The 115,343-nt window shown below is 67.2% G+C and carries 87 protein-coding genes, 2 tRNA genes, 3 rRNA genes and 2 pseudogenes (2 of these 94 cut by a window edge); 56 read left to right on the plus strand and 38 right to left on the minus strand.

Annotated features, from left to right (window positions below):
* The 6 genes and pseudogenes from CNE_RS21235 to CNE_RS21260 all read left to right on the plus strand — a co-directional run.
* A pseudogene (locus tag CNE_RS21235) lies at window positions 1–256 on the plus strand (CaiB/BaiF CoA transferase family protein); it begins 988 nt to the left of the window's first position.
* Between the two features lie 146 nt (window positions 257–402).
* The gene (locus CNE_RS21240) at window positions 403–609 is read left to right on the plus strand and encodes a DUF6494 family protein (RefSeq protein ID WP_010813946.1); all 207 of its coding nucleotides are present in this window, start codon (window positions 403–405) and stop codon (window positions 607–609) included.
* Window positions 610–914: 305 nt separating this feature from the next.
* Window positions 915–3,110: a type I secretion system permease/ATPase gene (locus CNE_RS21245; protein WP_013952332.1), complete on the plus strand. Its 2,196-nt coding sequence runs from the start codon at window positions 915–917 to the stop codon at window positions 3,108–3,110.
* On the plus strand, window positions 3,094–4,482 hold the full coding sequence (locus CNE_RS21250) for an HlyD family type I secretion periplasmic adaptor subunit (protein WP_013952333.1): 1,389 nt from the start codon (window positions 3,094–3,096) through the stop codon (window positions 4,480–4,482). Before CNE_RS21245 ends, CNE_RS21250 begins: the two co-directional genes overlap by 17 nt.
* Before the next feature lie 75 nt (window positions 4,483–4,557).
* A complete protein-coding gene (locus CNE_RS21255; protein ID WP_013952334.1) occupies window positions 4,558–11,559 on the plus strand; it encodes a VCBS domain-containing protein in 7,002 nt (2,333 codons plus the stop codon).
* Window positions 11,560–11,725: 166 nt separating this feature from the next.
* A complete protein-coding gene (locus CNE_RS21260) occupies window positions 11,726–13,078 on the plus strand; it encodes a TolC family outer membrane protein (protein WP_013952335.1) in 1,353 nt (450 codons plus the stop codon).
* A gap of 73 nt (window positions 13,079–13,151) precedes the next feature.
* Here CNE_RS21260 and CNE_RS21265 read toward each other — a convergent pair whose 3' ends face one another.
* The gene (locus CNE_RS21265) at window positions 13,152–14,333 is read right to left on the minus strand and encodes an AraC family transcriptional regulator (protein WP_013952336.1); all 1,182 of its coding nucleotides are present in this window, start codon (window positions 14,331–14,333) and stop codon (window positions 13,152–13,154) included.
* 318 nt (window positions 14,334–14,651) lie between these two features.
* Here CNE_RS21265 and CNE_RS21270 point away from each other — a divergent pair, with 318 nt between their 5' ends.
* From CNE_RS21270 to CNE_RS21305, 8 genes are all read left to right on the plus strand, one after another.
* Entirely contained in the window at window positions 14,652–15,644 is a 993-nt protein-coding gene (locus CNE_RS21270) for a Bug family tripartite tricarboxylate transporter substrate binding protein (protein WP_013952337.1), read from the plus strand.
* Between the two features lie 34 nt (window positions 15,645–15,678).
* Complete coding sequence (locus CNE_RS21275) at window positions 15,679–17,391, plus strand: long-chain fatty acid--CoA ligase (protein ID WP_013952338.1); 1,713 nt, start codon at window positions 15,679–15,681, stop codon at window positions 17,389–17,391.
* Between the two features lie 34 nt (window positions 17,392–17,425).
* Complete coding sequence (locus CNE_RS21280) at window positions 17,426–18,409, plus strand: Bug family tripartite tricarboxylate transporter substrate binding protein (protein WP_013952339.1); 984 nt, start codon at window positions 17,426–17,428, stop codon at window positions 18,407–18,409.
* 24 nt (window positions 18,410–18,433) lie between these two features.
* Window positions 18,434–19,213 (plus strand): enoyl-CoA hydratase/isomerase family protein, encoded by a 780-nt coding sequence (locus tag CNE_RS21285; protein ID WP_013952340.1) that lies wholly within the window; start codon window positions 18,434–18,436, stop codon window positions 19,211–19,213.
* A 126-nt stretch (window positions 19,214–19,339) separates the two neighbouring features.
* Entirely contained in the window at window positions 19,340–20,527 is a 1,188-nt protein-coding gene (locus tag CNE_RS21290; RefSeq protein WP_041228807.1) for an acyl-CoA dehydrogenase family protein, read from the plus strand.
* Window positions 20,528–20,953: 426 nt separating this feature from the next.
* Entirely contained in the window at window positions 20,954–22,876 is a 1,923-nt protein-coding gene (locus tag CNE_RS21295) for a PrkA family serine protein kinase (RefSeq protein ID WP_013952342.1), read from the plus strand.
* A 37-nt stretch (window positions 22,877–22,913) separates the two neighbouring features.
* Window positions 22,914–24,176 carry a YeaH/YhbH family protein gene (locus CNE_RS21300; RefSeq protein ID WP_013952343.1) on the plus strand — a complete coding sequence of 421 codons (1,263 nt, stop codon included), beginning with the start codon at window positions 22,914–22,916 and terminating at the stop codon, window positions 24,174–24,176.
* Window positions 24,177–24,311: 135 nt separating this feature from the next.
* Window positions 24,312–25,865, plus strand: coding sequence for a SpoVR family protein (locus tag CNE_RS21305; RefSeq protein WP_013952344.1), 1,554 nt, complete (start codon window positions 24,312–24,314; stop codon window positions 25,863–25,865).
* Window positions 25,866–25,897: 32 nt separating this feature from the next.
* On the opposite strand, the gene CNE_RS21310 is transcribed toward CNE_RS21305, so the two are convergent.
* The 5 genes from CNE_RS21310 to CNE_RS21330 are packed head-to-tail and all read right to left on the minus strand — an operon-like array spanning window position 25,898 to window position 30,857.
* Entirely contained in the window at window positions 25,898–26,896 is a 999-nt protein-coding gene (locus CNE_RS21310; RefSeq protein WP_013952345.1) for an acyl-CoA dehydrogenase family protein, read from the minus strand.
* 38 nt (window positions 26,897–26,934) lie between these two features.
* Window positions 26,935–28,095: an acyl-CoA dehydrogenase family protein gene (locus tag CNE_RS21315; RefSeq protein ID WP_013952346.1), complete on the minus strand. Its 1,161-nt coding sequence runs from the start codon at window positions 28,093–28,095 to the stop codon at window positions 26,935–26,937.
* Window positions 28,096–28,135: 40 nt separating this feature from the next.
* Window positions 28,136–29,125, minus strand: coding sequence for a tripartite tricarboxylate transporter substrate binding protein (locus CNE_RS21320; RefSeq protein ID WP_013952347.1), 990 nt, complete (start codon window positions 29,123–29,125; stop codon window positions 28,136–28,138).
* A 50-nt stretch (window positions 29,126–29,175) separates the two neighbouring features.
* A complete protein-coding gene (locus tag CNE_RS21325) occupies window positions 29,176–29,637 on the minus strand; it encodes a MaoC family dehydratase (RefSeq protein WP_013952348.1) in 462 nt (153 codons plus the stop codon).
* Window positions 29,634–30,857 (minus strand): CaiB/BaiF CoA transferase family protein, encoded by a 1,224-nt coding sequence (locus CNE_RS21330; protein WP_013952349.1) that lies wholly within the window; start codon window positions 30,855–30,857, stop codon window positions 29,634–29,636. Before CNE_RS21330 ends, CNE_RS21325 begins: the two co-directional genes overlap by 4 nt.
* Before the next feature lie 106 nt (window positions 30,858–30,963).
* Between CNE_RS21330 and CNE_RS21335 the strand changes: the two genes are divergently transcribed.
* Complete coding sequence (locus CNE_RS21335; protein ID WP_013952350.1) at window positions 30,964–31,854, plus strand: LysR family transcriptional regulator; 891 nt, start codon at window positions 30,964–30,966, stop codon at window positions 31,852–31,854.
* Between the two features lie 24 nt (window positions 31,855–31,878).
* On the opposite strand, the gene CNE_RS21340 is transcribed toward CNE_RS21335, so the two are convergent.
* Complete coding sequence (locus tag CNE_RS21340) at window positions 31,879–33,075, minus strand: helix-turn-helix transcriptional regulator (RefSeq protein WP_013952351.1); 1,197 nt, start codon at window positions 33,073–33,075, stop codon at window positions 31,879–31,881.
* 135 nt (window positions 33,076–33,210) lie between these two features.
* Window positions 33,211–33,522 (minus strand): hypothetical protein, encoded by a 312-nt coding sequence (locus CNE_RS41060; RefSeq protein ID WP_148271647.1) that lies wholly within the window; start codon window positions 33,520–33,522, stop codon window positions 33,211–33,213.
* Here CNE_RS41060 and CNE_RS21345 point away from each other — a divergent pair.
* Entirely contained in the window at window positions 33,521–33,775 is a 255-nt protein-coding gene (locus tag CNE_RS21345; RefSeq protein ID WP_041228808.1) for a FitA-like ribbon-helix-helix domain-containing protein, read from the plus strand. The two genes, CNE_RS41060 and CNE_RS21345, sit on opposite strands and share 2 nt — an antisense overlap.
* The gene (locus tag CNE_RS21350; RefSeq protein WP_013952353.1) at window positions 33,772–34,200 is read left to right on the plus strand and encodes a type II toxin-antitoxin system VapC family toxin; all 429 of its coding nucleotides are present in this window, start codon (window positions 33,772–33,774) and stop codon (window positions 34,198–34,200) included. The genes CNE_RS21345 and CNE_RS21350 overlap by 4 nt, the downstream gene beginning before the upstream one ends.
* Window positions 34,201–34,227: 27 nt before the next feature.
* Here CNE_RS21350 and CNE_RS21355 read toward each other — a convergent pair whose 3' ends face one another.
* Window positions 34,228–36,597: a mechanosensitive ion channel family protein gene (locus CNE_RS21355; RefSeq protein WP_013952355.1), complete on the minus strand. Its 2,370-nt coding sequence runs from the start codon at window positions 36,595–36,597 to the stop codon at window positions 34,228–34,230.
* A 264-nt stretch (window positions 36,598–36,861) separates the two neighbouring features.
* Between CNE_RS21355 and CNE_RS21360 the strand changes: the two genes are divergently transcribed.
* Window positions 36,862–37,644 (plus strand): SDR family NAD(P)-dependent oxidoreductase, encoded by a 783-nt coding sequence (locus CNE_RS21360; protein WP_013952356.1) that lies wholly within the window; start codon window positions 36,862–36,864, stop codon window positions 37,642–37,644.
* Between the two features lie 75 nt (window positions 37,645–37,719).
* Window positions 37,720–39,303: a fatty acid--CoA ligase gene (locus CNE_RS21365; RefSeq protein ID WP_013952357.1), complete on the plus strand. Its 1,584-nt coding sequence runs from the start codon at window positions 37,720–37,722 to the stop codon at window positions 39,301–39,303.
* An 85-nt stretch (window positions 39,304–39,388) separates the two neighbouring features.
* Here the strand turns inward: CNE_RS21365 and CNE_RS21370 are convergent, their stop codons facing one another.
* Together CNE_RS21370 and CNE_RS21375 are read right to left on the minus strand one after the other, a co-directional pair.
* Window positions 39,389–40,381, minus strand: a complete 993-nt coding sequence (locus tag CNE_RS21370; RefSeq protein ID WP_013952358.1) for a Bug family tripartite tricarboxylate transporter substrate binding protein — start codon at window positions 40,379–40,381, stop codon at window positions 39,389–39,391.
* A gap of 112 nt (window positions 40,382–40,493) precedes the next feature.
* Entirely contained in the window at window positions 40,494–41,588 is a 1,095-nt protein-coding gene (locus tag CNE_RS21375; protein ID WP_013952359.1) for a porin, read from the minus strand.
* A 314-nt stretch (window positions 41,589–41,902) separates the two neighbouring features.
* On the opposite strand from CNE_RS21375, the gene CNE_RS21380 reads away from it, so the two are divergent.
* The 13 genes from CNE_RS21380 to CNE_RS21440 all read left to right on the plus strand — a co-directional run bounded on the left by CNE_RS21380 (window position 41,903) and on the right by CNE_RS21440 (window position 55,164).
* On the plus strand, window positions 41,903–42,787 hold the full coding sequence (locus CNE_RS21380; protein WP_013952360.1) for an alpha/beta fold hydrolase: 885 nt from the start codon (window positions 41,903–41,905) through the stop codon (window positions 42,785–42,787).
* A gap of 251 nt (window positions 42,788–43,038) precedes the next feature.
* Window positions 43,039–43,344, plus strand: a complete 306-nt coding sequence (locus CNE_RS21385) for a recombinase-like helix-turn-helix domain-containing protein (RefSeq protein WP_404997174.1) — start codon at window positions 43,039–43,041, stop codon at window positions 43,342–43,344.
* 40 nt (window positions 43,345–43,384) lie between these two features.
* Window positions 43,385–44,446 carry an aromatic ring-hydroxylating dioxygenase subunit alpha gene (locus CNE_RS21390; protein WP_013952362.1) on the plus strand — a complete coding sequence of 354 codons (1,062 nt, stop codon included), beginning with the start codon at window positions 43,385–43,387 and terminating at the stop codon, window positions 44,444–44,446.
* Window positions 44,439–45,212: an SDR family oxidoreductase gene (locus tag CNE_RS21395; protein ID WP_013952363.1), complete on the plus strand. Its 774-nt coding sequence runs from the start codon at window positions 44,439–44,441 to the stop codon at window positions 45,210–45,212. The genes CNE_RS21390 and CNE_RS21395 overlap by 8 nt, the downstream gene beginning before the upstream one ends.
* Before the next feature lie 34 nt (window positions 45,213–45,246).
* Window positions 45,247–45,783: a cupin domain-containing protein gene (locus CNE_RS21400; protein ID WP_013952364.1), complete on the plus strand. Its 537-nt coding sequence runs from the start codon at window positions 45,247–45,249 to the stop codon at window positions 45,781–45,783.
* A 38-nt stretch (window positions 45,784–45,821) separates the two neighbouring features.
* Window positions 45,822–46,676 (plus strand): IclR family transcriptional regulator, encoded by an 855-nt coding sequence (locus CNE_RS21405; protein ID WP_041228809.1) that lies wholly within the window; start codon window positions 45,822–45,824, stop codon window positions 46,674–46,676.
* A 5-nt stretch (window positions 46,677–46,681) separates the two neighbouring features.
* A complete protein-coding gene (locus CNE_RS21410) occupies window positions 46,682–47,485 on the plus strand; it encodes an SDR family oxidoreductase (RefSeq protein WP_013952366.1) in 804 nt (267 codons plus the stop codon).
* A complete protein-coding gene (locus CNE_RS21415) occupies window positions 47,478–49,193 on the plus strand; it encodes a thiamine pyrophosphate-binding protein (protein WP_013952367.1) in 1,716 nt (571 codons plus the stop codon). Before CNE_RS21410 ends, CNE_RS21415 begins: the two co-directional genes overlap by 8 nt.
* Window positions 49,194–49,205: 12 nt before the next feature.
* Complete coding sequence (locus CNE_RS21420; RefSeq protein ID WP_013952368.1) at window positions 49,206–50,006, plus strand: aspartate dehydrogenase; 801 nt, start codon at window positions 49,206–49,208, stop codon at window positions 50,004–50,006.
* A 40-nt stretch (window positions 50,007–50,046) separates the two neighbouring features.
* Window positions 50,047–51,525, plus strand: a complete 1,479-nt coding sequence (locus CNE_RS21425; RefSeq protein ID WP_013952369.1) for an aldehyde dehydrogenase — start codon at window positions 50,047–50,049, stop codon at window positions 51,523–51,525.
* A 23-nt stretch (window positions 51,526–51,548) separates the two neighbouring features.
* Window positions 51,549–52,523 (plus strand): VOC family protein, encoded by a 975-nt coding sequence (locus CNE_RS21430; protein ID WP_013952370.1) that lies wholly within the window; start codon window positions 51,549–51,551, stop codon window positions 52,521–52,523.
* Window positions 52,524–52,549: 26 nt separating this feature from the next.
* On the plus strand, window positions 52,550–53,506 hold the full coding sequence (locus CNE_RS21435; RefSeq protein ID WP_013952371.1) for a PDR/VanB family oxidoreductase: 957 nt from the start codon (window positions 52,550–52,552) through the stop codon (window positions 53,504–53,506).
* A 239-nt stretch (window positions 53,507–53,745) separates the two neighbouring features.
* The gene (locus CNE_RS21440; protein WP_080569583.1) at window positions 53,746–55,164 is read left to right on the plus strand and encodes an MFS transporter; all 1,419 of its coding nucleotides are present in this window, start codon (window positions 53,746–53,748) and stop codon (window positions 55,162–55,164) included.
* A gap of 75 nt (window positions 55,165–55,239) precedes the next feature.
* On the opposite strand, the gene CNE_RS21445 is transcribed toward CNE_RS21440, so the two are convergent.
* From CNE_RS21445 to CNE_RS21455, 3 genes are all read right to left on the minus strand, one after another.
* Window positions 55,240–55,971 (minus strand): tripartite tricarboxylate transporter substrate-binding protein, encoded by a 732-nt coding sequence (locus CNE_RS21445; protein ID WP_013952373.1) that lies wholly within the window; start codon window positions 55,969–55,971, stop codon window positions 55,240–55,242.
* Between the two features lie 351 nt (window positions 55,972–56,322).
* Window positions 56,323–57,210, minus strand: coding sequence for an isocitrate lyase/PEP mutase family protein (locus CNE_RS21450; protein ID WP_013952374.1), 888 nt, complete (start codon window positions 57,208–57,210; stop codon window positions 56,323–56,325).
* The gene (locus CNE_RS21455; protein WP_013952375.1) at window positions 57,207–58,379 is read right to left on the minus strand and encodes a TauD/TfdA family dioxygenase; all 1,173 of its coding nucleotides are present in this window, start codon (window positions 58,377–58,379) and stop codon (window positions 57,207–57,209) included. The genes CNE_RS21450 and CNE_RS21455 overlap by 4 nt, the downstream gene beginning before the upstream one ends.
* Window positions 58,380–58,515: 136 nt before the next feature.
* Here CNE_RS21455 and CNE_RS21460 point away from each other — a divergent pair, with 136 nt between their 5' ends.
* Window positions 58,516–59,415, plus strand: a complete 900-nt coding sequence (locus tag CNE_RS21460) for a LysR family transcriptional regulator (RefSeq protein ID WP_013952376.1) — start codon at window positions 58,516–58,518, stop codon at window positions 59,413–59,415.
* A 92-nt stretch (window positions 59,416–59,507) separates the two neighbouring features.
* Here the strand turns inward: CNE_RS21460 and CNE_RS21465 are convergent, their stop codons facing one another.
* A complete protein-coding gene (locus CNE_RS21465; protein ID WP_013952377.1) occupies window positions 59,508–60,026 on the minus strand; it encodes a MarR family winged helix-turn-helix transcriptional regulator in 519 nt (172 codons plus the stop codon).
* A 317-nt stretch (window positions 60,027–60,343) separates the two neighbouring features.
* Between CNE_RS21465 and CNE_RS21470 the strand changes: the two genes are divergently transcribed.
* From CNE_RS21470 to CNE_RS21500, 7 genes are all read left to right on the plus strand, one after another.
* Entirely contained in the window at window positions 60,344–61,336 is a 993-nt protein-coding gene (locus tag CNE_RS21470; protein WP_013952378.1) for a tripartite tricarboxylate transporter substrate binding protein, read from the plus strand.
* Window positions 61,337–61,380: 44 nt separating this feature from the next.
* Window positions 61,381–63,672 carry a xanthine dehydrogenase family protein molybdopterin-binding subunit gene (locus CNE_RS21475; RefSeq protein WP_041228811.1) on the plus strand — a complete coding sequence of 764 codons (2,292 nt, stop codon included), beginning with the start codon at window positions 61,381–61,383 and terminating at the stop codon, window positions 63,670–63,672.
* Window positions 63,665–64,531, plus strand: coding sequence for an FAD binding domain-containing protein (locus CNE_RS21480; protein WP_013952380.1), 867 nt, complete (start codon window positions 63,665–63,667; stop codon window positions 64,529–64,531). The genes CNE_RS21475 and CNE_RS21480 overlap by 8 nt, the downstream gene beginning before the upstream one ends.
* A gap of 9 nt (window positions 64,532–64,540) precedes the next feature.
* Window positions 64,541–65,017 carry a (2Fe-2S)-binding protein gene (locus CNE_RS21485; RefSeq protein WP_010811673.1) on the plus strand — a complete coding sequence of 159 codons (477 nt, stop codon included), beginning with the start codon at window positions 64,541–64,543 and terminating at the stop codon, window positions 65,015–65,017.
* Entirely contained in the window at window positions 65,007–65,747 is a 741-nt protein-coding gene (locus tag CNE_RS21490; RefSeq protein ID WP_013952381.1) for a CoxG family protein, read from the plus strand. The genes CNE_RS21485 and CNE_RS21490 overlap by 11 nt, the downstream gene beginning before the upstream one ends.
* Window positions 65,748–65,849: 102 nt before the next feature.
* Window positions 65,850–66,701 carry an IclR family transcriptional regulator gene (locus tag CNE_RS21495; RefSeq protein ID WP_018311864.1) on the plus strand — a complete coding sequence of 284 codons (852 nt, stop codon included), beginning with the start codon at window positions 65,850–65,852 and terminating at the stop codon, window positions 66,699–66,701.
* Window positions 66,702–66,739: 38 nt separating this feature from the next.
* On the plus strand, window positions 66,740–67,756 hold the full coding sequence (locus CNE_RS21500) for a Bug family tripartite tricarboxylate transporter substrate binding protein (protein WP_013952383.1): 1,017 nt from the start codon (window positions 66,740–66,742) through the stop codon (window positions 67,754–67,756).
* On the opposite strand, the gene CNE_RS21505 is transcribed toward CNE_RS21500, so the two are convergent.
* The 4 genes from CNE_RS21505 to CNE_RS21520 all read right to left on the minus strand — a co-directional run bounded on the left by CNE_RS21505 (window position 67,743) and on the right by CNE_RS21520 (window position 72,806).
* On the minus strand, window positions 67,743–68,582 hold the full coding sequence (locus CNE_RS21505; RefSeq protein WP_013952384.1) for an IclR family transcriptional regulator: 840 nt from the start codon (window positions 68,580–68,582) through the stop codon (window positions 67,743–67,745). The two genes, CNE_RS21500 and CNE_RS21505, sit on opposite strands and share 14 nt — an antisense overlap.
* Before the next feature lie 69 nt (window positions 68,583–68,651).
* Complete coding sequence (locus CNE_RS21510) at window positions 68,652–69,788, minus strand: FAD-dependent monooxygenase (protein WP_013952385.1); 1,137 nt, start codon at window positions 69,786–69,788, stop codon at window positions 68,652–68,654.
* A gap of 585 nt (window positions 69,789–70,373) precedes the next feature.
* A complete protein-coding gene (locus CNE_RS21515) occupies window positions 70,374–71,609 on the minus strand; it encodes an acyl-CoA dehydrogenase family protein (RefSeq protein ID WP_013952386.1) in 1,236 nt (411 codons plus the stop codon).
* Between the two features lie 45 nt (window positions 71,610–71,654).
* Window positions 71,655–72,806: an acyl-CoA dehydrogenase family protein gene (locus CNE_RS21520; RefSeq protein WP_013952387.1), complete on the minus strand. Its 1,152-nt coding sequence runs from the start codon at window positions 72,804–72,806 to the stop codon at window positions 71,655–71,657.
* A gap of 255 nt (window positions 72,807–73,061) precedes the next feature.
* Between CNE_RS21520 and CNE_RS21525 the strand changes: the two genes are divergently transcribed.
* Together CNE_RS21525 and CNE_RS21530 are read left to right on the plus strand one after the other, a co-directional pair.
* The gene (locus CNE_RS21525; protein ID WP_013952388.1) at window positions 73,062–74,609 is read left to right on the plus strand and encodes an AMP-binding protein; all 1,548 of its coding nucleotides are present in this window, start codon (window positions 73,062–73,064) and stop codon (window positions 74,607–74,609) included.
* Between the two features lie 154 nt (window positions 74,610–74,763).
* Window positions 74,764–77,526, plus strand: coding sequence for a LuxR C-terminal-related transcriptional regulator (locus CNE_RS21530; protein WP_041228564.1), 2,763 nt, complete (start codon window positions 74,764–74,766; stop codon window positions 77,524–77,526).
* A gap of 39 nt (window positions 77,527–77,565) precedes the next feature.
* Here the strand turns inward: CNE_RS21530 and CNE_RS21535 are convergent, their stop codons facing one another.
* Together CNE_RS21535 and CNE_RS21540 are read right to left on the minus strand one after the other, a co-directional pair.
* Window positions 77,566–78,237, minus strand: coding sequence for a nitroreductase (locus tag CNE_RS21535; protein WP_013952390.1), 672 nt, complete (start codon window positions 78,235–78,237; stop codon window positions 77,566–77,568).
* 34 nt (window positions 78,238–78,271) lie between these two features.
* The gene (locus tag CNE_RS21540) at window positions 78,272–79,147 is read right to left on the minus strand and encodes a crotonase/enoyl-CoA hydratase family protein (RefSeq protein ID WP_013952391.1); all 876 of its coding nucleotides are present in this window, start codon (window positions 79,145–79,147) and stop codon (window positions 78,272–78,274) included.
* A 228-nt stretch (window positions 79,148–79,375) separates the two neighbouring features.
* On the opposite strand from CNE_RS21540, the gene CNE_RS21545 reads away from it, so the two are divergent.
* The 3 genes from CNE_RS21545 (at window position 79,376) to CNE_RS21555 (ending at window position 82,144) form a co-directional block, all read left to right on the plus strand.
* A complete protein-coding gene (locus CNE_RS21545; RefSeq protein ID WP_013952392.1) occupies window positions 79,376–80,347 on the plus strand; it encodes an NAD(P)H-dependent flavin oxidoreductase in 972 nt (323 codons plus the stop codon).
* Between the two features lie 4 nt (window positions 80,348–80,351).
* The gene (locus tag CNE_RS21550; RefSeq protein WP_013952393.1) at window positions 80,352–80,822 is read left to right on the plus strand and encodes a PaaI family thioesterase; all 471 of its coding nucleotides are present in this window, start codon (window positions 80,352–80,354) and stop codon (window positions 80,820–80,822) included.
* Between the two features lie 146 nt (window positions 80,823–80,968).
* On the plus strand, window positions 80,969–82,144 hold the full coding sequence (locus tag CNE_RS21555) for an acetyl-CoA C-acetyltransferase (protein WP_013952394.1): 1,176 nt from the start codon (window positions 80,969–80,971) through the stop codon (window positions 82,142–82,144).
* Window positions 82,145–82,316: 172 nt separating this feature from the next.
* Here CNE_RS21555 and CNE_RS21560 read toward each other — a convergent pair whose 3' ends face one another.
* From CNE_RS21560 to CNE_RS21575, 4 genes are all read right to left on the minus strand, one after another.
* On the minus strand, window positions 82,317–82,991 hold the full coding sequence (locus CNE_RS21560) for a histidine phosphatase family protein (RefSeq protein ID WP_013952395.1): 675 nt from the start codon (window positions 82,989–82,991) through the stop codon (window positions 82,317–82,319).
* A gap of 198 nt (window positions 82,992–83,189) precedes the next feature.
* Window positions 83,190–83,876, minus strand: a complete 687-nt coding sequence (locus tag CNE_RS21565) for a TetR/AcrR family transcriptional regulator (protein ID WP_013952396.1) — start codon at window positions 83,874–83,876, stop codon at window positions 83,190–83,192.
* Between the two features lie 160 nt (window positions 83,877–84,036).
* Window positions 84,037–84,771 carry a VIT1/CCC1 transporter family protein gene (locus CNE_RS21570; RefSeq protein WP_013952397.1) on the minus strand — a complete coding sequence of 245 codons (735 nt, stop codon included), beginning with the start codon at window positions 84,769–84,771 and terminating at the stop codon, window positions 84,037–84,039.
* Window positions 84,772–84,794: 23 nt separating this feature from the next.
* Window positions 84,795–85,697, minus strand: a complete 903-nt coding sequence (locus CNE_RS21575; RefSeq protein WP_013952398.1) for a LysR family transcriptional regulator — start codon at window positions 85,695–85,697, stop codon at window positions 84,795–84,797.
* Window positions 85,698–85,795: 98 nt separating this feature from the next.
* Here CNE_RS21575 and CNE_RS21580 point away from each other — a divergent pair, with 98 nt between their 5' ends.
* The 3 genes from CNE_RS21580 to CNE_RS21590 all read left to right on the plus strand — a co-directional run bounded on the left by CNE_RS21580 (window position 85,796) and on the right by CNE_RS21590 (window position 88,613).
* Complete coding sequence (locus CNE_RS21580) at window positions 85,796–86,437, plus strand: glutathione S-transferase family protein (protein ID WP_013952399.1); 642 nt, start codon at window positions 85,796–85,798, stop codon at window positions 86,435–86,437.
* Between the two features lie 54 nt (window positions 86,438–86,491).
* Window positions 86,492–87,466 carry a pyridoxamine 5'-phosphate oxidase family protein gene (locus tag CNE_RS21585; protein ID WP_013952400.1) on the plus strand — a complete coding sequence of 325 codons (975 nt, stop codon included), beginning with the start codon at window positions 86,492–86,494 and terminating at the stop codon, window positions 87,464–87,466.
* Between the two features lie 139 nt (window positions 87,467–87,605).
* Window positions 87,606–88,613 carry a Bug family tripartite tricarboxylate transporter substrate binding protein gene (locus CNE_RS21590; protein ID WP_013952401.1) on the plus strand — a complete coding sequence of 336 codons (1,008 nt, stop codon included), beginning with the start codon at window positions 87,606–87,608 and terminating at the stop codon, window positions 88,611–88,613.
* A 29-nt stretch (window positions 88,614–88,642) separates the two neighbouring features.
* Here CNE_RS21590 and CNE_RS21595 read toward each other — a convergent pair whose 3' ends face one another.
* Both CNE_RS21595 and CNE_RS21600 read right to left on the minus strand, forming a co-directional pair.
* A complete protein-coding gene (locus tag CNE_RS21595; protein WP_013952402.1) occupies window positions 88,643–89,083 on the minus strand; it encodes a hypothetical protein in 441 nt (146 codons plus the stop codon).
* 113 nt (window positions 89,084–89,196) lie between these two features.
* Window positions 89,197–90,792, minus strand: a complete 1,596-nt coding sequence (locus tag CNE_RS21600; protein ID WP_013952403.1) for an exonuclease domain-containing protein — start codon at window positions 90,790–90,792, stop codon at window positions 89,197–89,199.
* 491 nt (window positions 90,793–91,283) lie between these two features.
* Here CNE_RS21600 and CNE_RS21605 point away from each other — a divergent pair.
* From CNE_RS21605 to rrf, 5 genes are all read left to right on the plus strand, one after another.
* Window positions 91,284–92,815 (plus strand): 16S ribosomal RNA (locus tag CNE_RS21605).
* A 62-nt stretch (window positions 92,816–92,877) separates the two neighbouring features.
* Window positions 92,878–92,954: transfer RNA gene (locus tag CNE_RS21610), tRNA-Ile, on the plus strand.
* A gap of 11 nt (window positions 92,955–92,965) precedes the next feature.
* Window positions 92,966–93,041: transfer RNA gene (locus CNE_RS21615), tRNA-Ala, on the plus strand.
* A 285-nt stretch (window positions 93,042–93,326) separates the two neighbouring features.
* Window positions 93,327–96,207, plus strand: a 23S ribosomal RNA gene (locus CNE_RS21620).
* Between the two features lie 126 nt (window positions 96,208–96,333).
* A 5S ribosomal RNA gene (gene rrf / locus CNE_RS21625) occupies window positions 96,334–96,446 on the plus strand.
* The 16S, 23S and 5S rRNA genes sit together here with 2 tRNA genes alongside, the layout of an rRNA operon.
* 78 nt (window positions 96,447–96,524) lie before the next feature.
* Here rrf and CNE_RS21630 read toward each other — a convergent pair.
* The 8 genes from CNE_RS21630 to CNE_RS21665 all read right to left on the minus strand — a co-directional run bounded on the left by CNE_RS21630 (window position 96,525) and on the right by CNE_RS21665 (window position 108,374).
* Window positions 96,525–97,673 (minus strand): MFS transporter, encoded by a 1,149-nt coding sequence (locus CNE_RS21630; protein WP_013952404.1) that lies wholly within the window; start codon window positions 97,671–97,673, stop codon window positions 96,525–96,527.
* 283 nt (window positions 97,674–97,956) lie between these two features.
* A complete protein-coding gene (locus CNE_RS21635; protein WP_013952405.1) occupies window positions 97,957–98,964 on the minus strand; it encodes a tripartite tricarboxylate transporter substrate-binding protein in 1,008 nt (335 codons plus the stop codon).
* A 174-nt stretch (window positions 98,965–99,138) separates the two neighbouring features.
* Entirely contained in the window at window positions 99,139–101,868 is a 2,730-nt protein-coding gene (locus tag CNE_RS21640; protein WP_013952406.1) for a nitrate reductase, read from the minus strand.
* Window positions 101,869–101,913: 45 nt separating this feature from the next.
* Window positions 101,914–103,155 (minus strand): NAD(P)/FAD-dependent oxidoreductase, encoded by a 1,242-nt coding sequence (locus CNE_RS21645; RefSeq protein ID WP_013952407.1) that lies wholly within the window; start codon window positions 103,153–103,155, stop codon window positions 101,914–101,916.
* Between the two features lie 58 nt (window positions 103,156–103,213).
* Window positions 103,214–103,597, minus strand: coding sequence for a nitrite reductase small subunit NirD (gene nirD, locus CNE_RS21650; protein ID WP_041228566.1), 384 nt, complete (start codon window positions 103,595–103,597; stop codon window positions 103,214–103,216).
* Between the two features lie 26 nt (window positions 103,598–103,623).
* Entirely contained in the window at window positions 103,624–106,185 is a 2,562-nt protein-coding gene (gene nirB, locus CNE_RS21655; protein WP_013952409.1) for a nitrite reductase large subunit NirB, read from the minus strand.
* A gap of 65 nt (window positions 106,186–106,250) precedes the next feature.
* Complete coding sequence (locus tag CNE_RS21660; RefSeq protein ID WP_013952410.1) at window positions 106,251–107,570, minus strand: MFS transporter; 1,320 nt, start codon at window positions 107,568–107,570, stop codon at window positions 106,251–106,253.
* Between the two features lie 318 nt (window positions 107,571–107,888).
* A complete protein-coding gene (locus CNE_RS21665) occupies window positions 107,889–108,374 on the minus strand; it encodes a winged helix-turn-helix transcriptional regulator (protein WP_013952411.1) in 486 nt (161 codons plus the stop codon).
* Window positions 108,375–108,452: 78 nt separating this feature from the next.
* Between CNE_RS21665 and CNE_RS21670 the strand changes: the two genes are divergently transcribed.
* Complete coding sequence (locus CNE_RS21670; RefSeq protein ID WP_013952412.1) at window positions 108,453–109,034, plus strand: GNAT family N-acetyltransferase; 582 nt, start codon at window positions 108,453–108,455, stop codon at window positions 109,032–109,034.
* Between the two features lie 9 nt (window positions 109,035–109,043).
* Here CNE_RS21670 and CNE_RS21675 read toward each other — a convergent pair whose 3' ends face one another.
* Complete coding sequence (locus CNE_RS21675) at window positions 109,044–109,919, minus strand: EamA family transporter (protein ID WP_013952413.1); 876 nt, start codon at window positions 109,917–109,919, stop codon at window positions 109,044–109,046.
* Between the two features lie 131 nt (window positions 109,920–110,050).
* Window positions 110,051–110,473 (minus strand): Fur family transcriptional regulator, encoded by a 423-nt coding sequence (locus CNE_RS21680; protein ID WP_013952414.1) that lies wholly within the window; start codon window positions 110,471–110,473, stop codon window positions 110,051–110,053.
* Between the two features lie 99 nt (window positions 110,474–110,572).
* Here CNE_RS21680 and CNE_RS21685 point away from each other — a divergent pair.
* Both CNE_RS21685 and CNE_RS21690 read left to right on the plus strand, forming a co-directional pair.
* Window positions 110,573–112,755, plus strand: a pseudogene (locus CNE_RS21685) (TonB-dependent siderophore receptor).
* A gap of 2 nt (window positions 112,756–112,757) precedes the next feature.
* Window positions 112,758–113,975: a DUF1624 domain-containing protein gene (locus CNE_RS21690; RefSeq protein ID WP_013952416.1), complete on the plus strand. Its 1,218-nt coding sequence runs from the start codon at window positions 112,758–112,760 to the stop codon at window positions 113,973–113,975.
* Window positions 113,976–114,002: 27 nt separating this feature from the next.
* On the opposite strand, the gene CNE_RS21695 is transcribed toward CNE_RS21690, so the two are convergent.
* On the minus strand, window positions 114,003–115,343 hold the 3' portion of the coding sequence (locus CNE_RS21695; RefSeq protein WP_041228568.1) for an efflux transporter outer membrane subunit. Its footprint extends 465 nt past the window's final position; only the last 1,341 of its 1,806 coding nucleotides appear in the window; its start codon lies off the right edge, out of view; the stop codon is at window positions 114,003–114,005.

Here is a 115,343-nt window from a genome sequence, read left to right on the forward strand (position 1 = left end):
GTGCGGGCCGATCAACGACTACGGCCAGGTGCTGGAAGACCCGCAGGTGCGGCATCGCGAGCTGCAGGTGGACCTGGTGCGCGACGATGGCAGCCTGTGCCCGACCGTCAAGAGCCCGCTGCGGCTGTCCGCGACCCCGGTGCAATACGACGCCCCGCCGCCGCGGCTGGGCGAGCATACCGGGCAGGTGCTGGAATCGGTGCTGGGCCTGTCGGCCGAGCGCATCGCCAGGCTGCGCGAGCAAGGCGTGGTCTGACTGGTGACGGGTGCCTGGCAGGCAACTGCCGGGCACCGCCTGCTTCCGGGCGGATCACCAGGCCTCTGCACAAAGTCCCCCCATCGCCTAGGCTGTCTGGGTAGCGGCCCGAACCGTGATTCCCGGGATCCCCACAGGAGACAGCCATGAACGAAGAGACCTTCAACCTCAGCATCCGCAAGTTCCTGAAGGTGGTCGGCGTCAGCTCACAGCGCGAGATCGAACAGGCGATAGCCAGGGCCATGGCCGACGGTACCATCGCCGGCAATGAGCACTTGCCGGTGTCGGTGACGCTGGAACTGGCGGGTGTCAAGCTCCAGGCGCGCTTTGAGGGTGAAATCCAGCTTGAGTAAGGCGGTCATGGCGGTGCTCGTTTTGGTTCTGTTTCTTGCGTGAAACGCCAAAAGGATGACCCCGCCCGGTCCTTTTGTTGCGCCATCTGATCCATCCGCAGTATGGGCGCGCAGGGCCCCTTCACATATTCTTCCCGGAAACGTCGAACCAATGGGACCGGGGGGACACCATGGCTGGATGCAACGAGCGCATGCCTTGCGCAGGGGGCGCGGTATGTGCAGGCCGTGCAACGCGACGTGCGCAAGCGTGGGTTGCACGCCACCGCACGGGCCACGGGCCACTCTGAAGCGCGGGGGCCGTTGCCATGCATGCCGCCGCCACTACGCCCGCAAGGAACATCGAGGACACCGGCTGGAACCTGCCGGATCCGCCAGGTCGGCACGCGCGCCCCGATGATCCGCTGCTGGCGTGCCTGCTCTGGCTGGCCCGGCGCTTCCAGCGGCCAGTCGCGGCCGAAGCCCTGATTGCGGGCCTGCCGCTGGAGGCGGATCGCCTGACCGCTGCCTTGTTTCCACGCGCGGCCGCACGCGCCGGCATGTCGGCGCGGCTGGTCAAGCGCCCGCTGGACGACATCCCGGACCTGGTGCTGCCCGCCATCCTGCTGCTCGACCAGAGCGAGGCCTGCGTATTGCTGCGCCGTGGCGACGAGGGCATGCTGCTGGTCTCGCAGCCGGAATGGGGCGACGGCGAGCAGCCGGTCCGCCAGGAAGACTTGCTGGCCCGGTACACCGGCCATGCCATCTTCGCCCGGCCCGCGCACCGCTTCGAGGCGGCGGGCGATGCCGGGCCGGCGTCGCCGCATGGATGGTTCTGGGGCGTGATGCGCCAGTCGTGGCCGCTCTATGGCGAGGTGCTGGTTGCCTCGCTGCTGCTCAGCCTGTTCGCGCTGGTCATGCCGCTGTTCACCATGAACGTCTATGACCGCGTGGTGCCGAACCATGCGCTGGAAACGCTGTGGGCGCTGGCCATCGGTGTGGGCCTGGTGCTTGGCTTCGAACTGGTGATGCGTACGCTGCGGGGCTATTTTGTCGACGTGGCGGGCCGGCGCATCGATGTCACGGTCTCCGCGACGGTGTTCGAGAAGGTGCTGGGCATCGAGATGAAGGCGCGGCCGGCGTCGGTGGGCAGCCTGAGCAGCCAGCTGCATGAATTCGAGTCGGTGCGCGAGTTCCTGACCTCGGCCACCATCACGACCCTGGTCGACCTTCCGTTCGCCGCGGTCTTCATTGCGGCCATGTTCTGGGTCGGTGGCCCGCTGGCCTGGGTGCCGCTGCTGGCGGTGCCGCTGGTGATCGGCACCAGCCTGCTGCTGCAGGGGCCGCTGTCGCGCGCGGTACGCGCCAGCAGCGCCTGCGCGGCCCAGCGCCAGGCCGCACTGGTCGAAACCCTGGTGGGGCTGGAGACCATCAAGACCAGCGGTGCCGAAGGTGCCGCCCAGCGCAAATGGGAGCAGGTGGTCGGGCAGATGGCGCAACTGGGACTGCGGGCGCGGCTGCTCTCCGCCTGCGTGATCAACCTTTCGCTGTTCGTCCAGCAGGCCGCCACGCTGGTGGTGGTGGTGATCGGTGTCTACCTGATCGCCGACGACCGGCTGACCACGGGCGGCCTGATTGCCTGCACCATCCTTGCCGGCCGCGCGCTGGCGCCGCTCTCGCAAGTGGCCGGGCTGACCACCCGCTATCACCAGGCGCGCACTGCGCTGGCCGGCATTGACCGCATGATGGCGCTGCCCGTCGAGCGCCCGCCCGGCAAGCATTTCCTGCACCGCCCGCCGCTGCGCGGCGAAATCGAGTTCCGGCAGGTCAGCTTTCGCTATCCGGGCCGCGACATCGCGGCACTGGATGGGGTCTCGTTCCGCATTGGCAGCGGCGAGCGGGTTGGCCTGATCGGCCGCATCGGCTCAGGCAAGACCACCATCGAGAAGCTGATCCTCGGCCTGTACGCACCGGATGCCGGCACCGTACTGGTCGACGGCGCGGAGGTGCGCCAGCTGGACCCGGCCGCGTTGCGGCGCGACATCGGCTATGTGCCGCAGGACGTGATGCTGTTCAGCGGGACGCTGCGCGACAACATCGTGATGGGCGCCCCGTACGCCGACGACGAAGCCGTGCTGCGCGCGGCGCGCCTGGGCGGCGTGAGCGACTTTGTCGATCGCCTGCCGGACGGCTATGACCTGCGCCTGGGAGAGCGCGGCGAAGGCCTTTCGGGCGGCCAGCGCCAGGCCATTGCCATTGCCCGTGCCGAGTTGCTGCAGCCGCCGCTGCTGCTGCTCGACGAACCCAGCAGCGCCATGGACAACCGTACCGAGGAGCAGTTCAAGGCGCGCCTGGCCTTAGCGCTGGGCGGGCGCACGCTGATCCTGGTCACGCATCGCGGCTCGCTGCTCAGCCTGGTCGATCGCCTGATCGTGATGGACCAGGGCCGCATCGTCGCCGATGGCCCCAAGGCCGAAGTCCTGAATGCGCTCGCGGGGAGGAAGCTCCATGTCGCTTCAGCCTGATCCGCAACGCATGGGGCCAGTGCGGCGCCTGATCGCCGCGCTGAGGCCGCGTGCCGACGACACCGCCTTCATGTGCGAGCGCGATGCGGCCGCGCTGGCGCAACCGCGCTATTTCACACACTGGATCCTCTGGTCCGCCCTGGTCTTCGTGCTGGTGGCGCTGGCCTGGGCCGCGCTGGCGCAGGTGGACGAGGTGGCCGTGGGCGAGGGCAAGGTGATCCCGTCGAGCCAGGTGCAGGTGGTGCAGAACCTCGAAGGCGGGATCATTGCCGAGATCATGGTGCGACCGGGGCAGGTGGTGAACAAGGACCAGCCGCTGATGCGCATCGACGATACCCGCTTCACGGCTTCCTACCAGGAAGGCCGCACCAGGGACGATGCGCTGGTGGCACGCATTGCGCGCCTGAGCGCCGAGGCCGACGGCACGGCGTTCGTGGCGAGCGCGCCGGCCGATGCCGAGGGCCGCCGCTTCGTGTCCGAGGAGCGCGCGCTGTTCGAGTCGCGCAAGCGCGCGTTCGATGCCAATCTCGCCGTGCTGCGCCAGCAGTCAGAGCAACGGCGGCAGGAGCTGACCGAGAAGCGCTCGCGCGAGCAGCAACTGCGGCAGAGCCATCGGCTGGTGGCGCAGGAGCTGGCCATGATGCGCCCGATGGTGGCGCAGGGCGTGGTGTCCGAGGTCGACCTGCTGCGGCTTGAGCGCCAGGCCAATGACCTGAAAGGCGAACTCGAGGCCGCGCGGCTCGCCATGCCGCGCCTGGAGGCCGCCTACCGCGAGAGCCAGCAGAAAGCCGACGAACTGGGCACGCATTATCGCGCCGAGGCCATGAAAGAGCTCAACCAGGCCAAGGCCGAACAGGCCGCGCAGAGCGCCACCAACACGGCGCTGCAGGACCGCGTCGATCGCACCCTGGTGCGCGCCCCGCTTGCCGGCGTCATCAAGCAGATCAAGATCAATACCGTGGGCGGCGTGGTGCAGCCCGGCATGGACCTGCTGGAGATCGTCCCGCTGGAAGACACGCTGTTGGTCGAGGCGCGCGTGCGGCCTGCCGACATTGCCTTCCTGCGGCCCGGCCAGCCGGCGGTGGTCAAGCTGTCGGCCTACGACTTTTCGATCTATGGCGGCTTTGCCGGCACCGTGGAGCATATCAGCGCCGATACGCTGACACCGGAGCGCCCGGGCGAGCGCCCGGAAAGCTACTACCTGGTGCGCGTGCGCACGCGCGACAACCGGCCAGGCGGCAGTGCCGTGCAGGTACCCATCCTGCCCGGCATGGTGGCCACGGTCGATGTGCTGACCGGGCAGAAGACGGTGCTCCATTACCTGCTCAAGCCCATCATCAAGACCAGGGAACTGGCGTTCCGGGAACGATAAGAACGGGGCGGACTGCCCACGACGATAACAAGCAAGGCATGGCCGGCAGGCCGGCATTCAGGACGGAGAGTAATCATGGCAACCCTGACAGGTAGCAACGGCAGCGACAGCATCAGCGGCACCACGTCCGCCGACACCATCCTGAGCGGCAATGGCAATGACTACGTCAGCGCCGGCGATGGCAACGACTATGTCGATGCCGGCAACGGCGACGATATCGTCGAAGGCGGCAGCGGCGACGACACGCTGCTGGGCGCCAACGGCAAGGACCGCGTGTTCGGCGGGCTCGGCAATGACAACTTGTCGGGTGGCAACGGCACCGACGCGGTCTATGGCGGCAGCGGCGATGACGTGATCGGCAGCATCGACGGCTCGTCGGCGCTTTACACCGGCGACAATGGCGGCGATACGCTGTATGGCGACGGCTACGACAGCTACGCCGACTACCTGCTCGGTGCCGGCCATGAGTCAGCCCGGCCGGGTAACGACCGCATCTATGGCGGCAACGGCGACGACCTGATCTACGGAGACAACGGCAACAATGCCGCCCTCGGCGGCGATGACATCATCGCCGGTGGCAACGGCAAGGACACCATCTACGGTGAAGGCGGCAACGACAAGATCTCCGGCGGGGCAGGCGGCGATACCCTGAGCGGCGGCAGCGGCGCTGACGTCTTTGTCTATAACGCCGTCTCCGACTCCACCGCGGCCGGCATGGATGTGATCACCGACTTCCAGCGCGGCGTGGACCACCTCGACTTGCGGCCCGTGCTGGGCGACGCTGGCTTTGAATGGGGTGGCCGCCAGCCCACGGCCCACGGAGCCTGGTTCCAGCAATCGGGGGGCAATACCTATGTCTACGTGGATGTCGACGGCAATCCCGCCACGGCGGAAATGGTCATCAAGCTCAACGGACTGCACGAACTGACCAAGTCGGACTTCGCTGGCTACGACAACCATGCGCCAACGGCAGTGGCCGATACCCACGCGATCGGCGAGAACAACTCTCCGAACCCGATCACCGGCAATGTGCTGTCGAACGACAGCGACGTCGATGCGGGGAACGTGCTGGCCGTGGCCAATCCCGGCACCTATGCCGGCCAGTACGGCACGCTGACGCTCCACGCCGACGGCAGCTACAGCTATGAGCTGGACAACGGCAAAGGCCAGGTGCAGGCATTGCGGCAGGGCCAGCAAGTCCAGGACACGTTCAACTATGAGGTGTCCGACGGGCAGGCCGGTGCGGCTTCTTCGCTGAGCATCCGGATTACGGGTGCCAACGATGGAGCCACCATCACGGCCTCGGCCAGCGAGGACAAGGCAGTGACCGAAGCCGGCGGCGCAGGCAATGCTGAAACTGGCGACGCATCTGCCAGCGGCAAGCTGACGGTCACCGATGTCGACACCGGTGAAGCGCACTTCGCCGCGGTGGCGCCGGAGAGCCTGGCAGGACAGTACGGCACCTTCGCCTTCGACAGCAACACCGGGGCCTGGAGCTATACGCTCGACAACACCAAAGCGGATGCCCTGATCGCGGGCCAGCAGGTCAGCGATTCGCTGACGGTGTCCTCGGCCGACCAGAGCGCGCAGCAGACCATCAAGGTCGACATCACCGGTGCCAACGATCACGCCACCATCTCGGCCTCGGCCAACGAAGACAAGGCAGTGACCGAATCCGGTGGCGCAGGCAACACCGACCCGGGCGACGCCTCCGCCAGCGGCAAGCTGACGGTCACCGATGTCGACACCGGTGAAGCGCACTTCGCCGCGGTGGCGCCGGAGAGCCTGGCAGGACAGTACGGCACCTTCGCCTTCGACAGCAACACCGGGGCCTGGAGCTATACGCTCGACAACACCAAAGCGGATGCCCTGATCGCGGGCCAGCAGGTCAGCGATTCGCTGACGGTGTCCTCGGCCGACCAGAGCGCGCAGCAGACCATCAAGGTCGACATCACCGGTGCCAACGATCACGCCACCATCACAGCCTCGGCCAGTGAAGACAAGGCGGTGACCGAAGCCGGCGGCGCAGGCAACACCGACCCGGGCGACGCCTCCGCCAGCGGCAAGCTGACGGTCACCGATGTCGACACCGGTGAAGCGCACTTCGCCGCGGTGGCGCCGGAGAGCCTGGCAGGGCAGTACGGCACCTTCAGCTTCGACAGCAATACCGGGGCCTGGAGCTATACGCTCGACAACACCAAGGCGGATGCCCTGATCGCGGGCCAGCAGGTCAGTGATTCGCTGACGGTGTCCTCCGCCGACCAGACGGCGCAGCAGACCATCAAGGTCGACATCACTGGTGCCAACGACCACGCCACCATCACAGCCTCGGCCAACGAAGACAAGGCAGTGACCGAAGCCGGCGGCGCAGGCAACACCGACCTCGGCGACGCCTCCGCCAGCGGCAAGCTGACGGTCACTGACGTCGATACCGGTGAAGCGCACTTCGCCGCGGTGGCGCCGGAGAGCCTGGCCGGGCAGTACGGCACCTTCAGCTTCGACAGCAATACCGGGGCCTGGAGCTATACGCTCGACAACACCAAGGCGGATGCCCTGATCGCGGGCCAGCAGGTCAGCGATTCGCTGACGGTGTCCTCGGCCGACCAGAGCGCGCAGCAGACCATCAAGGTTGACATCACCGGTGCCAACGATCACGCCACCATCACAGCCTCGGCCAGTGAAGACAAGGCGGTGACCGAGGCCGGCGGCGCCGGCAACACCGATCCCGGCGACGCCTCCGCCAGCGGCAAGCTGACGGTCACTGACGTCGATACCGGTGAAGCGCACTTCGCCGCGGTGGCGCCGGAGAGCCTGGCCGGGCAGTACGGCACCTTCAGCTTCGACAGCAACACCGGCGCCTGGAGCTATACGCTGGACAACACCAAGGCCGATGCGCTGATCGCTGGCCAGCAGGTCAGTGATTCGCTGACGGTGTCCTCCGCCGACCAGACGGCGCAGCAGACCATCAAGGTCGACATCACTGGTGCCAACGACCACGCCACCATCTCGGCCTCAGCCAGTGAAGACAAGGCGGTCACCGAAGCCGGCGGCGCAGGCAATGCTGAAACTGGCGACGCATCCGCCAGCGGCAAGCTGACGGTCACTGACGTCGATACCGGTGAAGCACACTTCGCCGCGGTGGCGCCGGAGAGCCTGGCAGGGCAGTACGGCACCTTCGCCTTCGACAGCAATACCGGCGCCTGGAGCTATACGCTGGACAACACCAAGGCGGATGCCCTGATCGCGGGCCAGCAGGTCAGTGATTCGCTGACGGTGTCCTCCGCCGACCAGACGGCGCAGCAGACCATCAAGGTCGACATCACCGGTGCCAACGACCACGCCACCATCACAGCCTCGGCCAGTGAAGACAAGGCAGTGACCGAAGCCGGCGGCGCAGGCAACACCGACCTCGGCGACGCCTCCGCCAGCGGCAAGCTGACGGTTACCGATGTCGACACCGGTGAAGCGCACTTCGCCGCGGTGGCGCCGGAGAGCCTGGCAGGACAGTACGGCACCTTCGCCTTCGACAGCAACACCGGGGCCTGGAGCTATACGCTCGACAACACCAAAGCGGATGCCCTGATCGCGGGCCAGCAGGTCAGCGATTCGCTGACGGTGTCCTCGGCCGACCAGAGCGCGCAGCAGACCATCAAGGTCGACATCACCGGTGCCAACGATCACGCCACCATCTCGGCCTCGGCCAACGAAGACAAGGCAGTGACCGAATCCGGTGGCGCAGGCAATACCGACCCGGGCGACGCCTCCGCCAGCGGCAAGCTGACGGTCACCGATGTCGACACCGGTGAAGCGCACTTCGCCGCGGTGGCGCCGGAGAGCCTGGCAGGACAGTACGGCACCTTCGCCTTCGACAGCAACACCGGGGCCTGGAGCTATACGCTCGACAACACCAAAGCGGATGCCCTGATCGCGGGCCAGCAGGTCAGCGATTCGCTGACGGTGTCCTCGGCCGACCAGAGCGCGCAGCAGACCATCAAGGTCGACATCACCGGTGCCAACGATCACGCCACCATCACAGCCTCGGCCAGTGAAGACAAGGCGGTGACCGAAGCCGGCGGCGCAGGCAACACCGACCCGGGCGACGCCTCCGCCAGCGGCAAGCTGACGGTCACCGATGTCGACACCGGTGAAGCGCACTTCGCCGCGGTGGCGCCGGAGAGCCTGGCAGGGCAGTACGGCACCTTCAGCTTCGACAGCAATACCGGGGCCTGGAGCTATACGCTCGACAACACCAAGGCGGATGCCCTGATCGCGGGCCAGCAGGTCAGTGATTCGCTGACGGTGTCCTCCGCCGACCAGACGGCGCAGCAGACCATCAAGGTCGACATCACTGGTGCCAACGACCACGCCACCATCACAGCCTCGGCCAGCGAGGACAAGGCAGTGACCGAAGCCGGCGGCGCAGGCAACACCGACCTCGGCGACGCCTCCGCCAGCGGCAAGCTGACGGTTACCGATGTCGACACCGGTGAAGCGCACTTCGCCGCGGTGGCGCCGGAGAGCCTGGCCGGGCAGTACGGCACCTTCAGCTTCGACAGCAACACCGGCGCCTGGAGCTATACGCTGGACAACACCAAGGCCGATGCGCTGATCGCGGGCCAGCAGGTCAGTGATTCGCTGACGGTGTCCTCCGCCGACCAGACGGCGCAGCAGACCATCAAGGTCGACATCACTGGTGCCAACGACCACGCCACCATCTCGGCCTCAGCCAGTGAAGACAAGGCGGTCACCGAAGCCGGCGGCGCAGGCAATGCTGAAACTGGCGACGCATCCGCCAGCGGCAAGCTGACGGTTACCGATGTCGACACCGGTGAAGCGCACTTCGCCGCGGTGGCGCCGGAGAGCCTGGCCGGACAGTACGGCACGTTCAACTTCGACAGCAACACCGGCGCCTGGAGCTATACGCTGGACAACACCAAGGCCGATGCGCTGATCGCGGGCCAGCAGGTCAGTGATTCGCTGACGGTGGCTTCGGCAGACCAGACGGCGCAGCAGATCATCAAGGTCAACATCACCGGTGCCAACGACCACGCCACCATCTCGGCCTCGGCCAACGAAGACAAGGCAGTGACCGAAGCCGGCGGCGCAGGCAACACCGACCTCGGCGACGCATCTGCCAGCGGCAAGCTGACGGTTACCGATGTCGACACCGGTGAAGCACACTTCGCCGCGGTGGCGCCGGAGAGCCTGGCAGGACAGTACGGCACCTTCACCTTCGACACCAACACCGGGGCCTGGACCTACACGCTCGACAACAGCAAGGTGCAGTTTCTCGCCGCAGGCCAGCATGTGACCGACTCGCTGTCCGTGCAATCGGCCGATCTCACCGCCACCCAGGCAATCACAGTCAACATCACCGGCGCCAATGATGCTGCTGTGAACGCCATGCCCACGGCACAGGTAGTCAACGAAGACGCGCCGCTGGTATTCAGCACCACCAATGGCAACGCCCTCAGCATCTCTGACGTGGACAACGGCAGCCATACCGTGACGCTCAGTGCGACCTCCGGCACGATCAGCCTGAACGGCTTCGCGGGGCTGCAGTTCCTGGCGGGCGACGGCACCTCGGACAGCACCATGACGTTCACGGGCAGTGACGCGGCGATCAATGCCGCGCTGAACGGCCTGCGTTTCGTCGGTGACAAGGACTATGCGGGCGCAGCCACGCTGCAGATGCAGACCAGCGATGGCGCCTCGGTCGATAGCGACTCGGTCGCGATTGCAATCAATCCGGTCAATGACGCACCAGTGGCGGCAGCGGACGTGATCTACGCCTCGAACAATACCAACGGCATCCTGATCCCTGTCAGCGCACTGCTTGGCAATGACGGCGATGTCGATGGCATGGCCTTGTCGGTGATTGCGCTGGGGTCTGCCACGGGCGCGGTCAGCAACCTGGCGTTCGCGCCGGGGACCAATAACAGCTACGTCATGTTCAACACCGACAACGGGGCGTCGGGCAGCTTCAGCTACACCATTTACGATGGTGCGGGCGGCACCAGTACGGCTACCGTCACGGTCAATGTCTCGTCGACCAACGGGTCGGCCGACGTGTCGCTGGCGGGCCTGAACTACCAGGCTTCCTACCTGGATGGCGGCAGCAACTCCGATGCGCTCACGGGCGGCGCCACCGGCGACGTCTTTATTGGCGGCAACGCCGCCGACACGCTCAAGGGCGGCACCGGCGACGACGTGCTGCGCGGTGGCATAGGCGACGACACGCTCGACGGCGGCACCGGCATCGACATGCTGGACTTCTCGGATGCGAGCGGCGCTGTCACCTTTACCCTGACCCAGAGCGGCAGCGGCACCCTCGTCAACCTGACCAGCGTCGGCCTGGACCGGGATACCTACAGCAATATGGAAGGCGTGATCGGTTCGCGCTTCAGTGACACACTGACCGGCAGCTCGTCCGGCGACATCATTCGCGCCGGCGCGGGCAATGACACCATCGACGGCGGTGCAGGCATCGATCTGCTGGATTTCTCCGATGCCACCGGCGCGATCTCGCTCACTCTGACACAGAGCAGCAGTGCCACGGCGCTGAACCTGGTTGCGGTCGGCCTTGGCACCGACAGCTACAAGAACATGGAAGGCGTGATCGGTTCGGCTTTCAACGACAACCTGATTGGCTCGAGTGGCATCGACGTGCTGCGGGGCGGCGCCGGCGATGACAACCTGACTGGTGGCGGCGGCAACGACACCCTGATTGGCGGTGCGGGTGTCGACACCCTCACCGGCGGTGCAGGCAGTGATACGTTCGCCTTTCTCCGGGCCGACTCGGCCTCGGTGGACAAGGTCACCGATTTTGACCGGGCGCCCGTGGCCGCGGGCGGCGATGTGCTGGATTTGTCCGACCTGCTTTCCGGCGTCACCGTCACAGCTGCCAATGCCGGGCAGTTCATTCGCCTGTCGGAAGTCGATGGCAACACCGTCGTCAGCCTGGATCGGGATGGCAGTGGCACGGCGGCTGCATTCCAGGACGTGGCGGTGCTGCAGGGCGTAGTCGGGCTCGATCTCAACACGTTGTTGAGCAACGGCAATATCCACACCGCCTGAGGCGTGCGATCGGTGGCGGATTCAGAGAGGGAAATGCAGGGCAGCAGTAAAGCCGGAATCCGGCGCAGTTGAAAACCATAATAAACGGGTAGCGCACCGCTTCCCGTCTCGCGCAGGCGCCGGCCAGCGTGATACGCGGCAGCGGGTGCGCCCGAGTGGGGGAAGCATGACAACGACATGGTGCCGGCTGGCACATGTACTGCTATGGGCCGCCATGGTGGTGCCGCATCACGCGGCAGCCCAGGCGCTGCGCCAGGCAGTCGAGCAAGCCGTGCATACCAATCCCGAAGTGCTGGCGGCGGGCAGCCGCCGGCTGGCCGCGGACGAGGGGCTGACGCAGGCGCGCGCCGGTTACCTGCCGCGGGTCGATGTCAATGCCGCCACCGGTCGCGTACGCCTGGACAGCCACAGCACCCGGCTGATGGGCCTGTCCGACTCTTCCTATGCCAGTCATGCGGCCGGCGTGACGATCTCGCAGATGCTGTTCGACGGCTTCGCCACCAGCAGCGATGTGGAGCGCCAGGGCGCACGGATCGACGGTGCGGCCTACCGGGTCGGCGCGACTGCCGAAGACATCGCGCTGCGCACGGTCGGCGTCTATGTGGAGGTCCTGCGGCGTCAGGAAACGGTGGTCATCGGCCTGGCCAATCTGGAAGCGCACCAGCACATCTATGACCAGATCCGGCTTGGCGCCGACAACGGGGTGCTGCGCCGCGCCGATCTCTATCAGGTCGAAAGCCGCCTGGCGCTGGCCAAGGCCAGCCTGCGGGCGGAGCAGGGCAGCTTGCAGGACGCCATGACAGCCTACTTGCGCGTGGTCGGCGCGCCGCCGGAGGCCTTGTCCAGGCCGGACTCGCTGTCGACGCTGCTGCCTGCCACCGAACGGGAGGCGCAGCAGGTGGCAAACGCCAATCACCCCGCGCTGGGTGCTGGGCAGGCCGATATCGCCGAAGCCCTGGCCGGACGTTCGCTGGCCAAGTCCGCGTTGTGGCCAAGGCTGGATCTCGAGGTCGGCGTGGCGCGCGACCGCGACCGCGTGCTCGGCACCACCGACGAGCGCAGCGTGATGCTGCGCGTGCGCTACAACCTGTTTCGCGGCAACGCCGACAAGGCGCGCATCAACGAGGCCGGCTACCAGGTCCAGGAAGCAGAGCAGAACCTGGACCGGCTGCGCAGGCAGGTGCAGGAGGCCGTATCGCAGGCCTATAACGCCCACCTGACGGCGCAGGACCGGCTGGTGAGCCTCAAGCAATACGTGGAGGCCAGCGACGCCACGCGCGTCAGCTACGGCAAGCAATTCCGGATCGGGCAGCGCAGCCTGCTTGACCTGCTGAATGCCGAGAACGAGTACTTCAGCGCCCGCACGGCCTATGTGACCGGCCAGTACAACGAACTGGCCAGCCAGTACCGCATCCTTGCCGGCATGGGCTTGCTATTGGCGACCCTGCAGGTGCCGCCGCCTCAGACGGGGATGGTGCAGGTGGGGCAGTGGGCAGCGCCGCCGGTGGGACAGAGGTAGGGGGGGACGGTACCGGGCAATCCGGCAGCCATGCTTCAGCCGCCGGCCACCGGAGATCCTGACCCGGCCCGCATCAGCCGGGCACAGCCTCTCCCCGCAATCCCCGCATCCGATACTCTCCCGGCGCCACGCCGGTCCATTTCTTGAAGGCCCGGTGGAACGTGCTCGGCTCGGAGAAGCCAAGCCGCAGCGCCACGTCCTGCAGCGTCATGCCGGGGCGCTCCATCATGCCGATGGCCACGTCGCGGCGCAGGCTGTCCTTGATGCTCTGGTAGCCGCTGCCCTCGTCGCGCAGCCGGCGGCGCAGCGTCTGGGGCGTGAGCCGCAGCACCTGCGCCATCTGTTCCAGCGACGGCAGTTCGTCATCCAGGTGGGAACGCAAGTGCTGCCGGATACGCTCGGCCAGGCAGCTGTTGTCGCGGTAGCGGATCAGCAGGTTGCGCGGCGTCTCGCGCAGGAACGCGCGCAGGCTGGCGGCGTCCTGCATCACCGGCAGGCGCAGGCTGGCGGCATCGAAATGCAACACGGAGACAGGCTGCCCGTAATGCACCGCGGTCTTGAAGACGCGCTCGGTCTCTGGGCCGCCCTGCGACGGCGCGGCGCTCAGGTCGACCCGCGCCAGCGGGATATGGCTGGCGACCAGCCAGCTGAGCAGTGCGTAGGCATGGAACACGAAAGTCGATTCGGCAAAGCTGCGGCAGGCCGAGGCCGGCGCGCGCGGATGCAGCACCACTGAGGCGGTCTTGCCGTCGGCGCTGACATGCAGGCGTGGCGCGAAGGCGTCGATATGCAGCCGGTACAGGCGCAGCCCGGCGCGGATGGCGTCTTCCAGCGTGGCGCAATGGATCAGATTGCGGCACGCCTGCGCAAACACGCCCGGGGTCACGGGCCGGTCCAGCAGCCCCCACAGTTCATCGCGCATGACGCGGCGTAGCGTGCGGATCAGCGCCGCGTACTGGCCCTGGGTGACGCGCGCATTGGGCGAGGCCAGCAGCGCCGGTGAAATTCCGGCCCGGCGTAGCAGCGCGGCAATGTCGTGGCCCAGCCGGCGCGGGCCCAGCAGAATGTGATCCACATGCTGGATCGCAATGGTGTGGCGCGCCGAGGCCTGTGGCGCGGCCTGCGCCGGGGTCGCCGGGGCCTCGGCACAGCCTGGGGCATGGCCGTGCCCGAGCGCCGGCGGCAGTGCGCTGCCGGCGAGGTGCAGCTTGCCTGGCACGGGCGGGCGCAGCGATGACAGGACAGCGGTATGCATGGGTCTCCTCATCACGGTGACGCGTCGGCGCCGGCACCGCGGAACGGCTGGTTCCGCGGGCGTTCCCGGACGTTTCGCCACATCGTCTCGCCACCTTAGCAAGCCGCGACCGCGCCGCACAATCGGGATTTGCCAAAGGCTGCCTTCCATCTGAGCGATTCGGCCAATCATTTTGGCCTGTCTGGTCATTGTCCACGCACCGCAGCATCGCGCACTCTGCGGCTGATACCGATACAAGGCCGGCGCACCGGCCCGGACGGGACCAGAAACGGGGCAAAGACCCGTTCCCGCCTCAGAAAAAGACAATGGAGACAACACATGCAGGCAGATCGTCGTAGTGCGTTGTGGCGCTTTGGCGCCGGGTTGCTGGCCGTGGCCGGGGTGCTCGGTGCAGGTGCCGCCTTCGCCCAGGGGCAATTCCCATCGAAGACGGTCCGGCTCGTCGTGCCATACCCGGCCGGCGGCGCCACCGACGTGCTGGCGCGTGCCATTGCCGACGGGCTTGGCAAGGCCTGGTCGCGCCCGGTGGTGGTAGAGAACCGCCCCGGCGCGAGCAGCATGATCGGCTCCGAGGCCGTGGCCCGCGCCGAGCCTGACGGCCATACCGCGTTGCTGACGATCACCACCCTCGTGCAGGCACCCAGCCTGTATGCGAAGCCGCCGGTGGACCCGGTCAAGGACTTTGCCGCGGTGTCGGAGCTGGGCACCACCAACCTGGTCTTTGCCGTGCACAACTCGGTGCCGGTCACCAGCCTGAAGGAATTCATCGAGCTGGTCCGCGCCAAGCCCAGGCAGTTCTCCTACGGCTCCTACGGCACCGGCTCAAGCGGCCACCTGTACGGCGAGATCTTCAAGGAGTCCGCCAAGCTGGACATGGTCCATGTGTCATACAAGGGTGAGGCGCCGGAGCTGAACGACCTGCTGGGCGGCCAGGTGCCCGCCGCCATCATCTCGGTGATGGGCGCCAAGCCGCACAACGCCTCGGGCCGCCTGCGCGCGCTGGCCGTGACCGGCGGCGGCCGCTCGCCGCAGTTGCCGGATGTGCCGACCTTTCGCGAAGCGGGCGTTGCCGGCATGGACGGGTTGGGATGGTTCGGCCTGTTCCTGCCTGCCGCCACGCCCCGGGCCATCGTCGACAAGTACTCGGCCGACGTCAATCGCGTCCTGACCCAGCCGGACATTCGCAAGCGCATGAACGACATGGGCATCGTCCTGACCGGCAGCACGCCGGATGCGTTCGCGCAGACCGTCCAGGCTGACTACGCACGCTGGGGTAAGGTCATCCGCACCAACAACATCCGCCTGGACTGAGTTCTTCCCGACTGACCCGTATCGATTGCTGCAAATGAAGCCTGCTACAAGTACCAATCAGCCGTTCCGTTCCCCCGCCTGGCCGCCCGGCCTGCCGGCCGCGCTGCATACGCCGCGCACCAGCCTGTTCTACAACGTCGAGGCGGCGGCGCACCGCTATCCGGACAAGACCGCGATCCAGTATTTCGGCACCGCGATCTCCTACGCCCAGCTGCAGGACGAGATCGAGCGGATGGCGGGCTACCTGCAGCAGGCCTGCGGCATCCAGCCGGGCGACCGGGTGCTGCTGTTCAGCCAGAACTGCCCGCAGTTCATCATTGCCTACTACGCGATCCTGCGCGCCGAAGGCGTGGTGGTCCCGGCCAACCCGATGTGGCTGGAGGTCGAACTTGCCCATGTGGTGCAGGACAGCAGCGCGGTGGCGGCCTTTGCCGGCAGCGAGCTGTACCAGCGCGTGGCGCCGCTGCACGGCCCGGCGCTGCGCCATGTGATCCTGCACGACTATGCCGGCATGCTGCGCGACGACGGCGGCCTGGCGGTGCCGGCCTGGCTGCGCGAACCGCTGCCCGCGCCGCAGGCTGCGCCGTCCGGCGCGATGCCGGTGGCCTGGGACGCGGCCAGCGCCGCCGGGCACCGGCCGCTGCCGCACCAGGCCGGCTACGACACGCTGTGCATGCTGGCCTATACCTCCGGCACCACCGGACATCCCAAGGGCTGCATGCATAGCCACGGCACGCTGATGACCGCGGCGGCCGGATCGGTGATCTGGCGCGGCGCCACACCCGAATCCGTGGTGCTGGCCGTGGCCCCGATGTTCCACCTGCTGGGCATGCAGAACTGCATGAACTCGCCGCTCTACCTGGGCGCCACCGTGGTGCTGATGCCGCGCTGGGACCGCGCGCTGGCCGCGGACCTGATCGAGCGCTACCGCGTCTCGGTCTGGGGCGCGCCGCCGGCGATGATGGTGGACTTCTTCTCCCAGCCGGGCATCGATGCGCGTGACCTGTCGAGCCTGGCCTACGTGGGCGGCGGCGGCGCGGCCATGCCCGAAGCGGTGGCCAATATGCTGCAGGAGCGTTTCGGCCTGCCCTACGTCGAGGCCTACGGCATGACCGAGACCGCGGCCTTCATCCTGTCCAACCCGCGCAACCAGCCCAAGCGCGAATGCCTGGGCATCGCCACCTTCGGCGTGGACGCGCGCGTGGTCGATCCCGAGACGCTGCAGGAACTGCCCCACGGCGAGACCGGCGAGATCGTGGTCCACGGCGGCCAGGTGATGCAGGGCTACTGGCACAACCCGGAAGCCAACGCGGCCACCTTCATCGAGATCGGCGGCAAGCGCTTCCTGCGCACCGGCGACCTCGGTTTCATGGATGAGGAAGGCTACTTCTTCATGCGCGACCGCCTCAAGCGCATGATCAACGCGTCCGGCTACAAGGTCTGGCCGGCGGAGGTGGAGAACCTGCTGTACGGGCACCCGGCCATCCACGAAGCCTGCGTGATCGCCGCCCGCGACCAGCGCCGCGGCGAGACCGTCAAGGCCGTCGTGGCGCTGCGCCCGGAAGCGCGCGGCACGGCCGAAGCCGACCCCGAACGCATCATGGCCTGGTGCCGCGAGCATATGGCCGCGTACAAGGTGCCGCGCATCGTCGACGTGGTCGATGCGCTGCCCAAGTCGGCCACCGGCAAGATCCTGTGGCGCGCCTTGCAGGAGCGCGAGATGCAGGCGGACAACCCGAGCGCGTGACGCCAGCGGCGAATTCAGCAAAGAGAGAGACAGCATGCAGCAAAGCAGACGCAACTGGCTGGCACAGGCCGGCACCCTGGCCGGCGCGGCCATCCTCGGCGGCGCGGGCAGCGCCTTCGCGCAGCAGCCGTATCCCGGCAAGCCGATCCGCATGATCGTGCCGTACCCGGCCGGCGGCGGCACCGACACCGTGGGCCGCCTGATCGGCCAGCGCCTGGCCGAAAGCCTGGGCCAGCCGGTGGTGGTGGAAAACAAGCCCGGCGCCAGCGGCATGCTGGGCAACGACACCGTCGCCAAGGCGCCGGCGGATGGCTATACCATCCTGCTGGCGATCACCGCGCTGATCCAGTCGCCGGCCCTGTACAAGCGCACGCCGTACGACGTGGCCAGGGACTTCACGCCGGTCTCGCTGATCGCCAAGTCGTCCGATCTGTTCGTGGTGCCCAACCGCGTGCCGGCCAGCAATATGCGCGAGTTCCTGGCGCTGGCCAAGGCCGGCAAGCTCAGCTATGGGTCCTACGGCAACGGCACCTCGTCGCACCTGCACGGCGAGTTGCTCAAGCAGCAGGCAGGCATCGACCTCGTACACATCCCTTACAAGGGCGCGGCGCCGCTGATGAGCGACCTGCTCGGCGGCCAGGTGGACAGCGCCTTTGTCGATGTGACCTCGGCCAACCCGTACCTGGGCAGCAACAAGTTCAAGATCCTCGGCATCACCGGCACCCAGCGCTACAAGGCGCTGCCCAATGTGGCGACCTTCACTGAACTGGGCCTGCCGGGGTTCGAGCCCAACGGCTGGTACGGGCTGTTCCTGCCGGCCAATGCGCCCAAGGATGTGACGGCGAAGCTGGCGGCCGAGACCGCGCGCATCGTGCGCCTGCCCGAAGTGACGCAGAAGCTGGCCGGCATGGGCCTGCAGCCGGTCGGGTCCACGCCGCAGGAACTGGCAGCCGTGGTCACCGGCGACACCCCCAAGTGGGCCAGGATCGTGCGAGACGCCAATATCCAGCTCGACTGAAACCCGCCCCCCTGGAGCCCACCGATGGAAACCATCCGCTTTGCCGTCGAGGACGGCGTCGCGACGCTGACGCTGGACTCGCCGGCACGCAAGAACGCGCTGTCCTTGCCGATGCGCGACGAGATCGGCGAAGTGATTCGCCGGGTACGCGCCGACGACAGCGTGCGCGCGCTGATCCTGACCGCGGCCGGCACCGATTTCTCGTCGGGCGGCGACATCAGCTCGATGCAGGTCGAGATCAACGCCGAGCAGGGCCGCAAGCGCCTGCACAAGGTGCACGGCTGGCTGGAAGACCTGATCCAGCTCGACGTGCCGGTCATCGCCGCGGTGGACGGCGCGGCCTATGGCGCGGGCTTCAGCCTGGCGCTGACGGCCGACATCATCCTGGCCACGCCGCGCGCGCGCTTCGGGCTGCCATTCCTGCGCATGGGGCTGATCCCCGACTGTGGCGTGCTCTACACGCTGCCGCGGATGATCGGCCTGCAGCGGGCCAAGGCGCTGATGTTCTCGATGCGCGAGCTGAACGCCCAGGCCGCGCAAGACCTTGGCATCGTCATGGAAATCGTGCCGGCGGACAGCCTGCAGGAACGCGCGCGGGCGCTGGCGCAGGCCTTCACCGAGGCCTCGCCGGTGGCGGTGGGCCTGACCAAGCAGGCACTGAACGCCTCGCTGAACCAGGACCTGCACACCATGCTGGCGATGGAGGCGGACGGGCAGGGCATTGCCTTCTCGACCGCCTATCGCCGCGAGGCTGCCGACCGCTTCATGGCCAAGCAGCCGCTGCGCTACCGCTGGCCGGACTGAGCGGCGGCGCCGGTCATGCTGCCCCGCAGCATCCAGCTGCCGTCGTTTACTTATATAGGCGGGCGCCAGCCGGACGGCGTCGCGCGCCTGTTTTTCCTCTCGTTTACCCTGATATCCGCACACCATATGGGATCCCACGACCAGCACACGGCGCCCGCCGTACGCCAGACCCCCTGGATGACCGAAGACCTGGGGATGTTCCAGGAAACCGTGCGTCGCTTCATCGAGCGCGAACTGGCGCCCAACGAGGCCCGCTGGGCCGACCAGGGCTATATCGACCGCGAGGTCTGGCGCCGCGCCGGCCAGATCGGGCTGCTGTGCGCCAGCATCCCCGAGGAATACGGCGGCGGTGGCGGCACCTTTGCCCACGAGGCCGTCATCACCCAGGAAATGTCGCGCGCCGTCTGCACCAGCCTTGGCAATAATGTGCACAGCGGCATCGTGGCACATTACCTGCTCAACTACGGCACGGAAGCGCAGAAGAAGAAATGGCTGCCGCAAATGGCCAGCGGCGAAATGGTGGCGGCCATTGCCATGTCGGAACCTGGCGCCGGTTCTGACCTCAAAGCGATACGCACCCGCGCGGTGCGCGAACAGACCGAAAACGGGGACTGCTATCGCATAAACGGTGCAAAGACCTTTATCACAAACGGGTATCACGCCGACCTGGTCTGCGTGGTGGCCAAGACCGATCCGGAAGCCGGTTCGCGCGGCGTGTCGCTGGTCATGGTCGAGACGCGCGACCTGCCGGGCTTCCGTCGTGGGCGCATTCTCGAGAAGATCGGGCAGAAAGGGCAGGACACCGCCGAGCTCTTCTTCGACGACGTGCTGGTGCCGTGCGCCAACCTGCTGGGCACGCAGGAAGGGCAGGGTTTCTACCAGCTTATGCAGCAACTGCCGCAAGAGCGCATGATCATTGCGCTCGGTGCCGTGGCGACCATGCAGCGCGCCATCGAGCTGACCACCGAATACGTGCGCCAGCGCAAGGTGTTCGGCCAGCCGCTGGCCGATCTGCAGAACACACGCTTCAAGCTGGCGGAGTGCAAGACGGTCGCCACCATTGCCGCGACCTTTGTCGACGATTGCATGCTGCGCCTGATGGACGGCAAGCTCGACGCTGCCACGGCCGCCATGGCCAAGTGGTGGTGCACGCAGCAGAACTGCCAGGTCATCGACGAGTGCCTGCAGTTGCACGGCGGCTACGGCTACATGCTTGAATACCCGATCGCGCGTATGTATGCGAACGCACGCGTGAGCAAGATCTTCGGCGGCTCCAACGAGATCATGAAGGAGCTGGTCGCGCGCACGCTTTGATGCGTCCGCTATCAGCAATGTCCGCGTGCTAGTGCGTGCAAACGCGTAAGAAAATGCGGAAAAACGAAAGCCGTCACCAGTGCCGGCCTTCGTGCGTATGGTTACAAAACCGGATGTGCACGGATGGCGGGAAAGGTGTAAGGTGTTTCACAAGCATGGTCAATGGCCCGTCGCGTGCGGGGGCAAGGCCCGAGCGGAAATCCAGCCAAAAGCTGAAGCGAAACATGCAGCAAATGCAGCAACGAAACAGCCGTTGCATCGATGCAAGATTCGTCAACTCGGACTCCACCATCGCCGTTATTTGACTATGATGAAGTAAAGACTTCGCAACATGACAGGTCGCCAGGCCGGGGTGGTGTGCCGCGAACGTTGCGCGAAGCCTTAGGGGTAGCACGCCTCGGACGTGAACTCTGACGGGAGTGAGGTATGGACATTTTTGGCCATTACGCTACGCGCTTCGAAGCTCGCAAGGAAGAGGAATACAGCATCCAGGAGTACCTGGAGATCTGCAAGAAGGATCCGACTGCCTACGCGACTGCTGCTGAGCGCATGCTTGCCGCCATCGGCCAGCCTGAGTTGGTGGATACCCACCACGACCCCAGGCTGTCCCGCCTGTTCTTCAACAAGGTCATCCGCATCTATCCGGCCTTCCGCGACTTCTACGGCATGGAGGACACGATCGAACAGATCGTCTCGTTCTTCAAGCACGCGGCGCAGGGCCTGGAAGAGCGCAAGCAGATCCTCTACCTGCTCGGGCCCCCGGGCGGTGGCAAGTCCTCGCTCGCTGAAAAGCTCAAGGCGCTGATGGAGGAGATCCCCATCTACGCGCTCAAGGGTTCGCCGATCCATGAATCGCCGCTGGGGCTGTTCGCGCCAGAGGAAGACGGCAAGATCCTGGAAGAGGACTACGGCATTCCGCTCCGGTATCTGAACACCATTGCCTCGCCCTGGGCGGTCAAGCGCCTGCACGAGTTCAACGGCGATATCACCAGGTTCCGGGTGGTCAAGCTGCGCCCTTCGGTGCTGTCGCAGATTGCGATCTCGAAGACCGAGCCTGGCGACGAAAACAACCAGGATATTTCCTCGCTGGTCGGCAAGGTCGACATCCGCAAGCTGGAAGATTTTCCGCAGGACGATCCGGACGCCTACTCGTATTCCGGCGGGCTCTGCCTGGCCAACCGCGGCCTGCTTGAGTTCGTTGAAATGTTCAAGGCGCCGATCAAGGTCCTGCACCCGCTGCTGACGGCAACGCAGGAAGGCAACTACAAGGGCACCGAGGGCTTCGGCGCGATCCCGTTCGATGGCATCGTCCTGGCGCACTCGAACGAGGCGGAGTGGACGACCTTCAAGGCGGACAAGAACAACGAGGCTTTCCTGGACCGGATCTATATCGTCAAGGTGCCGTACGTGCTGCGAGTGTCCGACGAGGTGAAGATCTACGACAAGCTGCTGCGCAGCAGTTCGCTGTCGGCCGCGCCGTGCGCGCCCAACACGCTGAAGATGATGGCGCAGTTCGCGGTGCTCACCCGCATCAAGGAGCCCGAGAACTCCAATGTCTTCTCGAAGATGCGCGTCTATGACGGCGAGAGCCTGAAGGACGTGGATCCGAAAGCGAAGTCGTACCAGGAGTACCGCGACTACGCCGGCATCGACGAAGGCATGAACGGGCTGTCGACGCGCTTTGCGTTCAAGGTCCTGTCCAAGGTCTTCAACTTCGACAACACCGAAGTGGCGGCCAACCCGGTGCACCTGCTGTATGTGCTCGAACAGCAGATCGAGCGCGAGCAGTTCCCGCCGGAGCAGGAATCCAAGCTGCTGTCTTACATCAAGGAGTACCTGACCACGCCGTTCGTGGAGTTCATCGGCAAGGAGATCCAGACTGCCTACCTGGAGTCGTATTCGGAGTATGGGCAGAACATCTTCGACCGCTATGTGGTGTTCGCCGACCTGTGGATCCAGGACCAGGAGTACCGTGATCCCAACACCGGCGAGATCCTCGACCGCAACGCGCTGAACGACGAGCTTGAGAAGGTGGAGAAGCCCGCGGGTATCTCGAACCCGAAGGACTTCCGCAACGAGATCGTCAACTTCGTGCTGCGGGCACGGGCCAACAACAGTGGCAAGAATCCGGTCTGGACCAGCTATGAAAAGCTGCGGATGGTGATCGAGAAGCGCATGTTCTCCACTACGGAGGACCTGCTGCCGGTGATCTCGTTCAACGCCAAGTCTTCGCGCGAAGACCAGGACAAGCACGAGAACTTCGTCAACCGCATGGTCGAGAAGGGGTACACGCCCAAGCAAGTGAGACTTCTGGTGGAGTGGTATCTGCGCGTAAGAAAGTCATCGTAACGGCGCCGCGGAACAGGTCTCTCAACGAGGGCAACTTATGGCTACGGTCATCGATCGGCGCGAGAACGGCGGCAACAAGAGTGCCGTCAACCAGCAACGTTTCATCAAGCGCTACCGCGAGCAGATACGGCAGGCGGTGGCAAAGGCGGTGTCCGGCCGGAAGATCATGGACATCGAGCAGAGCGGCCAGGTGTCCATTCCGGTCAAGGACATCTCCGAACCGATCTTCCACCACGGCCCGGGCGGGCGGCGCGAGTGGATTCACCCTGGCAACAAGAAGTTCGTCAAGGGTGATTCCTTCGACCGCCAGCAGCAGGGCGGTGGCGGGACCGGTTCGCGGGCCAGCGACAGCGGCGAAGGTGAAGACGATTTCGTCTTCACGCTGTCGCGCGAGGATTTCCTGAACTTCTTCTTCGAGGACATGGCGCTGCCGGACCTGGCCAAGCGCCACCTCGCCAAGATCGCCGAGGTGCGCAAGGTGCGCGCCGGCTTTTCCATCGACGGCACGCCTGCCAACCTGTCGGTCCTGCGCACCATGCGCAGTTCGCTGGGGCGGCGCATCGCCTTGTCCAGCCCTTACCAGAAGCGCCTGCGCGAACTGGAGCTGGAATACAGCGAAGCGCTGGAAAAGGACGGCCCCTATGCCGAAGGCACGCTCGAGGTGATGGAGAAGATGCGGCACCTGCGTGCCTGCATCGACCGCGTGCCCTTTATCGAGAAGCTCGACCTGCGCTACAACAACCGCGTGCTGAAGAAGCGCCCGCAGGCCCAGGCGGTGATGTTCTGCCTGATGGACGTGTCCGGCTCGATGGACGAGAGCCGCAAGGACCTGGCCAAGCGCTTCTTCATGCTGCTGTACCTGTTCCTGAAGCGCAACTACGAGCGCATCGACGTCGTGTTCATTCGCCATCACACGGTGGCGAAGGAAGTCGATGAGGAAGACTTCTTCCACTCGCGCGAGTCCGGTGGTACCGTGGTGTCCAGTGCGCTGAAGCTGATGGTGGAAGTGATCCACGACCGCTATCCGCCAAGCCAGTGGAACATCTACTGCGCGCAGGCGTCAGACGGGGATAACTGGGCTGGTGATTCCGAGTTGTGCGGACGCCTGCTGCGCGACTCGATCCTGCCACTGGTGCAGTACTATGCATATGTTGAAGTCGCATCGGAAGAGCCGCAGAACCTCTGGGAAGAGTATCTGACGGTCAAGGGACAGTTCGACCACTTTGCGATGCAGCGCATCATCGGCGCGGACGAGATCTACCCGGTGCTGCACGACCTGTTCCAGAAGCGCGCAGCATAGGGTGGCGCCGGTCCTGGCCTTCCTTGCGGCGGGCCACAGTGAAGGCAAATGGCGAGGCAACGCGGACCACGCGGCGCGGCGATGCCGTGCGCGCCGGAGGGGTCTGGCGCCTTGCCCGGGCAACAAGGGGCGAAGATGGCTTATCTCTCCACGGGTTCGGAATGGACCTTCGAGCTGATCAAACGGTATGACCGCGAGATCGCCCGCATCGCCGGCGAATTCGGGCTGGATACCTATCCCAACCAGATTGAGATCATCACCGCCGAGCAGATGCTCGACGCCTACGCGTCGGCAGGGCTGCCGGTCGGCTACAGCCACTGGTCCTACGGCAAGCACTTCCTGGCGTCCGAGCGCAGCTACCAGCGCGGCCACATGGGGCTGGCCTACGAGATCGTCATCAACTCCAATCCCTGCATCGCCTACCTGATGGAGGAGAACACCATGCCGATGCAGGCGCTGACGATCGCGCACGCCTGCTACGGCCACAACGCCTTCTTCAAGGGCAACTACCTGTTCCGCACCTGGACCAACGCGGACGCCATCGTGGACTACCTGCTGTTTGCCAAGAACTACGTGGCCGAGTGCGAGCAGCGTTACGGCGAACGCGAGGTGGAACTGCTGCTGGACTCTTGCCACGCCTTGCAGAACTACGGCGTGGACCGCTACAAGCGCCCCAAGAAGCTGTCCATCACCGAAGAGAAGGCGCGCCAGGCCGATCGCGAGAACTACCTGCAGATGCAGGTCAACGACCTGTGGCGCACCCTGCCCAAGAGCCGGCCGCATGCGCTGGCGTCGGACGACGACGCGTCCGAGGGGGAAATCATCTTCCCGCCGGAGCCGCAGGAGAACCTGCTGTACTTCATCGAGAAGAACGCGCCCAAGCTGGCATCGTGGCAGCGCGAGATCGTGCGCATCGTGCGCAAGATCGCGCAGTACTTCTATCCGCAGCGCCAGACCAAGGTCATGAACGAAGGCTGGGCCACGTTCTGGCACTACACCATCATCAACCAGCTGTACGAGGAAAAGCTGGTCAACGATGCGTTCATGATGGAGCTGCTGCAGGCGCATACCAACGTGATTTACCAGCCGCCGTACAACAGCCCCTACTACAGCGGCATGAACCCCTACACGGTTGGTTTCCTGATGTTCCAGGACCTGCGCCGCATGTGCGAAAACCCGACCGAAGAGGACTACCGCTGGGCTCCGGAATTCGCCGGCAGCGACTGGCGCAAGACGCTGGACTTTGCCATGCGCAACTTCAAGGACGAGAGCTTCCTGCTGCAGTTCCTGTCGCCGCGCGTGATCCGCGAGCTGAAGCTGTTCTCGGTGCTGGACGATGACCGCGAAGGCAAGCTGCGCGTCACCGCGATCCACAACGATGAAGGCTACCGCGCGATCCGCCAGCTGATGGCGGCGCAATATGACCTCTCCAGCATGGAGCCCAATATCCAGGTCACCAATGTCGACGTCGGCGGCGACCGCTCGCTGACGCTGCGGCACCTGCAGAACGACCGCCGGCCGCTGGCGCACAACTTCGACGAAGTGATCCGGCACGTGACCCGGCTGTGGGGCTTCACCGTTCGGCTCGAGGTGGCCTACGAGGACGGCCGCACCGAGCTGAAGTACGAGTGCAAGCCGGAACGGCGCCACCGCCGCCCACACGGCGGCGGCCTCAGCCTGGCCGCCTGATCCCGCAATTGCCGGGGTTAAAGCCCCGCCGCTCAGGCGGCGGGCGCGGGCTCGCACCATTCGCGCACCAGCTCCACCGCGTTGCGGCCGGCGCTGGCGCACACCGCCTCGCCCAGCACCCGGCTCCACCAGCGCTCCGACCCGTCCGCCATGCGCCACGCATGCAGCCGGCGCGTATAGAGCTGCAGGTCGTATTCCTCCGTGATCCCGATGGCGCCGTGCACGGCGTGGGCGATGGCGGCCACCGGCGTGACCGCGTCGCTGGCGCGCAGCTTGCCGATGGCCGCGCGCAGCCGGTCGGGCGTGCCGGTGCCGCTGTCGCAGGCAAGCTGCGCCGCCACGCGTGCCGCGGCAACGTGCTCGGCCATCTCGCTGACCTGGTGCTGGATCGCCTGGAACTTGCCGATGGCGCGCCCGAACTGCTGGCGGTCGTTGGCGTACTGCAGCGTGAGGTCGAGCACGTGCGACAGCGCGCCGGCCAGTTGCGCCGTGTGCAGGCAGGCGCCCAGCGTGCGCAGGGTGCCGGCGGGCAGTGCAAAGGCCGCTGGCGCCGAGGCGTCAGGGCGCGGCACGCGCAGCGTCAGGTCGTGATGGGCGCCGGTCGCTTCGGCGCGGGCGTCGGCCGCCGCCAGCAGCAGGCAACGTTCGCCATCCTGCAGCAGGAACCACTGCGCATGGCGGGCGTCGGCCACCAGCGCCGCGCCGGCGCCGTCTTCAAAGCCGGCGAGTGCGACCGGGCCGGCGGGCAGGGCGATGCCATGCGCCTGCAGCAGCGCGCGCGCAAAGATGGTCTGCGCCAGCGGCAGCGGCAAGGCGTGGCGGCCGGTGACAAAGAGCACCGGCGCCAGCTCGCGCAGCGGCAGCGCGGCGCCGCCGGCGGATTCGGGCAGCAGGCAATCGGCAAAGCCGCTTTCCAGCAGCGCTTGCCACAGCGGCTGCGGGTCGGCCTGCTGTTCCAGCGCGCGCACGGTGGCGGGCGGGCAGCAGTCGCGCAGCAGCGCGTCGAGGGCGTCGGAGTAGGCGTTATGCATGGGTATCTCGTTCAGGATGGCGGTCGACGGAGGCGGATTCAGCGCAGGCCGAGTCCGCGCGCGATCATGCCGCGCAGGATTTCGCGGGTGCCGCCGCGCAACGAGTACGACGGCGCGATCTGCGTGACATAGGCCAGGGTGCGGTACAGCGCCCCATCGGCCGCCAGCGCGGGTTCATCGCCGAGCGCGGCTTCCACCAGTGCCGGAATCGACTGCTCGAAGGTTGTGCCCAGGTCCTTCACCAGCGCGGCCTCCACCACCGGGCTTTCGCCGGCGGCGAGCCGCGACGTGACGGCCAGCGACATGGCGCGCAGCACCGCCAGGTGGCCGGCGAGCCGGCCCGCGGTCACCGTGTCGCGCCGTGCCGGCGGCAGCCGGCGCATGGCGTCGAGCCAGGTGTCGAGCAGCACCACGCTGGAATAGAGGCGCTCGGGGCCGCTGCGCTCGAACGCCAGCTCCGCGTTGACCTGCTCCCAGCCGCTGCCTTCCTGGCCGACCAGCGTGTCCGGGGCCAGCGCCACGTCGTCGAAGGTGACTTCGGAGAAGTGCGCATCGCCCGCCAGGTCGTGGATCGGCCGCACCGTGACGCCCGGTGCGTGCAGGTCGACGATGAACTGCGACAGCCCGGTCTGCCGGTCCTGCGGCGTGCCCGAGGTGCGCACCAGCGCGATCATGAGGTGGCAGCGGTCGGCATTGGTCGTCCAGATCTTGCGGCCGTTGAGGCGCCAGCTGCCGTCCGCCTGGCGCACCGCGCGCGTGGCCACGCTGGCCAGGTCCGAGCCGGAGTTGGGCTCGCTCATGCCAATGCAGAAGAAGGCCTCGCCGCGGCTGATCGCCGGCAGGTAGCGCGCCTTCTGCGCGTCGTTGCCGTAGCGCAGGATCAGCGGGCCGCTCTGGCGGTCGGCGATCCAGTGCGCCGACACCGGCGCGCCGCAGGCCAGCAGTTCTTCCACCAGCACGAAACGCGAAAACGGGTCCAGGCCCGCGCCGCCGAACTGCGCCGGCAGCGTGATGCCGACCCAGCCGCGCGCGGCCAGTGCCCGGCTGAAGGCGGCATCGAACCCCATCCACGAGCGCGCGCGCGTTTCCGGCGGCAGCGCGGGCAGGTGTGCATCGAGAAAGGCACGCACCTTGCCGCGGAACGCCACGGCGTGCGGCGGCAGGGAGGTCAGGCTGAAGGTGGAAAGCAATGCGGTCACGGTGAAATCCTGTGTCTGGTATTGGCTGGTGGCAGTGGTCTCAGTCCAGCGTCGCGCCTGAATCCTTCACGACCTTCTGCCAGCGCGTCATTTCCGCGCTGAGGTAGGCGGCGTAGGCCTCCGGGGTCGACCCGCGCGGCTCCGCACCCTGCGCGGCCAGGCTTGCGCGCGTCTCGGGGTGGGCCAGCGCCTTGGTGGCGGCGGCATTGAGCTTGCGCACGATCTCGGCCGGTGTCCTGGCCGGCACCATCATGCCCTGCCAGGCGCCGACCTCGAAGCCCGGCTGCACGGTTTCGGCAAGGGTCGGCACGTCCGACAACTGGGCGCTGCGCGTGGTGCTGGTGACTGCCAGCGCGCGCATGCGCTTGTCGCGGATGAAGGGCAGCGATGAATTGATGGTGTCGGCCATGAACTGCACCTGTCCGCTGGCCAGGTCGGTCAGCGCCGGTGCGCTGCCCTTGTAGGGCGCGTGCACCGCCGACAGACCGTTGGCCTGCAGGAACATGAAGGCCGCCAGGTGCGTCACGTTGCCGTTGCCGGCCGAGCCATAGGTGAGCTTGTCGGGGTTGGCCTTCAGGTACTGGATGAACTCTTTCACGTTCTGTACCGGCAGCTGCGCGTTGACCTCCAGCACCAGCGGCACCATCGCCGTCAGCGCCACCGGCGCGAAATCGCGTTTCACGTCGTAGCTGAGCTTGTGGTAGAGCGCCGGGCTCAGCGCGATCGACGAGGTGTTGTACAGCACCGTATAGCCGTCGGGCGGCGCCTTGGCGACAATCTCCGCGCCGATATTGCCGTTGGCGCCGGGCCGGTTGTCGACCAGCACCTGCTGGCCGAGCGCCTCGCTCATGCGCCGTGCGATCACGCGCGACACCAGGTCGGTCGGGCCGCCCGGCGGGAACGGCACCACCATGCGGATCGGGTGCGACGGATAGGCGGCATCGGCGGCCGCCGCCGGCTGCGCCAGCACCGCCGGCAATACGATGGCTGCCGCGGCAGCCAGTGTCGTGATGAAAGTCTTTGCCTTCATGTGCTTGTCTCCTCCGTCCATGCAGCCACGCGGCGGGTGCCGCCGTGGGTTCAGCGTCCCGCCAGCAACCGGCGCGCGGTGTAGGTCATGACCTGCTCACCGCGCTGGTTGAATACCTCGATGCGCGAATCCACCACAGCGCGGCCGCTGCGCGAGGTCGGGCGGATGCCGGTCACGGTCACGGTGGCGTGGATGGTGTCGCCCACCATCACGGGCGCGTGGATCTGTTGTGTCAGTTCCAGCATGGCCAGCCCGGTGCCCTGGATCATGGTCTGCAGGATAAAGCCCTCGATCAGCGTGTAGGTCAGCGCCGCCGGTACCGGCCGGCCCTGGATGGCGCCACCGTCATAGCCGGCTTCGATGAAGATGGCCTCGACCATGCCGGTGACGGAGATGAAATTGACCAGGTCGGTCTCGGTCACGGTGCGGGCGAAGGTGCGGAAGGCCTGGCCTTCCTGCAGGTCTTGCCAGTAGAAGCCCTGGCCGAGGCGGGGCAGTTCTGCATGCGTCATGGTGTCTCCTTGGCGGGTGCGCAGCGTGCGGCACCGCTTTGTTGCAATTGCGCGATCGCTTCTGCGGATAGTCCCGCCTGCGCCAGCACGCTCCCGGTGTGCTCGCCCAGCCGCGGCGGGATGCCCAGCGGCGCGCGCTGGCTGTCGAAGCGCACCGGCGCGCCGGGAAAACGCAACGTGCCCATGGCCGGGTCTTCGACGGTTTCGAAGAAGCCGGTGGCGACCAGGTGCGGATCGGCCGGCAGATCGTCGAGTTCATTGATGCGCGCCACCGGGATCTGCAGGCGTTCGCACAGTTCCACCCAGTGCGCAGTGGTCTGTCCCAGCACGATTTCGCCGGTGAGCTCGTACAGCGTTTCGATATGCCGCGTGCGTGCCGCGATATCGGCAAAGCGCGCATCGGCGGCCAGCCCGGGGCGATCGGCGGCGTGAAAGAAGTCGCGCCAATGCACATCGGTGTACGGCATCATGCAGACATAGCCGTCGGCGCTGCGGTACGGGCGGCGCAGCGGCGCCAGCACGCGGGGGTAGCCGCTGGGGCCGCGCGGCGGCTCGAAATGGCGGCCGTAGAAGTGCTCGACCAGGTTGAAGGCGACCATGGATTCGAACATCGGCACCTCGACCAGCGTGCCGTGGCCGGTGCTGCCGTCGGCATTGCGCCTGGCGCGCCCGGCCAGCGCCGCGCAGACCGATAGCGCTGCCACCAGCCCGCTGGTCTTGTCCGCGGCGATGGTGGGGAAGTAGCGGCTGTCGCCGGTTTGCGCCGCCATCAGCGCGGCATTGCCGGACAGGCCCTGGATGATGTCGTCGTACGCTGGCCGGCCGCCATAGGGGCCATCCTCGGCAAAGCCGAGCAGGCTGACAAAGACCAGCTCCGGGTGGCGCGCCCGCACGTCGTCAGGCGCCAGCCCCAGCGCGGCCAGCTTCTGCGGGCGCATGCTGTGCATCAGCACGTCGGCGCCGGCCAGCACGCGGTCCAGAGCGGCCTGCGCAGCCGGCTGCTTCAGGTCCAGGACCACGCTGCGCTTGCTGCGGTTCACGCCCAGGAAAATGGCCGCCATGCCGGGCTCGGCGGCGGGGCCGGTGCGGCGCGTGGAATCGCCCTCGGGCGGCTCGACCTTGATCACCTCTGCGCCAAGGTCGGCCAGCCACTGGCTGGCATACGGCCCCATCACCACCGTGGACAGGTCGACCACGCGGATGCCTGCAAGCGGCAGCATGTTGTCCCCGATCTTGTTGACTGTGGGGCACAGGGTAGTTCAGCAGGCGAGGCTTGGTCTAATATTAGTTTTTTAGAAATCGATATTCAGAGGATATTAACGAGCCATGGACTTCCGCCAGCTGCAGCAGTTTGTCGCCCTGGCTGAGACGGGCAACTTCCACCGCGCCGCCGAACGCCTGCACATGGCGCAGCCGCCGCTTTCCATTTCCATCCGCAAGCTCGAGGACCAGCTTGGGACGGCGCTGTTCGTGCGCACTTCGCGCGGGGTGCGGCTGACACAGGCGGGCGAGGCCGCGCTGCACGATGCGCGCCGTGCGCTGTTTCATGCACAACAGGCACGTGCCGCGGCAATCGCTGCAGGGCAGGGCGAGCGCGGCGCGCTGCGCATCGGCTTTATCGGGTCGGCGACGTATGCGCTGCTGCCCAAGCTGATCCCGGCGTTCCGCGCGGCGCATCCCGGCATCGAGCTGATCCTGCATGAATCCACCACCGCCGCGATTCTGGACCGCCTGGAAAAGCACCAGATCGACGCCGGCCTGGTGCGCTTCCCGATCCTGAACACGGGCAACTATTCGCTGACGCCGCTGGAAAACGACGTCTTTGTCGCGGCGGTGCCGGCTGACAGCCCGCTGGCAAGCGCAGACGCCATCCCGCTGCGCGCGCTCGCGGACGAGCCTTTCATCATGTATCCGGCGGCGCAGGTGCCCAATCTGCACGCGGTGGCCATGCTGCTGTGCCAGCAGGCGGGCTTTGTGCCGCGCGTCACGCAGGAGGCGGTGCAGGTGCAGACCCAGGTCAGCCTGGTCGAGAGTGGGCTTGGCGTGGCCCTGGTGCCGAGCGTGGCGGCACGCTACGCCAACCGGCGCGTGCGCTTCCTGCCATTGTCCAGCCCGCGTCCGGCCGGGCGCATCGGCATTGCGCTGGCGGCGCGGCCCGACGACGGCGACCGCCAGGTGCAGCGCTTCCTGGCGGCGGCGCAGGCGGCGGTGAACTGATGGGAAGGCGGGTGGTGCAGCGTCTCAGGCGGCGCGCGTGCGCGGCGTGCGCGGCCGCGCGGGCGGGGTCACGCCGGCGCGCTCCAGGTTCACGCCCGGCAGCAGGTGCAGCAGCCGCACCAATTCCGACTGGCGATGCGTGCCGGTCTTGCGCAGCGTGTCGCGGATATGCACGCGCACGGTGTGGGGCGAGAGAAATTCGCGCTCGGCAATTTCGTTGAGGGTTTCGCCGGCAGCCAGGCGGATCGCGATAATGCTTTCCTTGCGCGACAGCCCGAACAGCGAGGTCAGCACGCCGGCATCCAGCACCGAGCGCGATTCCGAGTTGCCGAACAGCATCATCGCGGCCGGCAATTGCCACGGGCCTTCCACCGGCTGGCGCGACACCAGCGGCGTGACGATGATCGGCACCGGCTGTCCGCCCGAGGTGATGTGCATCCACGAGCCGGAGGCCGCCTCAGTGCCGCGGGCACGCATGGCACCGTCGAGCAGCTTGCGCAGCACCGCCTGCAGCGTGTCGCTGTGGGCGCGCAGCACGCCGCCCTGCAGCGACAGGTGGCCGTCGGCCTGCACCAGCGCCTCGGCCCAGCTGTTGGCGTAGCGCACGCGCAGGTCCGCCTGCAGCACCATCACGCCGAAATCCAACGTATCCAGCCCGGCCAGGCCCAGGCTGGCCAGCCCGCTCAGCTCGAAGTTGCGCTGCTGCATCCGTGCCGCGCGCACCCAGTGCGGCATCACGTGGGCCAGGCGCCGCTCGCGCTGGCCTGTGCTGATGCTGCCCGCGCTGGTGCCGCTCATCAGCACGCAAACCTCGGCGTTCTCAATCAGGCGGATGCCTTGTTCCAGTCCGCTGCAGGCCAGCGCAGCCGTGGCTGCGTCCGTCATGCCGCCATTGTGCGACGCCGCCAGCGCGGACGTGCCGTCGCAGGCCAGCGCGGGGGCGTCATTGGGGGGGCAGCAAGCGCCCGGATGGGGCAGGTCGAGCGGACCGGGCAGCCAGTCGGGCATGCTGACGCCGCTGGTGAAGCAGCCGTGCGGGGTCACGCCAAGGCGGGCATGGCCGGCAAGCTTGTCCCAGATCAGGTAACGCGGGCTGCCTGTGCAGGTGTAACGGGAAAAGAGGTCGAGGGCGGCGGGCATGACCGCAACGTCCAGCGCGGACTCGTAGATTGAGTCGACCAGACGATGGAAGTCCTCGTCCGTAGTCGGGTGTTCGCCCATGTTCAGATCCCCCCGGTGGCAAACGCCTATTGCTCTGCGCCACGGCAAGTGGCTACATCTCTTTGTGTTATCGGTTCCGTTCTGGCGTTCTGTACTGCGCCGATACGGATGCTGCTGGCGGCGCGCATTGTCCCGTCATGTCCGCCGTAACGCAATCATGCCAAACAATGTTGTTTGTTTTATCCCCCGTATCGGGGGGGGAAACCCGGATTGCGCGACGTAACTCCCCGCCAGGCCGGGCAGGGGCGTGATCATGTCGCGGCGCGATGGTAATACCCGAGAAGAAAAGAAATTTCCAGCGCTGAAATAGTGCGCGACGTTCCACATGCGCCACGAATCTGTTGGCGCTTGCGCCACAGGTTCGACCCAGCAAGGCCACAGCATTTGTTTGAATGACAGCATTGGTGTAATAATGCAGTCATTGACTGCATCCATGGAGGCGATCATGCCGATCCTGACCGTTAGAAATGTGCCCGACGACGTGCACCGTGCGCTGCGGGTCCGTGCCGCCCAGAACGGACGCAGCACTGAAGCTGAGGTGCGTGAGATCCTGGCCAGCGCGGTGATGCCGCAGAAGCGCGTGCGCCTGGGCGATGCGCTGGCGATGCTTGGCCGCGAGATCGGCTTGTCGAATGCGGACGTTGAAGCGATCGAGCAGGGCAAGGACAAGGCAGCGGCCGAGCCGGTGAGGTTTGAATGATCGTCCTGGATACGAATGTCATTTCCGAGGCCATGAAGCCGGAACCGGCTGACTCCGTGCGCTGCTGGCTCAACGACCAGGCCGCCGAGACCTTGTACCTGTCCAGTGTGACGCTGGCCGAACTGCTGTTCGGCATCGGCGCGCTGCCCGCGGGCAGGCGCCGCGCCATGCTGGCCGCTGCGCTGGACGGCCTGGTGACGCTGTTCGAAGGGCGCATCTTGCCGTTCGACACGAATGCGGCCCGGCACTATGCGGAACTCGCCACTGCCGCCAGAAGCCGTGGCCGCGGCCTTCCCACGCCGGATGGCTACATCGCCGCGATTGCCGCGGCCAACGGCATGATAGTCGCGACGCGGGATGTGTCGCCCTTTGAAGCGGCCGGGCTGCAGGTGCTCAACCCGTGGCTGGCGCCGCCTCCGTCGTGAAGAGGAACGCCCGCGCCAACCGCATTGCTACTGTCCCTGAATCGTCGGATCAGTCGCCCGCTGGGTCGCTTTTTCGTTGGCGCTTTCCGGATCCAGTAGTTGCGCTGCGCCGCCACCCACCTGAATCGTCAGGCTCGGCGATGCCATGCGGATGCCGCTGGCGTCGAAATTGCGCTTGAGCCGCGCATTGAAGGCGCGCGTGATCTCGGCCTGCATCAGGGGCCGGGTCTTGAACTGTGCCATCACCACCGGCCCGTTGGGGTCGAAACGGTCCAGCCCCAGGATGTCCAGCCCAGACATTAGGTTGCGCGCGTAGCGATGGTCGCGCGCCAGTTCGGCGCCGGTGGTGCGGATCAGCTCCAGCGCCTGGTCCAGGTCGCTCTGGTAGGTGATGCCGATGTTGAACACCGCGTAGGCATAGCCGCGCGACAGGTTCTTGACTGCCTTGATCTGGCTGTACGGCAGCGTGTGCAGCGCGCCGCGGCCGTCGCGCAGCCTGACCGTGCGGATGGTCATGGCTTCGACCACGCCGGCGTGGTCCGGCAGTTCGATCGAGTCGCCGATGGCGATGGAGTCCTCGACCACGATGAACAGCCCCGTGATCAGGTCCTGCACCAGGCTTTGCGCGCCGAAGCCGATGGCCAGGCCGACCACGCCCGCGCCGGCCAGCAGCGGCGTCACATTGACGCCCAGGTTGGCCAGCACCGCGATCACCGTGATCACCAGCAGGCCGATGAGCGAGGCGTTGCGCACCAGCGGCAGGATGGTCTTGACCCGCAGGCTGGGCTGCGCGCCGCGCCCGTGCGCCGGCGACAGTGATTGCATGATGGCGGTGTCGATCAGCAGCCAGACCAGCCAGGCCAGCAGCACGGTGCTGGTGACGCTGAAGACCGTCTCGGTGAGATGGCGGCCCGCGGCGGACGACTCGGCCAGGCGCACCAGCGACGTGCCCCAGATGCGCATCACCATCTCAATGAAGACCGCCCAGATCAGCACGCGCACCAGTGCCAGCGCAAAGCGCCCGAAGCGCTGCAGGTAGGCCGAGCGGCGGCGGTCGCGGATGCGCGGCGGCCGCGCGGTGGCCTTGGGCGAGTGCCCCGCCACCATCGTCAGCAGCAGCCCGGCGAGGAACAATGCCACCGATGCCACCGTGCGGCGCAGGAACACATCCGCATGGCCGGTGGCCAGGATGGTGCCGACCACCGATGCCACTACCACCGCCAGCACCGGCAGGTGCCAGGCCTGCCCGGCCAGCCGCAGCAGGTCGGTCGCGGCCGGGTGGGCCTGGCGGAAGGCCAGCGGCCGCTGGCTGATCAGCTGGCCGATCTGCCGGCGGAAACACAGCGCGAACGCGCCGATGCCCAGGGCTGCGGCGATATTGGCCACGGTGGCCACCAGCGCGCACAGGTTGGTGCCGAGCACGGCGATCACGCGGCTGTCGGTGGCGCCGTCGCCCAGCGCCGCCAGCGCCCCCGTGCAGATCAGCAGCCACGGTGAGCGCGCCAGCAGCTGCCGCACCGCCAGCTGCCGGTGCGCGCTGCGGAACAGCGTGAAGATGACCTGGCACACCGCTGCCGCGATCGCTCCCGCCACGATTGCATACGCTACCAGCACGGCGGCGACGCTGGCCGGCGATTGGGCAAATACGCGTTGGGCCAGCAGCGAGGTCAGCCCGAATGCCACCACCCAGGGCCCGATATGGCGCAGCATGAAGACGCCGACGTCGACCCACGATGGCAGTTCGGGCAGCTTGCCGCGCTCGGCGCGCGTGGGTTTGCGCGCGCGCCGGCGCCGGATGCGGTGGCCGATCTCCCACAAGACCCCGCCGCTCACTGCCCAGGCTGCCAGCACCAGCGCGAATTCACGCAGCGAGGCCAGCGTCGTGCGGGCGCCGTTGTGGGTGAGCGCGGCGTGCCATTCCTCGCCCGCGAAGCGCGTGCGCCAGCGCCAGAACTGCCACGGGCCGCGATCCTTGCGCAGATGGGTATCGACTTCGTCCAGCACTTCAGCGACGGCACCGATCAGGCCGGGCGCGGAGGCACCGGCCGGGGCTGCCGCGGCGGAGGCGGGCGCGGCCCCGGAGTCACCCAGCCCCTGGCGCATGGTTTGCAGCTGGCCCACCAGGGCGCGCCGCTCGCCGTCGTTCTGCAGCGTGGCGATCACCTGGTCCAGCGACTGCGCCAGCGGCACGCTGGCGGCGGGTGCGCTGGCCGGCGCCGCGGGCTTATCCGCCTTGCCCAGCAGTGCGGCGAGGGAGCCGGCCGGGGCGGCGTGCGCCGGAATGGCGCACAGCAGCGTCAACAGCGCGGCCAGCACGGCGAACGCACGCAGCACCGGCCGCAGTGCGGCATGCCAGCGGGGCGCAGGGGTGGGGGCGTGGTGTTCGGGTTTGTGCATGGTTCGTAGTCGGTTGCCGGTGCCGGGCGGCGCCGGAATGGCCGTCGATCGCGTCACTGTAGCGCATTGGTCGCGCCGGGTGCCGGAGCGCGCCGCAGGCACGCGCCATCCTCATTCGTCGCTTCGGACGATGCGTTGCAACGGCCGATCCACGAATCTCGACCCTACTCCGGTACAGGCGATTCTTGCGCCTGCCGGCTTCATCAAACCGCGGGGCCGCGCTGGATCCGGCCGGGCCAGGAACAAGAGACAAGGGAAGACGATATGGAACTCAATGCATCGGTATCGGCAGTGGTGACGGGTGGCGCTTCGGGCCTGGGCGCGGCGACGGCACGTGCGCTGGCAGCGCAGGGCGTGCGCGTCGCATTGTTCGACCTCAACGTGGAGAAGGGCGAAGCGCTGGCGCGTGAACTGGGCGGCGTGTTCTGTCAGGTCAACGTCACCTCGGAGGCCGAGGTCGAGGCCGGCTTTGCCAAGGCGCGCGCCGCCATCGGCCAGGAACGCATCCTGGTCAACTGCGCCGGCACCGGCAACGCCATCAAGACCGCCTCGCGTTCCAAGGAAGCGCCGGACCAGATCAAGCATTTCCCGACCGATGCCTTCGAGCGCATCATCCAGATCAACCTGATCGGCACCTTCCGCTGCATCGCACGCTCGGCCGCGGGCATGCTGACGCTGGACAGCGCCGGCGGCGAGCGCGGCGTGATCGTCAATACCGCGTCGGTGGCGGCGCAGGACGGCCAGATGGGCCAGGCCGCGTACTCGGCATCGAAGGCCGGCGTGGTCGGCATGACGCTGCCGATCGCGCGAGACCTGGCGGGTGAAGGCATCCGCGTCAACACCATCTTGCCGGGCATCTTCAATACGCCGCTGCTGCAGGGTGCGGCAGAGAACGTCAAGGCCGCGCTGGCCGCTTCGGTGCCGTTCCCCAAGCGCCTGGGGCAGCCGGAAGAGTTTGCCTCGCTGGCCGTCGAGATGTGCCGCAACGGCTATTTCAACGGCGAGTCGGTGCGCCTGGACGGCGCCATCCGCATGGCGCCGCGCTGAGCGTAGCGCCAGCACATCGTCGTGTCCGGGCCCGCGCACCGCTGGTCCGGACACTATCAGAATCAGGAGGCGCGGATGGACTTCAGCTATCTGACGACATTGCCCCACGCGGTACGCCACTTCGCGCGCCTGCGGCCCGAGGCGGTGGCGTATGCGTTCGAAGGCCGGCAGACCACCTATGCCGAGTTCGAGCGGAACACCAATCGCGTGGCACAGGCCCTGCTGGCTGAAGGCGCCGGGGTCGGCGAGCGCATCGGCTATATCGGCAAGAACAGCGACCACTATTTCGAGCTGCTGCTTGGCGCGTCCAAGATCGGCGCGGTGATGACGCCGGCCAGCTGGCGCCTGGCGCCGCCCGAGGTGGAGTTCATCCTCGGCCATTGCGATGCCGTGGTGCTCTTCGTCGGGGCGGAATCGGCGGCAATGGTCCGGAACCTGCTGCCCGCGCTGCCGATGGTGCGCAAGGTGGTGGTGATGGAGCCGTGCGCCGAGCAAGGCGACTGGCAGTGCTACACCGGCTGGCGCGACGCGCAGCCGGATACGCCGCCCGCGCACCAGCCCGCCGCGCATGACGTGCTGCTGCAGCTGTACACATCCGGCACCACCGGCCGGCCCAAGGGCGCGATGCTCACGCACCGCAACCTGACCATCGGCACCGAAGTCAGCGAGCGCGAGAACGTGCGCTGGTCGCACTGGGTCGCCGACGATGTTTCGCTGGTGGCGATGCCGGTGGCGCATATCGGCGGCTCCGGCTGGGGCCTGCGCAACCTGCTGTCCGGTGCCAAGGGCGTGGTAGCGCGCGAGTTCGATCCGCGCGCGGTGCTCGACTTTATCGAGAAGGAACGCATCAGCAAGCTGTTCCTGGTGCCGGCCGCGATGCAGATCGTGCTGCGCGACCCGCGCGCGCGCCAGGTGGACTACTCGCGCCTGAAGTACCTGCTGTACGGCGCCGCGCCGATTCCGGCGGCGCTGCTGCGCGAGGGCATCGAGGTGTTCGGCTGCGGCTTCGTGCAGCAGTACGGCATGACCGAGACCACCGGCACCATCGTGGCGCTGCCGCCCGAGGACCACACCACCGAGGAAGTGCCGCGCATGCGTGCCGCGGGCAAGCCGCTGCCTGGCGTGGAGATCAAGGTGGTCGACTATGAAGGCCGCCAGCTCGCGCCCGGCGAGGTCGGCGAACTCGTGGTGCGCTCGCAGCACAACATGGCCGGCTACTGGAAGCAGCCCGAAGAGACCGCGCGCACCATCGACGCCGAAGGCTGGCTGCGCACCGGCGACGCGGGCTACATGGATGCCGACGGCTACCTGTACATCCATGACCGCGTCAAGGACATGATCATCAGCGGCGGCGAGAACGTCTATCCGGCCGAGGTTGAAAGCGCGATCTACGGCCACCCGCAAGTGGCGGACGTGGCGGTGATCGGCGTGCCCGACGAGAAGTGGGGCGAGGCGGTCAAGGCCATCGTCGTGCTCAAGCCCGGGCAGGCGCCGGACCAGGCCGGCATCATCGCGTGGACGCGCCAGCGGCTGGCGGGCTTCAAGGTGCCCAAGAGCATCGAGTTTGTCGAAGCGCTGCCGCGCAACCCATCGGGCAAACTGCTGCGGCGCAAGCTGCGCGAGCCGTTCTGGGAAGGGATGAACCGGCGGGTGAACTGACGCTGGCAAGCAGCAAGCCAAAGCACCAAAGCAAAACCCGCCGTGACTGGCGGGTTTTGTTTTGCCTGCCGGCATTGCTCCGGCCTCAGTCGGCCTGGATGCCGAACTCCTTGACCACCTTGGTATAGCGGGCCGTGTCGGCTGCGATCAGCTTTGACAGCACCGCGGGCTCGCCGCCCGAAGGCGTGACCGCGATGGTGGCCATGCGCGCCACCACGTCGGGCATCTTCAGGATCTCGTTGACGTGCGTGTTGAGCGTGCGCACCAGGTCGGCCGGCATGCCCTTGGGCCCGAGCAGGGCCTGCCAGGCGCCGATTTCCACGTCCTTGTAGCCCAGCTCGGCCAGCGTCGGCACGTTGGGCGCGAACGGCGAGCGCTTCTGGTCCGCCACCGCCAGCGGCACCAGGCTGCCGTTGCCGACGTACTGCGAGATCGCGCCGTAGGTGATGTAGGTCACCGGCACCTGCCCGCCGATCACGTCGACGATGGCGGGCGCCAGGCCGCGGTAGGGCACCTGGCTGATCTTGATGCCGGCGGACTTGTTGAACAGTTCGCCCATGATGTGCATCGGCGAGCCATTGCCGGGCGTGGCATAGGTTTCCACCTTGCCGGCCTTGGCGCGTGCCACCAGGTCGCTGACCTTGGTGATGCCGGTGCCCTTGTTGACGACCACGAACAGCGACTGCGTGCCGATCTGGCTGATGGGCGTGAAATCGTGCTGCACGTCATAGCTGGCGCCGGCGCCGGCCTTGAGCACCAGCGGCGCGATGGCGACGGTGTTGGGGGCCAGCAGCAGAGTGTAGCCGTCCGGGTTGGCGCGCGCCACGTAGGCGCTGCCGATGGTGCCGGCGGCGCCGGTGCGGTTTTCCACCACCACCGACTGCTTCAGGCGCGGGGCGAGCTTTTCGGCGAACATGCGCGCCAGCACGTCGACGTCGCCGCCGGCCGGGTAGGCCACAACGATGGTGATGGGCTTGTTCGGGTACGCACCCTGGGCCAGGGCGGTGCCGCCGGTGGCAGCGACCAGGGCGGTCGCGGCGGCCAGCGTGGCGAGTACTTTGCGGCGTACGGACTTCATGATGTTCAGACCTCTGTAAGACGCGGCGCCCGGACGGGCCGGGGCCAATGGCTGTGTTGGCGTCCGGCGCGTTGCATGCGCCGGACGGTACCGCCGGGGGGCGCGGAGGAAATCAGAAAACGTGCTTGATGCCGATCATCGAGCCCCACTGGTTCTCGCCCGGGCGCGGGTTCGAGCCAGGCGAGCCGCCGCTGACTGACATGGCCAGCTGGCCGCCGTTGTTGATAAAGCCGGCGGTGGCGTACACCGAGGTGCGCTTGCTGAAGCTGTACATCGCGCGCAGCGTATAGAGCATGGCCTGGTTGTCGCTGCCGTGGTAGTTCAGGAAGTAGACCTGGCCCGCCAGGTTGACCGCGGGGGTGATGTCGTAGGACGCGCCGGCGTAGTACAGGTCGCTGATCGGCGTGCGGCTGCCCTCGTTGTCGCGGCGGATCCAGCCGGCGCCGATCTTGGCGCGCTGGAACAGCATGTAGCCGCCCAGCGACAGGCGGTCGTCGGTCAGGTTGCTGTTGGTCAGGCCACCGAAGGCGCCCGGGCCGCCGCGCTGCGAGTCATACGCGGCGGTGACGCCCCAGGTCTTGTTGTCGTAGCCGAGCATGGCCGACCACTCGCGGCACGCCTTCTTGTCGGCGGCGTTCTCGCCGGCGCAGTTGGTGCCCGAGGGGCTGGGGCCGGCGTTGACCGCGTCGCGCCCGAAGCTGTAGGTGGCGCCCACCACGAAGCCGTTGAAGTTGGCCTTGTACGACACCGCGTTGTCGGCGCGCGTATTGGGCAGGTAGCTGTCGAGCGAGCCCGAGCCGTACACGTTGGGCCCCAGGACGTCGCTGTCGAGCGTGGCCCAGAACAGCATGGTGTACTGCCGGCCGAACGACAGCGTCCCGTACTGGTTGGTCAGCCCGACCAGAGCCTGGCGCCCGAACAGGCGGCCGCCCTGATTGGAGGTGCCCGAATCCGGCGAGAAGCCCGACTCCAGCACGAAGATGCTCTTCAGGCCGCCGCCCAGGTCTTCGGTGCCGCGGATGCCCCAGCGCGAGGGCACGGTCGCGGTCAGGTTGGGCATGCGCACCAGGCCGTTGCCGTTGGCGCCGACATTGCTCACATACTCGACGCCCGTGTCGATGACCCCGTACAGGGTGACCGAAGATTGTGCCGAGGCCAGCAGGGGGAGAGCCGCGGCCAGGCCTGCGGCAATTCGTGCAAGTTTCATCTACCAGTTTCCTTCCGTTTTCCGTTTTGTCGTCTTGTTGTCCGCTGCCACTACGGATGGCGGCCGCGAATGCTGTTTCGGTCTCTTTTGTGTTTTATATATGAAACATCAAACAACATAAGAAACGTTAGGCAAAATATAGCCGTGAGTTTCCACAAGATGTGAGGAGGGTTATCCCTAGTGAGGCGGCGCCACGACGGCTAACGCCGGCTCTGCGCACAGGTTTTCGCTCTCCCTATCGTTAACCCTCATCCCGGTTGGACCCCGACACGCCTATGCTTCAAAAGTTTTATTCTCAAACCTAAGTTTTATATATGGAACAAAATCAGCCTCGCAAGCCAACTGAGCCAGACCGGCAGTTGCTGGAAGCCCTCGACAGCGGGTTTGCCCAGCGCGTGGTGCAGGTGGGCGCGGGCGGCGAGCGCGTGGCCTACCGCTGCGGCGGGGGCACTGGCCCGGCGGTCGTGCTGCTGCACGGCATCAGTTCCGGCGCGGCGTCGTGGCTGCCGTGCGCGAGCCTGCTGGCCGCGCACGCGCGGGTGATCGCCTGGGATGCGCCGGGCTATGGCGATTCGTCGCCGCTGGCGCAGGCGCGGCCATTGGCATCTGACTACGCGCAGCGGCTGGACGGACTGCTGCAGGCCCTGGGCGTGCAGCCGGCGCTGATCGTCGGGCATTCGCTGGGCGCGCTGATGGCGGCGGCCTATGTCGCCAACGCGCGCCAGCTGCCCGCGCGCCTGCTGTTGCTCAGCGTGGCGCAAGGCTACGGCGGCGCGGGAAGGGAAGCCCAGGCAAGGGAGGTTGCGCGCCAGCGGCTGGAGGCGCTGGAATCCCTGGGCGTCGATGGCCTGGCGCAACGCGGGCCGGCCCGGCTGCTGAGCGAAGAGGCCGACCCCGGCGCACAGGCATGGGTGCGCTGGAACATGCAACGGCTGAACCCGGACGGCTACCGGCAGGCGGTGGCGATGCTGTGCGGCGACGACATCCACGCCTACCTGGCGCAGCGCCCCGATGCCTTGCCCACGCAGATTGCCTGCGGCAGCCATGACGTGGTCACCACGCCGCCCGCCTGCGGCACGCTGGCCGAACGCTTCGGCCTGCCGTTCTCGCTGATCCCCGATGCCGGCCACGCCTGCTATATCGACCAGGCCGCCGCCACCGCGCGGCTGATCCGCTCGGTGCTGGACGACATCACCTGAAGCCACCGCGGCGGCGCCTGCCGCCGCATCCCACGTGGTGGCGCGCACCTTGCGCCACCCCTTCCAGATTTCGTAGTGCCGATCGCGGGTTAACCCCAGTCAATTTTTGTGGCCGCGTTGTCTATAGTCGTACCTGTGTTCAATATCTAAACCAGTGTTTCATTAGTAAAACGTAGCCAGGCGATCGCAATACCGGTCGACGCGGCACGCGGAACACGGTCCCCCCGCTGCAAGACATGGAGCAAAGCGCAATGGAAAGCCTCACGTACAACCCGAACCTGGTGCCCTGGGAGCGTCCGGCGCCGAACAACGTGGCAGGCAAGGGCCATATCGAGCAACCCGGCAAGGTCGCCAACATCGTCTGGCAGACCCGCGCCGCCGCACCGACCGCCTATGAGAACGCGCTGGGCGATGCCCTGGAAGCCGCGTTCGAAGGCGGCGCGCAGAACCCGCAGGACATCGTGCGCGCCTTCAACGACGCCGGTTTCCTGGGCGTGGACGGCCAGCGCTGGACCGAAGAGCGCTTCCTGTCCGAAATGCGCCGGCTGGGTGCCTGAGCCCGCCCCAGTCCAAGTCCAGCCTCGAAGCGAGAAAACCATGGAATCGAACAAGCAAGCCCGCACCGAAGCCCGCCTGAACACCGGCCTGCGCAACTACTGGTACCCGGTCGCCGCCTCGTGGGCGGTGTCCCATGCCCCGATCGGCATCACCCGCCTGAGCCAGAACATCGTGCTGTGGCGCGACGGCGAAGGCCAGGTCCACGCCCTGGAAGACCGCTGCCCGCACCGAGGCGCGCGCCTGTCGATGGGCTGGAACCTGGGCGACCGCGTTGCCTGCTGGTACCACGGCGTCGAGGTCGGCGGCGACGGCCAGGTCAAGAGCGTGCCGGCGGTGGAAAGCTGCCCGCTGGAAGGCCGCACCTGCGTGCGCAGCTACCCGGTGCAGGAAAAGGCCGGCGCCATCTTCCTGTGGTTCGGCGACCAGGCCCCGCAAGGCGAGGGCAGCCCCGACGAACTGCGCCTGCCGGAAGAACTGGTCAGCGAAGAACACAGCAACTTCCTGTGCGTGGCGCACTGGGACTGCAACTACCGCTACGCCATCGACAACGTGATGGACCCGATGCACGGTGCCTACCTGCATGCGGTGTCGCACTCGATGGCCAGCGGCGAGAAGTCCGCCGTGATGCAGGTGCGCGAGACCGAGCATGGCCTGGTGTTCGAGAAGACCGGCCAGCGCGGCGTCAATTTCGACTGGGTGGAATTTGGCGAGACCGGCACGCTGTGGCTGCGCCTGGCGATTCCGTACCGCGCCAGTGTCGGCCCGGGCGGCCCGTTCGGCATCGTCGGCATGGCCACGCCGGTGGATGAAGACCACTGCATGGTGTTCTTCTGGCGTACCCGCCACGTGCAGGCCTGGGAGCGCGACGTGTGGCGCTTCCTGTATCGCAACCGCCTGGAGCAGCTGCACTGGGACGTGCTGGAGCAGGACCGCGTGGTGCTGGAAATGATGGCCCCGAACGCGCGCGACCACGAGATGCTGTACCAGCACGACGCCGGCATCACCCGCGTGCGCCGCCTGCTCAAGCGCCGCGCCGAGCAGGAAGTGGCCGACGAGCCCGTCGCCATGCTGCAACCCGCCGGAGCCGCCAGCCATGCCTGAGGCAAACACCAACAACACCTTGCTGGCCGGGCGCAAGGTGCTGGTCACAGGCGCCGCGCGCGGACTGGGCCTGGCCTTCGTCAAGGCGCTGGCCGAAGCCGGCGCCACCGTGGCCATGGCCGACATCCTGGCCGAGCGCCTGCAGCAGGAAGCCGACGCCCTGCGCGCCCGCGGCCTGAAGGTGGTGCCGGTCACGCTGGACCTGTCCGATCCGGCCTCGGTGCAGGCTTGCGCCGAGGCCGCGGTCAAGGCGCTGGGCGGGCTCGACGGCCTGGTCAACAACGCCGCGGTGACGGATTCCGGCGGCCGTGACGCCGCCACCATCGACATCGCCACCTGGGACCGCGTGATGAACGTCAACGTGCGCGGCACCTGGCTGATGACCACCGCCTGCCTGCCGGCGCTGCGCGCCAGCGGCCGCGGCGCCATCGTCAACCTGGCTTCGGACACGCCGCTGTGGGGCGCGCCCAACCTGCTGGCCTACGTGGCGAGCAAGAGCGCCATCATCGGCATGACCCGGTCGCTGGCGCGTGAACTGGGCAAGGACCAGATCACGGTGAACGCCGTGGCCCCGGGCCTGACGCTGGTGGAAGCCACCGAATACGTGCCGCAGCACCGGCACGACCTGTACCGCGAGCAGCGCGCGATCACGCGCGAGCAACTGCCCGACGATGTTTGCGGCGCGGTGCTGTTTGCACTGTCCGACCTCGCCCGTTTCGTGACCGGCCAGACGCTGGCGGTCAACGGCGGCTTTGTCATGCATTGAACCAACCGATCCACTGAAAACAGAAGGAATCCAAATGAGCGATCTTTCTCAACCACAAAACATCAAGCGTTCCTGGGACCAGCCGGAGGACGCCTCGTTCGACCAGTGGATGGAAAGCCGCGTGGCGCGCTTCTCCACGCGCAAGTACGACTGGGACGCGCTGAAGTTCCAGGCCGACTACGACCCCAAGTACCGCCGCGCGCAGATGCGCTACCTGGGCACCGGCGGCACCGGCGTGGCCGCCGACACCAACACCGTGCCGAGCGAGCATTTCACCTTCTCCACGATGATCATCCCGGCCGGCCATGAAGGCCCGTCGCATATCCACACCGATGTGGAAGAGGTGTTCTTCATCCTGCGCGGCAAGGTCAAGCTGATCCTGGAAAAGGACGGCGAGCGCTTCGAGACCATCCTGACCGACCGTGACCTGGTCTCGGTGCCCCCTGGCGTCTACCGCGAGGAAATCAACATCGGCGAGGAAGACGCGCTGATGTGCGTGATGCTGGGTGCCAAGAAGCCGATCACGCCGACCTACCCGCCCGAGCATCCGCTGACGAAGATCAAGCGCTAATGCCGGCGAACGTCCGTCAGCACGCATCCACCGAAGCCATGAGCAGCAACCCCATCCCGGCCACGCCCGCCGCCAACGAGACCCCGGACAAGTACATCGTTCCGGGCCTGGAGCGCGGCCTGCGCCTGCTGAGCGAGTTCAGCAGCAAGGACCGCACCATGTCGGCAGCGGAACTGGCGCGCCGTCTGAAGGTGCCGCGCTCGACCGTGTTCCGCCTGCTGGCCACGCTGGAAATGCTGGGCTTTGTGGAACGCGCCGATGGCGGCCGGGATTTCCGGCTGGGCATGGCCGTGCTGCGCCTGGGGTTTGAATACCTGGCGTCGCTGGAGCTGACCGAGCTGGGCCGCCCGCTGCTGGAGCGGCTGCGCGACGAGATCGGCTACCCCAGCAACCTGGTGGTGCGCGACGGGCGTTCGATCGTCTACGTGGCCAAGGCGGTGTCGCCGCGGCCGTTTGCCAGCTCGGTCAACGTCGGCACGCGCCTGCCCGCGCATGCCACGGTGCTGGGGCGCGTGCTGCTGGAAGACCTGTCGCTGGCGGAGCTGCGCACGCTGTACCCGGAAACGCACCTTGCGGTGTTCTCCGAGAGCACGCCGCGCACGGTCGACGAGCTGCACGAGATCGTCCAGCGCGACCGCGAGCGAGGCTACGTGTTGCAGGAAGGCTTCTTCGAAGCCAGCATTTCGACCATTGCCGCGCCGGTGCGCGACCGCACCGGCAAGGTGGTGGCGGCGCTGGGCGCAACCATCCCCGCCGCGCATATCGATCCGGCGCAGCTGGATGCGATGGTGGAGAAGGTCAGGGATACCGCGGGCGAGCTGTCGCGCCTGCTCGACTACCGCCCGTCGCTGCACAGCAGCGGCGCCAAGGTGGTGAATCTGTATCGGGAGTGAGGACAATGTCCATGATTGAACTCGGCGGCAAGGTTGCCGTCGTTACCGGCGGGTCCTCCGGCATCGGGCTGGCGACCGTCGAGCTGCTGCTCGAAGCGGGTGCCGCCGTGGCCATGTGCGGCCGCGACGAGAGCCGCCTGCGCAGCGCCGAGGCGCAGTTGCGCGAGAAATTCCCCGGATGCCGGCTCTATGCCGCCACCTGCGACGTGCTCAAGCCTGAACAGGTCGCCGCCTTTGCCGCTGCCGTGCAGGCCACGCTGGGCAACGTCGACATGCTGGTCAACAATGCCGGCCAGGGTCGGGTGTCGACCTTCGCCAACACCGAAGACGCTGCCTGGATGGAAGAGCTGCAGCTCAAGTTCTTCTCCGTGATCCACCCGACGCGCGCCTTCCTGCCGCAACTGGAGAAGTCAGGCCAGGGCGCCATCGTCTGCGTCAACTCGCTGCTGGCGCAGCAGCCGGAGCCGCACATGGTGGCGACCTCCGCCGCGCGTGCCGGCGTGCTCAACCTGGTGCGCTCGATGGCCACCGAGTTTGCGCCCAAGGGCGTCCGCGTCAACGGCATCCTGATCGGGCTGGTCGAATCGGGCCAGTGGCGCCGCCGCTTCGAGGCGCGCCCCGAAGCAGACCGCCACCTGGACTGGGCCGCATGGACCGCGCGCCTGGCCCAGCAGAAACATATTCCCCTTGGCCGCCTGGGCCTGCCGGTCGAGGCAGCCCGCGCCATCCTGTTCCTTGCCTCGCCGTTGTCTTCGTACACCACGGGCAGCCATTTCGATATCTCCGGAGGACACTCCCGTCATGCCTAATCAACACCAGTACGAACAACAGCAGGTCACCGTCGGCTGCGCCATCACGGCGTTTCTCGAGCAGTGCGGCGTCAAGGCCGCCTTCGGCGTGATCTCGATCCACAATATGCCGATCCTCGATGCCATGGGCGAGCGCGGCAAGATCCGCTTCGTGCCGGCGCGCGGCGAAGCGGGCGGCACCAATATGGCCGACGCCTATGCCCGCACCACCGGCGGCCTGGGCGTATGCCTGACCAGCACCGGCACCGCCGCGGGCAACGCCGCCGGCGCCATGGTCGAAGCGCTGACCGCCGGCACGCCGATGCTGCACATCACCGGCCAGATCGAAACGCCGTACCTGGACCAGAGCCTCGCCTACATCCACGAAGCCCCGGACCAGCTCACCATGCTCAAGGCTGTGTCCAAGGCCGCCTTCCGCATCCGCAGTGCCGACACCGCCATCAGCACCATCAAGCTGGCCGTGCAGACCGCGCTGACGGCGCCGACCGGCCCGGTCAGCGTGGAGATCCCCATCGACATCCAGGCCGCGCTGATCGACATGCCGGCCGACCTGCAGCCGCTGCCGGTGCCGCAGCACGTGCCGTCGGCGCACGCGCTGGACGCGCTGGCCGAGCGCCTGGTCAAGGCCAAGCGCCCGCTGCTGTGGCTGGGCGGCGGTGCGCGCCACGCCAGCAAGCAGGTGCAGCGCCTGCTGGACCTGGGCTTCGGCGTGGTCACCAGCACGCAGGGCCGCGGCATTGTGCCGGAAGACGATCCCCGCTCGCTGGGTGCCTTCAACCTGCACAAGCCGGTCGAAAACTTCTACCAGACCTGCGATGCGATGCTGGTGGTGGGTTCGCGCCTGCGCGGCAATGAAACCCTGAAGTACGAACTGAAGCTGCCGCGCCCGCTGCTGCGCATCGACGCCGACCCAGCCGCCGAAGGCCGCTGCTACCTGAGCGACTACTTTGTCAGCGGCGACGCCGCGCTGGCGCTGGACGCCCTGGCGGATCGGCTCGAAAAGCGCATGCAGATCGATCCGGCCTTCGCCGCCGACCTGCGCCGCGCGCACGACACCGCCGTCAACAGCCTGGTCGACGGCCTGGGCCCGTACTCGGCGCTGGTGCAGGCGCTGCAGGGCGCGGTCGGCCGCAGCTTCAACTGGGTGCGCGACGTGACCGTGTCGAACAGCACCTGGGGCAACCGCCATCTGCGCATCTTCGATTCGCGTGCCGGCGTGCATGCGCTGGGCGGCGGCATCGGCCAGGGCCTGGCGATGGGCATCGGCGCCGCGATCGGTGCTGCGGCGACCGCTTCGGGCAAGAAGACGTTCACGCTGGCCGGCGACGGCGGCTTCATCCTGAACCTGGGCGAACTGGCCACCGCGGTGCAGGAACGCGCCGACATGGTGATCGTGCTGATGAACGACAAGGGCTACGGCGTGATCAAGAACATCCAGGACGCGCAGTACGGCGGCCGCCGCCACTACGTGGACCTGCATACGCCGGACTACGCCACGCTGGCAAAGTCGCTGTCGCTGCGCCATGCCCGCGTGAGCAACCTGGCCGAGGTCGACGCCGCGCTGGAAGCGGCCACGGCCGAGTCCGGCCCGTTCCTGCTTGAAATCGACATGCTGTCGATCGGTTCCTTCAAGACCATCTTTGCCGGCCCCCCGGTGAACAAGGACAACGAAGAGCCGGCGCGCGAACAAACCACTGTCACCGCCTGAGGGAGACCGGAGATGCTGCATGTGTCCATGGTTGGCTGCGGCGCGATCGGCCGCGGCGTGATGGAATTGCTCAAGAGCGATCCTGACGTGGTGTTCGACGTGGTGATCGTGCCGGAGCACACGATGGACGAGGCACGCGACGCGGTCTGCGCGCTGGCGCCGGGCGCCCGCGTGGCGACGCACCTGGACGACCAGCGTCCCGACCTGCTGGTCGAGTGTGCCGGCCACCATGCGCTGGAAGAGCACATCGTGCCGGCGCTGGAGCGCGGCATCCCGTGCATGGTGGTGTCGGTGGGCGCGCTGTCCGAGCCCGGCATGGCCGAGCGGCTGGAAGCGGCGGCGCGCCGCGGCGGCACGCAGGTGCAGCTGTTGTCGGGTGCGATCGGCGCGATCGATGCGCTGGCCGCGGCGCGTGTCGGCGGGCTGGATGAAGTGATCTACACCGGCCGCAAGCCGGCTCGCGCCTGGGCCGGCACGCCGGCCGAGCAGCTCTTCGACCTGAATGCGCTGACCGAGGCGACCGTGATCTTCGAAGGCACGGCACGCGACGCGGCGCGCCTGTATCCCAAGAACGCCAACGTGGCCGCCACTGTGTCGCTGGCAGGCCTGGGGCTGGACCGCACGTCGGTGAAGCTGCTGGCCGACCCGCATGCGGTGGAGAACGTGCATCACGTGGAGGCGCGAGGCGCTTTCGGCGGCTTCGAGCTGACCATGCGCGGCAAGCCGCTCGCGGCCAACCCCAAGACTTCCGCGCTGACGGTGTTCAGCGTGGTGCGCGCACTGGGCAACCGCGCGCACGCGGTATCGATCTAGTCCCGGCAGCCACGCCCTACAGACTTAGCAGGCAACGACAATGAAGACGCAAGAAGTACTCCCCATCTGCATCGCGGGCGAATGGCGCCTGGGGACCGGCGACCGCTATGGCACGCGCTACCCGGCTACCGGCGAAGTGGTGGCCGAACTCAACGCCGCCAACCTGTCGGACGTGGAAGAAGCGGTGCAGGGCGCCCACCAGGCCTTCCTCACCAGCGGCTGGGCCCAGCGCAAGCCGCATGAGCGCGCCGCGGTCCTGTACCGCGTGGCCGAACTGATCCGCGCCCAGGGCGAGCAACTGGCCCAGCGCCAGCGCCTGGACAACGGCAAGCCGATCAGCGAGACGCGCGCCCTGGTGGCCAGTGCCGCCGGCACCTTCCAGTTCTTTGCCGCCGCCTGCGAGACGCTGGAAGAAACCATCACGCCGCAGCGCGGCGACTGCCTGACCATGAGCGTGTACGAGCCCATGGGCGTGGTCGCGGCGATCACGCCGTGGAACTCGCCGATCGCCAGCGAGGCGCAGAAGATGGCGCCGGCGCTGGCCGCGGGCAACGCCGTGGTGGTCAAGCCCGCTGAAGTCACCCCGCTGATGGCGCTGGAACTGGCGCGCATCTGCGAAGAGGCCGGCGTGCCCAAGGGCCTGGTCAGCGTGCTGCCGGGCAAGGGCTCGGTGATCGGCGACGCCATCACCAAGCATCCGCTGGTGCGGCGCGTGTCGTTCACCGGCGGCACCACCACCGGCAAGCACATCGCCCATATCGCCGCCGACAAGATGATGCCGGTGTCGCTGGAACTGGGCGGCAAGTCGCCGACCATGGTGTTCGACGATGCCGACCTGGACCATGCGGTCAACGGCGTGCTGTACGGAATCTTCAGCTCGTCGGGCGAGTCGTGCATCGCCGGCTCGCGCCTGTTCGTGGCACGCTCGCAGTACGAAGCCTTTATCGACCGCCTGGCCGCGGGCGCCGCGCACCTGCGCGTGGGCGACCCCGCCGATGAGCGCACCCAGATGGGCCCGCTGATCACCGACCGCCATCGCGACAGCATCGAGTCGTACGTCGCCGCCGGCGTGGAAGAGGGCGGCCAGCTGCGCACCGGCGGCCTGCGCCCCGACGTGGCCGGCCTGCCCAACGGCTATTTCTACACGCCGACCATCATCGAAGGGCTGGATAACAACGCCCGTATCTGCCAGGAAGAGATCTTCGGGCCGGTGCTGGTGGCGATCCCGTTCGACGACGAGGACGACCTGATCGCGCAGGCCAACGACAGCGTCTATGCGCTCGCCGCCGGCATCTGGACGCGTGACTACAAACGCGCCTGGCGCGTGGCACGGGCCGTGCAGGCGGGCAACGTGTGGATCAACACCTACAAGCAGTTCTCGATCGCGACGCCGTTCGGCGGCTGGCGCGACAGTGGCCTGGGCCGCGAGAAGGGACGGCTTGGCATCCTGCAGTACATGGAGCAGAAGAGCGTGTACTGGGGCCTGAACGAACAACCGCTGCCGTGGGCCAACCACTGAACCCGGCAGGCTGGAGAGAAGCAATGATCAAGGTATTGGGGATCGACGAGATCGTCTACGGCGCGGATGACTTTGACGCCTGCCGTGGCTTTTTCACCGACTGGGGCCTGGCCATCAAGCGCGACGACGCGCAGGGCCTGGATTTCGAAACGCTCAACGGCTGCCGCGTGCTGGTGCGCCGCATCGACGACGCCACGCTGCCGCCCGCGATCGAAGCCGGCCCGACGCTGCGCGAAGTGGTGTGGGGCGTGGACTCGCAGGCCTCGCTGGACCAGCTCGCCAAGACGATTGCCGACGCACCGGGCTTCGTGAAGCAAGGCGAGGGCGATACGATGCGCATCGGCTGCACCGACCCGAACGGCCTGGCCGTGCGTTTCCAGGCCACGCGCAAGCATGACGTGCAGGTCGAATGCGCACTGATGAACACGTGGAACGACAAGCCGCGCCTGAACCAGCGCAGCCCGATCTACGACCACGCCACCCCGATCGAAGTGGGCCACGTGGTGTTCTTCGTCAAGGACGTCAAGGCCACGGAGCGCTTCTATGTCGAGAAGTTCGGCTTCGTGCCGTCGGACCGCTATCCGGACCGCGGCGCCTTCCTGCGCTGCACGCCCGAAGGCGGCCACCACGACCTGTTCCTGCTGCAGCTGCCGGAACCCAAAAGCGGCCTGAACCACGTCGCCTTCACCGTGCGCGACATCCATGAAGTCTTCGGCGGCGGCATGCATGTCTCGCGCAAGGGGTGGGACACGCAGCTCGGCCCGGGCCGGCACCCGATCTCGTCGGCCTACTTCTGGTACTTCAGGAACCCGGCCGGCGGCCTGATCGAGTACTACGCCGACGAAGACCAGCTGGACGAACACTGGGAGCCGCGCGCTTTCGAGCCGGGGCCGACCATGTTCGCCGAATGGGCGATCGAAGGCGGCATCGACGGCAACACCCGCCGCCAGAAGAACGCGGGCGGACCGGCAGGCAAGTTCCTGACCGAGAAGCGGTAAGTCAGCAGCAATCGAAGGAAGCAGCAATGAGTGCCCACCAGTCCCTGACCCTGCGCGTCCACGCCATGCGCTATGAAGCGCGCGGCGTGGTCAGCATCGAACTGCAAGATCCCGAAGGGAAGACCCTGCCCGAGTACAGCCCGGGCGCCCATATCGACCTGCACCTGGGCAACGGCCTGGTGCGCAGCTACTCGCTGTGCGGCGCGCCCGAAGCGCGCCAGCGCTATACCGTGGGCGTGCTGCTGGACCGCGGCAGCCGCGGCGGTTCGCGCTACGTGCATGAGCAGCTGCGCGTTGGCACCACGCTGACCGTGGGGGCGCCGCGCAACAACTTCGCCCTGGACGAAAGCGCCGCGCACACCGTGCTGGTCGCCGGCGGCATCGGCGTGACGCCGATCGTCTGCATGGCGCGCCGGCTGGCCGAACTGGGCAAGTCGTTCACGCTGATCTACTGCGCCCGTTCGCGTGCCGAGGCCGCATTCGTCGAACAGCTGTCGGCCCATGGCGATGCAGTGCGCTTTCACTTCGACGACGAGGCCGGCGTGCCGCCGGACTTGAACGCGATGCTGGCCGGCCAGGACCCGCAGACGCACTTCTACTGCTGCGGCCCCGGCCCGATGCTGAAGGCGTTCGAGGCTGCCTGCGAAGCGCATAGCTACCCGAACGTGCACATCGAGCGCTTTGCCGCCGATCCCTCGACCGAGGCGGTGCAGGAAGGCGAGTACACCGTGTCGCTGTCGCGCACCGGCACCACCGTCAAGGTGCCGTCCGGCAAGTCGCTGCTGGACGCGCTGCTCGATGCCGGCGTACAGATGGACTACAGCTGCCGCGAAGGCGTGTGCGGCTCGTGCGAGACCGCGGTGCTGGAAGGCTGCCCCGACCATCGCGACAGCGTGCTCAGCAGCAGCGAGCGCGCCAGCAACAAGACCATGATGGTGTGCGTGTCGGGGTGCAAGGGCAGCAAGCTGGTGCTCGACCTGTAATCCTGCCGCACAGCCTTTGGACACCGATGGTGTTCCCCTCTCCCCTCATGGGGAGAGGGCAGGGTGAGGGGTGGTTTGGCAAGGCACCACGCCACCAGAACCGCCGCCCCTCACCCCTGGCCCCTCTCCCGCATGCGGGAGAGGGGAGCAAACCTCCCGCATGCCGGGCCGCCCCAAGAATCAAACCGAGACATCCCGTGCTGACCCAGAGACAAGACGCAGCGTCCCCCGGCGCACCGGTGGCCGCCACCGCAGGTATCGTGACCACGGCTGACAGCGCCGGCCAGAGCGCAGCGGCGGCCCGCAGCGGCCCGCTCACGCGCGGCAATATCGTTGCCCGCATCGAGCGCATGCCGGGAAACGCCATGCATATCCGCGCCCGGTTGCTGATCGGCCTGGCCACCTTCTTCGATGGCTTCGACGTGATCGCCATCGCCGCCACGCTGCCGCTGCTGATCGCGCAGTGGTCGCTCACGCCGGGCCAGATCGGCTTTCTGATCGCGGCGCCGTCGGTCGGCCAGTTGGTCGGGGCGCTGCTGTTCCCGGGGCTGGCCGAGCGCTTCGGCCGGCTGCGCTCGATCGGCTGGAGCGCGGGCATCATCGGGCTGATGAGCCTGGCCTGCGGCTTTGCCCCGTCGTTCGAGATCTTCGCGCTGCTGCGCATCGTGCAGGGCCTGGGCCTGGGCGGCGAACTGCCGGTGGCGGCCACCTATATCAACGAGGTCACGCGCGCCCATGGGCGCGGGCGCTTCGTGCTGCTGTACGAGGTGGTGTTCCCGATCGGGCTGATGGTGTCCAACGGCATCGGCGCCTGGCTGGTGCCGCACTACGGCTGGGAGCTGATGTATTTCATCGGCGGCGTGCCGCTGGTGCTGTTCTTCATCCTGCGCCGCGTGATCCCGGAATCGCCGCGCTGGCTGGCCGAGAAGGGCCGGCTGGACGAGGCCGATGCCGCGCTGTGGGCCTTCGAGGCGCGCGCCAGGACGCCGCTGCCGCCGCTGGGCGACACCAGCGCCTACGAACGCATGGCACAGCACCCGCGCCGCCGCGTGCGCGACCTGGTCAGCAAGCCCTATATCGGCCGCACGCTGGCGGTGTGGATGCTGTGGGCAACCTGCGGCTTTATCCAGTACGGGCTGTCGACGTGGCTGCCCACGGTCTACAAGACCGTCTACCACGCGCCGCTGCAGCTGGCGCTGAACCTCGCCGCCGGCGCCTCGGTGCTGGGCGTGGTCGGTTCGCTGGTGTGCGCGATGATTGTGGACAAGGTCGGGCGCAAGCCGGTGATCAATGTGTCGTTCCTGCTGTGCGCGCTGTCGCTGGTGCTGGCGGGGGTGTTCCACGCGTCGAACGTGTATGTGGTCGCGACCCTGTGCGCGCTGGCGATGGGGTTCCTGGCCAGCGGCTTCATCACCGCCTATGTCTATACGCCGGAACTGTATCCGACCAGCGTGCGGGCGATGGGGTGTGGGCTGGGTGGGGCGTGGCTCAAGCTGGCGGCGATCTTCGCGCCGGGGCTGATTGCCAGCACCATCGGCAGTGGTGATCTCAGCATTGCCTTCTTCGCGCTGTCCGTGGTGCCCGCGCTGGCGGCTGTCACGGTACATTTCCTTGGGATTGAGACCAAGGGCCGCGTGCTGGAGGAGCTGGAGGTCTGAACGGGCGTTGCTCGTCCCGTTCCCTTGGGGGCTGCACCGTGATCCGGTGCAGCCCTTTTTCTTTGCGCCGGAAGCTCAGCTCATCCGCGCCCCGGTAACCGCCACCACCTTCGCCCAACGCGCGATTTCCCCCTGCAGGAACTGCGTGAACTGCGCGGCATCATTGCCCACCGGCATCAGCCCTTCGCCGGCCAGGCGCTTGCGCATTGCCGGCGACGCGACCGCGGCGCGCACGGCTTTCTCCAGCTGTGCAACCACGTCCGCCGACATGCCGGCCGGCCCGAGCAGGCCGTACCACGAGCTGTAGTCGAAATTGGGCACCACGTCGGCGATCGGCGCGATCTGCGGGAACGCGGGCAGGCGCTTCAGGCTGCTGACGCCCAGCCCCTTGACCTTGCCGGCCCGCAACAGCGGCTGCACCGTGGCGACGTTGCCCAGCAGCAAGTCGGCCTGGCCGGCGACCACGTCGGCGATCGCGGGGGACGCGCCTTTGTAAGGCACGCTGACCAGGTCAATGCGCGCCTCTTGCTTGAACATCTCGCCGGCCAGGTGGTTGGCGCTGCCGAGGCCGGCCACGGCGATGCTGAGCTTGCCGGGCCTGGACTTGGCCAGCGCGATCAGCTCGCGCACGTTGTTCGCGCCCAGGTCGGGGCGTGACACCAGCAGCAGCGGCGAGGTGGCGATCAGCGAAATCGGCGTGAAGTCCTTGATCGGGTCGAACGGCTTCTTGTCGAACAGCGCGGGATTGATGGCGTGGCTGGTGTAGCTGAGCAGCAGCGTGCCGCCGTCCGGATCGGCCTTGGCCACCGCGCGCGCTCGCCGCGATGTTGCCGGCTGCGCCGCCGCGGTTCTCGACGATATAGGGGTGCTTCAGGCGTTGCTCCAGTTCAGCGGCCAGCGCGCGCGCCACCAGGTCAGTGCCGCCGCCGGGCGTGGCGCCGACCAGCAACTTGGTCACGGCCGGGGCGGCCTGCAGGGTGCCGGGCAGCATTGTGCTGGCCGCCAGCAGCGCCAGGAATTCGCGTCGTTGCATGGGTTGTCTCCGTTTCTCTCTTTATGTACCTGGACGATGGGGGCATCGTTGCGGGGGCTTCTGGCCTGCCTCTGGTGGGCGGAATGCCTTACAGCATGTGCGGGGCAACGTGGCGGCGCGTGCCGTTAGTCGTCGTCCGCATAGCGGCGGCCGGCGTCGAGCAGCTGGGGCGTGCCGATCAGCCGGTTCAGTGCGTCGAAATCGTTCATTTCCTCCATGAATGCGCGTGTGCTGCCGTCGGCCCTGAGGCCGGCGAAGTAGCGCTGCAGCTGGCGCGAGGCGAAGCGCACGGTGCCGCCCGGGTAGATCACGATGCGGTAGCCGCGCCCGCCCAGTTCGGCCGCGCTCTGGATCGGGGTCTTGCCGCCCTCGACCATATTGGCCAGCAGCGGCACGCGTGCGGCGAAGCGGCCGCAGACGCGGTCCATGTCGGCGGCTGACACTACTGCCTCGATAAACAGCGCGTCGACGCCGCAGGCCAGATAGGCTTCGGCGCGCTCGATGGCGGCGTCCAGGCCTTCCACGGCGACGGCGTCGGTGCGCGCCAGGATCAGTGTGTCGGCGCTATGGCGCGCGTCGAGAGCGGCACGCAGCTTGCCGCACATCTCGCGCACCGTGACCAGCGACTTGCCGGCGAGGTGGCCGCAACGCTTGGGAAAGCCCTGGTCCTCGAGCTGGATCATCGCCGCGCCGGCGCGCTCGAAAGCGCGCACCGTGCGCTGCGTGTTGAGCGCGTTGCCGTAGCCGGTGTCGCCGTCGACGATCACCGGCAGCGACACGCGGTCGGTGATGCGCGCCAGCACGTCGGCGGTCTCGGTGGCCGTGGTCAGGCCCACGTCGGAGTGGCCCAGCAGCGTGTAGGCGACCGCGCCGCCCGACAGGTACAGCGCCTCGAAGCCGGCCTGCTCGGCCAGCAGCGCGCTGAGGGCATCGTAGACGCCGGGCGCCAGCACCGGCTCGGGCCGGCGCAGGCGTTCCTTCAGCGAAGGGGAGTGCGTGCTGTCGCCGCTCATGCCGTGGCGCCCGCGGCCGCCTTGGCCGCATGCCCGGCCAGGATGCGCACCATGTCTTCCTGGCGCAGCTGTGGGCGCCAGGTCTCGAACAGCATGCCGAGCGCCGCCGCCTGGCGCTTCTCATAGTCAAGGAATTCCTGCGTGATCTCACTGCCGCGCACGCCGCCGCGCACCGATCCGGCACGCACGTCGCCGTAATATTCCTTCCAGTCTTCGGGCAGCGGCTGCGAACCCGGCACGGCCAGCCACAGGCGGAACAGGTGGCGCTTGCGGTCCGGCTCCTCATGGTCCTCGAACGGCGTGCGCGAATGCAGCGTGACGTAGTTGTTCAGCAGCTGCATGTCGCCTTGCTCCAGTTCCATGGTGAAGCACAGCAGCTCGCTCGGCATCAGCTCGTCGAGCAGGTCCAGCGCCTCGACCTGCGCCGGCGTCAGGCGCGGCAGCTCGGCAAAGTCGCGCTGCGCGGCGTCGGTGTTCTTGCGGTTGGTGCGCGCGGAGAAATACTCGGGATGGCTGCCGAAGACCGGGCAGCGGTAGTACGGCGGCTGGCTGGGGTCCTGCGTGCCTTGGTAGCTGTGGAAGAAGGTGTCCTTGAGCACCGGGATCAGGTCGGGGCGGCGGCGCTGCACTTCCTCATACAGCGCTATCGAACTGGTCACCTTGCTGGTGCCGCCCGCGCGCGCGGTGCGCCGGCACAGCAGGCCGACCACGTCGCACGAGTCCTGGTGAAAATCCAGCCCGGCATTGGTGTTGTAGCCGCGGCCGCCCTTGACCTTGTATTCGCCGCCTTCATTGCGCACGTCGTTCATGAACTGGCTGGCGCGGTTCTGCGTGCGGCCCACGCCCATGTACAGGCTCATGCCCCAGTAGGCCAGGCGCGATTCCTCCTCGGTCCATTCGTCGACCGGAAAGCCCTTGAGCAGGCACATGCCCCAGCCGCCCTGGGTGATGTCGATGGCGCGCCTGAGCACGGCGCGGGCGGCGTCATTGAGCGGAAAGTCGGCCTGCTGCATTGCCAGCAGCGGCTTGTTCAGTGTCCTGGCGTGGTCGAGCGCGTCACGCATGCCCTGGACTTCGGCCTCGTTCATGCGCAGTACCCAGGAGCGGTCCTCGCGGGCTTGCTGGGCGGTCCAGGCGACGGGGCGTTGCGATGCGGCGATGACTGACATGTCGGGGGCTCCTCCGTGTTTTGCGTAGCGTGCAGTGGTTGGGTTCGATCTGTGTTCGATCCCGTGAGCCCAGTCTAGCGGCGTGCCCTATCATTAGAAAAGCGAACTTATTTGAGTTACTTCATAAGATTTTTTGATGAAAATTGAGACCTTCCATACGCTTGAGGGCGTGCTGCAGACCGGCACCTTCGCCGGCGCCGCGCGTCAGGCCAACGTCACCCCCAGCGCTGTCAGCATGCAGATGAAGCAGCTTGAGCAGTACCTGGGCAAGCCGCTGTTCGACCGCTCCGGGCTGCAGGCGCGGCCCAACCAGCTCGCGCGCGAGGTGGCCGACACCATGCGCCAGGCACTGCAGAACCTGGAAGCGCTGCGCTCCGGAAGTGGACTGGCGGTGGAGGGGGTAGTGCGGCTGGGGGTGATCGAGTCGCTGCAACCGGTCGTGCTGCCCGGCATCGTGCGCTATGTGCGCGAGCGCCATCCCAGGCTGGAACTGCGGCTGGTGCGCGGGCGCAGCAGCACGCTGACGGCATCGGTCAAGGCAGGCGACATCGATGCGGCGCTCGTGGCGCAGCCGGCAGCCGGCGGTTCGGCGCGGCTGCGCTGGACCCCGATGATGCGGCGCGAACTGATGCTGATCGCACCACCCGCGTCCACCGAGACCAACGTGGCCTCGCTGTTCCGCCTGTACGACTGGATCCGCTACGACCGCAATACCGTGTCCGGGGCGATGGCGGCGCAGTACGTGCATGCGCACGTGTCCGAAATCCGCGGCACGCTGGAGTTCGACAGTGCGCCGGCGATCGTGGCAATGGTCAGTGCCGGGCTGGGGGTGTCGATCCTGCAGGGGCCCGACCCGACGCTGGTGCAAAACTACCCGGTGCGGCTGGTGCGGCTGGGCCGCTCGGCGCCGGTGCTGACCCTGTCGCTGGTGACGCGCAAGGGGGATGACGACAACCGCTCGGTGGCGGCTGTGCGTGACGCCATGCGGCTGACGCTGGCCTCGTACCAGCGCCAGAGCGTGGCAGCGCGCCACTGAGGCGGCGGGAGTGAAGGCCGGGTTGGGGTGCCCGGCAAACGCTGGCTGTGGCGGCTCCGGGCGAGCAAGTCGTCCGGAAGCCGCTTTCCTTGTCAGGCCTGCGCGCGCAACAGCTTGCGCAGCCCCTGGTAGACCGCTTCGCGCTCCTCTGGCGACAACTGCCGTATCACCTGCGCCTGCCCCCGCCGCGCCAGCGGCATCACCTGGTCGTGCAGTGCCGCACCAGCTTCGCTGATCGCACAGATCAGCTTCTTGCGCGGCGTGTTGCCGGCCGAAGTCAGCTGCACTAGCCCCCGTTCCTCCAGCAGCCGCAGCGTGCGGCTCACCAGCGCCTTGTCCGAGGTCGATTGCGTCACCAGCTCGGCAAACGGCAGCTCGCGCGCGTGCGCCAGCAGCGCCAGGATGCGCCACTCCGGCACGGTCAGGCCGAACTGTTCCGCATAGGGCTTGGTCACCGTGCTGCGCAGCGCGGTGACCAGCTGGCTCAGCATCGTGGTCAGGAAATTGTCGACGGTCAGGCCGCTGCCGGCCTCGTCGAGGTCGGTCCACGGGCTGGTGATGTCGGTGTCTGGCGCGGGCTGGCCCTTGGCGGGCGCGGCGTCACGGGGCATGCGTTCCTCTTGATCGGGTCTGCCGGCCGTCATGCGGGGCCGGTTTGCGGGCCAGATTGTCTCACAGCCGCTAGCCAATTCCGCCACCGTGTGTCGCTTTCACGGCAACGGGCAAGTCTAAAAAATTACCATGTCAATTGGTATTTAACGTAAGTTGAGTTGTCAATATTGACGACCTAGGATTAATAACGTTCCTGATGTGAACGTACGTTTTACTAATAAAACAACCAAAAGTGTTGTAACCCGAGCCAACCCTGTTTTCGCGGTGCGCAAAACAGCCCACTCCAACCGCGAATGCGCCCCCACAGGAGCTGTTGATGAGACACGAACGCCCCCGCCGCCTTTTCCTTGCCGCCACTGCCATGGCCGCGCTCGCGCTTGCCGCGGGCAGCGCGCTGGCCACCGCCGCGTATCCGGCCAAGACCGTGACCATGGTCGTGGCCTATCCGCCCGGCGGCGACACCGACGCCATGGCCCGGCTCTATGCCGATAAGCTGTCGGCGCGCCTGAAGCAGCCGGTCATTGTCGAGAACCGCCCCGGCGCCGGCGGCGTGGTCGGCGCCAGCTTTGTCAGCCGCGCGCCGGCGGACGGCTACACGCTGCTGTACACGCCCAACCCTTTCACGCTGGCGCCGATGGTGCTCAGGCTGGCGCCGTCGGCCAGCTATGACCCGCTGTACGGCTTCACCCCCGTGATCCAGACCGCGGTGCAGGCGGTGCTGCTGGTGGCCAACCCGCAGGCGGGCATCAAGACCGTGGGCGAGATGATTGCCGCGGCCAAGGGCGGCAAGACGCTGACCTATGGCAGCCCGGGCGCGGGTTCGCCGATGCATATCGCCGGCGAGATGCTGAACCGCGCCGCGGGCGTGAAGATCCAGCACGTGCCGTACAAGGGCGTGGCGCCGGCGGTCAACGACGTGGTGGCGGGGCACGTGAACTTTGCCTACGTCACGCTGGGCCCGGTGGCGCAGTACATCAACACCGGCCGGCTGATCCCGCTGGCGATCACGGACGCAAAGCGCTCGCCGCTGCTGCCCAACGTGCCGACGCTGGCCGAGCTTGGCTACAAGGACGTGGTGGTCGGCGCCTGGCATGGCGTGATGGCGCCCAAGGGCACGCCGCCCGAGGTGGTCAAGGTGCTGAACCAGCAGCTCAACGACGTGCTGCGCTTGCCCGACGTGACCGAGAAGATGGCCACCTTCGGCGCCAGCCCGGTGGGCGGCGTCCCGGCCGCGCTGGAAAAGGTCAACGCGGCCGACTACGAGCGGCTGGGCAAGGTGATCCGCGACCTCGCGATCGCGGCGGAATGACGCACCGCATCGCATTCATGCAACCAGACAAGCAGGAGGCCGGCATGAGCAAGGCCATCGTGGGAAGCTCCACGCCGCAGGTGACCGCGCGGGAAAAGGTCATGGGGCGCGCGCGGTATGCCGGCGACATCAAGTTGCCCGGCATGCTGCACGCCAAGGTGCTGCGCAGCCCGCACCCGCACGCGCGTATCGTGCGCATCGACACCGCCGCGGCGAAGGCGCTGCCCGGCGTCAAGCTGGTGGTGACCGGGCAGGATGTGCCCACCCGCAACTGGGGCCCGCACCGCAAGGAGCAGCGCATCCTGGCCTGCGGCGTGGTGCGCCACGTCGGCGAGGAAGTGGCCGCGGTGGTGGCGGTCAGCGAGGAAATCGCGCGCGACGCGCTGGACCTGGTCCGCATCGAGTATGAGGCGCAGCCCGCGCTGCTGACGCCCGCAGCGGCGCTGGCCGAGGGCGCACCCGAGATCCATGCCGGCACGCGCAATATCGGCCATGAGATGCACATCGTGCGGGGCGACGTGGATGCCGCGTTCGAAGCCTGCGCCGCGGTGTATGAGGCCACCTACGACATGCACTCGCAGTATCCGGGCTACCTGGAGCCGATGGCCTCGGTGGCGGCGCAGGACGGCAACGGGCGGCTCACGCTGTGGGCCTCGACCCAGTCCGTGTTCCTGGCGCGCGCGCGGCTGGCCGAGGCGCTGGACCGGCCGGTCTCGACCATCCGCGTGGTGCAGGCCACCACCGGCGGCGGCTTCGGCGCCAAGATCGTCGAGGAGAACAACAGCCTGATCTGCGCCTTCCTGGCCAGCCGGCTGGAGCGCCCGGTGCGGCTGGTCAACAACCGGCTGGAAGACTTCCAGGGCGCGCGCGCCAGCGTGCCGATGAAAGTGTGGCTGCGCATGGGGCTGTCGGCGGACGGGGTGATCCTGGCCAAGGATGTGCGCATCACGGCCGAATGCGGCGCTTACTCCGGGCTTGCCGGTGACGTGATGCACGTCACCGTCATGCGCAGCGACAATATGCACCGCGTGCAGAACGTGCGCTCGCACGCGGTCATGGCCTATACCAACAACCCGCCGCGCGGCGCCTTCCGCGGCTTTGGCGGGCAGCAGATGCAGTTTCCGCTGAACTGCCACCTGACGGTGCTGGCCGGCATGGTCGGCATGGACCCGGTGGAGGTGCACAAGCGCAATGCGATCGGCGCCGGCGAGACCAGCGTGCATGGCTGGAAGATCAGCAGCACCGGCATGGCCGAGTGCCTGGACATGACCCGCAAGGCCATCGGCTGGGACGAGAATCGCGCCGCCCCGCGCAGCACCGGCACGCGCCGGCGCGGCGTGGGCATTGCCGCGGCCATGCACGTCAGCGGCAACCGCACGCTGGGCAACTGGGACGGCTCGACCATCCTGCTCAAGGTCAACGAGGACGGCCGCGTAATGCTGCAGACCAGCGAATGCGACATGGGGCAGGGCGCCAACACCATGCTCAGCCAGATCTGCGCGCAGGAGCTGGGCATCCCGCTGTCGCACATCACCGTGATGGCGCCGGATACCGATACCGCGCCGTTCTGCCTGGGCTCGCTGGCGTCGCGCGTGACCATCATCGCCGGCAATGCAGTGCTGCGTGCCGCGCGCGAGGCGCGGCAGAAGCTGCTGGCACTCGCGGCGGAGAAGCTCGGCGTGGACGCGGAACAACTGGAGATTGCCGATGGCCGCATCGCCGCGCCGGACCAGCCCGACAAGTCCGCCACGCTGGCGGAGATCGCGCGGCTGCATATCTTCCGCCACGGCGGCGAGGGCATCCATGTTCGCGCCACCTATGACGCGCCCACGGTGATGCACGATGCCGACTACTACGGCAACGTCGCGCCCGCGCACTCCTTCGCGGCACAGGCGGTGGAAGTGGAAGTCGACACCAGCACCGGCCAGGTTACCGTGATCGACAGCTTTGTCGCCGACGACTGCGGCAAGGCCATCAACCCGCTCGCCGTGCACGGCCAGACCCACGGCGCGACCGTGCAGGCGATCGGCTGGACCCTGTACGAGAACCTGCAATATGAGGATGGCCGCCTGATGAACGGCAACTTTGCCGACTACACCATGCCTACCGCCGACGCAGTGCCGATGCTGCGCACTGACGTGGTGGAATCGAACGATCCCAACGGCCCCTATGGTGCCAAGGGCGCCAGCGAAACCGCGATCCTGCCGGGCGCGGCGGCGATCGCCAATGCCGTGTTCGACGCCGTGGGCGTGCGCATCCAGTCGCTGCCGATCACGCCGGAGAAGGTGCTGGCTGGCCTGCGCGAACTGAAGCAGAAGGAGGCCGCCCATGCGTGACTTTGCATTCCTTGAGCCGGCCACGGTGGCCGAGGCCAGCCAGATGCTGGCCGACCTGGGCGACAGTTGCCGCATCCTTGCCGGCGGCACCGCGCTGATGCTCGGCATGCGCCAGCGCATGCTGACGCCCGGCCACCTGGTCTCGCTGGGCCGGCTTGATGCGCTGCGCGGCATCACCTTCGATGCGCGCGAGGGCCTGCGCATCGGCGCGCTGACCTTGCATGCCGAGGTGGCGCGCTCGCCGCTGGTGCAGGCGCACTACCCCATGCTGGCCAGCATGGCCTCGCGCGTGGCCAATCCGCAGGTGCGCAACCAGGGCACCATCGGCGGCAACCTCTGCTATGCCGACCCCGCCACCGATCCGCCGGGCTGCATGATGGCGCTGGGCGCGCGGATTGTGGTCAGCGGCCGAGGCGGCGAGCGCGAGATCGATATCGAGGACTTCCTGGTCGACTACTACGTCACGGCGCTGGCGCCCGACGAGATCCTCACGCAGATCCGCGTGCCGGCGCCGGGTGCCGGCGCCGATGGCCGCTATGCGCGCTTCCTGCGCACCGCCGCCGAGCACCGGCCGCTCGCCAGCGTGGCGCTGGCGGTGCGGCGCGAGGGCGCGTTCTGCGTCGAGGCCCACCTGGCGGTAGGCGCGTCCACGCCGATTCCGGCCCGGCTGCGCCGCGCCGAAGCGCTACTGGCCGGCAAGGCCGTCACCGCGGAACTGGCCGAGGAAGCGGCCGCCATTGTCGCCGCGGACATCAACGCGGTCTCGGACATGCGCGGGTCCGAAAGCTACCGGCGCGAGATGGTGCGGGTAGTCGCGCGCCGCACCATTGCCGAGCTGTTCGGCGTGGCATCGGAGTAAGGAGTCCTCATGAACCAAGTCAGCATCGAACTCACCGTCAACGGCGAAGAACACCAGGTGGAGGTGCCGGCGCGGCGCCTGCTGTCCGACCTGCTGCGCGACGACCTGAACCTGACCGGCACCAAGCGCGGCTGCGAGACCGGCATCTGTGGTGCCTGCTCCGTGCTGGTCGACGGCGAGGTGGTCAAGTCCTGCCTGATGCTCGCCGTGCAGGCACGCGGGCGCCATGTGATGACCGTGGAGGGGCTGGCCGCCGACGGCCAGCTGCATCCGCTGCAGCAGTGCTTCATGGACAACGGCGGGCTGCAGTGCGGCTATTGCACCCCGGGCTTCCTGATGGCCTCGTGCGCGCTGCTTGCCAACAACCCCAACCCTACCGAAGACGAGGTCCGCCACGGCCTGAACGGCAACCTGTGCCGTTGCACGGGCTATGTCGGCATCGTTGAATCGGTCCTGTCCGCCGCGGAGAAAATGCGTGGAAATTGAAAAGACCCTGGTCACCGCGGCGCCGCCGGCGCGCGTGTGGGAGCTGCTGCTCGACCCCAACGTGATGGGCGCGTGCGTGCCCGGCATGGAATCGATCGAGGTGCTGAGCGATGTCGAGTACATCGCCCATATGGCGGTCAAGATCGCCTTCATCAACGCGCGCTTCCGTCTGCATACCAAGATTGTCGAGACACGCGCGCCGCATTACCTGCGCACCGAGGGCACCGGCGAGGATGCTTCGGTGGCCAGCTCGCTGCGCCAGTCGAGCGAGCTCTTCCTGACCGCGCTGGACGATGGCGGCACGCAGGTGCGTATCAAGGTGCAGGTGGACGTGCTGGGCCGGCTGGGCACGTTCGGCCTGAGCGTGATGAAGACCAAGGCCGACCGCATGTGGGACGAGTTCGGCGCCAACCTGCTGGCACGGCTGTCGCCGCAGGAGGCGCAAGCAGCGCCCGAGCCGGCGGCGAAGTCCGCACCTGCGGCACCGGTGGCATCGGCCGCGGCGGTCAACGGCCATGCGGTGCTGCCGGCGCAGTCCACGCCGCCGGCACCCGCCGCCGCCGGGCTGTTCTCGCGGCTGTTCGGGCGCGGCGAGGCCGCGCGCGGGCCGCTGTCGGACATCTGCGTCGAGCTGCGCCGCCGCGACGAGACCATCGTGGTGCGCTGGCCCGCCGCCCAGGGCGAGCAATGCGCGGCCTGGCTGCGCGACTACCTGCGCCCAGGGGCATAGGCGGGCCCGGGGCGGGGTCTGCCGGCAATACGGGTACCCTACGGGGTGCAGGCGTGATATATGAGAGCGTTACGCCAAGACCGAATATTGCAGAGACAGACCATGACGACCGATTCGCCGCAGGAAGACACGCAGGAAAGCGGCCAGGAGGGCGCCCAAGAGAGCGCCCAGGACAAGTACATCGTGCCGGGGCTGGAGCGCGGCCTGCGGCTGCTGGCCGAATTCAGCAGCCGTGAGCGCACCTTGTCGGCGGCCGAGCTGGCGCGCCGGCTCAAGGTGCCGCGTTCGACCGTGTTCCGGCTGCTGGCCACGCTGGAAATGATGGGCTTCGTCGAGCGCACCGACGGCGGGCGCGAGTTCCGCCTGGGCATGGCGGTGCTGCGGCTGGGCTTTGACTACCTGGCTTCGCTGGAGCTGACCGAGCTGGGCCGCCCGCTGCTGGACCGGCTGCGCGACGAGATCCACTATCCGTGCAACCTGGTGGTGCGCGACGGGCGCTCCATCGTCTATGTGGCCAAGTCGGTGGCCTCGCGCCCGTTTGCCAGCACGGTCAATGTCGGCACGCGGCTGCCGGCGCATGCCACCGTGCTGGGCCGCGTGCTGCTGGAGGATCTGTCGCTGGCGGAGTTGCGCGCGCTGTATCCGGAGGAGCGCCTGGAGGTGTATTCCGAAAGCACCCCGCGCACCGTCGAAGAGCTGTACGACATGGTCCAGCGCGACCGCCAGCGCGGCTATGTGCTGCATGAAGGGTTCTTCGAGGCCAGCATCTCCACCATCGCGGCGCCGGTGCGCGACCGCAGCGGCAAGGTGGTGGCGGCGCTGGGCGCGACCATCCCGGCCTCGCGCATCGATCCGGACCAGCTCGACAACGTGGTGGAACAGGTCAGGCGGGCGGCGGCCGAGCTGTCGCGACTGCTCGACTACCGGCCGGAGGTGCCGAAGCCGTTCGCGTGACGGCAACGCGCGCCGCCTGCCATCCGATGGGAAGCAATATGCAGCAATGCAAGAGATACAACAGGTCGCCGCGCCGGCGGCAATGGCTGGTTGGCACGGCGCTGGCCGCTGCGGTGGCGGCGTGCGTGCCGTGGCAGGCGGTACAGGCCGCCGGTTGTGCGAACGTGCGCATCGTGGTGCCGTTCCCCGCCGGCGGCCCGGCAGACCAGCTCGCGCGCACGCTGGCGCACGGGCTGCAGCAGCGGCGCGGCACGCCGTTCGTGGTCGACAACAAGCCTGGCGCCAACGGCAATATCGGCATTGACACGGTGCGGCGCGCACCGGGCGACGGCTGCACGCTGCTGGTGGCCCCGGCGGGCAACCTGACCATCAACCCGACGCTGATGCCGGCGCTGACCTACAACGTCGAGCGTGATTTCCGGCCGGTGTCGCTGCTGGCGGGCTCGCCCAACGTGCTGGCGGTGCATCCGTCAGTGAAAGCGAATTCCGTGCAGGAGCTGGTCAGGCTGGCCCAGCAGGCAGAGAAGTCCGGCAAGCCGCTGGGCTACGCCAGCCCGGGCGTCGGCAGCGGCCTGCACCTGGCCGGCGAACTGTTCCGCAACAAGGCCGGCATCACGCTGCTGCACGTGCCCTACAAAGGCACCACGCAGGCGCTCAACGACGTGGTGGGCGGGCAGGTGCCGGTACTGTTCGGCACATGGCCGACGCTGGCGCCGTTCATCCAGTCCGGCGCGCTGCGCGCGCTGGCGGTGACGCAGCCCAGGCGCTCGCCGGCCGCGCCGAACGTGCCGTCGCTGGCCGAGCAGGGCGTGCCCGGCATCGACGTCAGTTCCTGGTATGCGCTGCTGGTGCCCAAGGCCACGCCGCAGCCGGCGGCCGATGCGCTCAGCGCCGACGTGCGCGCGCTGCTGGCAACGCCCGCGGTGCGTGCCGAGCTGCAGCGCCAGGGTATGGAGCCGGTGGGCAGCACGCCGCAGGCGCTCGAGGCCCGCATCCGCGAGGAAACCGCGGCGTGGGCGAAGCTGATCAAGGCGTACGGGATTACCGCGGAGTAGTGGCACAGCGGTACCCCATCAGGCCCGACAGGTCGCGCGCGGCCTGCCTGACTTCCTTCGCCACGCGCTCGCGCAGCGCGCCATCGGCTTCAAAGCGCTGCTGCGGTCCCGCCACGCTGATGGCGGCGATCACGTCGCCGTCGGCGCCGCGCACCGGTGCCGCGCAGGAATCGATGCCCGGTTCATAGGCGGAGAAGCTCCAGGCGCAGCCGCGTTCGCGGTCGGCGGCAAGGATATCGGCCAGCCGCGCGTGGGTGGCCGGGCTCTGGCCGGTGACCGTCGGCAGCGGATCGGGCCCCAGCAGCTCGCGCAGCGTCTCCGGCGGCAGCTCGGCAATCAGCATCCGCCCGGGCGTGGTCAGGTGCGCGGCAACGCGGCTGCCCACCTGGATATTGCTGACCAGCGAGGCCGCGGGCATCTGCCGCAGCAGGTAGAGTGCATCGCCGCCATCGCGCACAGCCAGGTAGGCCGACAGCTGCAGCGACGCGCTCAGCCGGGCCAGCACGCGTGCGGCAAAGCTGGTCAGGTCATTGGTGGCCAGCACGCGCGAGGCCAGCTTCAGGAAGTTGAAGCCTACCTGGTGTCCGCCTTGCGGCAGGCGTTCCACCATGCCCTCATGCTCCAGTGTGTCCAGCAGCCGCATCACGGTGACGCGGTTCACGTCGATGCGCCGGCCCACTTCGCTCAGGTTGGCGGTGGCGCCGCCCTCGGCGATGAAGCGCAGCAGGCGCAGGCCGCGGATCACCGGCGAGACCAGCTGGGCTTCGCGGGCGTCTTCCGTATCGGCATCGTCGGCAAGGTCAGGCTGTGGGCGGGACTTGGGCATGGTGGTGTCTGCTGTCAACGGAAAACGGCCGCGCAGGCGGCCGTGCCGGCGGAAACGATCGCCTCGGCTTCAGCCGAGGGCGACGTTCCAAGCGTCGTAATCGTACACCCAGTCGGCATTGCCGCCTTCCTTCAGCCAGGCATTGCTGCGCGAGCCGATCTGGATGCGGCTGGTGCGTTCGTGGCGCGCGGCCTGGTAGCGCGCCAGCGCGGCGGGCACGCCTGCGGCACCGCCGCGCGCGCTATCAGCGAGGCAGCGTGCGAGCACTACACCGTCTTCAATCGCCATGCCTGCACCTTGCGCCATGAACGGCATCATCGGATGGCAGGCGTCGCCCATTAGCGTGACCGGGCCGGCGGACCATGCCGGCAGCGGGTCGCGCACGTACAGCGCGGAGATCAGCACCTCGTCGCAGGCATCCAGCAGTGCGCGGGCCTCGGGGTGGAAGCCGGCATAGGCGCTGCGCAGGTCTTCCACGCGGCCCGGCGTGGTCCAGGACTCATGGCGCCAGGCTTCCTGCGCGACGGTGGCGAAGATAAAGATGTCGCGGCCGCGGTTGAGCGGGAAGGTGACGATCTGCGTGGCGGACTCCGGGCCCCACCATTTGGTGAAGGCGCCCAGGTTGGACACGCCGGCGAGGCGCTCGGCCGGAACGACCGCGCGGTAGGCCACCACGCCGGTGAAGATCGGGCTTTCCTGGCCGAACAGGGCGGTGCGCACGGTCGAGTGGATGCCGTCGGCGCCGACCAGCACATCGACGCGCTCCTTTGCGCCATTGGCGAAGCGCAGCGTGGCGCCATCGGCATGCGGCTCGATGGCCACGGCCTTGTGGCCAAGGCGCACGCATTCGGACGGCACGGCGGCTTCCAGTGCGGTCATCAGGTCGGCGCGGTGCATGGTCAGCTGCGGGGCGCCGTAGCGGCGCTCGGCGTCTTCCTGCATCGGCAGGCGGGAAGTTTCTTCGCCGGTGTCCCACATGCGGCTGATGCGGTGGCAGGGGCGTGCGGCGGTTTCACGCAGGGCGGCGCCGATGCCTAGCCCGTCGAGGGCGCGTACGGCGTTGGGGGTCAGGTTGATGTCGGCGCCTACGCGGGCGAAGCGGGGGGCTTGTTCGTAGACGATGGCGTCCATGCCGAGCTTGCGTAGTGCGATGGCTGCGGCGAGGCCTCCGATGCCGGCGCCGTTGATTCCGATCTTTAGGGGCATTTTGTCTGCCTGTTGGCTGTGTTTATGTTCAAAAATGTACTATATGTTCATAAAAATATATGGGCGTGAGGGATGAGCCGTCAATTAAGGGTGAACCCTAGGAGAGAACCCTAGGAGGGGCTTTCAGCGCTTTTGGCGGATTGGAGCGGTCGGTCTGTGGCTCTTGGCAGGCGTGGGCTGTTTCGCCGGCGTAGCCGGCGAGTCACTTTTTGTCCGAGCGACAAAAAGTAACCAAAAAACGCGTCGCCTATGCGGCTGGCAATCAATTCCACGGTGTTGGTGGTTCGCACGGTGGTGCTTGCCGTTTGGGCGTGGGTGCCCTTTCGACCCTGCTACGCCATGTGAGTGTGGGGCAGTGCCTGCGTTAACCCACTATTGAACGATCCCCATGCAGGGCGTAGGCCGCCTGCTGCAAACGGCATTGCGGGGACGCCTACGGCCGCTGCGCAGGCCCAAAGTGCCCTGTCGGTTTTTCTGCGTTTGCGCGGAGCGCAACCGAAGGCGTTGATGCGATATCGCCAAACTCCAAAAAAAAACAGCCGCACACGGCGGCTGCTCTTGAAACCATCACTGGTACACAAACGCTCAAAGCCCCAACACAAGCTTGGCAATGATATTGCGCTGGATCTCGTTAGACCCTCCGTAAATCGACGCCTTGCGATAGTTGAAATAACGCGGCGCCAGCACGGCAGCATATTCAGGCCCGACACGCGGCGCGGCCTCGCGTCCCTGCAATTGAGCCCAGGTGTCCTGCACGAACGGCAACGCCGCCGGCCCCGCGGCTTCCACCGCAAGTTCGCTGGCCGCCTGCAGGGTTTCAGTGCCCGTGAGCTTCAGCATGCTCGACGCGGCCCCGATCGAGGTCCCGGATTCCACGCCTGAGAACACCCGCAACTCAACCGCTTCAAGCGCGGCAGCACGCAGGTGCAGCGCCGCCAGCTTGCGGCGGAAGGCGGGATCGTCCAGCAAGCGGCCACCGTCGTCGGCAGGCTGTTCCGCGGCAATATCCGCGATCTTCGACAGCTGCTTGCGCAGCATCGGGCTATACGTACCGCCGCGCTCGAATTCCAGCAGGTACTTGGCATAGGTCCAGCCCTTGCCTTCCTCCCCGATGCGGTTCGCCACCGGCACGCGCACGTTCTCGAAGAACACCTGGTTCACTTCCTGCTGGCCGGTCATGGGACCGTCCAGCGTCGGCAGTGCTGACACCGTGATGCCGGGGGTATGCAGGTCGAGCAGCAGGAACGAAATCCCTTCCTGGCGCTTCGATTCGCGGCTGGTCCGCACCAGGCAGAACATCCAGTCGGCCCACTGCGCATGCGTGGTCCAGATCTTGGAGCCGTTCAGGATGTAGTGCTCGCCGTCGCTGTCGGTGCCATGATCGGCGCGCATCTGCAGCGAGGCCAGGTCGGAGCCGGAGTTCGGTTCGGAATATCCCTGGCACCACCACACATCCGAGCTCAGGATCGGCGGCAGGAAGCGCTGCTTCTGTTCGGGCGTGCCGTACTTCATGATCACCGGCGCCACCATCTTCAGGCCCATCGGCGACACTGGCGGGCAGCCCGCGGCGGCCAGTTCCGACTGGAAGATAAAGCGCTCGGTCGAGCTCCAGCCCGGGCCGCCATATTCTTTCGGCCAGTTCGGCGCGGCCCAGCCGCGCGCGTGCAGCGCCTTCTGCCAGCGCAGTTGCGCGGCCTTGTCGAGGTAGCCGTTCTTGGACTGCGCCATCATCGCGCGCAGGTCGGCGTCATAGGCCTGGGCGATCCAGGCGCGCACGTCTTCACGGAACTGCTGGTCTTGCGGGGAGAAATCGAGATTCATCGACGGGCCTCGCTGGGTAATCGTCTGTGTTCGGGAATGCCGGCTTCAGGCCGCGGCCTGGGCGGGGTAGAGCAGGTCGGCGTAGCGGCGCAGGTGGTGCTCGGCCGAGCCCAGCTGCAGGTCGATCGCGGTGACGCGCTTGAAGTAGTGGCCCACGGCCAGCTCTTCGGTGACGCCCATGCCGCCGTGGATCTGCACCGCCGCCTGGCCGACAAAGGCACCGGCCTGGCCGGCCTGGATCTTGGCCGCGCACGCCGCCTGGGCGCGTGCCTGCGGTGCGCTGGCGGCCTGCATCGCCGCCACCTGGGTCAGCGCCACGGATTGCTCCAGCTGCATGTACATGTCGGCCATGCGGTGCTGCAGTACCTGGAAGGTGCCGATCGGCACGCCGAACTGCTTGCGCTGGCGCGCATAGTCGATGGTGTCGGCCAGCATGCGGGCCATGGCGCCATTGGCTTCGGCAGAGAGCGCGACCATGGCTTCGTCGCACAGTTGTTCGATCAGCGCAAAGGCTTCGCCTTCCGCGCCGATGCGCTGGCTGGCTGGCACCTGCACGTTGTCGAGCAGCACCTCGGCGGCGCGCAGGCCGTCGAAGGTCGGGTACTCGCGCAGCGTCACGCCCGGCGTGTCGCGTGCAATCCAGAACAGGCTGATGCCGTCCCGGTCGCGGCGCGCGCCGGAGGTGCGGGCGCTGACCACCAGGTGGGTGGCGAACGGCGCGCCGACCGCGGCCCGCTTGTGCCCGCTCAGCTTGTAGCCGTTGCCCTGGCGCGCGGCGCTGGCCTGCACGTCGTGGCGGCAATAGCGGCTGGTGGGTTCGGCGTGGGCCCAGGCGGCGGTGGCTTCGCCGCCGATGATGGCCGGCACCCACTGCGCGGCCAGCTCGGGGCTGCTGTGCATCAGCGCGCCGCCGCCCAGCACCACGGTGCCCAGGTAGGGCTCCAGCACCAGATGGCGGCCCAGCTGCTCCATCACGATCATGTGCTCGGCCGCGCCGCCGCCCAGGCCACCCAGCGTCTCGGGGTAGGCCGCGCCGAGAATGCCGAGCTCGCGCGCGAATGCGCGCCAGCAATCCGGGCGCCAGCCCGCGGCGGACTGCACGGCAGCGCGGCGGGCTTCGAAATCATAGTGGTCGGCCAGGTAACGCGCGAGCGTGTCGCGCAGCATCGACTGTTCTTCGCTGAACTGGAAATCCACCTTGGCTCCTTTGGAATGGGGGTGAGGCGTGATTGCGGTAGTCTGGCGGGCATCATCGTGCCAGGCCGCCCGGTGGCGCATCGTCGCATCGGACGAAGCTGTCCCGACGCGCCCGCGGCCCTGCTTTGCGGCACTGCGGCAAAGCGGCGGCGGTGTCGCTTCGTCGCTTCCGACGATTGTTGAACCGGCCGACGTTCCGAGAATGCGGGATCGGCATCCGCCAACACACCGACACCCGTCGAGGAGTTCAACGCCATGCATCCGCACATCCACGCGCAGCGCACGCCCGACAAACCAGCCGTCATCATGGGCAGCAGCGGCGCAGTCGTCACCTACCGCGAACTGGACGAACGCTCGAACCAGGTCGCCCATCTGTTCCGCAGCCAGGGACTGCAGCCCGGTGACCGCGTGGCGTTCATGATCGAGAATCATCCGCGCCTGTTCGAACTGTGCTGGGGCGCGCAGCGCAGCGGCATTGTCTATATCTGCCTGAGCACGCGGCTGAACGTGGCCGATGCCGCCTACATCATCAATGACAGCGGCGCGAAGCTGCTGGTCACCACGCACGCGCAGGCCGAGGTCGCGGCAGCCCTGGCCGGGCAGACGCCGGCATTGCGTGGCAGGTTGATGCTGGATGGCACCGTGCCGGGCTATGACGCGTACGAGACCGCGCTGGCGCGCTGCCCGGCAACGCGCATCGATGACGAAGTGACCGGCGGCGACATGCTGTATTCGTCCGGCACCACGGGCCGGCCGAAGGGGGTGTATGCGCCGCCGTCGAGCGCGAATATCGAAGATCCCACGACCCTGACCAGCCTGTGCCAGCGGCTCTATGGCTTCGATGCCGAGACGCGCTACCTGTCGCCCGCGCCGCTGTACCACGCGGCGCCGCTGCGCTACAACATGACCGTGCAGGCGCTGGGCGGGACCGCGGTGGTGATGGAGCATTTCGATGCCGAGCACTACCTGCAGCTGGTGCAGCAGCACCGCATCACGCATACGCAGCTGGTGCCGACGATGTTCTCGCGCATGCTCAAGCTGCCCGAGGCGCAGCGGCAGGCCTATGACGTGTCGTCGCTGCGCGTGGCGATCCACGCGGCCGCGCCGTGCCCGGTGCAGGTCAAGGAAGCCATGATCGCGTGGTGGGGACCGGTGATCTGGGAGTACTACGCAGGGACGGAAGGCAATGGCGTGACCGTGGTCAGCACGCCGGAGTGGCTGGAGCGCAAGGGCACGGTGGGCCGGGCCATGGTCGGCAAGCTGCGCATCTGCGGACCGGACGGCGCGCTGCTGCCGCCGGGCGAATCGGGCACGATCTACTTTGCCGAAGGCCGCGCCTTTGCGTACCACAATGACGAGGCCAAGACCGCGGAGTCGCGCCACCCGCAGCAGCCGGACTGGAGCACCATCGGCGATGTCGGCTACGCGGATGCGGACGGCTACCTGTACCTGACCGACCGCAAGGCCAACATGATCATCTCCGGCGGCGTCAACATCTACCCGCAGGAGGCCGAGAATCTGCTGATGACGCATCCCAAGGTGATGGACGTGGCCGTGATCGGCGTGCCCAACGAGGACTTCGGCGAAGAGGTCAAGGCCGTGGTGCAGCCGGCCGACATGGGCCAGGCCGGGCCCGAGCTGGCCGCGGAACTGATCGCGTTCTGCCGCGCCAGCCTGTCGGCCATCAAGTGCCCGCGCTCGGTCGACTTCGAGTCCGAGCTGCCGCGCCTGCCGACCGGCAAGCTGCTCAAGCGGCTACTGCGCGACCGCTACTGGGCCGGCCACGCCAACAAACTGGTGTAGGCCGCTTGCCGCCGCCCGCATTTTCGCCAGTGCGGCGGTTTACGTCATAATCCTCCGTTACATCACAGCCACGGCCGCCCGGCTGCATCCGCAGCGCGGGCGGCGCATCGCGCGGCCTGCAACGGCAGCGATGTGCGGGAGACGACAACAGCCAATGGCAAGTATCGAGGAGACCGGACGGCGCCCGCCGCCGCCCGCCGGCGCCGCATCGCTGGCGGCCAAACTGCGTCCGCCGCTGCTGACCCCGTTCCAGGTCGAGCGCGCGGCGATCTGCGAGGCCGTGTGCGCGGCGGGCTTTGTCAAGCTTGTGCTGGTGCGCGCACCAGCGGGCTTCGGCAAGACCACGGCCATGCTCCAGTGCCGCGCGCGGCTGGAGGCCGCGGGCGGGCGCACCGCCTGGCTGACGCTGGACCGTTCGGACAATGATGCCTCGCGCTTCCTGGGTTCGGTCGAGGCTGCCATCGCGCAGGGCCTTGGCGGCGGCGGGCCCGGCCGGTCCGCGCACGGGGCGCTGGCCCAGGATCCCGGCGAGCAGGCGCTCGCGCTGATCGACCGCCTGGCCAGCCACAATGGCGCCTTCACGCTGTTCCTCGATGATTTCGAAGCGATCCAGAATGCCGCCGTGACCGGACTGGTCTGGCAACTGGTGGAAAGCCTGCCGCCCGGCTGCCGCGTGGTGATCGGCACGCGCTGGGTGCCGGAATCCGGCCTGGGCCGCTTGCGCGCACGCGGCGAGCTGCTTGAGATCGAGCCCGCGCAACTGCGCTTTTCCGCTGGCGAAACCGCGTCCTTCCTGCGCCATGCGCGCGGATTGAAGCTGGAGCAGGCGGCCATCAGCGTGCTGCACCGGCGTACCGAGGGCTGGGCCACGGCATTGTGGCTGGCGTCGGTGGCGCTGGAGCGGCGCAGCCAGCCAGAGGGCTTTATCGCCGGCTTCTCCGGCTCCAACGCGGCGATCGCCGACTACCTGGTCGAAGACGTATTCCTGCACCTGCCCGAGCCGGTGCGTGACTTCCTGCTGCGCACGTCGATCCTGGACCAGTTGTGCGGGCCGCTGTGCGACGCCGTGTGCGAGCCCGCGACCGCTGGCAGCAGCGACGAGATCCTGGCGTGGCTGGAGCGCGCCAACCTGTTCCTGCTGCCGCTGGAGAGCGAGCGCTATGGCGAACGTGGCTCCGGTTCGGCATCGGAACAGTGGTACCGCTATCACAGCCTCTTTTCCGGCTTCCTGCGCGGCCAGCTGGCGCAGGCCATGCCTGACGCCGTGCCGCAGCTGCACCTGTCGGCATCGCGCTGGTATGAGTCGCAGGGGCGCCCGGTGCCCGCCATCGAGCATGCCTTCGCGGCCGGTGCGCTGGCGCGCGCGCTGCCGTTGCTGGACGGCGCCGCGGACGACCTGCTGGCGCAGGGCCGCATGCGCCTGCTGACGCGCTGGCTGGAGGCGGTGCCGGCGGAGGAACTGGCGCGCTGGCCCAAGCTGCAGATCGCACGCGTCTGGGCGGTGTCGTTCACGCGCGGCCCGGCCGAAGCCATTGCCCTGCTGCAGCAGATCCCCACCGAGGGCGCGGCCGGCGACCTGCTGGCGCATATCCGCGCGCTGCGCCACATGCTGCTGAACATGATGGACCGCTTCGACGATGCGCGCGCCTTCGCCCGCAATGAGCTGCCGCCGTTGCCGATGGGCTATGCCTTCCCCGATGCGATCCTGGGCACGTCGATGGCGCGCCTGGCTGCAGTCGCCGGCGACTACCCGGAGGCGCGCCGGCTGCTGCAGGTGGCGCGGCACGCGGTGCGCGGCTCGGACAGCAATTTCAACAAGATCTTCTCGGAGTCGGTCGAAGGGCTGATCGACCTGCGCCAGGGGCGGCTGCAGCAGGCGCTGGCACGGTTTCGCATCGCCGCCAGCACGATGCTGCCGAACCGCTTCGGGCCCACCAACGGCAACGCCATGGCCGGCATCCTGCTGGCGGAAGGCCTGTACGAAAGCGGTGATTCCGAGCGCGCCAGCCGCCTGCTCAACGTCTACCTGCCGCTGTCGCGCGACCTCGGGCTGCCTGACCAGATCATCACCGGGCACACGGTGCTGGCCCGCATTGCCTTCGAGCGCGGCGAAGCCGACCAGGCGCATGAATGGCTGGCGCAACTGGAGGCGCTGGGGCACCACCGCGGGCTGACGCGGCTGGTGATGGCGGCAATGCTGGAGCGCGCACGGCTGGCACTGCGCCAGGGCAATGTCCACGCGGCGCAGGAGGCGATCGAACGTGCCGCCGATCCGGCGCTGTGGCGCACGCGGCCCGGGGTCAGCTCCTTTGCCAGTGATGTCGAGGACATCACCCTTGGCCGGCTGCGGCTGGACCTGTATGCGCGCCCGGGCACGCCGGTGCGCGAGGCCATCGAGCGCGAGCTGGCGGCTGCCGCGGGCAACCAGCTGATGCGCCGCGCGCTCAAGCTGCGCATCCTGCTGGCGCAGGCGTGCCAGCGCACTGGTGACGGCGCGCACGCGCTGGTGGTGATGGGCGAGGCGCTGCGTTTCGGCGCTGCCGAAGGCTTTGTCCGCATCTTTGCCGACGAGGGCGACGATGTGCGCAGGCTGGTGGCCGATGCCTGCTCGCGCCAGTCGGCCAGCCTGCCTGCTCCCTACGTGGAAAAGCTGCTGCAGGCTTGCGGCCAGGCCGGGGGCGAGCAGGCCGCCGGTGCGGGCCGGCCGGCACCGGCCGCACTGGTTGAGCCGCTGACGCCCAAGGAGCAGAAGGTGCTGCAGCTGCTGGCCGAGGGCTATTCCAATGTGGCCATGGCCGAGCGGCTGTTCGTGTCCGAAACCACGGTGCGCACGCACCTGCGCAATATCAGCGCCAAGCTGCACGCCAGCAACCGCACCCAGGCAGTGGCCATCGCGCGCCAGCTCGGGCTGCTCTGAGGCCGCGCCGCAGCCGAAGGCTGCGCGCGCGGTTGCGGCTCAGATGCCCATGAACTCCGTGAATTCGTCCAGCGGCGCGCGCACGGCGCGCAGCTGGTTGGCGGGCGCCTCGGGGTCTTCGTAGCCGATCGCCATGCCGGTGAACAGCATCCGTTCGGCCGGCAGCGACAGGAACTTGCCGATGGTCTGCGGGTACATCGCCCAGCATTCCTGCGCGCAGCTGTCCAGCCCTTCTTCACGCAGCAGCAGCATCACCGTCTGCAGGTACATGCCCAGGTCCGACCATTGCGGCGGACCCATGCGGCGGTCCACGGTGCAGAACAGCGCCAGCGGCGCGCCGAAGAAGGTGAAGTTGTTGGCAAACTGCGCCAGCCGCCGCGCCTTGTCCTCGCGCGGGATGCCGAGGTAGTGGTAGAGCGCCTCGCCCACCTGGAAGCGGCGGTCGCGATAGGGCGAGACCAGCTCGCGCGGGTAGATGTCGTATTCGCGCTCGTCACCCGCGGGCGCCTGGGCGATGCGCTCGCGCATGATGGCGCGCAGCCCCTCCAGGGCCTCGCCGCCGACGACATGGATATGCCAGGGCTGCAGGTTGCCCCCGGAGGGGGCGCGCGCGGCGGCGTCGAGCACGCGGCGGATGGTGTCGGGCGCAACGGCCCGGGGCAGGAAGCCGCGGACGGACTTGCGGCTGGCGACGGCTTGGCTGACGTTCATGCGAATTCCGGAAAGGTTGATCGACGGGCGCGCTTCAGATGAAGGGCGGCTCGCTGGTCCAGTCGAAGAAGTCCGGCATGTCGTGCGACACGGTTTCCGGGAAGGCGGCGGGACGCTTCTCCAGGAAGGCGCTGACGCCTTCCTTCACGTCGGCGGAGCGCCCGCGCGATTGGATCGCGCGGCTGTCGAGCTTGTGCGCTTCCATCGGGTGGCTGGCGCCGGCCATGCGCCAGATCAGCTGGCGCGAGATCGCCACCGAGACTGGCGCGGCATTGGCGGCGATCTCGCGGGCAATGGCCTGGGCGGCAGGCAGCAGGTCCTCGGGCGCGTGCAGTGAGCGCACCAGGCCACGTTCATGCGCTTCCTGGGCGGAGAACACGCGGCCGGTATAGCACCATTCCAGCGCGGTCGAGATGCCGACCACGCGCGACAGGAACCACGACGACGCCGCTTCCGGCGTGATACCCCGGCGCGCAAAGACAAAGCCGAACTTGGCGTCGGTCGATGCCAGCCGGATATCCATCGGCAGCTGCATGGTCACGCCCACGCCTACCGCGGCGCCGTTGACCGCGGCGATCACCGGCTTGAGGCTGCGGAAGATGCGCAGCGACACGCGCCCGCCGCCGTCGCGGTGCGCGGTATCGGGGCTGGCGCCATAGCGCTTCTCGAAGTCGAAGGTGGCGCTGCCGCCGGACAGGTCGGCGCCGGCGCAGAAGGCGCGGCCCGAGCCGGTGACGATGACGGCGCGCACGTTGTCGTCGGCATCGGTGGCGTCGAACGCGGCGATCAGCTCATGCATCATCTGCGCGGTGAACGCATTGAGCTGGTCCGGGCGGTGCAGGGTGATGGTGGCGACACCGTCTTCAACGGCGTAGCGCAGGGTTTCGAACGAAGGCGTGGCTTGCGTCATGAGGGCTCCTGCCGGGAAAAGGGGGAGGGGTGCCGGGGTGGGGAAGACGGCACGGGAGATCGCCCAACACTAGTGCAGAATGCGCCGCCCGCAATCGTCGCTTCCGACGAGGCCGGAAATCGGTGCTCGGTCGTAGACTGACGGGGATCAAGCGGCAGGACCGGCACACCCACGACCATACCGTAACACCGTGCGCGCCCTGCCGGCGCAGACAGCAAAGGGACATCCATGAAGACACGAATCACCGAACTGCTTGGCATCCGCTACCCGATCATCCAGGGTGGCATGCAATGGGTTGGCTACGCCGAGATGGCCTCCGCCGTTTCCAACGCCGGCGGGCTGGGCATCCTCACGGCGCTGACGCAACCCACGCCCGAGGACCTGGCCAACGAGATCCGCCGCTGCCGCGAGATGACCGACAAGCCGTTCGGCGTGAACCTGACCCTGCTGCCGTCGATCAATCCGCCGCCGTACGCGCGCTACCTCGACGTCATCATCGAGAGCGGCGTCAAGGTGCTGGAAACCGCCGGCAACAATCCCAAGGAACATATCGCGCGCGCCAAGGCCGCCGGCATCAAGGTGATCCACAAGTGCGTGGCGGTGCGCCATGCGCTGTCGGCCGAGCGCCTGGGCGTGGACGCGGTGTCGATCGACGGCTTCGAGTGCGCCGGCCACCCCGGCGAGGACGACGTGCCCGGCATGGTGCTGATCCCGCAGGCGGTGCGCAAGCTGTCGATCCCGGTGATCGCCTCCGGCGGCATCGCCGACGGACGGGGCATGGCAGCGGCACTGGTGCTGGGCGCCGAGGGCGTCAACATGGGCACGCGCTTCTGCGCCACGCGCGAGGCGCCGATCCACGACAACGTCAAGAAGGCGCTGGTGCAGGCCAGCGAGCGCGATACCAACCTGATCTTCCGCACGCTGCACAACACCGCGCGCGTGCTCAAGAACGCCGTGTCGGACGAGGTGGTGAGCATTGAACGCCGCCCGGGTGGCGCGCAGTTCGAGGACGTCAAGCACCTGGTTGCCGGCGTGCGCGGCAAGGCGGCGCTCAAGGCGGGCGAGACCGACGGCGGCATCATCAGCGCCGGCCAGTGCGTGGGCCTGATCGACGACGTACCCAGCTGCGAAGAGCTGATCACGCGCATGGTGGCCGATTGCCGCGAGCACCTCAGCGTGGCCTCGCGCTTCTTTGCCTGACGCCATGGCCGAGGCCGAGATCGAGGCGGCGATGACCCAGGCCATCGCCGAGCCGGGCGAAGCTGCCGGCGGGGACGTGCCGGAGGGCTTCGCCCCGCTGCGCCGCCTGAGCGGCTACATGGCGGGCTTCGGCCAGCTCTACCTGCATGCCGGGCGCCGCACGCTGGCGGTGCGGATCGACGAGAGTCACCTGAACAACCTGGGCATCCCGCACGGCGGCATGCTGGCGACGCTGGCCGATACCGCCATCGGCATGATGATGTCGCTGGAAACCGGGCGCTCCAAAAGCGCGGTGACCGTCAACCTGAGCCTGGACTACCTGGATTCCGCGCGCCAGGGCGACTGGGTCGAGGCCCGCGTGGAGTTCGACAAGCTCGGCTCGCGCCTGCGCTACGGCACCTGCCGGCTGGTCAGCGGCGAGCGCTGCCTGCTGCGCGCGACCGCCATCTTTGCAGTGCTGGCGCCGCGCACCTGAGGCCTGCGGCAAACTTCGTCGCTTCCGACGACGCTTGCCGCCACCCGCGGCGCAACAATGCAAAGCGACACTGCCGGCGCCAGATGCCGGCACTCCGGACAACACCATGGCTGCCCCGGCAGCCTGCACCGAACCAAGGAGATCACATGGCAGAGGCATATATCGTTGCGGCGGTCCGTACTGCCGGTGGCCGCAAGGGCGGCAAGCTGTCGGGCTGGCATCCGGCCGACCTGGCCGCGCAGGTGCTGGACGCACTGGTGGAACGCACCGGCGCCGACCCGGCGCTGGTCGAAGACGTCATCATGGGCTGCGTGAGCCAGGTCGGCGAGCAGGCCGGCAACGTGGCGCGCAATGCCATCCTGGCCTCGCGCCTGCCTGAAAGCGTGCCCGGCACCTCGGTGGACCGCCAGTGCGGTTCGTCGCAGCAGGCACTGCACTTTGCCGCGCAGGCAGTGATGTCGGGCGCGATGGACATCGTCATCGCCGCCGGCGTGGAAAGCATGACGCGCGTGCCGATGGGCCTGTCGTCTCAGCTGCCGGCCAAGAACGGTTTCGGCGTGCCCAAGAGCCCCGGTGTCGAGGCGCGCTACCCCGGCGTGCAGTTCAGCCAGTTCACCGGCGCCGAAATGATCGCGCGCAAGTATGACCTGTCGCGCGAGCAGCTGGATGCCTACGCACTGCAGAGCCACCAGCGCGCCATCGCCGCCACCAAGGCGGGCCGCTTCACTGCCGAAATCCTGCCGGTGGAAGTGCGCACGGCTGACGGTGCCAACGGCGAAATGCACACCACTGACGAAGGCATCCGCTATGACGCCACGCTAGAAAGCATCGGCAGCGTCAAGCTGATCGCCGAAGGCGGCCGCGTGACGGCTGCCTCCGCCAGCCAGATCTGCGACGGCGCCGCCGGCCTGATGGTGGTCAACGAGGCCGGACTGAAGAAGCTCGGCGTCAAGCCGCTGGCGCGCGTGCACACCATGACGGTGATCGGCCATGATCCGGTCGTGATGCTGGAAGCGCCGCTGCCGGCCACGGAAGTCGCGCTGAAGAAGGCGGGCCTGCGCATCGGCGATATCGACCTGTTCGAAGTCAACGAAGCCTTCGCCCCGGTGCCGCTGGCCTGGCTGAAGGCCACCGGAGCCGATCCGGAGCGCCTGAACGTGCATGGCGGCGCGATCGCGCTGGGCCATCCGCTGGGCGGCTCGGGCGCCAAGCTGATGACCACGCTGGTGCATGCGCTGCATACGCACGGCAAGCGCTACGGCCTGCAGACGATGTGCGAAGGCGGCGGGCTCGCCAACGTGACCATCGTCGAGCGTCTGTAAAGCTGTAGCAGCCGGGGCGTGCCGCGCAGGGATGCCGCGCGAGGATTGCTGCAGCAAGAGGTAGTAAAGGGAGAAGGACCGGCGGCGCGGGCATGTCAGAGTGCCCGCGCCAGCAGCTGGAACAAAAAGGGCCGCGATATTGCGGCCTTTCTTGTTTGCGGTGTGTCGCGCGTCAGGCGAACGTCACTGCGCTGCGCCGGTCGGCGCGTTCCAGGTGCGGCACGTTGTTGAAGCTCAGCAGCCGCTGCACGCCGCGGCCGACGATGATCTCGCAGAACGCCGTGTTGCGGAATTGCAGGTTCATCTCGATGGCGGCCTGGGCCGGTGCGCCAAGCAGGTCGGCCGTGGCGCGGCCGATGGCGCCACCGGAGCTCACCACCAGGATGGCATCCTCGCGCGTCGTGCCTTCGCTCGCGTGCGCCAGGGCGCCGGCAATGCGGGCGCCGAAATCGGCCCAGCTCTCGGGCATGTCGGCCAGCCCGTCCTGGGTCCATGCGGCGTAGGCCGCGCGGAAGGTGCGCCAGTAATCGTTGTAGTCGCCGTTCTGGTGCGCGCGGTGGTCGGCGCCGCCGGTGTGGCAACGGTACAGCGCCTCGCCGTCGTATTCGTTCAGGCCCGGGTGCGAGACGATCGCTGCCTGCGGCTGACCCATGCCGGCCAGGATCTCGCTGGCGGTGTCCTGCTGCCGCACTAGCGTGCCGGCTACCACGCGGCTGAAGCTGACGCCGCGCTCCTGGAAATACTCGCCCAGCCAGCGCGCCTGCTGGCGGCCGGTCGGCGACAGGCAATCGTAGTTGGCGGCGCCAAACGAGGCTTGTCCGTGCCGGACGAGGAAAAGCGTGGCCATGAGCGGTCCCGGTGAACGTTGATGCGGATAGGGCTGCGCCCGGCGCGCCGTTTTGCGGCAGGCCGGGGGCGCCGGGCACGGGGCCCGGCGTGGGCACATTCTAGGGAGGTCCGGCGCGCCAGCCAAGCAAGCGCTGCGCAATTCATGGCAGCCATGGCCTGGCTGCATTACCGCGGGTGGCGTGGGCCGGTGGTGTGCTCAGGCCGGCTCTGCGCAGGTGATGCCGAGATAGCCGGCCATCAGGCGGTTGAGTTCCGGGATCATCTGTTCGTCGTCGAGGTGCAGTGGGCCGGAATCATTGAGCACGGCATTGACCAGCACGCTGAACACCGCCTGCATGGCAAAGCGCACGCGCAGCTCGGCGGTCTCGGCAGGCATCGCCAGCCGTGGCACTAGCAACTGCACCATGCGCTCCACGATGGCTTCACCGCTCTGGCGGTGGGGCACCCATTCCTCGGGCCGCGTGGACGCATGCCGCAGCGATGCCCGGATCACGCCGCGGTTGGCCAGGGTGCCGAGCACCATGAAGCGCGCGGCCTTTTCCAGCAGCACCGGTGTCGGCACGTCCTCCCAGCGCTCCTGCGCCAGGTAGCGCTCGGTCGACGCGGCGGTTTCTTCCATGACCAGCGCGCGCAAGGCCTCGAAATAGGCCATCTTGTCGCGGAAGCGCCCATAGAAGGCGCCCACCGATACCTGGCACGCCGCGGCGATCTGCGCCACGGAAACGGCAGCAAAGTCACGCGAGGCAAGCAGTTCGCGGCCCGCGCCCAGCAAGGCCTGTTCGGTCTCGCGCGCACGGCGCTGGCGCGGCGGCTGCAGGATCGAGGGGGTATCGATACGGGGAAAGGAGGCGTTGGCGGTGAAGCCGGATTGGGTCGCTGACATAGGCACTCCGTATTCGAATTCTGATTCGAATTTGAAAATACCGGTGCGCGCCGCGACGCGTCAAGGGTTTTGTCGGGTGGTGGCCCGGCGTGGCGGGTGGGTGGGCTGCGCCGGAGGTGGCGGTGCGGCGCGCACGCTGCGCCGCTTGCCTCAGCGTGGGTCAGAGCGAGCCGAACACGGTGCCCAGTCCGTAGGTGAAGGCTGCCGCCATGCCCCCGATCAGCACCTGCCGCAGCGCCGAGAACCATCCCGGGCGGCCATTGAACGACGAGGTGCCCCAGCCCACCAGGCCAAGGCCGGCCAGGCACGCGACGATGCTGCCGAGCTGCGCCGATGGCCCTGCGGTCACGAAGAACGGCAGCAACGGCACCAGCGCACCGCTGCTGTACAGCACGAAGGAAATTACCGCCGCCTGCACCGGGTTGCCGCCGCGCTCCTGCGGGTTGATGCCCAGCACTTCGCGCGCAAAGGTGTCCAGGGCCGCGCGCGGGTTGCGCATGATCTCGTCGGCGGCGCGCCCGGCGTCGGCCGGGAGCACGCCCTTGCCCTCGATCACCGCGACCAGCCGCTGCCGGGCCCGGGCGGCATCATGCGCGAGCTCGTGCGCCATGTCGCGCAGGCGCTTGTTGTTCATCTCGCGGCTGTTGGTCACCGACAGCCATTCGCCCAGCGCCATCGAGCAAGCGCCCGCGGTCAGGCCCGCCAGCCCGGCCAGGATGACGGCCTCGCGCGAGGCCGCCGCGCCCTCCAGGCCCATCACCAGGCAGAAGCTTGACACCAGCCCGTCGTTGACGCCCAGCACGGCTGCGCGCAAGGCGTTGCCGCTCGGTCGATGGAGCAGGCGCCGCACGCGGGTGCCGAAGCCGGTTGGAGTGGGGGCGCTCGACAGGGGCATGGTCTTTTTGCGATGGAACGTTGTCAGTTGAAGCGCGGGCTCAGGTCATCCCGCATCCATTCGATAAAGGCGCGCGTGCGTGCCGGCAACAGCCGTGCATGGGGATAGATCAGCGACAGCGGCCATGCCGGTTGCTCGAAATCCTCCAGCACGATGCGCAGTTTGCGCGCCTCGACCAGTTGCGCGACCTGGTAAGACAGGAAGTGGCCGAAGCCCGCGCCTTCGGCACAGGCAGCCACGGCGGGCGCGGTCTGGTTGAATTCCAGGTTGCCGGACACCTGCACGTGGAACTCCCGGCCGTCTGCCTGGAAGGTCCACCAGTGCGCGTGGTTGCCGGTGAAGCGCACGCAGTTGGCGCTGGCCAGTTCCTCGGGATGGCGCGGCACGCCGTGCTTGCGCAGGTAGGCGGGCGTGGCCACCACCACGCGGCGGATGCGGCCGACGGTCTGTGCCACCAGCGTGGAATCGGCCAGCGGGCCGATGCGCACGCCCACGTCCAGGTCTTCTTCAAGCAGGTTCACCACGCGGTCGGTGAATTCCATGCGGCAGCGCACGCGCGGATAGCGCTGCACGAAACGTGTGACCGCCGGCGCCACATACATCTGCCCGAACAGCACCGAGGCGGTCAGCGTGAGCTGGCCGCTGGGTTCGACATGGCTGGCGGTCAGGCCGGCCTCGACCTCGTCGATGGTGGCCAGGATGCGCCGGCAGCTGTCCAGGTAGCTGCGCCCCTCGCCGGTCAGCGACAGCCGCCGCGTGGTGCGGTTGAGCAGCCGGACCTGCAATTCGGATTCCAGTGCCGCCAGCGTGCGCACCACCGCCGGCAACGAGGTATGCAGCGTCGTGGCGGCTGCCGTCAGGCTGCCTTCGTCGACGATCCGCACAAAGGTCTGCATCGCGCGTAGCTTGTCCATGGCGCCACACATTACTCCATTTTTTGGAGTAGTCAAATATCAATTGCCCTATTTATTGCAACGGGTTCGGCGTCCAGAATCCGGCTATCCCAACCGTTGAGGAGAGTGCCATGCAAGAGTCCAACCGCCCCGCCAAGCCGCTGGTGCTGTACCGCTCGCCGGTGTCCGGCCACGCCCATCGCGCAGAACTGTTCCTGGGGCTGCTGGGCTTGCCTTACCGTCTGGTGGACGTTGACCTGCGCGGCGGCGAGCAGCGCAGCGAGGCCTTCCTGCGCCTGAACCCGTTCGGCCAGGTGCCGGTGCTGGACGACGACGGCGTGGTCGTCGGCGATTCCAACGCCATCCTGGTCTACCTGGCCACGCGCTATGACGACGGCCGCTGGCTGCCGCGCGACCCGGTAGGCGCGGCGCGCGTGCAGCGCTGGCTGTCGGTGGCCGCCGGCGACATTGCCTTCGGGCCGGCGGCGGCGCGTCTGGGCGTGCTGTTCGGCAGGCCGGTGGCGATGGACGATGCCATCGCCCGCGCGCAGCGGCTGTTCACGCTGATGGAAACCCTGCTGGCCGGGCAGCCGTTCCTGGCGGCCGACCATGCCACCATCGCCGACGTGGCGGCCTACAGCTATATCGCCCGCGCCGAGGAAGGCAACGTGCCGCTGGCGCCGTACCCCGCGCTGAACGCCTGGCTGCGCCGCATCGAAGCCTTGCCCGGCTTCGTGCCGATGCTGGTGTCGAAAGTCGGCCTGGCCGCGTAGCGCCTGCCGGTCCCGCGTATCGACAATCTATCGGACAAGGATAAGGAGCCCGTCATGGATCTGCCCACATGGCCGCACGCCGGCCTGCCATTCCACGCCGGCGAACTGGCCGCTCAGGAGCGCGCCGGCAAGCGCGAACGCATGGCCGCGTCCGGCCCGCGGGTGATCCGTGGCGAGATGCCGGAGCAGCACCGCACGTTCTTTGCGCAGCTGCCGTTCCTGCTGGTTGGCGCCGTCGATGCCGACGGACAGCCCTGGGCCACGATGCTGGCCGGGACGCCGGGGTTTGCGCATACGCCTGACGCCACGCACCTGCGCATCGACGCCGTGCCGCTGCCCGGCGATCCGGCGGCCCCGGCACTGGCGCAGGGCGCGCGTATCGGCCTGCTCGGGATCGAGCTGCCTACGCGCCGGCGCAACCGCATGAACGGGATCATCGCGGCGCGCGACGAGGGCGGGATGACGGTCGAGGTCGAGCAGAGCTTTGGCAACTGCCCGCGCTATATCCAGTTGCGCGACGTGAGCCTTGCCGAGCCGGCGCCCGCGCCGCCCGCCTGGCACGGTGAAGCGCTGGACGAGCAGGCGGTGGCCTGGCTGCGCGGCGCCGATACCCTGTTCATCGCCACCAGCCACGCCGCGTCGCCGCAGGACGAGGGCGAGCACACGGGCGGCACCGATGTCTCGCACCGCGGCGGCAAGCCTGGCTTTATCCGCGTGGACGAGGCCGGCACGCTGACGTTCCCGGACTTCAACGGCAACAACTTCTTCAATACGGTCGGCAACCTGCTGGCCAATCCGCGTGCCGGGATTCTGGTGCCGGATTTTGCCGATGGCTCGCTGCTGCATGTGGGCGGGCGCGCCGAGGTGATCTGGGAGGGCGAGGATCTGGCCTCGTTCACCGGCGCCGAACGGCTGATGCGGTTGCATGTCGAGCGCGTGATACGGCGGCCGGCGGTGCTGCCGCTGCGCTTCGGATTTCGGGAGTATTCGCCCGTGCTGGCGGACACGGGCGCGTGGCCGGCGCGCTGAGCCGGCGGCTCGAGTCTTTCGTGTTGTCATGAAAATGACATCAAAAAGTCACAAAAGAGTCACAATGGCGGTTGGCGACTGTCCGTAGCACGCCGACCAGGGCGCTGGCGGGCAGCCCTGTATCAAGGAGAAATCAACCGTGGACAAGACGAAGAATAAGCTGCAAGCCCGCCGGGACATCCTGAAACACGCACTGCTGGCCCTGGCCGCCGCGCCGCTGGCGCTGGCGGCGGGGACCGCGCAAGCAGCCTGGCCGGAAAAGCCGATCCGGCTGGTGGTGGCATTTCCGCCCGGCGGTCCGGTCGACACGCACGCGCGCCTGCTGGCCGAAAAGCTGCAGCCGATCCTTGGCCAGACGATCGTGATCGACTATAAGGCCGGCGCGGCCGGCAATATCGGCTCGGACAACGTCGCCAAGTCCGCGCCGGACGGTTACACGCTGCTGCTGGCCAACACCGGGCAGATGGCCATCAACAATTCGCTCTATCCCAAGCTGCCCTACAGCATGCCGAAGGACTTCGCGCCGGTGGCACGTACCGCGCTGATCCCGCTGGTGATGGTGGTCAACAACAACGTGCCGGCGCGCGACCTGAAGACGTTCATCAGCTATGCCAAGGCCAACCCGGGCAAGCTGAATTTTGCGTCAGGCGGCAATGGCGGCATCTCGCACCTGATGCCGGAAATGTTCAAGCAGGCTTCGGGCACGTTCATCGTCCATATCCCGTACAAGGGCAGCTCGCCGGCGCTGACCGACGTGATGGGCGGCCAGGCGCAGATGATGGCCGACTCGATCCCGCTGTTCACGCAGTACATCAAGGCGGGCAAGGTGCGTGCGCTGGCGGTGACGTCGCCGCAGCGCTCGCCCGCGCTGCCGGATGTGCCGACGATGCAGGAGGCCGGGCTGAAGGGCTTCGAAGTGGTGGGCTTCTACGGCATGTTGGCGCCGGCGGGCACGCCCAAGGACGTGGTCGCGCGCCTGTCCGGTGCCTTGCGCACGGTGCTGGCCGACCCCGACACCAAGGCGAAGCTCGAGCAGCAGGGTGCCGAGCCCGCATGGCAGTCGCCGGAGGCCTTTGCCGCCACGATCACTGTCGAGCAGAAGCGCTGGGGGCAGGCGGTGAAGGCGTCGGGCGCCAGTATCGACTGAGCCGGGCTGGCACCCGCGGGCGCCGTGGCTCAGCTGTGCCCCCGATATTTCAGGCTGGCGCAGTGGCCGATGAGCGTGGTGATGCAGCAGGCATCGCCGCGCCACTCGCCGCCGATCACGATGCCGTCCTGGCCGGTCACCAGCTTGCGCTGGCATTGGCCCGGCACCGGCGTGCGCTCCATGCCGGCATCGCGCGGGCCGCTGCCCGGCGCGCGCGCGGGCGCAACCGAATCGTTCCAGACATAAGCCGTGCCAGAGGGCAGCGCCTGCACCGCTTGCGGTGGACCCCACTGGCGTTTCGCCTCATCGATGGGGACGTTTTTCCAGGAATCGAAGACGTCCTGCATGGCGCTGGCCTCCAGGCCGGCGCAGGCACCGGTGATGGCTGCCGCCCACAAGACGCCCAGGCTTGCACGCAGGCTGGCGGCGCCGTGGGCCGTTTCGGCAGGAGGGACTGGGTTGGCTGGCATGTAGGCTCCGCGTCGGCGCGGCCGGCTGCAAGGGCCGGCCTGTGCAGGCTAACGGAGCCGCGCGTCTCGCTGCAAGCGCACTCTGCGCGATGACGCACAGAGCGTGGCCGGCTTCAGTCGGCGAACAAGCCCAGGGGTTGCTGCGCGGCAGCCGGCGGCGCCTTGCGGGCAGTCTGCCCGGCCGGGATGCGTGCCGGGCGTGGTGCCTCGGCGGGGGCCTCGGGGGCGGTCAGCGTGAACGGTCTGTGCACGGACAGCGGCATCGCCTGTGGCATCCATTGCGCCAGCCGCGGCGCGAGGATCTGGTACGTATCGAGGTCGAAATGCGCTGGTGCCGCCGCCAGCGCCTGCGCTTCTTCCAGCGTGGCAGCGCAGCCCAGGTAGCACCAGTCGTCGGCGACATGCCACCAGGCGCGTCCGTCGTGCTGCTCGCGCCAGGCGGCCGGGCCATCGAAGGGCCAGGGCATCAGCGCGATCGGCGCCAGGGCGGCGGCTAGCCGGGCGCGGTGCGCGCTCGACGGCTCGGCGCCGACGCAGGCCCCGGCGCAGCGATGGACCTGGCGCGCAAAGCAGGGGCTGCCACGGCGGGTGGTTTTCTCCAGCGACAGCGTGGCCAGGCACAGGCCGTGCTCCTGCGCCAGTGCGCGCAAGCGAGCCTCGGCCGCGCCGCGGTTGCCGAACACGCCGAACAGGTCGCGATGCCGGCAGAAATCCGTATCGCGATCCGAGCGCAGCCGTGGCACCGGCAACTGCTGCGGCAGTTCCCAGGCAAAGAGCCGGGCATTGCGGCGCAACAGCTGGTTGTGCACTGGCTGCATCGCCTTGACCAGCCGGGCCTCCAGCAGCAGAGCGCCGGTCTCGCCGCCAGTCTCGCGCCATTCCACGCGGCGTACCAGCCGGGCCAGCCGCATGTCCTTACCGTACCGGTAGTCGCCGGAGAAATGGGCGCCGATCCGTTGCCGCAGGTGCACGCTCTTGCCGACATAGAGTGGCACGTCCTGGTCGCCATAGAAGATATAGACGCCGGGCGCCGCCGGCACGTCTTCCAGCGCGGTTTCGTCCAGGCCGGCCGGCAGGCTGGCCCGCCGCACGAGCGTGCGCACGGCCGATTCCACCAGTTCGACGGAATACGTGGCATGGATCTTCTGCCAGAACTGCCACAGCAGCTCGGCATCGGCCAGCGCGCGGTGGCGGCCCTTGGGCGTCAGGCCGAAGCGTGCGATCAGCGCGTCCAGGCCGTGGCGTTCCACGGAAGGGAACAGCGAGCGCGACAGCCTTACCGTGCACAACACGTCGGCCCGGAAGGTCACGCCGGCACGCCGGAAGGCGTTCTTCAGGAAGCCATAGTCGAAGCGCGCGTTGTGCGCCACTAACAAGCGGCCTTGCAGGCGCTCGGCAAGCGATTCCGCCAGTGACTCGAAGGTCGGCTGACCGTGCACCATCTCTTCGGTAATGCCGGTCATGCGCTGGATGAACGGCGGGATCGACATGCCGGGGTCGAGCAGGGTGTCCCATTCAATGATGCCGTCCGGGCCGACTTCGACCACGCCGATCTCGGTGATGCGGTCGCGCTGGGCGTCCGCGCCGGTAGTCTCCAGATCGACAAAGACAATAGGGCGCGACAGCGCTGCGGCGAGAGACTGGGCGTCGAGCAGGCGCGCACCGTCCGCTGGCAGGCGCGACGGCAGGTAGGTAGGCATGTCAGGCATCTGCCGATTTTAAGGGCGCGCTGACGGCGGCACGAAGAAGTTTTCAAAAACCCCTTGCCAACCCCGCTGCGGTCACTTAATATTCGCCCCCTCGCAACACAACGCAGCGCTGCAAAGCAGACGCAGCAAGGGTTTGCGGGGTCGACCGGGTAGGTTGGCGCAGCGAAGTTAGCGCGCCGGCCGCAGCGAAAAAAGTTGCTGAAACGGTTGACGAAACGAAGAAAGCTCTGCATAATCTCGTTTCTCTGCTGCAGACAACGCAGCAGCGCTGAACGGCAAAGCCGGCAGCGAAGTTCTTTAACAACCAAACAACCGATAAGTGTGGGCGCTGGGTAGCGGACGCCGCTGTCTTCGGACAGTGTTGCTTCACAAGTTATACAGTGCTCGCACAGCAAAACGTGACTGGGTCTTCGGATCTGGTCAGTCAGTTTTCTGAGAGTGAGCGACCGCTCGAAAGAGCGAGGGAGCCGCGAGGCTTCCACACAGAGATTGAACTGAAGAGTTTGATCCTGGCTCAGATTGAACGCTGGCGGCATGCCTTACACATGCAAGTCGAACGGCAGCACGGGCTTCGGCCTGGTGGCGAGTGGCGAACGGGTGAGTAATACATCGGAACGTGCCCTGTAGTGGGGGATAACTAGTCGAAAGATTAGCTAATACCGCATACGACCTGAGGGTGAAAGCGGGGGACCGCAAGGCCTCGCGCTACAGGAGCGGCCGATGTCTGATTAGCTAGTTGGTGGGGTAAAAGCCTACCAAGGCGACGATCAGTAGCTGGTCTGAGAGGACGATCAGCCACACTGGGACTGAGACACGGCCCAGACTCCTACGGGAGGCAGCAGTGGGGAATTTTGGACAATGGGGGCAACCCTGATCCAGCAATGCCGCGTGTGTGAAGAAGGCCTTCGGGTTGTAAAGCACTTTTGTCCGGAAAGAAATGGCTCTGGTTAATACCCGGGGTCGATGACGGTACCGGAAGAATAAGCACCGGCTAACTACGTGCCAGCAGCCGCGGTAATACGTAGGGTGCGAGCGTTAATCGGAATTACTGGGCGTAAAGCGTGCGCAGGCGGTTTTGTAAGACAGGCGTGAAATCCCCGAGCTCAACTTGGGAATGGCGCTTGTGACTGCAAGGCTAGAGTATGTCAGAGGGGGGTAGAATTCCACGTGTAGCAGTGAAATGCGTAGAGATGTGGAGGAATACCGATGGCGAAGGCAGCCCCCTGGGACGTCACTGACGCTCATGCACGAAAGCGTGGGGAGCAAACAGGATTAGATACCCTGGTAGTCCACGCCCTAAACGATGTCAACTAGTTGTTGGGGATTCATTTCTTCAGTAACGTAGCTAACGCGTGAAGTTGACCGCCTGGGGAGTACGGTCGCAAGATTAAAACTCAAAGGAATTGACGGGGACCCGCACAAGCGGTGGATGATGTGGATTAATTCGATGCAACGCGAAAAACCTTACCTACCCTTGACATGCCACTAACGAAGCAGAGATGCATTAGGTGCCCGAAAGGGAAAGTGGACACAGGTGCTGCATGGCTGTCGTCAGCTCGTGTCGTGAGATGTTGGGTTAAGTCCCGCAACGAGCGCAACCCTTGTCTCTAGTTGCTACGAAAGGGCACTCTAGAGAGACTGCCGGTGACAAACCGGAGGAAGGTGGGGATGACGTCAAGTCCTCATGGCCCTTATGGGTAGGGCTTCACACGTCATACAATGGTGCGTACAGAGGGTTGCCAACCCGCGAGGGGGAGCTAATCCCAGAAAACGCATCGTAGTCCGGATCGTAGTCTGCAACTCGACTACGTGAAGCTGGAATCGCTAGTAATCGCGGATCAGCATGCCGCGGTGAATACGTTCCCGGGTCTTGTACACACCGCCCGTCACACCATGGGAGTGGGTTTTGCCAGAAGTAGTTAGCCTAACCGCAAGGAGGGCGATTACCACGGCAGGGTTCATGACTGGGGTGAAGTCGTAACAAGGTAGCCGTATCGGAAGGTGCGGCTGGATCACCTCCTTTCTAGAGGCTTGTGTCTCAAGCCTAGCGTTCACACTTATCGGTTTGTTTGCTGTTACAGCCAAGGGTCTGTAGCTCAGGTGGTTAGAGCACCGTCTTGATAAGGCGGGGGTCGTAGGTTCAAGTCCTACCAGACCCACCAAGTTATCCGAAGGGGGATTAGCTCAGCTGGGAGAGCACCTGCTTTGCAAGCAGGGGGTCGTCGGTTCGATCCCGTCATCCTCCACCACTACCTGGTACCTTGGATTGGTTGTCAAATGCAAGCGCTTAGCATTGAGCGTTTGCATTTGGCATTGCCAAGCGATCGAATGATCGGCTGTTCTTTAAAAATATGGGATGTAGTAAAGGTGTCGCGAAGCGTTGATGAGACGCTGCAGTACAAACGCGATACCGGGTTGTGATTGTATCAACCAAAATGTATTTAAGTGATCGAAAGATGACTTGGAATACGGCACAAATGCGAGAACTCATCCTGTAGCGACTGTTTCGAGCAATCGAGACACACTCGTTATAGGGTCAAGCGAACAAGTGCATGTGGTGGATGCCTTGGCGATCACAGGCGATGAAGGACGCGGTAGCCTGCGAAAAGCTTCGGGGAGCTGGCAAACAAGCTTTGATCCGGAGATGTCCGAATGGGGAAACCCGGCCCGTATGGGTCATCCCTGACTGAATACATAGGTCAGGGAAGCGAACGCGGCGAACTGAAACATCTAAGTAGCTGCAGGAACAGAAATCAACCGAGATTCCCAAAGTAGTGGCGAACGAAATGGGAAGAGCCTTGTACTCTTTAGCAGCATTGTTAGCAGAACGGGATGGAAAGCCCGGCCATAGCAGGTGATAGCCCTGTATGCGAAAACAGCGTTGTGGAACTAGGTGTACGACAAGTAGGGCGGGACACGTGAAATCCTGTCTGAAGATGGGGGGACCATCCTCCAAGGCTAAATACTCGTGATCGACCGATAGTGAACCAGTACCGTGAGGGAAAGGCGAAAAGAACCCCGGGAGGGGAGTGAAATAGATCCTGAAACCGCATGCATACAAACAGTCGGAGCCTCGTAAGGGGTGACGGCGTACCTTTTGTATAATGGGTCAGCGACTTACATTCAGTGGCAAGCTTAACCGATTAGGGAAGGCGTAGCGAAAGCGAGTCCGAACAGGGCGTTGAGTCGCTGGGTGTAGACCCGAAACCAGATGATCTATCCATGGCCAGGTTGAAGGTGCGGTAACACGTACTGGAGGACCGAACCCACTAACGTTGAAAAGTTAGGGGATGAGCTGTGGATAGGGGTGAAAGGCTAAACAAATCTGGAAATAGCTGGTTCTCTCCGAAAACTATTTAGGTAGTGCCTCGTGTCTCACCTTCGGGGGTAGAGCACTGTCATGGTTGGGGGGTCTATTGCTGATTACCCCGCCATAGCAAACTCCGAATACCGAAGAGTGCAATCACGGGAGACAGACATCGGGTGCTAACGTCCGGTGTCAAGAGGGAAACAACCCAGACCGCCAGCTAAGGTCCCCAAATATAGCTAAGTGGGAAACGAAGTGGGAAGGCTAAAACAGTCAGGAGGTTGGCTTAGAAGCAGCCACCCTTTAAAGAAAGCGTAATAGCTCACTGATCGAGTCGTCCTGCGCGGAAGATGTAACGGGGCTAAGCTATATACCGAAGCTGCGGACGCACAGCAATGTGCGTGGTAGGAGAGCGTTCCGTAAGCCTGTGAAGGTGTCTTGTAAAGGATGCTGGAGGTATCGGAAGTGCGAATGCTGACATGAGTAGCGATAAAGGGGGTGAAAGGCCCCCTCGCCGTAAGCCCAAGGTTTCCTACGCAACGTTCATCGGCGTAGGGTGAGTCGGCCCCTAAGGCGAGGCAGAGATGCGTAGCTGATGGGAAGCAGGTTAATATTCCTGCACCGTCGTATGATGCGATGGGGGGACGGATCGCGGAAGGTTGTCCGGGTGTTGGAAGTCCCGGTCCCTGCATTGGAGAAGGCGCTCAGGCAAATCCGGGCGCGGAATTCAAGGATGTGGGGCGAGCGGCCTAGTGCTGCGAAGCAATTGGAAGTGGTTCCAAGAAAAGCCTCTAAGCTTCAGTCATACGAGACCGTACCGCAAACCGACACAGGTGGGCGAGATGAGTATTCTAAGGCGCTTGAGAGAACTCGGGAGAAGGAACTCGGCAAATTGGTACCGTAACTTCGGGATAAGGTACGCCCTGGTAGCTTGACTGGCCTGCGCCAGAAGGGTGAAGGGGTTGCAATAAAATGGTGGCTGCGACTGTTTAATAAAAACACAGCACTCTGCAAACACGAAAGTGGACGTATAGGGTGTGACGCCTGCCCGGTGCCGGAAGATTAAATGATGGGGTGCAAGCTCTTGATTGAAGTCCCGGTAAACGGCGGCCGTAACTATAACGGTCCTAAGGTAGCGAAATTCCTTGTCGGGTAAGTTCCGACCTGCACGAATGGCGTAACGATGGCCACACTGTCTCCTCCCGAGACTCAGCGAAGTTGAAGTGTTTGTGATGATGCAATCTCCCCGCGGCTAGACGGAAAGACCCCATGAACCTTTACTGTAGCTTTGCATTGGACTTTGAACCGATCTGTGTAGGATAGGTGGGAGGCTTTGAAGCGTGGACGCTAGTTCACGTGGAGCCGTCCTTGAAATACCACCCTGGTTTGTTTGAGGTTCTAACCTTGACCCGTGAATCCGGGTCGGGGACAGTGCATGGTAGGCAGTTTGACTGGGGCGGTCTCCTCCCAAAGTGTAACGGAGGAGTTCGAAGGTACGCTTGGTACGGTCGGACATCGTACCTAAAGTGCAATGGCAAAAGCGTGCTTAACTGCGAGACCGACAAGTCGAGCAGGTGCGAAAGCAGGACATAGTGATCCGGTGGTTCTGAATGGAAGGGCCATCGCTCAACGGATAAAAGGTACTCTGGGGATAACAGGCTGATACCGCCCAAGAGTTCATATCGACGGCGGTGTTTGGCACCTCGATGTCGGCTCATCTCATCCTGGGGCTGTAGCCGGTCCCAAGGGTATGGCTGTTCGCCATTTAAAGAGGTACGTGAGCTGGGTTTAAAACGTCGTGAGACAGTTTGGTCCCTATCTGCCGTGGGCGTTGGAATCTTGACGGGGGCTGCTCCTAGTACGAGAGGACCGGAGTGGACGTACCGCTGGTGTACCTGTTGTCTCGCCAGAGGCATCGCAGGGTAGCTATGTACGGAAGAGATAACCGCTGAAAGCATCTAAGCGGGAAACTCGCCTGAAGATGAGGATTCCCTGGAGGCTTGACCTCCTTGAAGGGTCGTTCGAGACCAGGACGTTGATAGGCTGGGTGTGGAAGCGCAGTAATGCGTTAAGCTAACCAGTACTAATTGCCCGTAAGGCTTGATCCTATAACCAGTGTGTTTTGCCTGGTGTGTGATCGCGACTGTGCCGAAACAGTTGACACAAGACACACAACCCCAACTACATCCCTATTCGCAGCGTTGACCTCAACCTCAGCGCTGCAACCCCTTATGCCTGGTGACCATAGCGAGCTGGAACCACCCCTTCCCATCCCGAACAGGTCCGTGAAACAGCTCCGCGCCGATGATAGTGCGGATACCCGTGTGAAAGTAGGTCATCGCCAGGCTCTTATACCGCAGAACCCCCAGCCCAAAAGGCTGGGGGTTTTTGCTTTGGCGCGGCGGAATATCGCACCCGCGCCACCTCATGCCGTCATCCGCCGGTCCGCGACAGTCAGTGCAACGCCGGCCAGGCAGCAGCCTCCAACCAGCAATGCGGCTGGGACGGTGCCGTGCACTGCCAGTGAGCCGGCCGCGATCGGTATCAGCATCAGCACAGCCAGGTTGTTGATGCTTTCCGAGACGGCCAGGACCTGTCCCTTTGCCGTCGCAGCCCGCCGAGCCAGTATGGCGGTGCTCGATGGTGCCGCGATGCCGAGTGCCGCGCCCCATGCCAGCAGGCAGCCAAGCGACCCGGGCAACCCCAGGATGGCTGTCGTGAACAGGGTCATCGCCACGGCGACAAGCGCGGTGGCTACCATCAGAACACTTTCCTCGCGCACGAAGCACTGGCTGGCACGCCCTGCCAGCAGATTGCCGACGCCCAGGCCGAGGCCGAACACTGACAGTGCCGCGCCGACACCGGCCACGCCGAGCCCGTAACGCAGTCGCAGCACTTCCCCCGCCAGTACATAGCCCGCCACGGCGCTTCCATTCCAGGCGCCTTTCGCGATCAATGGCAGCAAGATGCCTGAAGATGTCGCGGTGTTCCTGAGTTTTTCCTGGGAATCGCCGCTGCGCGGCAGATTGCACGGAAGTACGTGGCAGCCGGCAAGAAATGCGGCCAGGCAACCACCGGCAGTGACAAGGAAAGGTGCGCGCCAGCCCAATCCATCGGCCAGCACCCCAGCCACTGCCGGGCCTGCGGCAATGCCAGCGCTCATGCCCAGCATGACGCTGCCCATGGCGCCGGCCTGTCGCGCCGGGGGAAGCAGATCTGCGATCAATGCAAAGGCTGTGGGAATCGTGGCCGCGGCGGCGAGTCCGCCGAGGATACGCAATGCCATGGCGACATGCAGCGTAGGCGCGAGCGTAAGGACGATGCCATCCAGCGCGAACAGCAGCAATGCAGCCAGCAGCACGCGGCGCCGACCGGCACGATCGGAGAACCAGCCTATCAGCGGCGCGGCGACGGCATAGGAAAGGGCATAGGCAGATACCAGTCCCGATGCGCGAGCCGGGGTGGTGGCAAAGGCGCCTGCAAGTGGCGCCAGCATCGGTGACAGCATGAATTCGGCAGCGCCGACCATGCACACGGCGAGGGCAAGCACGGGCAGCAGGCAGGGAGATGGCATGGGGAAGCCTCCTCGGACTTCAACATTGAGGGGACGTGGCGATACCGGCCGAGACGCGCAAAACGCGACGCAACAAGACGGCATTACCGCCTAACAGTGGGTAAATCCGGAAAATGAATGCGCCGCTGAGTCGGGCGCGAAGAGGCGGTGCGAGCTGGCACCGGCTACTGCGAGAATGGGCAATTCAGAACGATCGCCGGAGAAGTCGGGGATGATTCTATAACGTAATGCCAGCAATTAGGGCCACCGGTGCCTGGCACCGGCGGCATGACCGACAAGAAGCTTAGTCGGCTTCGATCTGCATCGACTTCAGTAGCGGCTGCCACTTGTCGCTCTCGGCCTTGAGCAGCGTGCGCAGGCCTTCCGGCGTCTGCTTGTCGACCGGCACGATTTCCGCGCCCAGGCCATCGAGCTTCTTGATCACCACGGGATCTTGCAGCCCCTTCTGCAGGGCCTTGGTCAGCCGCGCCACCACAGCGGGCGACGTGCCCTTGGGCGCGTAGATGCCATGCCAGACCTTGACGTCAAAGCCCTTGAGACCGCCTTCCTGCAGCGTTGGCGCACTGGGCAGCGCCTTGATCCGCGCCGGCGTGGTCACGCCGAACAGGCGTACGCGGTCGGCCTGGATATGCGGCAGCGTGGCCGTCGTCTGGTCGCACAGCAGGTCGACCTGGCCGCCCAGCAGCGCGGTCAGCGCGGGGCCGGCGCCCTGGTAAGGGATCGCATTGAGCTTTACGTGGACCGATTGCTCGAACAGCACGCCGCATAGCTGCGATACGGCGCCCAACCCGGCATTGGCCAGCGACACCTTGTCCTTGTTCTGCGTCACGTAGCGGATCAGTTCCGGTACGGTCTTGGCTGGCAGGTCCTTGCGGCCCATCAGGGTCATCGGCACGTCCGCCACCTGGCCGACATACTCGAAATCCTTCAGCGGCGCGTAGGACAGCTTCTTGTACAGTGCCGGCGCGGTCGCCATGCCGTTATGGTGGATCAGCAGCGTATAGCCGTCCGCCTGTGCGCGGGCGACAAAGGCGGCAGCCACAGTGCCGCCGGCGCCGGTGCGGTTTTCCACCACCACGCTCTGGCCGAGATCCTGCGACATCGCCTGCGCCAGTGTGCGTGCCACGACATCGGTCGGGCCGCCGGCGGAGTAGGGGACGACCAGCGTGATCGGCTTGCCGGGGTAGGCGTCAGCCGCCGCCGCGCCGCTTGTGCCAGCTAGCGCCGAAGCCATCACCATCACGCCCGCCAGCCATCGTGGCGCGGCGTGCAAATCCTTCGCATCCTTCATGCTGTCTCCAGATTGGTGCCGCACCGTGAGTCCGGGGCGGCTTGTCGGGGGGTGCGCGGCTAGCATGGGGGCATGCCGCGGCGACCACAATCTGGTTCTCGTGAAGGGTGCCTAATCCCTGATGAAAGATCAGGCCGGCTGGCTGCTAACCCAGTTGCCTCGCTACCGCACCGCTCAGGCGACTTCGGCCACGCGCACTTCCACCAGCAGCTTTTTCAGTTCCGGCACGCACGAGCCGCAGTTGCCGCCGGCCTTGACGCAGGCGGTGATCTCCGCAGGCGTCTTCAGGTCGTGCTTGCGCACGGCGTCGCAGATGGTGTTGCGGCCCACGCCAAAGCACGAGCACACCGTCGGGCCGGTGTCGGCGCCTTTCTCCATCGGCTGGCCGAGCAGCAGGCCGATGCGGTCGGCGTCTTCCAGCTGCTCGCGGCCGAACAGGCCGGCGAGCCACGCGCGCGAGGGCAGCTCGGGCCGCGTCGACACGTAGACGCACGCTTCAAGCCGGTCGTTGACGACATAGCCCGCATGGTAGACGCCGGCGGTGCGGTCCTCGTACTCGAGCCAGTCGGCGTCCGGGTCGGTCACGCCGAGCAGCGCTCGGGCCCAGGCGGTGCGGTCGGCCACGGTGTCGCGGCCGGCGAATTCATAGCGCTGGAACTGTCGGCCCTGCACGCGCGTCCAGTAGGTCAGCGCTTCGGCGGGCAGCGCGCCGCGGCTCAGCACGAAGCCATGCCAGTTCACGCCGAATGGCTCCACGCGTACCGGCGTGTGCTTGAATTCGGGCTCGCCGGAAACGGGATCGACCACAGGATTGACCAGCGCGCCGACGCGTGCGTCGGAGCTGAACTGGCCGTTCCAGTGGATCGGCACGAACACGCTGCCGCGCGGGATGCCACCGCCATGGCGCACGCGTGCCACCATCGCGCCCCAGCGCGTGCTGACGCGCGCGAGCTTGCCTTCGCCCACGCCGGACAGCAGCGCGTCCTGCGGGTGCATGTCGACGAAGGGCTCGGGCAGGTGGTCGGCCAGCTTGGCCGACTTGCCGGTGCGCGTCATGGTGTGCCACTGGTCGCGCACGCGGCCGGTGTTGAGGATCAGCGGGAAATCGTCGTCGGGCGCGTGGGCCGGCGAGCGCGGCGGCGTGGCGACAAAGCGGGCCAGGCCGTCGGCATGGGCGTAGCGGCCATCGGCAAACAGGCGCTGCGTGCCGGCGCCGGCCGGAGCGCCCGCGGGCAGCGGCCATTGCACGGGCTCCAGCGCGTCATAGTGCGCCTGGTCCAGCCCGGCCAGCGCGCCGATGTCGAACACGCGCGGTGCGGCATCGTTGCGCCAGGCGCTCAGGCGCGCGTGCTCGTCGAAAATTTCATGCACGCCCGCATAGTCGAAGCCGTCAAAGCCCATGCGGCGCGCGACGTCGCACAGGATCCGCCAGTCGGCGCGCGCCTCGCCAGGCGCGGGCAGGAAGGCGCGTTGACGGGAAATGCGCCGTTCCGAGTTGGTAACGGTGCCGTCTTTCTCGCCCCACCCCAGCGCGGGCAGCAGCACGTGCGCAGCGGCGTTGGTGTCGGTGCGCTCGATGATGTCGCTGGTGACCACCAGTTCGCACCTGGCCAGCGCGCGGCGCACCTGGTCGGCGTCGGGCAGGCTCACCACGGGGTTGGTGGCGATCACCCAGACCGCCTTGACGCGGCCGGCTTCGATGGCCTCGAACAGTTCCACCGCCTTCAGGCCCGGGCGGTCGGCCACCATCGGCGATTGCCAGAAGCTTTGCACGACGTCGCGATGCAGCGGGTTGGCCAGTTCCATGTGTGCGGCCAGCATGTTGGCCAGGCCGCCGACTTCGCGCCCGCCCATTGCATTGGGCTGGCCGGTGAGCGAAAACGGGCCCATTCCCGGGGCGCCGATGCGGCCGGTCAGCAGGTGGCAGTTGATGATGCTGTTGACCTTGTCGGTGCCGGCCGACGACTGGTTGACGCCTTGCGAGAAGGCGGTCACGGTCTTTTCGGTCTGCGCGAACAGCTGGTAGAACGCCAGCACGTCCTGCACGTTCAGCTTGCAGGCGCGGGCCACGGCAGCGGGATCGGCGCAGGCCGCATCCGCGGCCTGCAGGGCTTCGTCCAGCCCCGCGGTGCTGGCGGCGACGAAGGCGGCGCTGGTGCGGCCTTCGCGCGCGAGGTAGCTCAGCAGCCCGTTGAACAGCCACACGTCGGTGCCCGGGCGGATCGCCAGGTGCAGGTCGGCCAGTTCGCAGGTGGCGGTGCGGCGCGGGTCGATCGCCACGATCTTCATCTCGGGGCGCGCTTCCTTGGCCTGGGACAGGCGCTGGAACAGGATCGGATGGCACCACGCGGTGTTGGAGCCCACCAGCACCACCAGGTCGGCCAGTTCCAGGTCTTCGTAGTTGCCCGGCACCAGGTCTTCGCCGAAGGCGCGCTTGTGGCCGGCCACGGCCGACGACATGCACAGGCGCGAGTTGGTGTCGATATTGGCGCTGCCGATGAAGCCCTTCATCAGCTTGTTGGCGATGTAGTAGTCCTCGGTCAGCAGCTGGCCCGAGACATAGAGCGCGACCGAATCCGGGCCGTGGCGGCGGACGATGTCCGAGAAGCCTTGCGCTACGGTGTCCAGCGCATGGTCCCAGGAGACTTGCTGCAGCGAGCCGTCGGTGCCGCGCACCTTGGGGTGGAGCAGGCGGCCTTCCAGGTCCACGGTTTCACCGAGCGCCGAGCCTTTCACGCACAGCCGGCCGTGATTGGACGGGTGCTGCGCGTCGCCCGCGATCTCGACCTGGCCGTCGGCACGCACGGTGGCGCGCACGCCGCAGCCGACGCCGCAGTACGGGCAGGTGGTGGCGGTGGTGGTGGTCAGTGTCGCCGAGACGACCGGGATGTCGGACAGGTTCACGCGTTCTCCGTGCGGGGGCGTTGTATAGCTTACTTACGGTGATGCTTATGCGGCGAGCGCTTCGCACTGCGCCTGACCGAACAACAGGCGCTGGCGCAGCGCGCCCACCGGCGTGCGGCGTTGGATCATGTCGAAGTACCAGGGGCCGTCCTGCACGTCGCCGTACAGCACGGCGCCGACCAGATAACCGTCCTGCAGCACCAGGCGCTTGTAGACGCCGCGGCGCGGATCGCGCAGCACCAGGTCTTCACTGCCTTCGGCGCCGATGAAGTCGCCGGCAGAATACAGGTCGACGCCGGTCACTTTCAGTTTAGTCGCGGTGGCCTGCTGCACGTAACGGCGATGGCCGGCACCGGCGAGGTGCGCGGCGCACACGCGCGCCTGGTCCCAGATCGGCGCCACCAGGCCGAAGGTGGCCTGGCGATGCTGCACGCACTCGCCCACGGCGTAGATGCGCGGATCATAGGTCTGCAGCGTGTCGTCGACGACGATGGCGCGCTCGCAGTGCAGGCCGGCGCCGGTGGCCAGTTCGATATTGGGGCGCACGCCGGCGGTCATCACCACCAGGTCGGCGGGGATCTCGCTGCCGTCCTTGAAGCGCACGCCGGTGACGCGGTCGGTGCCGAGGATCTCCGCGGTCTGCGCGCCCAGCAGGAAGCGCAGGCCTTTGCGTTCGAGCGCGCTCTGGAGCAGCGTGGCGGCGGGCTTGTCGAGCTGGCGCTCCATCAGGCTGTCGGGCAGGTGAACCACGGTCACGTCCATGCCCTGGCGCAGCAGCCCGTTGGCGGCCTCCAGGCCGAGCAGGCCGCCGCCGATTACCACCGCATGGCGGTGGTCGCGCGCGGCTTGCTGCATGGTCTCCACGTCCTGGATATCGCGGAAGGCGATCACGCCGTCGAGCTGGTGACCCGGCACCGGCAGGATGAAGGGCTTGGAGCCGGTAGCCAGCAGCAGGCGGTCGTAGCGCACTTCGCGCCCCGAGGCTGAACGCACGATGCGGCGCGGGCGGTCGATGGCCACCACCGGATCGCCGGCAAGCAGTTCGATGCCACGCTCGGTGTACCACTCGCGCGTATTCAGCATGATGTCCGCCACCGACTTTTCGCCGGCCAGCACCGGCGACAGCAGGATGCGGTTGTAGTTGCCGTGCGGCTCGGCCCCGAACACCGTGATGTCGTACAGGTCCGGGGCGAGCCTGAGCAGCTCCTCCACAGTGCGCATGCCGGCCATGCCGTTGCCGACGACGACCAGGCGCGGGCGGGCTTGGGGGTTGGCGGAAGGCGTCATGCCGGCATCTCCGTTGGCGTGGCTTGAGGACAGGGGGAACATCAAATGGGCGCCGGTGTCAGGCGGCGAGTTCTTCCTCGGCCTCGCTCACGGCCACGCCGGCGGCAATCCAGATCTTGCCGTCATAGACGCGTGCGGCGTAGGCATTGACCGAATGCTCGGGGGCTTCCAGGCACTCGCCGGTGCGCAGGTCGAAGTGATGCTTGTAGATCGGCGAAGCCACCACCAGGCGCTCGCCCAGGTTGCCGACCAGCCCGCGCGACAGCACCGCGGCCTGCGAGTTGGGATCGAAGTTGTCGATGGCGTAGACCTCGTCGCCACGGCCGATGCGGAACACGGCGACCTGCTTGTCGTCCACCAGCGCGCACACACCAGTGTTGGGCACGATATCGCGCACGGTGCAGACGGCGGTCCAGGTCTCAGGATGGTGGGGATGGCTCATCACGTTCTCCTTGTTTGCGGGCACGGTCAGGCTGCTTTCGCGGGCATGGACACCACGGGAATGTGGCTCAGGCGGGAACGATGCAATTTCCGTTCCTCCGGCGTGGCCGGGCGGATCTGCCCGCGCTCTTCGATGAAGGCGACGTTGTCGTCGCGGCGGTCGCTGTTGACGAAGTGGCGGAAGCGCTTGCGTGTCTCGGGATCGGTCACGGCCTTCTTCCACTCGTCTTCGTAGGTGTCGACCACGTGCTGCATCTCGGCTTCCAGTTCGGCGGCGAGGCCCAGCTTGTCGTCCAGCACCACGGCCTTGAGGTAGTCCAGACCGCCTTCCAGGTTGTCGCGCCAGACGCTGGTGCGCTGCAGGCGGTCGGCAGTGCGCACGTAGAACATCAGGAAGCGGTCGATGTAGCGCACCAGGGTGTCGTGGTCGAGGTCGCTGGCCAGCAGCTCTGCATGGCGCGGCTTCATGCCGCCGTTGCCGCACACGTACAGGTTCCAGCCCTTGTCCGTGGCGATCACGCCAACATCCTTGCCCTGCGCCTCGGCGCATTCGCGGGTGCAGCCGGACACGCCGAACTTGATCTTGTGCGGCGCGCGCAGGCCCTTGTAGCGGTTCTCCAGTTCGATCGCCAGGCCCACCGAATCGCCCACGCCATAGCGGCACCACGTGGAGCCCACGCACGACTTCACCGTACGCAGCGCCTTGCCGTAGGCATGGCCCGATTCAAAGCCGGCGGCGATCAGTTCTTCCCAGATGAAGGGCAGTTCCTCGGCGCGTGCACCAAAAAGGTCCACGCGCTGGCCGCCGGTGATCTTGGTGTAGAGACCATATTTCTTTGCCACCTGGCCGACCGCGATCAGGCCCTCGGGCGTGACTTCGCCACCCGGCATGCGCGGCACCACCGAGTAGGTGCCGTCCTTCTGGATGTTGGCCAGGTAGTAGTCGTTGGAGTCCTGCAGGCTGGCGTGCTCTTCCTTGAGCACGAACTCGTTCCAGCACGAGGCCAGGATGCTGCCCACTGCCGGCTTGCAGATATCGCAGCCCATGCCCTTGCCGTGCGCTTCCAGCAGCGCATCGAAGGTCTTGAACTTGCCCACGCGCACCAGGTGATACAGCTCCTGGCGCGAGTACGGGAAGTGCTCGCAGAGATGGTTGTTGACGGCCATGCCCTGCTTCTTCATCTCGGCCTTCATGATCTGCGTGACCAGCGGCACGCAGCCGCCGCAGGCGGTGCCGGCCTTGGTGCAGGTCTTGAGCGCGCCGATGCTGGTGGCGCCGTCGCACACGGCCGCGCAGATCTCGCTCTTGGAGACGTTGTTGCACGAGCAGATCTGGGCAGTGTCGGGCAGGGCATCGGCGCCCAGCGCGGGCTTGGCCTTGCCGCTGCTGTCGGGCAGGATCAGGAATTCGGGCGACTCGGGCAATTCGATCTTGTTCAGCATCATCTGCAGCAGCGTGCCGTACTCGCTGGCGTCGCCGATCAGCACGCCGCCCAGCAGGTACTTGCCGCAGTCGGACACCACCAGCTTCTTGTAGACCTCCTTGCGGTCGTCGCAGAACTGGTAGAAGCGCGCACCCGGCACAGTGCCGTGCGGGTCGCCGATGCTGGCCACGTCCACGCCCATCAGCTTGAGCTTGGTGCTCATGTCGGCGCCGGCAAACTCGGCGGCTTCGCCCTGCAGGTGGCGCGCGGCGACGCGGGCCATGTCATAGCCCGGCGCCACCAGGCCGTAGATCTTGCCTTGCCACAGCGCGCATTCGCCGATGGCGTAGATGTCGGGGTCCGAGGTGAGGCACTGGTTGTCCACCACGATGCCGCCGCGCTCGCCCACCGCCAGGCCGCTGGTGCGCGCCAGTTCGTCGCGCGGGCGGATGCCGGCCGAGAACACGATCATGTCGGTGTCGAGGTGGGTGCCGTCGGCAAACACCATGCGGTGGGTGCCGTCTTCGCCGTCGATGATCTCCACCGTGTTCTTGCCGGTATGCGCGGTCACGCCCAGGCCATGGATCTTCTGGCGCAGCATGCGGCCGCCGCCTTCGTCGACCTGCACCGCCATCAGGCGCGGCGCAAACTCCACCACGTGTGTCTGCAGGTCCATGTCGCGCAGCGCCTTGGCGCACTCCAGGCCAAGCAAACCACCGCCGACCACCACGCCGGTCTTCGAGCGCGCACCGCATTCGCGCATCGCTTCCAGGTCTTCGATGGTGCGATAGACAAAGCAGTCCTTGCGGTCCTTGCCCGGCACCGGCGGCACGAAGGGGTAGGAGCCGGTGGCCAGGATCAGCTTGTCATAGGACAGGGTCTCGCCGGTCGATACCTTCACCGTGCGCGCGGCGCGGTCGATCTCCACCGCACGCGCATTCAGGCGCAGCAGCATGTTGTTGTGCTGCTCGAAGAAGCCGGCGGGCACCAGCGACAGGTCCTCGGCTGACTTGCCGGCGAAGAACTCGGACAGGTGCACGCGATCGTAGGCGGGACGCGGTTCTTCGCACAGCACGGTCACTTCCACGTTCTGCGCGCCGGCTTCCGCCAGGCATTCCAGGAACTTGTGACCCACCATGCCGTGGCCGACGATGATCAGTTTCATGATGCTTTCCTTGTCCGGTAGTCAGTCTTTGCTGCTTGTTGTGCTGTGGGAGCGATGCTTCAAAATCAGTTGGCCATTGCGCTGTCGTACAGCGCCTGCTCCTGGGCCTTGTGCTCGGCGCTGAAGCGGATGGCGATGGCGCAAAGGGCGGCGATGGTGGCCAGCACGCCCAGCACCGTCAGCGTGTGCTGCAGGTCGCCCAGGCCCTTGAGCAGGAAGCCCGCGGCGACGGCGCCCACGTTGCCGCCAGCGCCGATGATGCCGGCCACGCCGCCCAGCGCCTTGCGGTCGATAAAGGGCACCAGGGCGTAGGTCGCGCCGCAGGCCATGTGGGTGAACAGGCCGAACAGCAGCATCGCGACCACCGCCAGCGTCACGTTGCCGGCCTGCGCGAACCACAGCAGGCCCAGGCCTTCGCCCAGGATCAGCACGAACAGCAGCGTGGCGCGTGCGTCCAGGCCGCGGCGGCGCGCCGCCTTGTCCGACAACCAGCCACCCAGGGCGCGGGCAAACAGCGCCAGCAGGCCGAAGCTCGCGGCGGCCATGCCGGCGGCCTTCAGGCTCAGGCCGAAGCGGTCGACGTAGTACGAGGCGGCGATGTTGTGGATGAAGATCTCCACGCCGAAGCAGGCGCCGTAGGTGATGAACAGCAGCCACACGCGATAGTTGGCGCTGGCGGCGCGGAAGCTGGCCCAGCCGCCGCCCTTGCCGCCGTCCTTGCCGGTGATGGCGATGCCGCGGGCGCGCAGGTCCGAGTAGTTGCCTTCCGGGCAGTCCTGGGTGAAGCGCCAGTAGACGACGGCCATGATCAGCATCAGCACGCCCGGCACCAGCAGGGCGAAGCGCCAGCCGAACGCGTGGTCGGCGCCGAGCATCAGCACGGCGGCCAGCAGCAGCGGCATGATGGCTTGCGCGGCGCCGCCGCCGGCATTGCCCCAGCCGGCCGCGGCTGCGTTGGCGGTGCCGACTACGTTGGGCGCGAACATCACCGATGTGTGGTACTGCGTGATCACAAAGCTGGCGCCGACTGCGCCGATCAGCAGGCGGAAGGTCAGGAAGGTCTCGTAGTTCTGTGCCAGCGCCACGCCCAGCACCGGCAGCGCGCCCAGCGCCAGCAGGCCGGTATAGGTCTTGCGCGGGCCGAAGCGGTCGCACATCGGGCCGATCACCAGGCGCACCAGGATGGTCACCGCCACCGCCGCGATATTGATGTTGGCGATCTGGCCCGGGGTCAGGCCGAACTCGCCCTTGAGCACCGGCATCAGCGGCGCGCAGGCAAACCACGCAAAGAAGCAGACGAAGAACGCCATCCAGGTCAGGTGGAAGGCGCGCATCTGCGGGGTCTTAAAGCTCAGCAGCTCGATGCGGGTGGCTTTGGCGGTCATCGTCCTTGGCTCCAAAAACAAATGGCGTCCCGCAAACCAGGCCGTTCAGGCCAGTTCTGGGGACGCCGTTGTCCTGACAGCCACTACATGGAATAGAGGCTGCGTATGTGGGGTGGGCCGGTCGCCGTTGACGGGCCCGTACCCTGTTACGCAAGGGGTGTGCCAGGCCGGTATGTGACGGTGAGTGGGGGTTTGTTGCGCTGAGGTGCGGCGGAGTGATGCCGGGATGCGCTGTGGTGGGGCGGCCGCCGGGCTGGCGGCACACTCATGGTGCAGTGCGGTGGGCTGCGCTGGTGCGGTGCAATGCCGCGCTCGGTGCTACTGGTCCGAAGCCGGGGACTGGGCGTTGACGGGGACGATCAGCATATCGCGCGGCGATACTTCCGCGCCGTCCTCGTCGACCAGTGCCGCGCGTACCAGCTTGCCGCTGGCGCGCGAGCGGATCTGCACCGGGCCTTCGCCGGACGGGGCCATGTGGCTGTCGCCCCACTGCATCAGGCCGACCAGCACCGGCAGCAACTCCACGGCGGCGCGGGTGGGGCGGTATTCGGAGCGTTCGCGCTCGCCGGGCTCGCGGTAGCCGACCTTGCGCAGCAGACCGGCGTCGGTCAGCGTCTTGAGGCGCGCGGACAGCACCGCGGGCGAGCATTCCAGCCGGCGCAGGAAGTCGTCGAAGCGCGTCACGCCGTGGAAGACGTCGCGCAGGATCAGCATTGTCCACTTTTCGCCGATCAGCGACAGCGTGGCGGCAATCGAGCAGTGGCGGAGGTCGGACGCATTGGGGGTCATGATGCGGGCAAGCATAGCATGCTGACTTCATTTGCAAAAGCCAGGTTATCTCCTATACTCTGACTACAAATTTTGAATCCAGATGGTGCCAGGATGGATGATCAAAGCGAAGCCCGCACGGGCAAGGCGGAAAGCTGGATGGTGGGACGGGGCGTACAGGTCACGCTGCGCCGTACGCGGCCACAGGATAGTGGGGCGCTGCGCGCGCTGGTGGACGGACTCTCGCGTGAGAGCCGCTACTTCCGCTTCCTGAGCGGCGGGCGCGTGGTGGACGCGATTGTCGACGGCCTAGCCGCGCCAGGCCCTGGCGGGGTGGCGCTGGTGGTGGAGGCGCCCGACGCAGAGGGCGTATCAGCCATTGTCGCCAGTGCGGAATACGTGGTGTCCGGGCAGGTGGGGGAATTTGCCGTGGTCGTTGCCGACGGCTGGCAAGGGCAGGGACTGGGGCGGCGCCTGATCGCCAGGCTGTGCGAGCTGGCCTGCGCGGCCGGCCTGCGCACCCTGCGCGGCGACGTGCTCAGCGAGAACCGCCGCATGCTGGCCATCCTGCGCGGCCTCGGTTTTGCCAGCCGCCGCAATCCGGAGGACAGCTACCTGCATGAAGTCACGCTGGCGCTTGGCCAGCCGGCGCGCAGCGAGCTGCGGCTGCCGGCGGACTGGTTCAGCGCGTCCTGAGCCCAGCGGTCAACCGGCTTCGCGCTTGCCGCGCGAGGTCATGGTGCAGCCGACCGAGGCGGTGATGATGCTGGCGATCGCCAGCCATTGCAGCGCGCTCAGCTGTTCATGCAGGAACGCCAGCCCGGCCAGCGCGCCCATCGCCGGCTCCATGCTCAGCAGGATGCCGAAGGTGCGCCGGTGCAGGCGCTTGAGCGCCACCATCTCCAGCGAATAGGGAATCGCGCTCGACAGGATGCCCACCGCCAGCCCGAACAGCAGCAGCGTCGGGCTGAACATCGCGGTGCCCGCATGCGCCATCCCGAACGGCAGCACCACCAGGGCCGCCATGGTCAGCCCCAGCGAGGTGGCCTGCCCGCCGTGGGCGTTGCCCGCCATCTGCCCGAACACGATATACAGCGCCCAGCCCACCCCCGCGGCAAGCGCATAGCCGATGCCCACAGGATCCAGCGTGCCGGCGGCATCGCCCACCGGCAGCAACAGCAGCAGCCCGGCCACGGCAAAGCCAATCCACAGGAAATCGATCGCGCGCCGCGACGACAGCACCGCGACCGCCAGCGGCCCGGTGAACTCGATCGCGATCGCCAGCCCCAGCGGGATGGTGCGCAGCGACATGTAGAACAGCAGGTTGGTCGCGCCCAGCGCCGCACCGTACAGCGCGATCGCGCGCGCGTTGGCCCGCGTCAGCGGGATGCGCCACGGGCGCCAGACGCACAGCAGGATCAGCGCCGAGAAACTCACCCGCAGCGCCGTGGTGCCCTGTGCCCCGAGCGCCGAGAACAGGCTCTTGGCAAACGAGGTGCCGATGCACAGCGAGGCCATCGAGCCGGTCAGGGCCAGCACGGCGATCAGGGTCGAGCGACGGTGGGCGGCGGTTTGCGGCAATTTGGAGATCCTGTTTGATGGCGTGGCCTGTGCAATGCTGCCGCATCATGCGGCAAGCACGGCGCAAGCGCCATATACAGGTGTGGACCAGTGGCTCAGTACAGTTGGCCGTGCCCCGAACACGCCGCTGTTCAGTGGTCCCGCGCCGCCGCCCTGCGCCGCTTGCCGGACTTGCTGGCGCAGTCCGGGCAACGCCCCAGCAGCGTCAGCTCGTGGTGCTCCACCTCGAAGCCCGGCGGCGTGATCTCTTCCATGTGCCCGGGACACCCTTCCAGCGGAAATACGCGATCGCACGTCAGGCACTGGAAGTAGTGGCGGTGCGTCACGGCGCCGGGTTCGCCCGCCAGTTCATAGCGGTCGGGCTGGCCCGGCAGTTCCACCGCATGCACCTGCGCATCGTCCAGCAGGGTGCGGATGTTGCGATAGACCGTGGCCAGACCCAGGGACGGCACCTGGCGCTGTGCCGCGGCCAGGATTTCGGCCGGGCTCAGAGGCCGGCCAGCTTCGCGCAGCGCGTCGATGACGGCGCCGCGTTGACGGGTCATGCGTTCCATGCCTAAAATCTTAATGAGAAATTATTATCATTAATGAGTCGCTGCGGTTTGCCAGTCGGATGGCCGCCGCCGCGACTCGTTTTTATTGGGGTGTTCCTTATGCTGCTTGCGCAGCCCAGCCGTGCCCGGCACCGCATGCCGTTTTCGTTCCTGCCTGCTGTACCAGACTTGCGCCCGGTCCAGGCGCGCTCATTGCGGCCGGTGGCCGCCCTGATGCTGGCGATGTCCGGCCTGGCCGAGGTGGCGGATACCGCCGAGGCCTCCGATATTACGCTGCCGGCGGTGTCGGTGGTCGGCACGGCCTCCGCATCATACAACCCGCCCGACGCCTCCGGCGCGACCCGCACCGACACGCCGCTGCGCGAGATTTCGCAGTCAGTGCGCGTGGGGCCGCGCGCCATGCTGGACGACATCGCCGCGACCGTTTCGACCAGTCCTTCGACTATGTCAGCGGCATCGCGCGCCAGAACAACTTCGGCGGCCTGTGGGACAACTTCGCCATGCGCGGCTTCACCGGCCATGAGAACACCGGCGCGGGCTACCTGGTCAACGGCTTTGCCGCCAACCGCGGCTATACCGCGCCGATGGATGCGGCCACCATCGAGCGCGTGGAAGTGCTCAAGGGCCCCACGTCATCGCTGTACGGCACCAGCGAGCCGGGCGGCACCTTCAACGTGGTCACGCGCCAGCCGCAGTTCCGGCCCGCGCAGCGCTATGGCTTCGAGCTTGGCACGCGCGACGGCTATCGTGTCACGGCCGACGTCACCGGCCCGCTCGGCGAGAACGTGGCCGGCCGGCTGATCGCCGTGGCCGACCACCAGGGCAGCACGCGCGACTACATCAACAGCCAGCGCTACCTGGTGGCGCCGTCGTTCACCTGGACGCTCGGTAACGACACCGTGCTGCAGTACGCGGCTGAATTCCAGCGCTACACCACGCCGATGGACCGCGGCGTGGTGGCCGTCAACGGCCAGCTGGGGCGCATCCCGCGCTCGCGCTTCCTGGGCGAGCCCGGCGACGGCGACATGCGGCTGGACAGCCAGTCGCACCAGCTCAGCGTGGAGCACCAGTTCAATCCAAACTGGAAGGGCAGGCTCGGCCTGTCGTATCGCGGCGGCGCACTGACGGGGCACAGCAGCGAGGCGACTTCACTGGCCGCCGATGGCCGCACGCTCTGGCGTCAGCGCCGCTACCGCGACTTCCAGTCGGACGATGTCTCGCTGCAGGCCAGCGTGACCGGCAAGTTCAGCACCGGCCCGGTCGGGCATGAACTGCTGATGGGGGTGGATGCCTACCGCTTCGGCAATACCATGGCGATCCTGCGCAAGAACCCCAGCGCCGCGGCGCCGTACGCGATCGACATCTACGAGCCGGCCTATGGCCAGCCGGCGCCGCCGATGCCGTGGAACATGGACACGTACGAGCGCCAGCGCAATCTCGGCGCCTACTTGCAGGACCAGCTGAGCCTGGGCGAGCGCTGGCGCGTGCTGGCCGGCGTGCGCTTCGACGCCGTCGACCAGTCGCTGGACAACCACCTGCGCGGCACGCGCACCACGCAGCACCAGAACGCGGTGTCGCCGCGCGTGGGCGTGAGCTACCTGGCCAGCCAGAACGTGTCGCTGTTTGCCAATGCCAGCCAGTCATTCCGCCCCAATGCCGGCGCCGACGCCGCGGGCCAGCCGTTCGACCCCGAGCGCGGCCGCGCCGTGGAGGCCGGCATCAAGTTCGACAGCGAGGACCGCCGCACCGGCGCCACGCTGGCGATCTTTGAGATCCGCAAGCGCAATGTGCTGGCCGCCGACCCGTCCGATCCGTCCTTCTATATCGCCGCCGGCGAAGCGCGCAGCCGCGGCCTGGAGCTGGACGTGGCCGGGCAGCTTGGCACCCACTGGCGCGTGTCGGGCAGCTTTGCGCTGACCGATGCCGAGATCACGCAGGACACGCGACTTGCCGCCGGCACGCCGCTGTCCAACGTGCCGCGCACCAGCGGCAGCTTGCTGGCGGTGTACGAGGATGCCGCGCCGGTGGGCCAGCGCTATGGCGTTGGTGCCGGCCTGCGTTACGTGGGGCGGCGTCCGGGCGATGTGCAGGACAGCTTCTCGCTGCCAGCCTATGTGCTGGTGGATCTGCATGGCTACTGGCAATACAGCCGCAATGTGCGTGTGTCGCTCAATGTGGGCAACCTGTTCGACAAGACCTACTACGCCAGTTCGTACAGCAGCCTGTGGATTGCGCCGGGCGCGGGCCGCAGCGTGCGGCTGGGCGTGCAACTGAGCTATTGACGATGCTGCCAGCCAAGTCGCGCACTGCCGCGCCCCTGTCTTCTCCGACAGTCTTCCCTTCTGCCGCGGGCACGCGGCCGGCCGGCGGCCGGCTGCTGTCCATTGATGCTCTGCGCGGACTGGTAATCCTGACCATGCTGCTGGACCACGTGCGGGATATGTTCTTCCTGCACGTCCAGGTGGCCGATCCCATGGATGTCGCCACGACCTCTCCGGCACTTTTCTTCAGCCGGCTCGCCGCGCATCTGTGCGCACCGGTTTTCATCTGGCTGGCCGGCGTATCGGCGTGGCTCTACGGTGCCGCCGGCCACGACCGGCGCGCCGTCAGCGGCTTCCTGCTCAAGCGCGGCGTGTTCCTGGTGCTGCTGGAGGTGACGCTGGTCGGCTTTGCCTGGACCGGGACCTTGCCGCCGCAGGTGATCTACTTGCAGGTGATCTGGGCCATCGGCCTGAGCATGATGGCGCTGGCGGCACTGGTATGGCTGCCGCGGGCGGTGCTGATTGCCGCGGGCATTGCGCTGGTGGCTGGCCACAACCTGCTGAGCCCGCTGCATTTCCCGGTGGACAGCGCCTGGCACGTGCCCTGGGCCATCCTGCACGACCGCACCTGGTTCGAGGTGGCTGACGGCTTCAGGGTGCGCACCTCATACCCGGTGCTGCCGTGGATCGGCGTGATTGCGCTGGGCTATGCGGCGGGGCCGTGGTTTGCCGCCACGGTGCCTGCCGGGGTGCGGCAGCGGCTGCTGGCTGGATGCGGGCTGGCGGCGCTGGCAGGCTTTGCGGTGCTGCGCGCGCTGAACGGCTACGGGCAGGAGCAGAAGTGGATCTCGGGCAGCGACGCCTTGCACACCGCGATGAGCTTCCTCAACGCCACCAAGTACCCGCCGTCGCTGCTGTTCCTGCTGCTGACGCTGGGAGTGGGCTGGTTGCTGCTGGCGTGGCTGGAGCGCGCGCAGGGCGGCTGGATCGCGCGGCGCATGGCCGTGTTCGGCGCCGTGCCGATGTTCTTCTACCTGCTGCACCTCTACGTGCTGCAGGGGCTGTACCAGGCCTGCGTGCACCGCTGGGGACTGAACCAGGGCAAGGTGTTCGGTCTCGACCACGTCTGGCAGCTGTGGCTGGGGGCGGCCGTGCTGGCCCTGGTGCTGTGGCCGACGGTGCGCTGGTTCGCGGCGCTGAAGGCAAGGCGGCGGGACTGGCGCTGGCTGAAGTACTTCTGACCAGCGCCTGGGTCCCGCACGCCCGGCTCAGCGCGGCGTAGCCGCGACGGGTGCCGGCTGTGCCGCCGCCGGGGATTGCGCCGGAGCCTGGGGTTGCGCTACGGCCTGGGGCTGGGCTGCGGCCTGAGCCGGTGCCACGGCTTGCGGCTGTGCGGCGGCTTGAGGCTGTGCGGCAGCTTGAGGCTGCGCCACGGCCTGGGACCGCGCTACGGCTTGAGGTTGCGTCACGGCTTGAGGCCGTGCTGCCGCCTGGGGCTGTGCCGCGGCTTGCGGCCGCGCGGCGGGTGCCTGGCGTGCGCCGCCATTGGCCGCCGGGGCGGCCTCGGTCACCTCGCGCCAGCCGCCGCCCAGCGACTTGTACAGCGATACGCGGCTGGTCAGGCCGGCCAGCTTGTACGTGATCAGCGCCTGCTGCGCGGTGTAGAGCTGGCGCTGCGCGTCGAACACGCCGAAGTAGTCGTCCACGCCGTTCTTGAAACGCATTTCCGACAGCCGCCGGGTCTCGCTGCCTTCGCGCACCAGGGCTTCCTGCGCTTGCACCTGGCGCTCGTAGGTGGCGCGTGCCGCCATGCTGTCGGCCACTTCGCGGAACGCGGTCTGGATGGTCTTCTCGTAGTTGGCGACGTTGATGTCCTTGCGCACGTTGGCCGCATCCAGCCCGGCACGGTTACGCCCGGCGTCGAAGATCGGCACGGTCAGCTGCGGCGCGAACACCCACGCCATGCCGCCGGAGAACAGCCCCGCCAGGCTGCTGCTGGCCACGCCCAGCGCGCCGGTCAGCGAGATGCGCGGGAAGAAGGCCGCGCGCGCCGCGCCGATATTGGCGTTGGCCGCCTTGAGGCGGTGCTCGGCGTTGAGGATGTCGGGGCGGCGCACCAGCACGCTGGACGGCAGCCCTTCGGGGAACTCGCTCACCAGGGTGCGCGCGTCCAGCGGATCTTGCGCGGCCGCGTTGGCGTTGGCAGTCGCCGCGCCGGCATCGGTCACGGATTTCGGCAACGGGCCGCCGATCAGCAAGGACAGCGCGTTCTCATCCTGCGCCACCTGCCGCGTGTATTGCTCAACGCCCACCTGCGAGGTCTGCACCTGGGTTTGCGCGCGATGCTGGTCCAGTTGCGCCATCGCACCGACCTGGCGCCCGCGCCGCACCATCTCTGCCGCGTCCTGCTGCGTCTTCAGCGTGTCCTGCGACAGCTTCAGCAGCGCGCGGTCGGCCAGCAGCGTCAGGTAGGCGTTGGCCACCTCGGACACCAGACTGATCTGCGCGCTGCGGCGCGCTTCTTCCGTGGCCATGTATTCCTCGAGCGCGGCATGCTTGAGGCTGCGCACCCGGCCGAAGAAATCAAGCTCGAACGCGGTGAAGCCGAT

Source organism: Cupriavidus necator N-1 (assembly GCF_000219215.1).
GTDB classification, from domain to species: Bacteria; Pseudomonadota; Gammaproteobacteria; order Burkholderiales; family Burkholderiaceae; genus Cupriavidus; species Cupriavidus necator.

Excerpts from the sequence above, each read along its gene's own strand:
- CNE_RS21240 (WP_010813946.1), top strand. The coding sequence starts at position 403 with ATGAACGAAGAGACCTTCAACCTCAGCATCCGCAAGTTCCTGAAGGTG.
- CNE_RS21245 (WP_013952332.1), top strand. The coding sequence starts at position 915 with ATGCATGCCGCCGCCACTACGCCCGCAAGGAACATCGAGGACACCGGC.
- CNE_RS21250 (WP_013952333.1), top strand. The coding sequence starts at position 3,094 with ATGTCGCTTCAGCCTGATCCGCAACGCATGGGGCCAGTGCGGCGCCTG.
- CNE_RS21255 (WP_013952334.1), top strand. The coding sequence starts at position 4,558 with ATGGCAACCCTGACAGGTAGCAACGGCAGCGACAGCATCAGCGGCACC.
- CNE_RS21260 (WP_013952335.1), top strand. The coding sequence starts at position 11,726 with ATGACAACGACATGGTGCCGGCTGGCACATGTACTGCTATGGGCCGCC.
- CNE_RS21265 (WP_013952336.1), bottom strand. The coding sequence starts at position 14,333 with ATGCATACCGCTGTCCTGTCATCGCTGCGCCCGCCCGTGCCAGGCAAG.
- CNE_RS21270 (WP_013952337.1), top strand. The coding sequence starts at position 14,652 with ATGCAGGCAGATCGTCGTAGTGCGTTGTGGCGCTTTGGCGCCGGGTTG.
- CNE_RS21275 (WP_013952338.1), top strand. The coding sequence starts at position 15,679 with ATGAAGCCTGCTACAAGTACCAATCAGCCGTTCCGTTCCCCCGCCTGG.
- CNE_RS21280 (WP_013952339.1), top strand. The coding sequence starts at position 17,426 with ATGCAGCAAAGCAGACGCAACTGGCTGGCACAGGCCGGCACCCTGGCC.
- CNE_RS21285 (WP_013952340.1), top strand. The coding sequence starts at position 18,434 with ATGGAAACCATCCGCTTTGCCGTCGAGGACGGCGTCGCGACGCTGACG.
- CNE_RS21290 (WP_041228807.1), top strand. The coding sequence starts at position 19,340 with ATGGGATCCCACGACCAGCACACGGCGCCCGCCGTACGCCAGACCCCC.
- CNE_RS21295 (WP_013952342.1), top strand. The coding sequence starts at position 20,954 with ATGGACATTTTTGGCCATTACGCTACGCGCTTCGAAGCTCGCAAGGAA.
- CNE_RS21300 (WP_013952343.1), top strand. The coding sequence starts at position 22,914 with ATGGCTACGGTCATCGATCGGCGCGAGAACGGCGGCAACAAGAGTGCC.
- CNE_RS21305 (WP_013952344.1), top strand. The coding sequence starts at position 24,312 with ATGGCTTATCTCTCCACGGGTTCGGAATGGACCTTCGAGCTGATCAAA.
- CNE_RS21310 (WP_013952345.1), bottom strand. The coding sequence starts at position 26,896 with ATGCATAACGCCTACTCCGACGCCCTCGACGCGCTGCTGCGCGACTGC.
- CNE_RS21320 (WP_013952347.1), bottom strand. The coding sequence starts at position 29,125 with ATGAAGGCAAAGACTTTCATCACGACACTGGCTGCCGCGGCAGCCATC.
- CNE_RS21325 (WP_013952348.1), bottom strand. The coding sequence starts at position 29,637 with ATGACGCATGCAGAACTGCCCCGCCTCGGCCAGGGCTTCTACTGGCAA.
- CNE_RS21330 (WP_013952349.1), bottom strand. The coding sequence starts at position 30,857 with ATGCTGCCGCTTGCAGGCATCCGCGTGGTCGACCTGTCCACGGTGGTG.
- CNE_RS21335 (WP_013952350.1), top strand. The coding sequence starts at position 30,964 with ATGGACTTCCGCCAGCTGCAGCAGTTTGTCGCCCTGGCTGAGACGGGC.
- CNE_RS21340 (WP_013952351.1), bottom strand. The coding sequence starts at position 33,075 with ATGGGCGAACACCCGACTACGGACGAGGACTTCCATCGTCTGGTCGAC.
- CNE_RS21345 (WP_041228808.1), top strand. The coding sequence starts at position 33,521 with ATGCCGATCCTGACCGTTAGAAATGTGCCCGACGACGTGCACCGTGCG.
- CNE_RS41060 (WP_148271647.1), bottom strand. The coding sequence starts at position 33,522 with ATGATCGCCTCCATGGATGCAGTCAATGACTGCATTATTACACCAATG.
- CNE_RS21350 (WP_013952353.1), top strand. The coding sequence starts at position 33,772 with ATGATCGTCCTGGATACGAATGTCATTTCCGAGGCCATGAAGCCGGAA.
- CNE_RS21355 (WP_013952355.1), bottom strand. The coding sequence starts at position 36,597 with ATGCACAAACCCGAACACCACGCCCCCACCCCTGCGCCCCGCTGGCAT.
- CNE_RS21360 (WP_013952356.1), top strand. The coding sequence starts at position 36,862 with ATGGAACTCAATGCATCGGTATCGGCAGTGGTGACGGGTGGCGCTTCG.
- CNE_RS21365 (WP_013952357.1), top strand. The coding sequence starts at position 37,720 with ATGGACTTCAGCTATCTGACGACATTGCCCCACGCGGTACGCCACTTC.
- CNE_RS21370 (WP_013952358.1), bottom strand. The coding sequence starts at position 40,381 with ATGAAGTCCGTACGCCGCAAAGTACTCGCCACGCTGGCCGCCGCGACC.
- CNE_RS21375 (WP_013952359.1), bottom strand. The coding sequence starts at position 41,588 with ATGAAACTTGCACGAATTGCCGCAGGCCTGGCCGCGGCTCTCCCCCTG.
- CNE_RS21380 (WP_013952360.1), top strand. The coding sequence starts at position 41,903 with ATGGAACAAAATCAGCCTCGCAAGCCAACTGAGCCAGACCGGCAGTTG.
- CNE_RS21385 (WP_404997174.1), top strand. The coding sequence starts at position 43,039 with ATGGAAAGCCTCACGTACAACCCGAACCTGGTGCCCTGGGAGCGTCCG.
- CNE_RS21390 (WP_013952362.1), top strand. The coding sequence starts at position 43,385 with ATGGAATCGAACAAGCAAGCCCGCACCGAAGCCCGCCTGAACACCGGC.
- CNE_RS21395 (WP_013952363.1), top strand. The coding sequence starts at position 44,439 with ATGCCTGAGGCAAACACCAACAACACCTTGCTGGCCGGGCGCAAGGTG.
- CNE_RS21400 (WP_013952364.1), top strand. The coding sequence starts at position 45,247 with ATGAGCGATCTTTCTCAACCACAAAACATCAAGCGTTCCTGGGACCAG.
- CNE_RS21405 (WP_041228809.1), top strand. The coding sequence starts at position 45,822 with ATGAGCAGCAACCCCATCCCGGCCACGCCCGCCGCCAACGAGACCCCG.
- CNE_RS21410 (WP_013952366.1), top strand. The coding sequence starts at position 46,682 with ATGTCCATGATTGAACTCGGCGGCAAGGTTGCCGTCGTTACCGGCGGG.
- CNE_RS21415 (WP_013952367.1), top strand. The coding sequence starts at position 47,478 with ATGCCTAATCAACACCAGTACGAACAACAGCAGGTCACCGTCGGCTGC.
- CNE_RS21420 (WP_013952368.1), top strand. The coding sequence starts at position 49,206 with ATGCTGCATGTGTCCATGGTTGGCTGCGGCGCGATCGGCCGCGGCGTG.
- CNE_RS21425 (WP_013952369.1), top strand. The coding sequence starts at position 50,047 with ATGAAGACGCAAGAAGTACTCCCCATCTGCATCGCGGGCGAATGGCGC.
- CNE_RS21430 (WP_013952370.1), top strand. The coding sequence starts at position 51,549 with ATGATCAAGGTATTGGGGATCGACGAGATCGTCTACGGCGCGGATGAC.
- CNE_RS21435 (WP_013952371.1), top strand. The coding sequence starts at position 52,550 with ATGAGTGCCCACCAGTCCCTGACCCTGCGCGTCCACGCCATGCGCTAT.
- CNE_RS21450 (WP_013952374.1), bottom strand. The coding sequence starts at position 57,210 with ATGAGCGGCGACAGCACGCACTCCCCTTCGCTGAAGGAACGCCTGCGC.
- CNE_RS21455 (WP_013952375.1), bottom strand. The coding sequence starts at position 58,379 with ATGTCAGTCATCGCCGCATCGCAACGCCCCGTCGCCTGGACCGCCCAG.
- CNE_RS21460 (WP_013952376.1), top strand. The coding sequence starts at position 58,516 with ATGAAAATTGAGACCTTCCATACGCTTGAGGGCGTGCTGCAGACCGGC.
- CNE_RS21465 (WP_013952377.1), bottom strand. The coding sequence starts at position 60,026 with ATGCCCCGTGACGCCGCGCCCGCCAAGGGCCAGCCCGCGCCAGACACC.
- CNE_RS21470 (WP_013952378.1), top strand. The coding sequence starts at position 60,344 with ATGAGACACGAACGCCCCCGCCGCCTTTTCCTTGCCGCCACTGCCATG.
- CNE_RS21475 (WP_041228811.1), top strand. The coding sequence starts at position 61,381 with ATGAGCAAGGCCATCGTGGGAAGCTCCACGCCGCAGGTGACCGCGCGG.
- CNE_RS21480 (WP_013952380.1), top strand. The coding sequence starts at position 63,665 with ATGCGTGACTTTGCATTCCTTGAGCCGGCCACGGTGGCCGAGGCCAGC.
- CNE_RS21485 (WP_010811673.1), top strand. The coding sequence starts at position 64,541 with ATGAACCAAGTCAGCATCGAACTCACCGTCAACGGCGAAGAACACCAG.
- CNE_RS21495 (WP_018311864.1), top strand. The coding sequence starts at position 65,850 with ATGACGACCGATTCGCCGCAGGAAGACACGCAGGAAAGCGGCCAGGAG.
- CNE_RS21500 (WP_013952383.1), top strand. The coding sequence starts at position 66,740 with ATGCAGCAATGCAAGAGATACAACAGGTCGCCGCGCCGGCGGCAATGG.
- CNE_RS21505 (WP_013952384.1), bottom strand. The coding sequence starts at position 68,582 with ATGCCCAAGTCCCGCCCACAGCCTGACCTTGCCGACGATGCCGATACG.
- CNE_RS21510 (WP_013952385.1), bottom strand. The coding sequence starts at position 69,788 with ATGCCCCTAAAGATCGGAATCAACGGCGCCGGCATCGGAGGCCTCGCC.
- CNE_RS21515 (WP_013952386.1), bottom strand. The coding sequence starts at position 71,609 with ATGAATCTCGATTTCTCCCCGCAAGACCAGCAGTTCCGTGAAGACGTG.
- CNE_RS21525 (WP_013952388.1), top strand. The coding sequence starts at position 73,062 with ATGCATCCGCACATCCACGCGCAGCGCACGCCCGACAAACCAGCCGTC.
- CNE_RS21530 (WP_041228564.1), top strand. The coding sequence starts at position 74,764 with ATGGCAAGTATCGAGGAGACCGGACGGCGCCCGCCGCCGCCCGCCGGC.
- CNE_RS21535 (WP_013952390.1), bottom strand. The coding sequence starts at position 78,237 with ATGAACGTCAGCCAAGCCGTCGCCAGCCGCAAGTCCGTCCGCGGCTTC.
- CNE_RS21540 (WP_013952391.1), bottom strand. The coding sequence starts at position 79,147 with ATGACGCAAGCCACGCCTTCGTTCGAAACCCTGCGCTACGCCGTTGAA.
- CNE_RS21545 (WP_013952392.1), top strand. The coding sequence starts at position 79,376 with ATGAAGACACGAATCACCGAACTGCTTGGCATCCGCTACCCGATCATC.
- CNE_RS21550 (WP_013952393.1), top strand. The coding sequence starts at position 80,352 with ATGGCCGAGGCCGAGATCGAGGCGGCGATGACCCAGGCCATCGCCGAG.
- CNE_RS21555 (WP_013952394.1), top strand. The coding sequence starts at position 80,969 with ATGGCAGAGGCATATATCGTTGCGGCGGTCCGTACTGCCGGTGGCCGC.
- CNE_RS21560 (WP_013952395.1), bottom strand. The coding sequence starts at position 82,991 with ATGGCCACGCTTTTCCTCGTCCGGCACGGACAAGCCTCGTTTGGCGCC.
- CNE_RS21565 (WP_013952396.1), bottom strand. The coding sequence starts at position 83,876 with ATGTCAGCGACCCAATCCGGCTTCACCGCCAACGCCTCCTTTCCCCGT.
- CNE_RS21570 (WP_013952397.1), bottom strand. The coding sequence starts at position 84,771 with ATGCCCCTGTCGAGCGCCCCCACTCCAACCGGCTTCGGCACCCGCGTG.
- CNE_RS21575 (WP_013952398.1), bottom strand. The coding sequence starts at position 85,697 with ATGTGTGGCGCCATGGACAAGCTACGCGCGATGCAGACCTTTGTGCGG.
- CNE_RS21580 (WP_013952399.1), top strand. The coding sequence starts at position 85,796 with ATGCAAGAGTCCAACCGCCCCGCCAAGCCGCTGGTGCTGTACCGCTCG.
- CNE_RS21585 (WP_013952400.1), top strand. The coding sequence starts at position 86,492 with ATGGATCTGCCCACATGGCCGCACGCCGGCCTGCCATTCCACGCCGGC.
- CNE_RS21595 (WP_013952402.1), bottom strand. The coding sequence starts at position 89,083 with ATGCCAGCCAACCCAGTCCCTCCTGCCGAAACGGCCCACGGCGCCGCC.
- CNE_RS21600 (WP_013952403.1), bottom strand. The coding sequence starts at position 90,792 with ATGCCTGACATGCCTACCTACCTGCCGTCGCGCCTGCCAGCGGACGGT.
- CNE_RS21630 (WP_013952404.1), bottom strand. The coding sequence starts at position 97,673 with ATGCCATCTCCCTGCCTGCTGCCCGTGCTTGCCCTCGCCGTGTGCATG.
- CNE_RS21635 (WP_013952405.1), bottom strand. The coding sequence starts at position 98,964 with ATGAAGGATGCGAAGGATTTGCACGCCGCGCCACGATGGCTGGCGGGC.
- CNE_RS21645 (WP_013952407.1), bottom strand. The coding sequence starts at position 103,155 with ATGACGCCTTCCGCCAACCCCCAAGCCCGCCCGCGCCTGGTCGTCGTC.
- nirD (WP_041228566.1), bottom strand. The coding sequence starts at position 103,597 with ATGAGCCATCCCCACCATCCTGAGACCTGGACCGCCGTCTGCACCGTG.
- nirB (WP_013952409.1), bottom strand. The coding sequence starts at position 106,185 with ATGAAACTGATCATCGTCGGCCACGGCATGGTGGGTCACAAGTTCCTG.
- CNE_RS21660 (WP_013952410.1), bottom strand. The coding sequence starts at position 107,570 with ATGACCGCCAAAGCCACCCGCATCGAGCTGCTGAGCTTTAAGACCCCG.
- CNE_RS21665 (WP_013952411.1), bottom strand. The coding sequence starts at position 108,374 with ATGCTTGCCCGCATCATGACCCCCAATGCGTCCGACCTCCGCCACTGC.
- CNE_RS21670 (WP_013952412.1), top strand. The coding sequence starts at position 108,453 with ATGGATGATCAAAGCGAAGCCCGCACGGGCAAGGCGGAAAGCTGGATG.
- CNE_RS21680 (WP_013952414.1), bottom strand. The coding sequence starts at position 110,473 with ATGGAACGCATGACCCGTCAACGCGGCGCCGTCATCGACGCGCTGCGC.
- CNE_RS21690 (WP_013952416.1), top strand. The coding sequence starts at position 112,758 with ATGCTGCCAGCCAAGTCGCGCACTGCCGCGCCCCTGTCTTCTCCGACA.